This window comes from Paenibacillus glycanilyticus (genome assembly GCF_030161375.1).
Lineage (GTDB): Bacteria > Bacillota > Bacilli > Paenibacillales > Paenibacillaceae > Pristimantibacillus > Pristimantibacillus glycanilyticus_B.
The window spans coordinates 173,014-288,356 of record NZ_BSSQ01000016.1 but is presented as its reverse complement, the minus strand read 5'-3'; the positions used below and the strand labels follow the sequence as shown (position 1 = coordinate 288,356).

Annotated in this window: 107 protein-coding genes and 1 pseudogene (2 of these 108 only partly in view); 31 read left to right on the top strand and 77 right to left on the bottom strand. The window is 51.9% G+C overall.

What is annotated here, in order from left to right; genetic code table 11:
- The 6 genes from QQK89_RS21380 to QQK89_RS21355 all read right to left on the bottom strand — a co-directional run.
- A protein-coding gene (locus tag QQK89_RS21380) for a hypothetical protein (RefSeq protein ID WP_284240695.1) crosses the window boundary here: on the bottom strand, positions 1–53 show its 5' portion. Its footprint begins 1,003 nt before the window's first position; 53 of the gene's 1,056 nt are visible here — the first part of the coding sequence; the start codon lies at positions 51–53; the stop codon falls past the left edge of the window.
- Complete coding sequence (locus QQK89_RS21375) at positions 50–1,831, bottom strand: HSP90 family protein (protein ID WP_284240694.1); 1,782 nt, start codon at positions 1,829–1,831, stop codon at positions 50–52. Before QQK89_RS21375 ends, QQK89_RS21380 begins: the two co-directional genes overlap by 4 nt.
- Positions 1,832–2,038: 207 nt before the next feature.
- Positions 2,039–2,896 carry a M15 family metallopeptidase gene (locus QQK89_RS21370; RefSeq protein ID WP_284240693.1) on the bottom strand — a complete coding sequence of 286 codons (858 nt, stop codon included), beginning with the start codon at positions 2,894–2,896 and terminating at the stop codon, positions 2,039–2,041.
- A gap of 83 nt (positions 2,897–2,979) precedes the next feature.
- Positions 2,980–4,074 carry a sensor histidine kinase gene (locus tag QQK89_RS21365; RefSeq protein ID WP_284240692.1) on the bottom strand — a complete coding sequence of 365 codons (1,095 nt, stop codon included), beginning with the start codon at positions 4,072–4,074 and terminating at the stop codon, positions 2,980–2,982.
- The gene (locus tag QQK89_RS21360; protein WP_284240840.1) at positions 4,058–4,762 is read right to left on the bottom strand and encodes a response regulator transcription factor; all 705 of its coding nucleotides are present in this window, start codon (positions 4,760–4,762) and stop codon (positions 4,058–4,060) included. The genes QQK89_RS21365 and QQK89_RS21360 overlap by 17 nt, the downstream gene beginning before the upstream one ends.
- A gap of 114 nt (positions 4,763–4,876) precedes the next feature.
- Positions 4,877–6,052, bottom strand: coding sequence for a YhgE/Pip domain-containing protein (locus QQK89_RS21355; protein ID WP_284240691.1), 1,176 nt, complete (start codon positions 6,050–6,052; stop codon positions 4,877–4,879).
- 181 nt (positions 6,053–6,233) lie between these two features.
- Between QQK89_RS21355 and QQK89_RS21350 the strand changes: the two genes are divergently transcribed.
- Positions 6,234–6,851, top strand: coding sequence for a TetR/AcrR family transcriptional regulator (locus QQK89_RS21350; protein ID WP_284240690.1), 618 nt, complete (start codon positions 6,234–6,236; stop codon positions 6,849–6,851).
- 41 nt (positions 6,852–6,892) lie between these two features.
- Here the strand turns inward: QQK89_RS21350 and QQK89_RS21345 are convergent, their stop codons facing one another.
- Complete coding sequence (locus QQK89_RS21345) at positions 6,893–7,813, bottom strand: aminoglycoside phosphotransferase family protein (protein ID WP_284240689.1); 921 nt, start codon at positions 7,811–7,813, stop codon at positions 6,893–6,895.
- A 251-nt stretch (positions 7,814–8,064) separates the two neighbouring features.
- Here QQK89_RS21345 and QQK89_RS21340 point away from each other — a divergent pair, with 251 nt between their 5' ends.
- Complete coding sequence (locus QQK89_RS21340; RefSeq protein ID WP_284240688.1) at positions 8,065–9,132, top strand: LLM class flavin-dependent oxidoreductase; 1,068 nt, start codon at positions 8,065–8,067, stop codon at positions 9,130–9,132.
- 73 nt (positions 9,133–9,205) lie between these two features.
- On the opposite strand, the gene QQK89_RS21335 is transcribed toward QQK89_RS21340, so the two are convergent.
- The gene (locus QQK89_RS21335; RefSeq protein WP_284240687.1) at positions 9,206–9,997 is read right to left on the bottom strand and encodes a phosphotransferase family protein; all 792 of its coding nucleotides are present in this window, start codon (positions 9,995–9,997) and stop codon (positions 9,206–9,208) included.
- A gap of 16 nt (positions 9,998–10,013) precedes the next feature.
- Complete coding sequence (locus QQK89_RS21330; RefSeq protein ID WP_284240839.1) at positions 10,014–10,586, bottom strand: sterol desaturase family protein; 573 nt, start codon at positions 10,584–10,586, stop codon at positions 10,014–10,016.
- A gap of 207 nt (positions 10,587–10,793) precedes the next feature.
- Between QQK89_RS21330 and QQK89_RS21325 the strand changes: the two genes are divergently transcribed.
- Both QQK89_RS21325 and QQK89_RS21320 read left to right on the top strand, forming a co-directional pair.
- Positions 10,794–11,990 carry an MFS transporter gene (locus QQK89_RS21325; protein ID WP_284240686.1) on the top strand — a complete coding sequence of 399 codons (1,197 nt, stop codon included), beginning with the start codon at positions 10,794–10,796 and terminating at the stop codon, positions 11,988–11,990.
- Positions 11,991–12,080: 90 nt separating this feature from the next.
- A complete protein-coding gene (locus tag QQK89_RS21320; protein WP_284240685.1) occupies positions 12,081–12,446 on the top strand; it encodes a FlxA-like family protein in 366 nt (121 codons plus the stop codon).
- A gap of 63 nt (positions 12,447–12,509) precedes the next feature.
- Here the strand turns inward: QQK89_RS21320 and QQK89_RS21315 are convergent, their stop codons facing one another.
- From QQK89_RS21315 to QQK89_RS21300, 4 genes are all read right to left on the bottom strand, one after another.
- Positions 12,510–14,501 carry an ATP-binding protein gene (locus QQK89_RS21315; RefSeq protein ID WP_284240684.1) on the bottom strand — a complete coding sequence of 664 codons (1,992 nt, stop codon included), beginning with the start codon at positions 14,499–14,501 and terminating at the stop codon, positions 12,510–12,512.
- Positions 14,502–14,702: 201 nt separating this feature from the next.
- The gene (locus tag QQK89_RS21310; protein WP_284240683.1) at positions 14,703–16,295 is read right to left on the bottom strand and encodes a histidine kinase N-terminal 7TM domain-containing diguanylate cyclase; all 1,593 of its coding nucleotides are present in this window, start codon (positions 16,293–16,295) and stop codon (positions 14,703–14,705) included.
- Between the two features lie 64 nt (positions 16,296–16,359).
- On the bottom strand, positions 16,360–17,091 hold the full coding sequence (locus QQK89_RS21305; protein ID WP_284240682.1) for a class I SAM-dependent methyltransferase: 732 nt from the start codon (positions 17,089–17,091) through the stop codon (positions 16,360–16,362).
- 30 nt (positions 17,092–17,121) lie between these two features.
- The gene (locus QQK89_RS21300; protein ID WP_284240681.1) at positions 17,122–17,724 is read right to left on the bottom strand and encodes a TetR/AcrR family transcriptional regulator; all 603 of its coding nucleotides are present in this window, start codon (positions 17,722–17,724) and stop codon (positions 17,122–17,124) included.
- A gap of 226 nt (positions 17,725–17,950) precedes the next feature.
- Between QQK89_RS21300 and QQK89_RS21295 the strand changes: the two genes are divergently transcribed.
- On the top strand, positions 17,951–18,709 hold the full coding sequence (locus QQK89_RS21295; RefSeq protein ID WP_284240680.1) for an SDR family oxidoreductase: 759 nt from the start codon (positions 17,951–17,953) through the stop codon (positions 18,707–18,709).
- 52 nt (positions 18,710–18,761) lie between these two features.
- Here the strand turns inward: QQK89_RS21295 and QQK89_RS21290 are convergent, their stop codons facing one another.
- A complete protein-coding gene (locus tag QQK89_RS21290; protein WP_284240679.1) occupies positions 18,762–19,661 on the bottom strand; it encodes a LysR family transcriptional regulator in 900 nt (299 codons plus the stop codon).
- Between the two features lie 162 nt (positions 19,662–19,823).
- Between QQK89_RS21290 and QQK89_RS21285 the strand changes: the two genes are divergently transcribed.
- The 3 genes from QQK89_RS21285 to QQK89_RS21275 are packed head-to-tail and all read left to right on the top strand — an operon-like array spanning position 19,824 to position 22,932.
- A complete protein-coding gene (locus tag QQK89_RS21285; protein WP_284240678.1) occupies positions 19,824–21,224 on the top strand; it encodes an MDR family MFS transporter in 1,401 nt (466 codons plus the stop codon).
- 41 nt (positions 21,225–21,265) lie between these two features.
- Positions 21,266–21,937, top strand: a complete 672-nt coding sequence (locus QQK89_RS21280) for a response regulator transcription factor (RefSeq protein ID WP_284240677.1) — start codon at positions 21,266–21,268, stop codon at positions 21,935–21,937.
- A complete protein-coding gene (locus tag QQK89_RS21275) occupies positions 21,934–22,932 on the top strand; it encodes a sensor histidine kinase (protein WP_284240676.1) in 999 nt (332 codons plus the stop codon). The genes QQK89_RS21280 and QQK89_RS21275 overlap by 4 nt, the downstream gene beginning before the upstream one ends.
- A gap of 65 nt (positions 22,933–22,997) precedes the next feature.
- Here the strand turns inward: QQK89_RS21275 and QQK89_RS21270 are convergent, their stop codons facing one another.
- The 6 genes from QQK89_RS21270 to QQK89_RS21245 form a co-directional block, all read right to left on the bottom strand.
- Positions 22,998–24,962 carry an ABC transporter permease gene (locus QQK89_RS21270; RefSeq protein ID WP_284240675.1) on the bottom strand — a complete coding sequence of 655 codons (1,965 nt, stop codon included), beginning with the start codon at positions 24,960–24,962 and terminating at the stop codon, positions 22,998–23,000.
- On the bottom strand, positions 24,959–25,705 hold the full coding sequence (locus QQK89_RS21265; RefSeq protein WP_284240674.1) for an ABC transporter ATP-binding protein: 747 nt from the start codon (positions 25,703–25,705) through the stop codon (positions 24,959–24,961). The genes QQK89_RS21270 and QQK89_RS21265 overlap by 4 nt, the downstream gene beginning before the upstream one ends.
- A 235-nt stretch (positions 25,706–25,940) precedes the next feature.
- A complete protein-coding gene (locus QQK89_RS21260) occupies positions 25,941–26,669 on the bottom strand; it encodes a GDSL-type esterase/lipase family protein (RefSeq protein ID WP_284240673.1) in 729 nt (242 codons plus the stop codon).
- Between the two features lie 122 nt (positions 26,670–26,791).
- Positions 26,792–27,649, bottom strand: coding sequence for a class II fructose-bisphosphate aldolase (locus QQK89_RS21255; RefSeq protein ID WP_167281669.1), 858 nt, complete (start codon positions 27,647–27,649; stop codon positions 26,792–26,794).
- A gap of 164 nt (positions 27,650–27,813) precedes the next feature.
- Positions 27,814–28,110, bottom strand: coding sequence for a hypothetical protein (locus QQK89_RS21250; protein ID WP_284240672.1), 297 nt, complete (start codon positions 28,108–28,110; stop codon positions 27,814–27,816).
- Positions 28,111–28,403: 293 nt separating this feature from the next.
- Positions 28,404–30,377, bottom strand: a complete 1,974-nt coding sequence (locus QQK89_RS21245) for a YhgE/Pip domain-containing protein (protein WP_284240671.1) — start codon at positions 30,375–30,377, stop codon at positions 28,404–28,406.
- A 133-nt stretch (positions 30,378–30,510) separates the two neighbouring features.
- Between QQK89_RS21245 and QQK89_RS21240 the strand changes: the two genes are divergently transcribed.
- From QQK89_RS21240 to QQK89_RS21205, 8 genes are all read left to right on the top strand, one after another.
- A complete protein-coding gene (locus QQK89_RS21240; RefSeq protein WP_284240670.1) occupies positions 30,511–31,167 on the top strand; it encodes an S-layer homology domain-containing protein in 657 nt (218 codons plus the stop codon).
- Between the two features lie 70 nt (positions 31,168–31,237).
- Complete coding sequence (locus QQK89_RS21235) at positions 31,238–31,888, top strand: GntR family transcriptional regulator (protein ID WP_284240669.1); 651 nt, start codon at positions 31,238–31,240, stop codon at positions 31,886–31,888.
- Between the two features lie 137 nt (positions 31,889–32,025).
- Positions 32,026–33,000, top strand: coding sequence for a metallophosphoesterase family protein (locus tag QQK89_RS21230; RefSeq protein WP_284240668.1), 975 nt, complete (start codon positions 32,026–32,028; stop codon positions 32,998–33,000).
- A 92-nt stretch (positions 33,001–33,092) separates the two neighbouring features.
- Positions 33,093–33,914 (top strand): metallophosphoesterase family protein, encoded by an 822-nt coding sequence (locus QQK89_RS21225; RefSeq protein WP_284240667.1) that lies wholly within the window; start codon positions 33,093–33,095, stop codon positions 33,912–33,914.
- Between the two features lie 19 nt (positions 33,915–33,933).
- Positions 33,934–34,719: a tyrosine-protein phosphatase gene (locus QQK89_RS21220; RefSeq protein ID WP_284240666.1), complete on the top strand. Its 786-nt coding sequence runs from the start codon at positions 33,934–33,936 to the stop codon at positions 34,717–34,719.
- Positions 34,720–34,763: 44 nt separating this feature from the next.
- A complete protein-coding gene (locus tag QQK89_RS21215; RefSeq protein ID WP_284240665.1) occupies positions 34,764–36,131 on the top strand; it encodes an ABC transporter substrate-binding protein in 1,368 nt (455 codons plus the stop codon).
- A gap of 52 nt (positions 36,132–36,183) precedes the next feature.
- Positions 36,184–37,152, top strand: a complete 969-nt coding sequence (locus QQK89_RS21210; protein WP_284240664.1) for a carbohydrate ABC transporter permease — start codon at positions 36,184–36,186, stop codon at positions 37,150–37,152.
- A gap of 19 nt (positions 37,153–37,171) precedes the next feature.
- Positions 37,172–37,990, top strand: a complete 819-nt coding sequence (locus QQK89_RS21205; RefSeq protein WP_284240663.1) for a carbohydrate ABC transporter permease — start codon at positions 37,172–37,174, stop codon at positions 37,988–37,990.
- Positions 37,991–38,247: 257 nt separating this feature from the next.
- Here the strand turns inward: QQK89_RS21205 and QQK89_RS21200 are convergent, their stop codons facing one another.
- The 6 genes from QQK89_RS21200 to QQK89_RS21175 all read right to left on the bottom strand — a co-directional run bounded on the left by QQK89_RS21200 (position 38,248) and on the right by QQK89_RS21175 (position 43,810).
- Positions 38,248–39,045, bottom strand: a complete 798-nt coding sequence (locus tag QQK89_RS21200; RefSeq protein ID WP_284240662.1) for a DUF4358 domain-containing protein — start codon at positions 39,043–39,045, stop codon at positions 38,248–38,250.
- 30 nt (positions 39,046–39,075) lie between these two features.
- Positions 39,076–40,227: a DHHW family protein gene (locus QQK89_RS21195; protein ID WP_284240661.1), complete on the bottom strand. Its 1,152-nt coding sequence runs from the start codon at positions 40,225–40,227 to the stop codon at positions 39,076–39,078.
- 17 nt (positions 40,228–40,244) lie between these two features.
- Positions 40,245–41,666, bottom strand: coding sequence for an MBOAT family O-acyltransferase (locus tag QQK89_RS21190; RefSeq protein WP_284240660.1), 1,422 nt, complete (start codon positions 41,664–41,666; stop codon positions 40,245–40,247).
- A gap of 6 nt (positions 41,667–41,672) precedes the next feature.
- The gene (locus tag QQK89_RS21185) at positions 41,673–42,164 is read right to left on the bottom strand and encodes a DUF4358 domain-containing protein (RefSeq protein ID WP_284240659.1); all 492 of its coding nucleotides are present in this window, start codon (positions 42,162–42,164) and stop codon (positions 41,673–41,675) included.
- A gap of 141 nt (positions 42,165–42,305) precedes the next feature.
- Positions 42,306–42,848 (bottom strand): NADPH-dependent FMN reductase, encoded by a 543-nt coding sequence (locus QQK89_RS21180; protein ID WP_284240658.1) that lies wholly within the window; start codon positions 42,846–42,848, stop codon positions 42,306–42,308.
- 83 nt (positions 42,849–42,931) lie between these two features.
- On the bottom strand, positions 42,932–43,810 hold the full coding sequence (locus tag QQK89_RS21175) for a LysR family transcriptional regulator (protein WP_284240657.1): 879 nt from the start codon (positions 43,808–43,810) through the stop codon (positions 42,932–42,934).
- 126 nt (positions 43,811–43,936) lie between these two features.
- Between QQK89_RS21175 and QQK89_RS21170 the strand changes: the two genes are divergently transcribed.
- Positions 43,937–44,677 carry an SDR family NAD(P)-dependent oxidoreductase gene (locus tag QQK89_RS21170; RefSeq protein ID WP_284240656.1) on the top strand — a complete coding sequence of 247 codons (741 nt, stop codon included), beginning with the start codon at positions 43,937–43,939 and terminating at the stop codon, positions 44,675–44,677.
- A 2-nt stretch (positions 44,678–44,679) separates the two neighbouring features.
- On the opposite strand, the gene QQK89_RS21165 is transcribed toward QQK89_RS21170, so the two are convergent.
- From QQK89_RS21165 to QQK89_RS21150, 4 genes are all read right to left on the bottom strand, one after another.
- Positions 44,680–45,828: a Ger(x)C family spore germination protein gene (locus QQK89_RS21165; RefSeq protein WP_284240655.1), complete on the bottom strand. Its 1,149-nt coding sequence runs from the start codon at positions 45,826–45,828 to the stop codon at positions 44,680–44,682.
- A gap of 13 nt (positions 45,829–45,841) precedes the next feature.
- On the bottom strand, positions 45,842–47,302 hold the full coding sequence (locus QQK89_RS21160) for a spore germination protein (protein ID WP_284240654.1): 1,461 nt from the start codon (positions 47,300–47,302) through the stop codon (positions 45,842–45,844).
- Entirely contained in the window at positions 47,299–48,393 is a 1,095-nt protein-coding gene (locus QQK89_RS21155) for an endospore germination permease (RefSeq protein WP_284240653.1), read from the bottom strand. The genes QQK89_RS21160 and QQK89_RS21155 overlap by 4 nt, the downstream gene beginning before the upstream one ends.
- Before the next feature lie 136 nt (positions 48,394–48,529).
- Positions 48,530–49,825 (bottom strand): glycosyltransferase, encoded by a 1,296-nt coding sequence (locus QQK89_RS21150; RefSeq protein WP_284240652.1) that lies wholly within the window; start codon positions 49,823–49,825, stop codon positions 48,530–48,532.
- Positions 49,826–49,937: 112 nt separating this feature from the next.
- Between QQK89_RS21150 and QQK89_RS21145 the strand changes: the two genes are divergently transcribed.
- Both QQK89_RS21145 and QQK89_RS21140 read left to right on the top strand, forming a co-directional pair.
- Complete coding sequence (locus QQK89_RS21145) at positions 49,938–52,451, top strand: choice-of-anchor A family protein (protein ID WP_284240651.1); 2,514 nt, start codon at positions 49,938–49,940, stop codon at positions 52,449–52,451.
- Between the two features lie 244 nt (positions 52,452–52,695).
- Positions 52,696–54,195, top strand: coding sequence for a DHA2 family efflux MFS transporter permease subunit (locus QQK89_RS21140; RefSeq protein WP_284240650.1), 1,500 nt, complete (start codon positions 52,696–52,698; stop codon positions 54,193–54,195).
- A gap of 52 nt (positions 54,196–54,247) precedes the next feature.
- Here the strand turns inward: QQK89_RS21140 and QQK89_RS21135 are convergent, their stop codons facing one another.
- The 16 genes from QQK89_RS21135 to QQK89_RS21060 all read right to left on the bottom strand — a co-directional run bounded on the left by QQK89_RS21135 (position 54,248) and on the right by QQK89_RS21060 (position 68,995).
- A complete protein-coding gene (locus QQK89_RS21135) occupies positions 54,248–55,210 on the bottom strand; it encodes an iron-hydroxamate ABC transporter substrate-binding protein (RefSeq protein WP_284240649.1) in 963 nt (320 codons plus the stop codon).
- A 222-nt stretch (positions 55,211–55,432) separates the two neighbouring features.
- Positions 55,433–55,810, bottom strand: a complete 378-nt coding sequence (locus tag QQK89_RS21130; RefSeq protein WP_284240648.1) for an MmcQ/YjbR family DNA-binding protein — start codon at positions 55,808–55,810, stop codon at positions 55,433–55,435.
- Between the two features lie 59 nt (positions 55,811–55,869).
- Positions 55,870–56,340 carry an SRPBCC family protein gene (locus QQK89_RS21125; RefSeq protein WP_284240838.1) on the bottom strand — a complete coding sequence of 157 codons (471 nt, stop codon included), beginning with the start codon at positions 56,338–56,340 and terminating at the stop codon, positions 55,870–55,872.
- A 48-nt stretch (positions 56,341–56,388) separates the two neighbouring features.
- Entirely contained in the window at positions 56,389–56,964 is a 576-nt protein-coding gene (locus QQK89_RS21120; RefSeq protein WP_284240647.1) for a GNAT family N-acetyltransferase, read from the bottom strand.
- Positions 56,965–57,077: 113 nt separating this feature from the next.
- Positions 57,078–57,512 (bottom strand): SRPBCC family protein, encoded by a 435-nt coding sequence (locus QQK89_RS21115; RefSeq protein WP_284240646.1) that lies wholly within the window; start codon positions 57,510–57,512, stop codon positions 57,078–57,080.
- Positions 57,513–57,535: 23 nt separating this feature from the next.
- Positions 57,536–58,021, bottom strand: coding sequence for a MerR family transcriptional regulator (locus tag QQK89_RS21110; protein ID WP_284240645.1), 486 nt, complete (start codon positions 58,019–58,021; stop codon positions 57,536–57,538).
- A 38-nt stretch (positions 58,022–58,059) separates the two neighbouring features.
- Complete coding sequence (locus QQK89_RS21105) at positions 58,060–59,946, bottom strand: FtsX-like permease family protein (protein ID WP_284240644.1); 1,887 nt, start codon at positions 59,944–59,946, stop codon at positions 58,060–58,062.
- A 95-nt stretch (positions 59,947–60,041) separates the two neighbouring features.
- Positions 60,042–60,827 carry an AraC family transcriptional regulator gene (locus tag QQK89_RS21100; RefSeq protein ID WP_284240643.1) on the bottom strand — a complete coding sequence of 262 codons (786 nt, stop codon included), beginning with the start codon at positions 60,825–60,827 and terminating at the stop codon, positions 60,042–60,044.
- A 104-nt stretch (positions 60,828–60,931) separates the two neighbouring features.
- Positions 60,932–61,828, bottom strand: coding sequence for a 3-hydroxyacyl-CoA dehydrogenase (locus QQK89_RS21095; protein WP_284240642.1), 897 nt, complete (start codon positions 61,826–61,828; stop codon positions 60,932–60,934).
- A 61-nt stretch (positions 61,829–61,889) separates the two neighbouring features.
- A complete protein-coding gene (locus QQK89_RS21090) occupies positions 61,890–62,645 on the bottom strand; it encodes an SDR family NAD(P)-dependent oxidoreductase (RefSeq protein WP_284240641.1) in 756 nt (251 codons plus the stop codon).
- Positions 62,646–62,692: 47 nt separating this feature from the next.
- A complete protein-coding gene (locus tag QQK89_RS21085) occupies positions 62,693–63,481 on the bottom strand; it encodes an SDR family NAD(P)-dependent oxidoreductase (protein WP_284240640.1) in 789 nt (262 codons plus the stop codon).
- Positions 63,482–63,624: 143 nt separating this feature from the next.
- The gene (locus tag QQK89_RS21080; protein ID WP_284240639.1) at positions 63,625–64,269 is read right to left on the bottom strand and encodes a GntR family transcriptional regulator; all 645 of its coding nucleotides are present in this window, start codon (positions 64,267–64,269) and stop codon (positions 63,625–63,627) included.
- A gap of 64 nt (positions 64,270–64,333) precedes the next feature.
- Complete coding sequence (locus QQK89_RS21075) at positions 64,334–65,572, bottom strand: glycosyltransferase family 4 protein (protein WP_284240638.1); 1,239 nt, start codon at positions 65,570–65,572, stop codon at positions 64,334–64,336.
- A gap of 145 nt (positions 65,573–65,717) precedes the next feature.
- Positions 65,718–67,553: a carbohydrate-binding domain-containing protein gene (locus QQK89_RS21070; protein ID WP_284240637.1), complete on the bottom strand. Its 1,836-nt coding sequence runs from the start codon at positions 67,551–67,553 to the stop codon at positions 65,718–65,720.
- A gap of 24 nt (positions 67,554–67,577) precedes the next feature.
- A complete protein-coding gene (locus tag QQK89_RS21065; protein ID WP_284240636.1) occupies positions 67,578–68,258 on the bottom strand; it encodes a DUF4956 domain-containing protein in 681 nt (226 codons plus the stop codon).
- A complete protein-coding gene (locus QQK89_RS21060; protein ID WP_284240635.1) occupies positions 68,255–68,995 on the bottom strand; it encodes a polyphosphate polymerase domain-containing protein in 741 nt (246 codons plus the stop codon). The genes QQK89_RS21065 and QQK89_RS21060 overlap by 4 nt, the downstream gene beginning before the upstream one ends.
- Positions 68,996–69,172: 177 nt before the next feature.
- Between QQK89_RS21060 and QQK89_RS21055 the strand changes: the two genes are divergently transcribed.
- Both QQK89_RS21055 and QQK89_RS21050 read left to right on the top strand, forming a co-directional pair.
- Complete coding sequence (locus tag QQK89_RS21055; protein WP_284240634.1) at positions 69,173–69,850, top strand: response regulator transcription factor; 678 nt, start codon at positions 69,173–69,175, stop codon at positions 69,848–69,850.
- Positions 69,850–71,133, top strand: coding sequence for a sensor histidine kinase (locus QQK89_RS21050; RefSeq protein ID WP_284240633.1), 1,284 nt, complete (start codon positions 69,850–69,852; stop codon positions 71,131–71,133). Before QQK89_RS21055 ends, QQK89_RS21050 begins: the two co-directional genes overlap by 1 nt.
- A gap of 41 nt (positions 71,134–71,174) precedes the next feature.
- On the opposite strand, the gene QQK89_RS21045 is transcribed toward QQK89_RS21050, so the two are convergent.
- The 5 genes and pseudogenes from QQK89_RS21045 to QQK89_RS21025 form a co-directional block, all read right to left on the bottom strand.
- On the bottom strand, positions 71,175–73,448 hold the full coding sequence (locus QQK89_RS21045; RefSeq protein WP_284240632.1) for a glycoside hydrolase family 3 N-terminal domain-containing protein: 2,274 nt from the start codon (positions 73,446–73,448) through the stop codon (positions 71,175–71,177).
- Positions 73,449–73,637: 189 nt separating this feature from the next.
- Positions 73,638–74,096: a VOC family protein gene (locus tag QQK89_RS21040; protein WP_284240631.1), complete on the bottom strand. Its 459-nt coding sequence runs from the start codon at positions 74,094–74,096 to the stop codon at positions 73,638–73,640.
- A gap of 178 nt (positions 74,097–74,274) precedes the next feature.
- Entirely contained in the window at positions 74,275–75,504 is a 1,230-nt protein-coding gene (locus tag QQK89_RS21035; RefSeq protein ID WP_284240837.1) for a serine hydrolase domain-containing protein, read from the bottom strand.
- 69 nt (positions 75,505–75,573) lie between these two features.
- Positions 75,574–76,212, bottom strand: a pseudogene (locus tag QQK89_RS21030) (pentapeptide repeat-containing protein); the annotation flags it as partial.
- An 88-nt stretch (positions 76,213–76,300) separates the two neighbouring features.
- Positions 76,301–76,966 carry a TetR/AcrR family transcriptional regulator gene (locus tag QQK89_RS21025; RefSeq protein ID WP_284240630.1) on the bottom strand — a complete coding sequence of 222 codons (666 nt, stop codon included), beginning with the start codon at positions 76,964–76,966 and terminating at the stop codon, positions 76,301–76,303.
- 489 nt (positions 76,967–77,455) lie between these two features.
- Here QQK89_RS21025 and QQK89_RS21020 point away from each other — a divergent pair, with 489 nt between their 5' ends.
- Complete coding sequence (locus tag QQK89_RS21020) at positions 77,456–78,448, top strand: phosphodiester glycosidase family protein (RefSeq protein WP_284240629.1); 993 nt, start codon at positions 77,456–77,458, stop codon at positions 78,446–78,448.
- A gap of 17 nt (positions 78,449–78,465) precedes the next feature.
- On the top strand, positions 78,466–79,479 hold the full coding sequence (locus tag QQK89_RS21015; protein ID WP_284240628.1) for a bifunctional glycosyltransferase family 2/GtrA family protein: 1,014 nt from the start codon (positions 78,466–78,468) through the stop codon (positions 79,477–79,479).
- 79 nt (positions 79,480–79,558) lie between these two features.
- Here the strand turns inward: QQK89_RS21015 and QQK89_RS21010 are convergent, their stop codons facing one another.
- The 4 genes from QQK89_RS21010 to QQK89_RS20995 all read right to left on the bottom strand — a co-directional run bounded on the left by QQK89_RS21010 (position 79,559) and on the right by QQK89_RS20995 (position 83,416).
- Positions 79,559–80,140 carry a TIGR00730 family Rossman fold protein gene (locus QQK89_RS21010; RefSeq protein ID WP_284240627.1) on the bottom strand — a complete coding sequence of 194 codons (582 nt, stop codon included), beginning with the start codon at positions 80,138–80,140 and terminating at the stop codon, positions 79,559–79,561.
- On the bottom strand, positions 80,137–80,475 hold the full coding sequence (locus QQK89_RS21005; RefSeq protein WP_284240626.1) for a MazG-like family protein: 339 nt from the start codon (positions 80,473–80,475) through the stop codon (positions 80,137–80,139). Before QQK89_RS21005 ends, QQK89_RS21010 begins: the two co-directional genes overlap by 4 nt.
- A gap of 95 nt (positions 80,476–80,570) precedes the next feature.
- Entirely contained in the window at positions 80,571–82,076 is a 1,506-nt protein-coding gene (locus QQK89_RS21000) for a lytic polysaccharide monooxygenase (protein ID WP_284240625.1), read from the bottom strand.
- Positions 82,077–82,471: 395 nt separating this feature from the next.
- Entirely contained in the window at positions 82,472–83,416 is a 945-nt protein-coding gene (locus QQK89_RS20995; RefSeq protein ID WP_284240624.1) for a helix-turn-helix transcriptional regulator, read from the bottom strand.
- A gap of 98 nt (positions 83,417–83,514) precedes the next feature.
- On the opposite strand from QQK89_RS20995, the gene QQK89_RS20990 reads away from it, so the two are divergent.
- Positions 83,515–84,693, top strand: coding sequence for an MFS transporter (locus QQK89_RS20990; protein ID WP_284240623.1), 1,179 nt, complete (start codon positions 83,515–83,517; stop codon positions 84,691–84,693).
- Positions 84,694–84,696: 3 nt separating this feature from the next.
- Here QQK89_RS20990 and QQK89_RS20985 read toward each other — a convergent pair whose 3' ends face one another.
- Entirely contained in the window at positions 84,697–85,002 is a 306-nt protein-coding gene (locus QQK89_RS20985) for a hypothetical protein (RefSeq protein ID WP_284240622.1), read from the bottom strand.
- Between the two features lie 183 nt (positions 85,003–85,185).
- Here QQK89_RS20985 and QQK89_RS20980 point away from each other — a divergent pair, with 183 nt between their 5' ends.
- Complete coding sequence (locus QQK89_RS20980; RefSeq protein ID WP_284240621.1) at positions 85,186–86,046, top strand: hypothetical protein; 861 nt, start codon at positions 85,186–85,188, stop codon at positions 86,044–86,046.
- A 47-nt stretch (positions 86,047–86,093) separates the two neighbouring features.
- On the opposite strand, the gene QQK89_RS20975 is transcribed toward QQK89_RS20980, so the two are convergent.
- On the bottom strand, positions 86,094–87,044 hold the full coding sequence (locus QQK89_RS20975; protein ID WP_284240620.1) for an RNA polymerase sigma factor: 951 nt from the start codon (positions 87,042–87,044) through the stop codon (positions 86,094–86,096).
- A 151-nt stretch (positions 87,045–87,195) separates the two neighbouring features.
- Between QQK89_RS20975 and QQK89_RS20970 the strand changes: the two genes are divergently transcribed.
- Positions 87,196–87,834 carry a DUF2306 domain-containing protein gene (locus QQK89_RS20970; RefSeq protein WP_284240619.1) on the top strand — a complete coding sequence of 213 codons (639 nt, stop codon included), beginning with the start codon at positions 87,196–87,198 and terminating at the stop codon, positions 87,832–87,834.
- A gap of 71 nt (positions 87,835–87,905) precedes the next feature.
- Positions 87,906–88,895: a GNAT family N-acetyltransferase gene (locus QQK89_RS20965; protein ID WP_284240618.1), complete on the top strand. Its 990-nt coding sequence runs from the start codon at positions 87,906–87,908 to the stop codon at positions 88,893–88,895.
- A 74-nt stretch (positions 88,896–88,969) separates the two neighbouring features.
- On the opposite strand, the gene QQK89_RS20960 is transcribed toward QQK89_RS20965, so the two are convergent.
- On the bottom strand, positions 88,970–89,896 hold the full coding sequence (locus QQK89_RS20960) for a methyl-accepting chemotaxis protein (protein ID WP_284240617.1): 927 nt from the start codon (positions 89,894–89,896) through the stop codon (positions 88,970–88,972).
- Positions 89,897–90,051: 155 nt separating this feature from the next.
- Between QQK89_RS20960 and QQK89_RS20955 the strand changes: the two genes are divergently transcribed.
- Positions 90,052–90,948 (top strand): MerR family transcriptional regulator, encoded by an 897-nt coding sequence (locus tag QQK89_RS20955; protein WP_284240616.1) that lies wholly within the window; start codon positions 90,052–90,054, stop codon positions 90,946–90,948.
- A gap of 100 nt (positions 90,949–91,048) precedes the next feature.
- Here the strand turns inward: QQK89_RS20955 and QQK89_RS20950 are convergent, their stop codons facing one another.
- Positions 91,049–91,879, bottom strand: coding sequence for an SDR family oxidoreductase (locus QQK89_RS20950; RefSeq protein ID WP_284240615.1), 831 nt, complete (start codon positions 91,877–91,879; stop codon positions 91,049–91,051).
- Positions 91,880–91,981: 102 nt separating this feature from the next.
- On the opposite strand from QQK89_RS20950, the gene QQK89_RS20945 reads away from it, so the two are divergent.
- Positions 91,982–92,395, top strand: a complete 414-nt coding sequence (locus tag QQK89_RS20945; RefSeq protein ID WP_284240614.1) for a MerR family transcriptional regulator — start codon at positions 91,982–91,984, stop codon at positions 92,393–92,395.
- A gap of 34 nt (positions 92,396–92,429) precedes the next feature.
- Here the strand turns inward: QQK89_RS20945 and QQK89_RS20940 are convergent, their stop codons facing one another.
- The 12 genes from QQK89_RS20940 to QQK89_RS20885 all read right to left on the bottom strand — a co-directional run bounded on the left by QQK89_RS20940 (position 92,430) and on the right by QQK89_RS20885 (position 105,313).
- Positions 92,430–94,385, bottom strand: a complete 1,956-nt coding sequence (locus QQK89_RS20940; protein ID WP_284240836.1) for a TetM/TetW/TetO/TetS family tetracycline resistance ribosomal protection protein — start codon at positions 94,383–94,385, stop codon at positions 92,430–92,432.
- A gap of 44 nt (positions 94,386–94,429) precedes the next feature.
- Positions 94,430–95,725, bottom strand: coding sequence for an MFS transporter (locus tag QQK89_RS20935; RefSeq protein WP_284240613.1), 1,296 nt, complete (start codon positions 95,723–95,725; stop codon positions 94,430–94,432).
- A gap of 165 nt (positions 95,726–95,890) precedes the next feature.
- Positions 95,891–96,841, bottom strand: a complete 951-nt coding sequence (locus QQK89_RS20930; protein WP_434481739.1) for a hypothetical protein — start codon at positions 96,839–96,841, stop codon at positions 95,891–95,893.
- Positions 96,842–96,968: 127 nt separating this feature from the next.
- On the bottom strand, positions 96,969–98,255 hold the full coding sequence (locus tag QQK89_RS20925) for an amidohydrolase family protein (RefSeq protein ID WP_284240611.1): 1,287 nt from the start codon (positions 98,253–98,255) through the stop codon (positions 96,969–96,971).
- Between the two features lie 14 nt (positions 98,256–98,269).
- Positions 98,270–98,965: an NAD(P)H-dependent oxidoreductase gene (locus QQK89_RS20920; protein ID WP_284240610.1), complete on the bottom strand. Its 696-nt coding sequence runs from the start codon at positions 98,963–98,965 to the stop codon at positions 98,270–98,272.
- Between the two features lie 69 nt (positions 98,966–99,034).
- Positions 99,035–99,256, bottom strand: coding sequence for a hypothetical protein (locus QQK89_RS20915; protein ID WP_284240609.1), 222 nt, complete (start codon positions 99,254–99,256; stop codon positions 99,035–99,037).
- Positions 99,232–99,936, bottom strand: coding sequence for an ABC transporter substrate-binding protein (locus tag QQK89_RS20910; protein WP_434481738.1), 705 nt, complete (start codon positions 99,934–99,936; stop codon positions 99,232–99,234). Before QQK89_RS20910 ends, QQK89_RS20915 begins: the two co-directional genes overlap by 25 nt.
- A gap of 115 nt (positions 99,937–100,051) precedes the next feature.
- Positions 100,052–101,377: an amidohydrolase family protein gene (locus QQK89_RS20905; RefSeq protein WP_284240607.1), complete on the bottom strand. Its 1,326-nt coding sequence runs from the start codon at positions 101,375–101,377 to the stop codon at positions 100,052–100,054.
- Between the two features lie 100 nt (positions 101,378–101,477).
- On the bottom strand, positions 101,478–102,350 hold the full coding sequence (locus QQK89_RS20900; protein WP_284240606.1) for an ABC transporter permease: 873 nt from the start codon (positions 102,348–102,350) through the stop codon (positions 101,478–101,480).
- Between the two features lie 3 nt (positions 102,351–102,353).
- Positions 102,354–103,703 carry an FAD-binding oxidoreductase gene (locus tag QQK89_RS20895; protein ID WP_284240605.1) on the bottom strand — a complete coding sequence of 450 codons (1,350 nt, stop codon included), beginning with the start codon at positions 103,701–103,703 and terminating at the stop codon, positions 102,354–102,356.
- Positions 103,704–103,721: 18 nt separating this feature from the next.
- Positions 103,722–104,498, bottom strand: coding sequence for an ABC transporter ATP-binding protein (locus tag QQK89_RS20890; RefSeq protein ID WP_284240604.1), 777 nt, complete (start codon positions 104,496–104,498; stop codon positions 103,722–103,724).
- Positions 104,495–105,313, bottom strand: coding sequence for a creatininase family protein (locus QQK89_RS20885; protein ID WP_284240603.1), 819 nt, complete (start codon positions 105,311–105,313; stop codon positions 104,495–104,497). Before QQK89_RS20885 ends, QQK89_RS20890 begins: the two co-directional genes overlap by 4 nt.
- Positions 105,314–105,568: 255 nt before the next feature.
- On the opposite strand from QQK89_RS20885, the gene QQK89_RS20880 reads away from it, so the two are divergent.
- Entirely contained in the window at positions 105,569–106,351 is a 783-nt protein-coding gene (locus QQK89_RS20880; protein WP_284240602.1) for a DeoR/GlpR family DNA-binding transcription regulator, read from the top strand.
- Positions 106,352–106,414: 63 nt separating this feature from the next.
- Here the strand turns inward: QQK89_RS20880 and QQK89_RS20875 are convergent, their stop codons facing one another.
- The 3 genes from QQK89_RS20875 to QQK89_RS20870 all read right to left on the bottom strand — a co-directional run bounded on the left by QQK89_RS20875 (position 106,415) and on the right by QQK89_RS20870 (position 108,219).
- On the bottom strand, positions 106,415–106,864 hold the full coding sequence (locus QQK89_RS20875) for a helix-turn-helix domain-containing protein (protein ID WP_284240835.1): 450 nt from the start codon (positions 106,862–106,864) through the stop codon (positions 106,415–106,417).
- A gap of 171 nt (positions 106,865–107,035) precedes the next feature.
- Positions 107,036–107,236 (bottom strand): DUF4181 domain-containing protein, encoded by a 201-nt coding sequence (locus QQK89_RS29745; RefSeq protein ID WP_434481737.1) that lies wholly within the window; start codon positions 107,234–107,236, stop codon positions 107,036–107,038.
- A 179-nt stretch (positions 107,237–107,415) separates the two neighbouring features.
- Positions 107,416–108,219 carry an aminoglycoside N(3)-acetyltransferase gene (locus tag QQK89_RS20870; protein WP_284240601.1) on the bottom strand — a complete coding sequence of 268 codons (804 nt, stop codon included), beginning with the start codon at positions 108,217–108,219 and terminating at the stop codon, positions 107,416–107,418.
- A gap of 634 nt (positions 108,220–108,853) precedes the next feature.
- Between QQK89_RS20870 and serS the strand changes: the two genes are divergently transcribed.
- Positions 108,854–110,137 (top strand): serine--tRNA ligase, encoded by a 1,284-nt coding sequence (gene serS, locus QQK89_RS20865; protein ID WP_284240600.1) that lies wholly within the window; start codon positions 108,854–108,856, stop codon positions 110,135–110,137.
- 47 nt (positions 110,138–110,184) lie between these two features.
- On the opposite strand, the gene QQK89_RS20860 is transcribed toward serS, so the two are convergent.
- The 3 genes in view from QQK89_RS20860 to QQK89_RS20850 are tightly spaced (at most 7 nt apart) and all read right to left on the bottom strand, a layout consistent with a single transcriptional unit that may run on beyond the window.
- Positions 110,185–111,957 (bottom strand): response regulator, encoded by a 1,773-nt coding sequence (locus QQK89_RS20860; protein ID WP_284240599.1) that lies wholly within the window; start codon positions 111,955–111,957, stop codon positions 110,185–110,187.
- Positions 111,929–112,771, bottom strand: coding sequence for a CheR family methyltransferase (locus QQK89_RS20855; protein WP_284240834.1), 843 nt, complete (start codon positions 112,769–112,771; stop codon positions 111,929–111,931). The genes QQK89_RS20860 and QQK89_RS20855 overlap by 29 nt, the downstream gene beginning before the upstream one ends.
- A gap of 7 nt (positions 112,772–112,778) precedes the next feature.
- Positions 112,779–115,343: the 3' portion of an ATP-binding protein gene (locus tag QQK89_RS20850; protein ID WP_284240598.1), read on the bottom strand. 108 nt of this gene lie beyond the right edge of the window; 2,565 of the gene's 2,673 nt are visible here — the last part of the coding sequence; its start codon lies off the right edge, out of view — the gene reads right to left on this strand; it ends in the stop codon at positions 112,779–112,781.

Genomic DNA, 115,343 nt, shown 5'->3' with positions numbered 1-115,343 from the left:
CCATCCGGCATCGACCATGTTGACCGCCTCAGCTCTTGGAATCGGGTATTCATCGGCTAGCCTCGGCATTCCGGTCAAGGCCCATATTCATAAACTCCAGCAAGGAATCGTTCATTAGCCGCAGCTCGTGGCCGCTAAGCGGATGGTTCCCCATGAGGAGCGCTTGCGTATACAGCAGCTCGATGCAAGTACGCTGCAGCTTGGCATCCCCCGAAGCAATCGCTTTGCGGACAATCGGGTTGTTGTAATTGAAGCATAGCCGCGCATACGGCTTTTCGTACAATTCATCCTTAATGACGTGTACGACTTCCGCAAACAGCGGATTCGCTTCTTTTTCGCTTTCCTCCATCATCTTGAAGAAGTTCACTTCCTGATTGATGTTGAAGAGGACCGGAATGTCGGCGGGTTCAAACCATTTGATCAACGTTTGACATTGATAGTTCGCCAGCAGTTGGTCCGACAGCATCAGAAACGGCTGCACCTCGTCGCGCTCGCTTTGCTTAAGCGATTCGAAGCGGCTCGAGAAGCTGAGAATATCGAGCACGCTCACTTGAACGTTCTCGTCAACGGTTGGCAGCTTGCGGACCAGATCCAGATCATGCACGTAACCGCCGTTAATGACCATCATACCCTGGGCTTTGGCTACGCGGGCTACCTGCCGGAATTCGTCAAACGTGGACGTGACCATAATCGTCTTGTGCTCCCGCAATATATCGCCCATCTTCATATCGCCATAAGAAGTCTCAAAGCTCAAATGCCGGATAAACAGCTCGTATAGCTCTTCATCCTCGGCTGCCATCGTCTTGAGCGAGGCATAATGAATAATCACCATGCGATGGAACAAATCCGGATTGGCCGAAGCCAAATCCATCAGATATTGCTTAATGCAAGCGCCAAGCTCATCGCGCACCAGGTAGAACAAGTCATTCTCCTGGAAAGATTCGCGCGAGGCGGTTGGCCGCAGACTGTTTGTATTAATGATGCCGTTCACGAAAAAAGCCCAGGAAGGCAATATATTCGTCATTTTGTCCGAGAGCAGCACCCGCTTCAAATACACCTTATGACGCTTCTCTTCTTGCAAGCTCACGGCATAAGGCAAAATATAGGCTATCCCCTCTACTTCGCCAATAAGCGATTTGAGAGGGATAATATCCATCGGTTTGTCGTATTCGCTGTCCTCGATATAGGCAATCGCTTCCGGCTTATCCATGCGCCATGGAGGCGTAGAATCGTTAATCAGACGGCTATCCTTGTCTTCCGTCAATACGATCGGCGTCTCCAAATATTTGCCGTAGCGCTCCAGCAGCTCGTACATTTTGTACCATTCGGCGTATTCCTCGTATTCGGGCTTCATCTTCAGGAAGACGGTTGTCCCAATCGGAACGGTTCTCTGCAGCTTATTGATGACATAAGTACCGTCCGGCTTGCCCCGCCATTCGAGCGAATCGCCTTCCAGGGCGGAACGGGTGATCAGAACAATCTCGTCGCTCATCACAAAGCAGGAGAGCAAGCCCACTCCGAACTGGCCGATGAAATCATCCGCCGAATCCTGGTCGGCTTGCTTCGTCGTGCTGCCGATGCGCGCCAGAAATTGCTCGATCTCCGTTTGCGTGAGGCCGATGCCATTATCCATGAACGAGATCGTGTGCGAAGACGGGAACAGCTCCACCGATACCTTCCCTTCCGTTTGATGGCCCAGTCTTTTCCTTGCCGTGACGGCATCCACCCCGTTCTGAAGCAGCTCGCGGACGAACACGCCCGGATCGGAGTACAAATGATTGGACAACAGATCGATTATGCCTTGCAGATTCACTTGAAAATTCAAATTCATGTTATTCAAGCTCTCACCTCATACTTCAAATCTATATTTCTCTTATCCTATAATCTAACAGTACAGTAAGAATATCGTCCGGAACAAGGTTACTTATGAGTATGAAAAAAACTCTACCGAGGCCTCTCGAAGATGTGCGACCGCGATTAGCGTAGCTTTTTGGTAAAAAAAGAAGCGCGGCATATGCGCGCTTTACGAAAATTTTATTTAGACATAAGACGTGACGATAACTCCGTCGTAGTTGTTTCCGGAGATGTCGTATTGCTGGCCTTTTGGTACTTGGACGGTTGCGCTGCTTCCTACCATCGGATAATAGGCGACGGTATATTGTATGCCGCCGGTCTTGATCGACATCGCTTTTGCCATTTTCAGCTTGTCCAAATATTGCTCCAGCGTCAGGTCTTCATGATACATAATCGCGCTATGCGCCTTCCCGACGTAACGGAAATGCCAAGGCTCGTATTGAATGCCCGTAATCTCTTCTTTTCCTTTCGGATAACGAAGGATAAAGCCATATTCCCACGCGTGTTTCTTCAGCCATTTGCCTTCTTCGGCATCGTCCATCTTCGCTTCGGTCGAACCGATATCCAGCGATAACCCAAGATTATGCTCGCTATGGTAAGCAGGAAGCGCGTAGTCATGTCCCATGTCGCGGTACAACTGGTCTTGCTTAGCCGCGTCGCGGTAACCGCTATTGATAAGAAAATGCTCCACACCGTCTTGCTTCGCCCCCTTCACCATCTCGCCAAAATCCTTCGCTACCGATTCGGACAGCTGAATCGCAGGATCGAGCAGGCCAAAGCCTTGCACCAGATCCTGACGGTCGGATAAAGAGACAATATCGGAACGAATACCCTCCGGATGCAGAGCATGGTCGTTATTCACAAGGAGCAGGTCCCCCTGATGAACCTGCTCCTTGCCAACGGTGATCACCTGACTGTCTTCGGTCGGCAGCGACCCGTTTTCTATATTAACCTTGTCTTCCCCGGCGCTTTTCACATTAAGCTGCGAGATCCCGTAACTTAACAGGATAACAAGGATAAACGCAAAAACCCACTTCCTCATGGTCCAATCCCCTTTGCTTGTTCATGCAACTAAGGATACGGAACATTGTTTAAAAAGAAGTGGGGAAAAAGTTAAAGTTTTTCTTAAATCGGCAGTCTGACGGTAAATACGGTCCGAATCGTGCTGCTCTCGGCCGTAATCGTGCCTTGATGCTGCTCGACGATATTTTTGACGATAAATAGTCCCAGCCCCGTGCTTCCTTCCGGAGATCTCGCACGGTCGCCGGTGTAGAACATATCGAACAAATGCGGCAGATCCTCGGGCTTAATCGAATCGCCGTAGTTGATGACTTCCAGAACCGCTTCGCCGTTCTCCACCCGGCCTTTAATATCGACATACTCGCCATCCTGGCCGTAACGGGCGGCATTCGTAAGCAGATTCTCGAATACCCGCGCCAATAACTCGCCGTCCGCCTCCATCATGAGATGCGGAGGAAGGTCCATTCTTGCCGTTAGGCGGCTCTTCACAAACAGAGGGTACAGCTCTTCGCTCAGCTGCATAAGCAGCTCGGCCAAGTCGATCTGCTTCTTGTCCAGCGTCAGCATGCCGTAGTTCATCCGGGTCAATTCAAACAATTCGTCCACGAGCCGTTCGAGGCGCTGGGATTTGTTGAAAGCAATGGCGGCAAAATGCCGGGTCTGTTCAAGCGACAGCTGCTCGTCGCGCAAGATGAAGTCGAGATAACCAAGTATAGAAGTAAGCGGGGTACGCAGATCATGCGCCAGATTAAGAACCAGCTGATCTTTGCTGCTCTCGGCGAAATCTCCCCGCTCCACCGCCTTCTGAAGCATGTCGCCCGCCAGATTCAAGTCGCTTGCGATTACGCCAAACTCGTCATCCGAAGGAACCTGTACCCGGCCCGTGAAATCTCCCTTGGCAAGCCGATGGATCCCGATCGATATCTCCTTGAAATACGAGACATATGGCTTCGTGAACAAATAAAAGAAAACAAAGGATAACGGCAGGAAAAAAATCAGGAAGAAGTTCAAATCGCCAATGTCATTCAGCCAGCTCCGGGCTTGAACGATGGGATCATTCGCATAACGGATCTTTTGGTTATAGTACGACTGCAAGAGCCGGTAGAGCAGATAGGTAACGGCGCCGGAGATGAGCAGGCTCATGACGAACAGCTCGACCATCCGGGTACGAAAGCTTCGTATTTTACCCTTGAAAGGCATAACCGACCCCCCAGACGGTTTTGATCCACTGCTGATGCTGCTTGTCCTCGCCAAGCTTCTTGCGAAGCGTGCGGATATGAACCATCACCGTATTGCCGCCGCTCTCATAATAGGCCTCGCCCCACACCTGCTGAAAAATATGCTCCGCGCTAAATACCTTCTTCGGGTGGCTGGCGAGAAGATGGAGGATATCGAACTCTTTGGGCGTCAGCTCAATCCGCTCATCGTACAAGGTAACCGTGCGTTGTTCCTGGTCAATCGTTAATCCGCCCGAGACCACGGTTGTAAGAGGCGCGGCCGATACCGGCTGATTCAGCTGCTTGAAGCGGCGAAGCTGGGCATTGACTCTGGCAAGCAGCTCCATAGGGTTAAACGGTTTGGTCATATAATCGTCGGCACCCATGACGAGGCCTGTTATTTTATCGAAGTCGGACGTCTTGGCGCTTAAAAAAATAATCGGCATCCGGTGCTGCTGCTCCCGAATGATTCGAATCGCTTCATGACCGTCCATATGCGGCATCATAATGTCGAGAATAACCAGATCAACCGCATTCGCCTGCACAAGGCGGACTGCTTCTCTTCCGTCCGATGCCTTCAGCAGACGGTAGCCCTCCCTGCCCAGATGGAGCGCAATCAGCTCGGCAATATCCGGATCATCCTCCGCAATCAAGATTAACGCTTGCTGCATCGCCATTGCATTCACTCATTTCTTGTCCTTTTCTTGTTAATTCCAACTCTTATTGTAACCTCTGGAACGGTTGTTACACAAAAAAAGCCGTCCCCGCGGAGGGGACGACTCTATTTAAGCTACGGCCGCAGGTTGTGCCGCTGCCGCTTTTCCTTTTTTGACGCCTGCGCCAAGCAGCAGAACCAGGCAACCCCCGGCAATGCTCCACAATACGGTAGCGTTCGTGCTGACGGCGTCCATGCCGCCGAAGTACATAATCTCGCGAAGTCCGCCGGATACGAATCGGAGAGGCGTCCACGAATACAGCAGGTTATGCGTTGTATCCGACAGGAACTCTACCGGCATGTTCAGGATCGGCATCGAGAAGAACATGAGCAGAACCAGAATCGCCATCGCCGGGATGCCAATCCAGTTCAGGAGCATCGACTGCAGCAGGTAGAATACCGTGCCGCCAAGCCACAGGAAGAGCCAAGCATCCACCGCGTTCGCCAGTTCCATGCCGTACCAAGAGCTGGCCATCCAGATCAGGAAGCCGGATGCGGCGCCTACCAGAATAATGCCGATGACCGGCTGGAGCAGATGGGTCGCCCATTTGCGTCCGCCTGTTTTTTTGGCGTTGGTGCTCGCCAGGAACAAGATCATCGCGCTTACGAGGCTGCCCATCCACATAATTTGCGTTAACATGCCCGGCGCATTGCCGCTTGCGTTGTTCACGCCAACCGGATGAACGGTTTCCTCTTGTATTTGAATCGGAGACAACAACGCCGCAGCAGTTCCGACAGGGATTTGATCCGCGCGCTGGGACATCTGGTCAAGAGCCGATTTCGACAGTTCAAGCGATACCATCTTCATCACTTGGCCAAGCCCCTGCTTCACAACCGTTGCCGCTTGCGTGTTCATGCCTTCATTGTTAATAATTTGGACTGTCGCCGGTGTAGGATTAGGTCCGCTCAAGGACATAACACCCGCACTCAAATCTTTCGGCAGTACTAATACGCCGTAATAATCACGCGAATCGAGACCCTTGCGGGCTTCTTCTTCGGAGCTCACAATCGTCCAGCTGATTGGCAGCTGCGTATTCGAAGTAAGCTGCTGCTTGATCATTTCTCCAACAGCCAGCTTGTCGCCGGTCGGCAGATCTACCGGCTCGTCAAGCACAACCAGTGCCACCGGTACATGATTAGGTTTTGTCCCGAGGACGGAACCCATCATCGCAAGGCCAAACACGGCGAGTACTACAATAACGATGAGAATCCCAATCCATAATATTTTTTGTTTAAAAATAGCCATTTCTACTCCATCTCCTATCTCTATATATAAATGAACATCGTGTTGATTAACGACCACGCTGTTAATTATAATAAGAGACATAGATGCAATACAATAATCATTCCTCGCCGCATTGTTCATTACTCATCACATTAGCGATGTGGTGTTCATTAACATAGAAATTCGAAAAGGAGATTACGTTATGTCCGAAAAAATAGACCGGAGAAAAGCAAAAACGAAACAGCAGATTTATGAATCGCTTATGGTTCTTATTGCAGAAAAGGGCGTGGAGCATGTGAACGTAACCGACATTACGAATCATGCCAATCTGAACCGGGGGACGTTCTATCTGCATTACAAGGATGTCCCCGATATGCTGCAGCAATTGCAAGACCATGTATTCAACAGCATCGAGCAATATGTGAAGCAACTGGATTTCCGCAAGGCCATGGAATATGGGGATCGCCGGGAGCCTTATCCGCTAGGCGTTCAAATCTTCAAAGAGTTCGCCAAACACGCGGATTTCTTGAAAGTGATGTTTGGGCCCAAAGGAGACCTCGCCTACGCTCTGCAATTCCGCAAGCTGATGGCTCAGCATATTTACCAGAAGATTGACATGGCAAGAGCCGGCCATTTGAACATCCGCCAGGACTACGTTGTCGCGTATATGACCTCGGCGCATTTCGGCATGTTAATGCATTGGATTGAATGCGATCTGGATCAAACGCCAGAGCAGATGTCGATCATTATGCTAAATATCGTGAACTATGGACCGTTAGTTTCCTTTGGACTCAAAGAGATGCCGCCGATTAAGCAATAAACGTCAACAAAGAGCCTTCACTCCGCGTGAAGGCTCTTCTATTATCGCTCATATTCGGTGTACCACTTCGGCGCCAGACGATCGAAGCCGTCATGGTCATCCCATACTTTTTGAACCCTTCCAAGCATGCCCTCCAGCTCCTCCGGACGAACGCGAACGATCCAAACGATCGACGACAGAATCGTCATCGCAATGTACAGCGCATATAACGCCCAGAAAGAATCCTCGATCAAAGCGCCCTCGTAATAACCGTCAATCTGTCCAACCGCAAACGGAATGCTGGCCTCAACGCTGAAGAAACCCGCCTTCAGAAACTCATGCACGGGGTCTCCCCAGTCGAACCGGTTCACGTCAATGACGCCAGCAAGCCTGCCATTCTTCACAATCAAATTGCCGGTATGGAAATCATCATGCTGCAGCAGGTTCGGACGGCCTTTCAGAAGCCCCATGTTTCCTTCAATAAAAGAAAATAGCTTGTCCGCAAACGTTATCGCAATGCCGCTTTGCTCATAACCCGCTTGATACCGCCTGTATTTGGCGATAAGTCTGCTCTCCCAAGAATCGATCTCGGCCGGCGCTTTAATTCGATGTATTTTGCGTAACTCCGCTCCTGCTTGCCGCCCGATCTCGTATTGCACTTCCCGGCTTAAGCGGGGCAGCTCGTCTATCGCATCTACGCCGTCGATGTAAGATAACAACATATAGCCCCGTTCCAATTCCTCCAGCGTTCCCATCGCAATCGGCTTCGAACTGCATACATGCTGCTCTTGCAGCCACTCAAGCACCTGGAATTCCTCGTGTTTTCTCGCTTCCTCGTCCAGCGCATAGGTTCTAAGCAGATACAGAGGCTGCCCGCCTTGATCATACGCGATATACTTGCTGTCGCTGGAGTACCCTTTATGTATAAGCTCCAGCTTGCTTGCATCCTTCAGTTCAGGTATAGCCAAGAGCAAATCATCCATGATCTCTTCTCCTTCCGGCAAAAACGAAACGTATTCCTCCGCATGATCGCGGATAACAACAGATACGCGTTTGATTGGGAAATGTTGCTGTGCAATTCTCGGCAGCATTACGCCTTTGTAGTGACATGGAACCGCCGGGCTTGGCGAACAATAGTGGATATGGCTTTGTTTCGTGAAAGAAATTCGCTTACTATAATTGAGAAACTCATAAAAAATTAGTACACTAGAGAAAATGAAGGAGGCGGACTTATATGACCGAATCGGCATCACATTTTGAGCTTGGCATTAGCACTTTTCTTGAAGCAAAACCTTATCCGGGCATGGGCGGGGCATACAGCCACGCCGAGCGGATCCGCAACAGCGTAGAAGAAATGACGCTGGCCGATCAGGTCGGCCTTGACGTATACGGAATCGGAGAGCATCACCGGCAGGATTACGCGGCGAGCGCACCGCATGTGATTCTGGCGGCAGGCGCCGCAACGACCAAAAACATTCGCCTGACTAGCGCCGTTACCGTATTGTCCTCGGATGATCCGGTACGCGTCTACCAAGGGTTCTCCACCGTTGACGCGGTTTCGAATGGCCGTGCAGAAATCATGGCGGGCAGAGGTTCGTTTATCGAATCGTTCCCGCTGTTTGGCTACAGCTTGGAAGATTATGATGAACTATTCGACGAGAAGCTGGAGCTGCTGCTCCAAATTACGAAAGAAGAAAAAGTGACTTGGCAGGGCAATCACCGCGCGGCTATCGATAACCAAGCCATCTACCCGCGCGCCGTGCAGGACCCGCTCCCGGTCTGGATTGCGACAGGCGGCAACCCGCAATCGGCTATTCGCGCAGGCGTGCTTGGCCTTCCGGTCTGCTTTGCGATTATCGGTGGCATGCCTGAGCGGTTCGCGCCGCTTGTTGAGCTGTACAAGGAAGCTTACAACCGCGCCGGGCATGATCCGAAAAAAATGCAGATCGCGACGCATTCGCATGGATTCATCAGCGACACGGAAGTACGGGCAACCGAACTCTTCTATCCTGCCCAGCAGGCGATGATGAACGTCATCGGCCGTGAACGCGGCTGGCCGCCGTACACGTTTGAAGCGTTTGACGCGGCGCGCAGCATGCGCGGTGCGCTGTACGTCGGCGAAGCCGAATATGTAGCGGAGAAAATCATTCTTCTGCATAAAAACCTCGGCCTCACCCGCTTCTTCCTGCATGTCGATACAAGCGCGATTCCGCATAAGGATATGATGCGCGCCATCGAGCTGCTCGGCACCAAAGTAGCCCCAATCGTCCGCAAGGAAATCGCTGCTTCTACAGCTAAATAAAAATGTTTTGAATGTTAGTGCGGGCCATCCGGTGGTCCGCACTTCTTGGTATAGGAACAGCGTTAAGCCTCGCTCACAGACTCTCCAGCTGCCGGTCAATATAGGATAGCAGCCATTCCTGCTCGCCGGGTATTCTCTCGCGCAGCCTTGCCGCGGCAACCGGCAGCCGCCAGCGGTTGATGGCTTCCCTCTCCGCTCCCGTCAGTCTGCAATATTCCGCTAAGTACGTCTCGCTCAGTTGTTGGCCGATTTCGTGGCTGATCGATAATGGGGGCATGGAAATAAACGGCGACAGAAACATCATCGATGTTCTAGCCACGTCGCATAGCGGATCACCCGTATTGGCATCCATCCAATCAATGGCCGTCAGCCGTCCTTCCGACTGAAGCACATTATCCGGATGCAGGTCACCGTGACAGACGGATTCGCCTTCCGGCAGACGCCCAAGCTGCTCTAGAACCGGTTCCACCCGGTCGCCCAGAAACGGAGCGGACTGCCGAACAAACATCGCCATCCGGTCTTTCTGCTTCGGCAGCCCAGATGTCCTGCAGCGATGAATATCGGCATGCAGCCGCGCCAGCTGTACGAGCCATGTCTCAGCCTGATCCAAATCCTTCAGCATGGACGCAAGAAGCGAGCTGCCCGCTATTTCCTCATATATAAGCCCGCATCGGCCTTCAACCTCTACCTGCCCGAACACCTCCGGAGCAGGCACCCCGGCCTGATGCACGGCTCTGCCGATCTTCTCCTCGTAATAAACCCAATCCTTCGGAATGTGGCCATAATAAAGCTTTACGACCCGCCCCTCGTCCCATTCATAGACTTCAGCAGTCATCCCTTGTCCAATCCTGTTCCTAAGCGCCAATACGTCTCCCCCTTGCTTACATACTGTGGCCGCGCTTCTCCAAATGTTTGGCCGTGTTGCTCGTTGGCACGTCTTTCTCATCCTTCAACGTTCCGAAGAGGACATCCACTAACGGAGTCGAAACGCCGTACCAGTAATTCTCGTTCTTGAAATGATGGAGAAGATGCATGCGTTTATTCCATTTCCAGAACTTCGTCTTCGGCTGAATCGGCCGATGCGCCACATAATGCTTCCACTCATAGATGAGCAGCATTGCAACAAGGCCCGCCGCGAACGCAAACGTTGCGCCTAGCGACCCAACAAGCAAATAGAACAATATCGCGAAGAAACCAAGGTTCGGAAGGCTGTACCATACCGGCAGGAACAGCAGCTTCAAATCATGCGGGTCGGTATGGTGATCGTAATGGAGACGCCTGAGCAATTTGAGAAACAGCGGATTGGTAGGCGCCTTCAGATGGAAGAAGAACCGGTGAGTCAAATATTCGCTTAGCATAAATCCAACAAGACCGGCCATGAACAATATCAGGCTGAGCCAGGACATGGTTTCTGCAACAGCCCCAACCAATAGTCCGATCCATACGACCGTCATGATGAGAATATCCGCGTGTAAAAAGTAGTCGCGATAAAGCCCTTTTTTGGCCACTTGCAATCCCGTCCTCTTCGCTAAAAGTATGTAAGCCCTTACTTCTATCTTACCAGTAATTTTACAAAAAATGTTCTTGCTTATATGCCCGCGAAGCGAAATAATTAGGGATATTCAGCATGAAAGCATAGCAGAAAGGTTGGCTTTAAAGACATGGAAGTCTCGCAACAATTCAACAAGCAAGCTATGAAAGGGCAAGCCTCCAAAGAGCCCTTCCCGATCTCGGTCCTGTCCCTTACCGTCGGCGCCTTTGCAATCGGCATGACGGAATTCGTCATTATGGGCATTCTCCCGAATGTCGCCAGCGATTTGAACGTCAGCATCTCGGCAGCCGGTCAGTTGATTACGATGTATGCTCTCGGCGTAGCCATTGGCGCTCCGATTATGACCATACTAACGAGCCGCATCCCGCAGAAGAAGCTGCTCTGCATTCTAATGTTGCTCTTTATCCTCGGCAACGGGCTGTCGGTCGTAGCACCGAACTATTCCGTTCTGATGATCGCCCGGATCATTACGGCTTTGACTCACGGCACCTTCTTTGGCGTCGGCGCTGTCATAGCGTCCAAGCTCGTTAGAGCCGATAAGCAAGCCGGCGCAGTGTCGATTATGATGGCGGGTCTTACGATCGCCAATATAATCGGGGTGCCGATCGGCACGTATATCGGCCAGAATTGGGGCTGGCGCGCTTCCTTTGGCGCGATCGCAGTCATGGGCGTTCTTGCTCTGATCGGAATCCTTATCTTTATTCCTAAGCTTAAATTAAGCAAGCAAGTCAGCGTCATGACGCAATTATCCGCAATCATAAGACCAAAGCTGCTTGTCTATCTGCTTATCGCGGCGCTCGGCAACGCCGGTCTGTTCGCCGTATTCACCTACATTACGCCGCTCCTAACGGATATCACCGGCTTTGCGGAGCATAACGTCACTTGGATTCTGATTCTGTTTGGCATTGGCGTTACGATCGGCAATATTGTCGGCGGCAAGCTCGCCGACTGGAAGCTGATGCCTTCCATTCTAGGTCTCTATTTGACCATTGCGGTTGTTCTGACGATCTTCACGTTCACCGTTCATAACGAGATTGCAGCCGTCATTACGATCTTCCTGTGGGGAGCAGCCTCCTTCGCGGTATTCCCGGGACTGCAGGTGCGAATCATGAGCCTGGCGCAAGCAGCGCCCGCTCTCGCTTCAACGTCCAGCCATTCGGCCGGCAATCTGGGCAACGCCTCCGGCGCTTTCATCGGCGGCTGGGTCATCACTCACCTTTCGCTTGGCGCGTTGCCATGGGTTGGCGCCATTCTGGTCGGTCTGGCACTCCTGCTTGGCCTTCTCAGCTATCGCAGCGAATCATAAGGAATACGAAACGTTCAGCTAACGTTCAGGCTCTGTTCATCCTCCGTTCATGTTCGAAACCGATATCTTCCTTGAAGGGAGTGAACAAGGATGAACATTTCATCGGTATCGCAAACGCAAAGCGCATCGTACACTTCGCAGAGCAGCGCTTCGGACACGTCATCGCTCGAGAAACAGCTGGAGAACCTCGAGAAGCAACTGAAAGAAGTGACGCAAAGCAAAGACGACGCGAAGACTAAAGAGACAAAAACCCAGCAGCTGCAGCAGCAGATTCAGCAAATTCAGCTGCAAATTGCCCAGAAGAAATCGCAAACGGATAATCAGGCGTCCGGCCAGGGTCAGCCGCAACAACCACCGCCGCAACCGCAGCAGCTACAGCAGCTGGGCGTCAACGCAAGCCGTAACAACCCGGCTTTGAACGGTACAACCGGCAACAACATCGATATACGGATTTAGCGGCACGGTACAAAGAGTACAACAACACCCCCTTGACGGATACAGTCGAGGGGGTGTTGTTCATTAAGCCGGTAATCTAATCGTTGCCGTAGTCCCGACGTTTGGTTCGCTCGTAAAGATCAACGTCCCGCCATGGGACTGGATGATTTTGAAGCAGACGGTTAAGCCAAGTCCGGTGCCGGCATCTTTGGTCGTGTAGAAAGGTTCGCCCAGACGGTCAATGACATGCTGGGGAATACCGATGCCTTGATCGATAATATCAATGACCACGAAACCTTGGTGGTCTTTTTTCATATGCACATGAAGCTCGCCGCCATCCGGCATCGCCTCGATCGCATTTTTCATTAAGTTCACCAGTACTTGCTTAATCTGATTGGCGTCGCATAACACAATCGGCATATCGGGGCTTTTGTCCACCATAATAGCGATGTTCGTAATGATCGCTTGCGACTGCATAATCGGAATAATGTCATCCAGCAGTAATCCGATATCGCAGCGGTTCATCTGCTGCCACTGGTTGGGCTTCGAGAGGAGCATGAACTCGCCAACAATGTAGTTGATTCGTTCGAGCTCCGTCAGCATCATTTCGAAATATTGACGGTTCTGAACGTCCGTTCTCCGGTGCAGCAGCTGGGTGAAGCCCTTCAATGCCGTCAGCGGATTGCGGATCTCGTGGGCGACCCCCGCCGCCAGCTGCCCAATAACGGACAACTTCTCCGACCGGATCAAATGCTGCTCGGACAACTTGCTCTCCGTCACATCAAGCAACAGCCCCGAAATAGCGGGTTTTCCTTTGAAAAATGCCGGTGCCGCCTGCATCTCAAGGAACAGGTCGGTCTGGTTCCCCTTACGCGCGGCAATGGCAATACGGGAGGTCCTCTTGAAAAGGCAGACGGAACTGAGTTCTTGCTTTAACCGCTCGCCGTCATCTTCCAGCATAAAGCTCGCAAGCGGCTTTCCTAGCATTTGACCCGGCTGGCAGCCAAACATGGTCTCCCCGTACTCATTCATATATACCAGCTTGCCGTTCTGCTCGATAAACACGCCAAATAGCGAGCTCTCGACGAAATTATCGTAATTAACCCGGGACTGCATCAGAGCCGCGCCTGCCGTTTCCAACTCATAGATGCCGACGGACAATCTAATGCCGAGCAAAATGACGGTTACGATCGCGCCTATGCTAATAATCGAGAAATCGCCTAATCGGCAGATGGTTGCGATTAGCGCCGCGCACACAAATATAATAAGGGCGTACCGCCGCATAAACGTCTGCTTGGATTCATTCCCCGGCCGAAGAGCGGCCTCTTGGGGCTCCTTGTCCGGCAAAGCCGCAAACCCGATGAGCAGCAAGCCGAGAAACCAGCAGAAATCCGATATCCAAAACGAGCTCTCCCCCGTTACCATGCAGGACAGCAAATACACAAACGCCGTATTGCCGAGCAGCTTGAGGACAAAGCCGGATAACAGAAACAGATTGGCTTTGCCGGAAACCACCTTTTTGCCGTACCAGCTGAAGAACAACAGAAGGAAGACGATAACGGCGCTAAACGACGAGTTAAACATGTGATAGCCAACTACGTCCGGATTCACGCTATGCTGGGACAATATCGGCTTGATCTGAAAATTCCAATAGAGGGTCGAGGCCATCGTTCCGTACAATAAAATATCCAGGATAAATCGGAATGCAATACTGCTTCTTCGCTGCTGAAATTGCATATAGAGCGCAATCAAATAAAAAATATATTGAAATCTCCATAACAGCTCCGGTATGCCCAAATAATCCGGTTCACTGCCCTGCATAATCGTAACGATAGTCCAAATGAGCTGGGCTACGAAATAAACCGTCAGCCCGATTCCATAAAACAGCCAATATTTTGCCTCTTTGCTAGAGGCTCTAAGCAGGAGTACCGCTGCATAAAGAGAAGCCAAGGTTTGGAGGATGTTGCTGACGGCTACCCCGGCAAATGATTCTTTGCGCAGCAACGCAAGCCAGCAAGCGCAAACGAGCAATAATATCATGCCTACATGAAACGATAAGCTTCTGCCGCGAAACAATCCTGTCCCTCCCTTTACAATTTCCCAACAATTTCTAGTTAATCTTTAAATTATAATTCCAGCTTTACTTATAAAATCCTCCTAAAAGAATCGGCATGCGCACTTTTTCCTCCAAAACAGACACCATCCCTTTTTATTCGCTATCCTTCGAGCCTGGCGAATAACAAATAAGCACCTCCCCGTCCAGGAAGGTGCTTGCTCTTATAAATCTGCCAGACGGACCGTATTCCGCCCGTTGTGTTTTGCTTCGTACAAGGCGTCATCCGCTGCCTTCAGCAGCTGATTCAATCCTTTTCCGTCTTCCTTGCCGCCCGCTCCGGCAACCGCTAGCCCAAAGCTGGCGGTTACCGACAGCGATTGCTCCATTGCCGCCGCGACCATCGACTGCGATGCGATCTCGCTTCGAATCCGTTGCGCGCAGGCTTCCGCTTCTTGCTGCGACAAGCCCGGCATCGCCACAACAAACTCCTCGCCCCCGTAGCGGCCAAACACATCCTCCGGGCGAAGCAGCTGCCGGCAAATCTCCACGACATGAAGAAGAGCTTGGTCTCCAACATCATGTCCATAGTCGTCATTAATCCGCTTGAAATGGTCAATATCAAACAGCAGCAGCGCAAGCGGCTTGTCCTGATCCGACGATTGGTGAAGAAGCGCTTCGCTTAGATGAATGAAATGGCGCCGGTTAAATATACCGGTTAAGCCATCATGATACGCCAACACCCGAAGCTGCTCCTGGAGTCTAACCCGCTCGGTCACGTCAATCATGACGATCAGCTTGCTTGCCTCCCGCCCGCCTTTCTTCCGGATGACGGATGAACGGATCTGATAATAGTAGAGCTGTTCCCCAACGGTCCATTGGATCTCGTCATAAATACGGGGCAACGACTCGTCGGCAGCCGAGAAATCAAGATCAATCTTCGATAGCTCGGTGTGCCGCTCCATTAACGGGAGAACAGACTCTCCAAGCGCGGAAGACGTGAGCGCGGGAAGAACCGCGGCGGCAGCCGGATTATAGTCAACTAGCCGATTATTCCGGTCAAGCACCAGAACGCCATCGCTCATGCTCTCGAACAACGTGTCCCTGGCTACCGGCGCGACATTCAGCATGCCTTTGGATACTAGCCCCCACATATATAAGGCCGCCGTAATCGCCATAATGACCGGAATCGGGTCCATTCCACCCGGCGTCAGATTGCCGAAATAAAGAAAGTCTCCGATGATTGGCAGCAAGAGTCCTAATAGCATCACGATATGCTGGAGACGGTAGGAGGATCTCATCCGGTTCCAATAGAGAAGCAATAGAGCAATGCCGCCAATCATGCAGCCGAACGTATACCCGCCCTGGATAATGTACCAGGGACCTACGTTAAGATCGACATGATGGATGCCCGGGCCGGTATTTAGCTCAACCGAGCGGTAATAGAAGTGATGCAGGTCATTTGTGAGAACAAGCACCAGCGTAATAAGCGGCATCAAGTACATAAGGAACCGGATCCGTTTCTTCAGGAACCGTTCCATGCCAAGAAAATGCATAATGAGCATCAAGCTGACCGGCGGCAGAAAAGGCATTCCGAAATACTCCACCGCGATCCAGAACTTCACTTCTGCCAAAGTACCGGAAGACAACTCCAAGGCGGAGCCAAAAATATAAATGGCCGATAGAAAACACATCGCGATAAACGTCCGCGCCATCGCCTGCTTGGAGCGGTTCGATACCACATAGATTCCCATAATGATATTGATTACGCCGGCCGTTACCATCAAGGTTAGGATTGCTGAGTAAGGTGTTCCCATGCTAGTTACTCTCCGTTACGATAGATTAGCTTCCTTGATGGTATCACAAATAGTTCGAATGTCACTATTTTTGAACGGAAATTAATAGAAAAATTGGGCGGCGAGTCTCATCTTTCATATCCGGGTATTGTGCAAGTGCTTCCTCGGAAGGGCCCGGCTCCGCAACCCGCGTGATCCGGAAGCCGGCTTGAACCAGGCCATTTATTATCGATGCAACCGTGCGGTGGTATTTCACGACATCGGAATCGAGGAATCGGGCAACCCGCATCCCTTCGTCCTGATAACGGTCAACCGGCCAATGAAGCCGTTCCCCTGCCGGTCCGTAATGCCAATCCTGTGCGGCAACGGCCGTAAATACGGGATGCTCCATAGAAAGCACGAAGCTTCCCCCCGGCGTCAGGCTGTCATGGATTTTCCGGCATACCGCTTCGAAATCTTCCACGTAGTGAAGCGCAAGCGAGCTGATAACCACGTCAAACTGTCCCGGTTCAAAGACGACATCTTCAATCGCCGCCTGAATATAGGTCACCGCCGCATCTTCGTTAAATGATTTGGCGCGTTCGATCATTTTCTCCGAAATATCCATCCCAAGCACGGAACGCGCTCCCTGCTCCCTGGCATAACGGCAATGCCAGCCGTAACCGCAGCCGAGATCCAGCACACGTGTATCCTTCAAGCTCGGAAGCATGGGCCGCAAAGCATGCCACTCCCCTGCCGCATCCAGACCGCCAACCGAACGGGCCATCTGGCTGTATTTATCGAAAAAATCGGGATCATCGTATTTGTTCTGTTTCATAGGGGTTTGTCCTCCTTCTTATCGTATAGATCAGGTCGACTTCTTCCTTGTCTTGGCGACGGTGGGCCGCCATTGAATCAGCTTGACCAGCTGCTCCTGCATATAAGCCGGGGTGTAAGGCAACCCGTTTTCAATCCAATAAAAAATAAGCCCAAGCAGCGCGTGGTTCGAATAGACCGACAACAGCTCCGTGTTGATCCCTTCCAGCGTCGGATGCTCCAGCTCGTCCTTCGAAATCTGCCGAATGGCATCAAACATTTTCTCCCTCAAGTGCGAGTGGGCATTGCTCTTCATCAACAGCGTGTACAGCTCGGCGTGCTCATGAATATGCTCGAAAATTTTAACCGAATGGGCCGGCAGCTCATGAATGCTGAAATACTCCTCGTTCTCGTAAGGGGCACGGAAGGATTGCAGCAGCTCCTCAATGAGAGCGTAAATAATATCGTCCAGCAAAGCCTCTTTACTCTCGTAATGCGAATAAAAGGTGCCGCGATTATAGTTGGCAAGCTCGACGATTTCCGTAATGGATATCTCGTCAAAGTCCTTCTGCTTCATAAGCGCGAGCAGCGCTTGCTTCAGCGCTTCCCTGCTGCGAACAACCCGGCGGTCCATCGTTTTAGGCTGATCGGACATGACTCTCTTCCTTTTCCAAAAAGTTTTTTTGAACATAGGAATGCATTTTGTTCGTTAACGCACAATTCATGAAGTTTTACTGATTGAGGCTTGTCCTATGCCTTTATTATACTAAAAACAAACAGATGTACGAATAACCAACAACTGTTGAAAAAAAACTTTATTTTTCTAAACCTTCGCATGAAGGACAAGTATAGGAGCCACATTATACCGGGAGGAATAAACGATGAGACTAACAGGTAAAGTTGCAGTAGTGACAGGCGCCGCTTCGGGTATGGGCAAAGCAATTGCCGAGCTGTATGCCGCAGAAGGCGCGCAAGTGGTCGTATCCGACCTGCGCGTGGAAGCCGCGCAAGCCGTAGTGGAAGGCATTGAAGCAAAAGGCGGCGTTGCGCTTGCCGTTGCGGCCAATGTGGCCAAAGAAGAAGACGTACAGCAGTTGATTGACGCAGCCGTGGAGAAATACGGTACCGTCGATATTCTCGTGAACAACGCGGGGATCATGGATAACTTCGTTCCCGCCGCCGAATTGACGGACGATCTCTGGGAGCGGATTTTCGCGGTTAACACAACCGGCCCCATGCGCACGATCCGTAAAGTATTGCCTCTATTCCTTGAGAAAAAAGCAGGCGTTATCGTTAATATCGCTTCCGCCGGAGGTTTGTTTGGTTCCCGTGCCGGCGCAGCTTACACCGCGTCCAAACATGCCGTCGTTGGCCTTACCAAAAACGTTGGCTTCCAATACGCGACGCAAGGCATCCGTTGCAATGCGATTGCTCCTGGCGGCGTAAATACAAACATCGGCACTTCGATTAACGCGCCAAGCCCGTTTGGCATGGAACGCGCGATGGTTGGCATTCAAGTAAATCCGCGCGCAGGCGAGCCGGAAGAAATCGCCAAGGTTGCATTGTTCCTCGCATCGGATGACGCAAGCTTCGTGAACGGTACCGTCGTAACGGCCGATGCCGGCTGGACCGCTTACTAAGATCATAGATTGATTGTGCCAAGGACTATCCCATCATCGGGATAGTCCTTTTTTACACCTCGATATATTCCAGAAACTTACGGGCAAGCCGGTGCTGGCTGCTTTTCTTCGAATAAATCCCGCCAAACGTACCGCTAGCATCCATACGGTAGCCGGCTAGAGGGATCGAAACAATTCGTCCGCTCTCCACGTAAGGATCATCCCTTAACATCAGACTGGACATCAGGCTAATGCCTAGTCCCTCTGCTACGCTTCGTTTGATAACTTCGGGATTGGTCGTCGTGAAGATGACATTTACATCGCCGCAAGCCTGCCTAATGTCTTCCGTAACCCCATCCCAGAACCCGCTGGCTGACATAATGAATGCATTGTCGGCAAGATCCTTCAGCATAAGTTCCTTATGTAAAGCAAGTGCCGAATCGCGGGGAACAATGACTTGCAGTTCTCCTTTATATTGAAAAGAGTGGAAGGCGATCGATTCCAGCAATCCGTCATTCGTATAATGATTCAAGGCGACTAAGCCCAAATGCGCCTTGTCGTGGGCCACTTTGTCGATAACAATCCGGCTTTCCAGCTCGATAATCATCACTTTAATCTGGGGAAAATCCTTCTTGAACCTGGCCAGCGCTTTAGGCAGAAAAGTCATGCTGAGGCTCGGAATCGTTGCAATAACGAGTTCTCCCTTGTAGACCGAAGTGATCGACTGTACCTCGTCTTTAATCTCATCCACTTTTTTCAAAATTTCGAGCATCTTCCCGATCACGTTTTTCCCGTCTTCGGTCGGCACGGTTCCATGGCGCGAACGCTTGAAGAGAGGAATGCCGATTTCCTTCTCAAGCAGCGATATGGACTGGCTGATGGCCGATTGGGAGACATGGAGGTTTTGCGCGGCGAGCGACATGGAACTCGTCTCGACAACCTCCTTCACGTATTCCAACTGTTCAATATTCATGGATAACCACTGCCTTTATATTAGCGTTACTTATATAACCATCAGAAATGGATGGTATGCCATCTTAATTAATTATATTATAATCGTCCTCACGTAAAAATGTGGAGTGTGAGGTTATTTATGAATACAGAGCAAGACAGCAACAAGTTCTAGTTTGTCATATTGGCTATCTTTTTCGGGAACTTCTCTTCCATCTTGAATTCGGGAACGGTAACGGTCGCCCTTCCCTTTATGATGAAGGATCTTCATGCGGACCTGAATGATACGCAATGGGTCACGACCGGTTTTATGCTCGCCATGGGTTCGATTGCCCCGATTGTTGGTTATTTGGGCGATAAAATCAGCTATAAGCGGCTTTATATGTACGCTTTGGTCGGCTTTCTTATTTGCTCCGTCTTGTGCGGCTGCTCCTGGAACATTGGCTCGCTTATCTTCTTCCGGATTTTGCAGGGCTTGTTCTGCGGAGCCATTCTCCCTGCGACGCTTACGATCGTCTATCAAGCCGTTCCGGCGGAAAAACAAGCGCTTGGCATCAGCTTATGGAGCGTAGCCAGCATGTTTGCTCCTGCGATTGGCCCGACTTTGGGCGGTCTTCTGACGGAATATTACGGCTGGAAGGCGATTTTCTTCATGAATATCCCGCTTGCGATATTGGCCATCGTGCTGGCCTCCCGCTATCTGCCCATGCAGCAGGTTAAAAAAGGCGGAACCCTTGATTATGCCGGTCTGATTACGGTAGTGACGGGCAGCACGTCCCTCATGATGTATTTCACGCAAGGGAACAAAATCGGCTGGTTCTCCGGATGGGGATGGACGTGGATTTCACTTGGCGTAATCAGCATCGCCGTGTTCATTTGGCGGGAGCTGACGGCAACAACCCCGCTCCTTAACCTTCGGGTATTCCAGTACGCTACCTTCACTTGGGGCATTATCGTCAACTGCATCTTGACCATTGGCCTGTACGCGGGCGCCTTCCTGCTGCCGATCTATATGGAAAATGCCCTAGGCTCATCCTCCTTGACCGTAGGGCTTATGATGCTGCCGGGCGCATTGTTAATGATTGTCGCTTCATTGCTCTCGGGTCGTCTTCACGGAAAAATCCGTCCCGAATACCCCCTTCTTGGAGGGGCTTTTCTCCTGATTATTGCAACATGGGCGTTTAGCCGATTATCTCTAACAACTTCGTACGCCTTCATCATCGGCTGGATGATCTGCCGCTATGTCGGACTGGGCTTCTCCTCGCCGAATATTATGACGCTTTCGATGAGCGCCGTACCGAAGGAATCAACCGGGCATGCATCCGCCATCACGAACTGGCTTCGCCAGGTCATCGCGTCCTTCGCAATCGGCATATTCAGCTCCATCTATTCGGTTCGTACGCAGTCGCATCTGACGGAGCTAAGCGCGAAAGGAGAAGTGAAAACTTCGCTTAGGGAGACCGCTTCCGTCCTCGCCATGAACGATACGTTCATTGCGGCGTGTATCGTTACGGTTCTCGCGATTCCATTTATCGTAATCTTAAGCTCCCGCTCCCGAAGCAAGAAGGCAGCGAAAATGATATAATTTTCCTTATATCAGCCCGTTTGGAGCAGGAGGTAACACCGTTGTTTCGGATTATGATCATTGAGGACGACGAGAAAATTCGGCGGATTGTCGCCGATGCTTTGCGCAAATGGCAATATGAAGTAATCGAGTTGACCTCTTTCGAGAACGTGATAGATGCGTTTGAGGCAGAACAACCGCATCTGGTGCTGCTTGACGTAAACTTGCCGGTGTTCGACGGGTTTTATTGGTGCCAGCGGATCCGGTCGGTCTCCAAAGTCCCGATTATCTTCATCTCTTCCCGCGATCAGAACATGGATGTCATTATGGCCATTAACATGGGCGGGGACGATTACGTGCAGAAGCCGTTTGATCTTGGGGTACTCGTCGCAAAGGTAAGCGCGCTGCTCCGCCGCAATTATACGTATCAGGACGATAACTTGCAGCTGTCGCATCGGCAGCTTATTTTCCACTTGGCCAACTCCTCCGTGCAATACGAGGGCAAAGCGGCCGAGCTCTCTCGCAATGAATTTATTGTGTTGCAAACCATGATGCGCAACATCGGGAAGATCGTCTCCCGCGACGATCTGATGCAAGTGCTCTGGAATGATGAACAATTCATCGATGACAATACGTTAACCGTCAACGTCAACCGGCTGCGCCGCAAAATCGCGCTGCTTGGCTTGGAGGATTTCATTGCGACGCGCAAAGGAATGGGGTACATCATCGAATGAGCTTCTGGCGATTTCTGAAATATGAGCGGCCTTATCTCCTGTTATACGGCGTTGCTTTTTTGCTGACGGTTGCCGTATTCGCCACGGATTCTTTGTCGATTTGGCATTGGACGACCTTTTTCTACGCTTTGGTCCTTGTCGTTCTCTGGCTTGCCGCTTTCGCCGCTTACCGTTATACCCGCAATTTGCAGGCGATCCGCCGGATGAGCGGAGAAGATACGGAAGCTTTGTCGCTGGAAGCGGAGGCCTACCGCGAGACGCTGGAAGAGGCGGGCATCGCCCATATCCGTTCCTTGAACGAAGTACAAGCCCGCCAGAAGGAATATTATGATTTCATCATCTCTTGGTTTCACGAGATTAAGACGCCGATCTCCGTATTGCGCTTAATGCAGCAGACGGAAGTGGATCCGCAAAGCTTGAACGAAGAGTTGTCCCGCATTGAGCATTACGTGGATCAGGCTATGTACTACGCGAAGCTGGACAGCTTCAACCAGGATTACGAGATCGTGAACTGCGATCTGGAGCCAATTGTGAAGGAAGTAATCAAGTCCCATTCCAAGACGTTTATTTCGAAAAAAATTCGCGTCCAGCTTGAACTCCCTTCCACCGCTACGGTTGTCCAAAGCGATTCCAAATGGCTGCTGTTTATGATCAATCAGATTCTAACAAACAGTCTGCAATATACCGGGGAACAAGGAGAGATCAGCGTGTGGGCGGTCGCCACGCCCGAGGAGAAGCTGCTTGTCTTGCGCGATAACGGCATCGGCATCGATGCGAAGGATCTACCCCGCATCTTCAACCGCGGGTTTACCGGGATGAACGGACGCACGCATGCCAAGTCGACCGGAATGGGCCTTTATCTGGCCCAAGAGCTGTCGAAGAAGCTGGGGCATTACATAACTTGCGAGTCAGCTATTGGCAGCGGAACGGCGTTTACGATTCATTTTCCGAAGCATCATGATCCTTATTTGGACTTGCTGCAGCGGAAGGAATAGGATAGATAGTCGAGAAAAAGGCTGCCCCGTCGTCATCGCAAATGACCTGGGACAGCCTTCTTCGTTTAAGGGTTCTGATTAATAATTCGGTAGTACAGATTGACCGATGAGGCATAGAACAACAGGTAGATAAGGAAAAATACTCCGATAATGCTCCATACGATCCCCGGAAGCTCCGGGAAATCGCTCACCGAATCGAGAATATAAGACTTGATTATCGTCCAGCTGAACGCCATGCCAAGAACGATTGGCGGCAGGAAAACAAACAGCTGCTGCTTGCGGATGACGCTTCGGAACTGGCGGTTGTCTATCCCCATTTTGCGAAGGATCGCATATTGTTGCCTCTCTTCGGTTGCTTCGCGCAGCTGCTTGAAGTAAATAACGCTCGCGAGAGCAAAGGTCGCGATCAGCGCCAGGAAGCCGGCGGCAAACAGCATAAGCGACGAACTTTCGATCTGTTTGGAGTACACGTCCGCGAAGGAAGAATAATAGGCTCCTTTCGTCTGAGAGACGATGGCATGTACCTCTTTGGAGAGATCCTCGGCGTTTTTGGCGTCGCTCAGTCCGTAAATCTCGAAGCTCTTCTTCTCCGATAGACCGCTTAACTCCGCGTAAGCTTCATCCGAGATAACAAACACCGGCGGTTTCTTATCCATGGATAAGGCCGGATCGGTAGCCCAGCCGAGATAAGCATAATCCAGCTTGGCCGTCAGCTTGAACGTCTTGCCTTCACCCGCTTGAACGGTAAAGTCAGGCGACTCTCCGGCCTTGTAGTGCTTTGGAAAATCCGAGCCTTGGGAAAGGGCTACGGCCTCCATGCCTTGCAGTTCAACCTGCTCTTTGTCGCCGCGCTGCCCGATCAGCTCGTTGTAATCTTTTTGCGAGATCAGCCAAAGGCCCGGGATGTAATACTCGGGATTATCAAAAGCTACTCCTCGATCGGTTACCGCTTCCGTGACCAAAGCCTCGGATTTCAGATGATAGCGGATATTGTGATCGGAGCTCTCGATGAGCTGATCGATCTTCCCGTTGGCGGCCGGACCTTGCGATTCGAACGCTAGGTGATTCGGCACATTCCTCCCTACCGCTTCGAACTGTACCTTATAGTTAATCGTTACGAAACAAAGCAGCATCATAATAACCGCGCTAAACAAGGAAATAAAGGTTAAGTTCAGCGTGTTGCCCCGGATTTGAAAGCGGAGTGAAGACGTCCACAACACCGTATTACCCTCATGATACTTCCTCCCGCGGCTAATGAGCTGCAGCAGCCAGCCGGCAAACTGGCGGAAGAACAAATATGTTCCGAGGATCACCCCAACCGCCGTTGCGATCAGGCTAATTGTTCCGTAATCCTTCCAGACCGTCGAATTTACGCCGCTGCATATGAGGATGAACGCCATGCCTAGCAGAAGCAACGCCAGTATAGCCATTGAAGCGGACACGCGAACGGGCTTTTCGGCTTTTTGCTTCGCATGGAACAGCTCGGTCAGCTGCACCCGATTGACCAGAATATAGCTTTGTACGCTAACGATCAATGCGATCAGAAGGATCGCGCCAGTAACGGTAGCCATGGAACCAATCGGGAAAGATATCGAGATTGGCTGCTCGTATTGCATCAGATTCATCAGCAGCATGCCAAACAGCTTGGACAACAAACTGCCGAGCAGGATACCTACGACAAGCGAGATTGCTCCCATGACAAGCGTTTCGTAGAAAACCATCCGAACGATTTGTTTTTCGTTCAGGCCGTACAGGAGATACATGCCGAATTCCTTTTTCCGCTGCCTCATGAAGAACGAGTTCGCATATAAGATGAAGAAAATAATAAACAGAAAGATGACGACGGACGCGATGGCGATACCCGTCTGGAACAATTCGCGGTTCTGCAGCGCATCGATAATATCCCCGTTGTACATAAGCGAGGAGAACGTATATTGAATAATGACGCCGATAATCATGGACGTGAGGTAGATGGAATAAAGACGGAAATTGCGTTTTACATTCCTGATCGTAAGATCAAACAGGCTCATCGCAGCTTGCCCCCTATGAGGCTTTGCGTCTCCAGAATCCGCTCATAGAACACTTTCTGGCTCTGCTCGCCGGCGTATATTTCGCTTACGATGGCTCCGTCTCTCAGAAAAACGACCCGCTTGCAATAACTCGCCGCATAGCTGTCATGCGTAACCATGAGAATGGTGGTGTTAAAGGTCGTGTTCAGCGATACAAGCTGCTCCAGCAGCTGCGTCGCCGAGCGGGAATCCAGCGCTCCCGTTGGCTCGTCGGCGAATACGATGGCCGGATTCGTTATAATGGCGCGGGCTGAAGCAACGCGTTGTTTTTGCCCGCCCGAGATTTCGCTCGGGTATTTCTCCAGCAAGCCCTCAATGTGGAGAGCTTGAAGGATGGGCGCAAGCCGTGCCTCCATCTCTTCCGCCTTGAACTGGCGCAAAGAGAGCGGCAGCAAAATATTTTCCTTCACCGTGAGGGTGTCTAGCAAGTTATAATCTTGAAAAATAAATCCCATCCGCTCCTGCCGGAACTGCCGCAGCGACTTCTTCTTCATGTCGAGCAGCGATTTCCCCTCGATCCATACCTCGCCGCCGCTCAGCTGATCAATCGTCGAAAGGACGTTCATAAGCGTGGATTTCCCCGATCCCGATGGCCCCATAATCGCCGTTAGCTCGCCCGGCTGAACGGCAAGGTCAATATTTTTCAACACGGGCGTTGCCCCGTAGCTCTTGGATAAGTTTTTCGTCTGGATAACCGTCTCCATGGTCAAATCCCTCCTCTTTATATCCTTAATATAGACATTTCAAGGCCGGGCATCCATCGAAGTAAGACGCTCCAAAGTGACGTTTTTGTCACGCTGCCGAGGCGTTTGGGCGCTCGCAACCCTGTAACACGGTTTTCCCCTGCTATTTACTACTTTCGCGACTGTTCTTGGGTGCTCGCACCTCTGCTAAATTGCAGCACAAAAAAAGCCGTCCGAATGGACGGCATCCTATAAATTACTTAGCTGAAATAACTTCTCGAAGCGCATCCGCCCAGAGTTGATAGCCTTGCTCGGTCAGATGGCAGGTATCGAAAGCGATCTCCCGCGGCAGCGTTCCGTCTTCGGCTAGCATCAACTTACCAATATCGAGAAAAGTTAAGCCAAGTTCGGCAGCAAGCGCCGTATACAGCTCATTCATTCGTCCGATCAGCAACCGGCGAGGATCCGCCGGCGACTCTTCCCGAGGGAATACCGCCATCAGAATCACCTGCGCAGACGGAGCAGTCTTCCGGACGCGTTCCACAATTGCGCGCACGCCGCTTTGGACCTCTTCCGCCGTACTCGCACGCGCATTGTCCGTCCCGCTTGTATTGTTCGTGCCGATATTAATGACGACCCACTCCGGAGATAAGCCCTCCATCTGGCCGTTATCCAACCGCCATAATACATTTTGAGTGCGGTCCCAGCCAAAGCCGAGATTCAGCACGCGCCTTCCTTCAAACACGGAATCCCAAGCGGCGCCCGTACCATGCTGACTGTTTGGAGCAGGCAGGCCTCCCCAGAAATGCGTAATCGAATCGCCGACTAATACAATCTCCGGATTCATCTCATCCTTGATCTTCAGCACCTGCTCATGCCGTTCCCACCAGTCGTAGCTATCTTCCTCCAGCTTAGTAGCCGGAATAACCGCCGTATTGACCGTATCCGCTTTCATCAACTTATTGCCTTCAGCCGCCAAGTTCAACCTACGCATCCCCTGTCCCATCGTTTGAATCTATTATAGCGGAGAGCAGGCGGTTTTCCATACAAAAAAAAGACTGAGCCGCTGCGGAATGCAAGGGCTCAGTCTTTCTGTTTATCGCTATATTACGCTTTGTTCGAAGAACCGAACTCGCGGATTTTACCCATAACGGTTTGTTTGATCGCTTCACGGCCTGGAGCCAGGAATTTACGTGGATCATAAACTTCGGAATCCGCAGTCAGGATCTCGCGAGCAACTTTAGTGAACGCGATTTGGTTCTCAGTGTTCACGTTGATTTTTGCAGTACCCAGGGAAACCGCACGTTTGATGTGCTCAGTAGGGATACCAGTACCGCCATGCAATACAAGCGGAAGCTTGATTGTTTGGCAGATTTCTTCCATTTCTTTGAAGCCCAGTTTAGGCTCGCCTTTGTAAGGGCCATGAACGGAACCGAGGGCTGGAGCCAGGCAATCGATACCTGTACGTTGAACAAGCTCTTGGCACTCTTTAGGATCAGCGTAGATTACGCCTTCAGCGATAACGTCGTCTTCTTGGCCGCCAACTGTACCCAGTTCAGCCTCTACGGAAACGCCGCGCTCGTGAGCGTAAGCAACAACTTCGCTAGTGATGCGAACGTTGTCTTCGAACGGATCGTGGGAAGCGTCGATCATAACGGAAGTGAAGCCAGCGTCGATCGCTGCTTTACATTTGTCGAAGCTGGAGCCATGGTCCAGGTGGATTGCAACTGGAACCGTGATTTTCATTTCTTCGATCAAAGCGGATACGATGTTCGTAACAACTTTGAAGCCGCCCATATAACGAGCTGCGCCTTCAGATACGCCCAGGATTACTGGGGATTGCTCTGTTTGAGCAGCGTCAAGGATCGCTTGAGTCCATTCCAGGTTATTGATGTTGAATTGACCAACAGCGTAACCGCCTTGCAATGCTTTGTTAAGCATGTCCTTCATTGATTCCAATGCCATTGTTAAATCCTCCTCAGATAAATGACTAGACCTTTCAATCATACCCAATTCAACTGCTGTTATGCGGTTCCAACCGGCAGATCTACTGGCCCGAACGGAATGGGCGTATGTACTCGTTCACGTTCTCTTTAAGTCAATATGTTATCACAAAATTCGGCATAAGACTACCTATTGGAGGCGAGCCCCTTCCGGCGCAAGGCAAACCAAGACAATTTAAAAATTGTAAGCGCTGTAATGGATGCGGCGCAAACGAGCAGGATCCAGAACGCTGCCGCAAGCCATGGAGTCCCCTCAAAAGGACCGTTATAGACGACAAAAGTCGAGTCCTGATACCCGAAATCGTCAGGTTCATGTGCTATCCCGAGAAGCGAACGAACCAGATTCAAGTTCAACCCCGCTAGGATAAAGATAAGCACAAGACCTAGCAAAACGCCTTGCCATAAAATCGATTTAATCTTCAAAAAGAGAAACCTTCCTTTCAACTTTCGAGCCGTGTCTTCCACGTTGCACAGTATGCTGCATATAGACTCCTATTTACCCCGCAAACCCAAATACCCTGCACAGACTGCAGGATATTCCGCGCATGGAGGCCTTTTTGAGCCAAATGACTACAATATACTGCAAGTCGTGCAATATAATCTACCCTTCCGCGCCAAACGCCGGAATATCCTGCATTTTGTGCAAGGTTAGGCTTTAGTTAGAAGCAGTTTTAGTTAGAAGCAGCTTTAGTCGGAAGCGGACGTTAGACGTTGCCTCACATCTTCACCGGCATCAGCTGCTCGTCCCGTTGTTTTTTCTTCGTAAGCGCAAAGTACAGACCGGTCACCATGACGGACATAACAATGTAGTAGCTGAGCCGCCCGGCCTGAACCCACATATGGTCAAAATCGCCGCTGGATATAATATCCCTGTACCCGCGGATGCTGTACGTCATCGGCAGCCACGGATTCATCGTCTGCGCCCAGCCGGGCAGCAGCTCATAAGGGAACGTGCCGGCGCTCGACACAAGCTGGAAGATCATAAGCAGCAGCACCACGAACCTTCCGGGATTATCAAGCCAAGTGACAAATGCCTGAACGACAAACATAAACGTAAAGCCCGTCAACACGGTGTACAGATAAAATAACGGCACGCTCTGCACCTTTAATCCCAGCACATACAGAATAACCGTACTAAGAATAAGGGACTGTGCCAGACTCATGAGCCCAAAGGTGAACAGCTTGCTGAGGAACAACGGAAAGCCATCCGCCCCTTCCGCCGATGATTGTCTGGCCGAGAACATCGTCGTGAAGACGAGCGATCCGGCAAACAAGGCCATCGATAGAAAATACGGCGCAATTCCGTTCGCGTACAGCCGGACTTTCCGGTCGTCATTGGCCACAATCGTCACCGGCTCGGCAATCATCTGGATGGTATTCTCGTCCGCCTTGAGGCTAGCCGTTTGCTTGGCGGCATCGGCCAGCTTGTCCGCCAGCTGCTGAGAGCCGGACGCAAGATCGCCCGCCCCGCTGCTAAGCTTTCCGGCTCCGCTCGCCAATTGCGATGCTCCGCTTGCAAGGGATGCGCCGCCCGCCTCGAACTGCGAGATGCCGGTCTTCAACCGAGACGCGCCTTGCGCAAGCTGTTTGGCGCCTGCTCCAAGCTGCTTGCCGCCCGTTGCGATGGCGGGCAGCTTCGTTCCCAGCTGCGTGACGCCGTTGCGCAGCTGATTTTGCGCCGCCGCTAGCTGCGTAGCGCTTTGCAGCAGCTTGCTTTGGCCTTCGCTGAGCTGCTTGCTGCCGGCAAGCAGCTTCTGCATGGCAGGATCGGCAGCGAGCTCGGCATTGCTGTCTGCCAGCTGCTTAAGGCCGGCGTATAGCGCGTCCGCCCCTTCCTTGGCGGACTGAATGCCGCCCTTCAGCTGCCCGGATCCGGACGCGAGTTGATCCGCTCCCTGTTTCAGCTGCGTGGACGCTGCCCCCAGTTGCGTCGCGCCGTCCGCCAAAGTCTCCGCGCTGCCGCTCAGCGTGGTTAACCCCGTATTTAGCTCCGCCGCACCTGATTCCAGCTGACCAACGCTCGCATGCAGCTTAGCCGCACCGCTTGATAACTCGCCTAGCTTGCCGCGCAGCGTTCCCGCTCCATCCTTCAGCTGTAGAGCGCCTTTGTTCAGCTCAGCCGCCCCATCCGCCAGCTGGGATAATCCATCCGACAAGGCCGAGAACTGCGACAGCATGCTGCGCGAATACGCTTCGGTCAAATTTTGCGATAGGTTATTCCGAAGCTCTTTTGTCGCATTTTCGCTAATTTGCCCGGAGATAAAGTTATAAAAGCTATTCGATTCAAATATGATATCCGCTTTTTGCGGAGAATCGCTCGTCAAGGATGCGGCATTATGGGAGAAGTCCGTCGGAATGGTGATCGTGGCGTAATACTTGTTGCTTACCATCCCCTGCCGCGCAGCCTCTTCGCTAACAAACCGCCAGTCGAACGTCTCGTTATCCTTCAGTTCGTCAACGAATTCCTCGCCGACATTCATCGATTTCCCTTCGTATTCGGCGCCTTGATCGAGATTAACGACGGCGACTGGCAAATGCTGAAGCTGGCCGTACGGATCCCAATTCCCCTTGATCAGAAAGCCGCCATACAACATCGGGACGACCGCCACGCCAAGAAACGTTACGATCAGCATTTTGTTTTTCAGAAAGTAACCTACATCCTTCTTGAATACATGAAACAGATTAGCCACTAGTGATCCATCCTTTACCTGTCATTCATCGTCCACCTATTGTTTCCTTGCCCTTCCACTTCCATTCGACAGCTATTGCATTTGGAATCTCGTACACTTTGGTAGAGGATCCACATTTCGAAGGGATGTGCTGATGATGAATCGATGGAAAGCCGCATGGACGCTATTAATCGGTATCGGTTGTCTTCTTGCCTTTGCACTTACAGGTTATGCCGCCGCTCCCCAGTCAGCATACGACGAGGCGGAGCAGTCATGGGCCGCCCCGGCATTAAAGGAATGGCTCGACCTCGGATGGCTGCAGGGCTATCCTGACGGCACCCTTAAACCGGATTTGCCCGTGACGCGGGCAGAGATGGTATCCATGATTAACCGAGCATTCGCACTGACCGATACGGCTTCCTTCTCTTATCAGGACGTAAGGGTGTCCGATTGGTTTTATGCGGATTTCGCCAAAGCCGTAGGAGCAGGCTACATACCGGAAGGCGGGAATGGCTCCATCCGACCGCAGCAGATCATTACCCGCGAGGAAGCCGCCCTCATGCTTGCCACCTTTGTTCAGCTCGAGCTCCCTAGAGAGAAGCAAACCTCCTTCACCGACAACGATCAGATTAAAGAAGCGAACCAAGGTGCGGTTGCGAATCTGGCGGAAAAAGATATTGTGAGAGGTTATCCGGACGGCTCCTTTCATCCAACCGAACCGGTTACCCGCGCAAGCGCCGTCTCCATGATTGACCGGCTTCTGAAATCAGGCATCGGGCAGCAATCAGAAATGGACGATTCAATAAAATGACTTGCCTAGAGCCCTATTTTCTGTTTAATTGGTACTATTAGTTTAAAAAACAGATAAAGGAAAATACGCCATGTCTTCCACTTCGTTAGAATCGATTGCTTACCGCGAAATCCGGGAACGGATTATGCGGTCCGAATATATGCCGGGCTCCATGCTGTCGGAAAATGAACTTGCCGCCCAGCTTGGCATGAGCAGAACGCCGGTCCGCGCAGCCATTTCTTTGCTTGAGCGGGAAGGACTCGTTGGCTCCTTCCGCGGACGGGGAGTTATGGTCAAGGAAGTATCCTCCCATGATTTCAGCGAAATCTATGAAGTACTCGTCTCGATGCAGCTGTTCGTGCTTGATACGGCTGCCAAACGACAACAGCCCTTCGACCTGGTCACGATGGAACGAATACTCGATGAGCAGCAGCTGGCGCTAGAGCAGAAGGATTATTACGGCTACTACAGCAACTCGTTGCTGTTTACAGAAACAATCCTGCGAACGATTCACAACGAGAGCATGCTGCAAATTATGGAGCTTTACCGCGGCCGGTACGTGTTCAGTACCGTCTCCTACCGCATCAAATATCCGCAATACCAGCCAAGCCGCTCGGTTCAGACGAACCGCAATATTTTGGATGCTATCAAGAATGGCGACATCGCCGCAGCCAAAGCCGCTGTCGGTTCGCAATACGCCGATACGCATGAGCATTTAATCCTCCATGGATTGATGAAATAACCGCATAGACCAATCAAAGGAGCTGTCCCCCGGGCAGCTCCTTTTTATTTACAAATATTCAATCCCACGATTACACACAACTTACATACAACCTACATACTAAGCAAGAAGAAAGTAACAAGGAGGCAAACAAAAAGATGACAACCATTCAATTAGGCACAACTTCGGGGATCTGGTACGACGTAAAGAATTTCTCTACAGACAAACGCCCATGGTTTGGCGAGCTGCCGCAGCTGCCAGCCGGAGACTTCTCGTTCGCGGTTGTAGGCGACCGCTGCGGTCTTGCAACGCCGGGCGTGTTCGAAAAAGCATTGGACCTGCTGACTGACCTTAAGCCAAGCTTCATCCTCTCCGTTGGCGACTTGATCGAAGGCTACTGGCGCGATCCGGCGAACGTCCACGAAGAGTGGGACGAGATTGATGCGAAAATCGCGGCGACAGGCGTTCCGTTCTTCCAAGTCGTCGGCAACCATGATTACGGCAATCCGATGATGGCTGACGTATGGAGAGCACGCAAGGGCTTCGAATATTATGCCTTCCGCTTGAATGATGTCCTCTATTTGGTTGTAAATACCGAGAATCCTCCGCAAGAGTTCCCGGATGCTCTCATGGATACGATCAAACAAGCTACTGAACGGTTTAAGCAAAATCCTACTACTCCTATGGAGCAATTATTCAGCGGAATGGCAGCAATGTCGCCTGAAGAAGCCGCAGAGCTGAGCAAGCTTACGATCGGCATCGGCGAAGAGCAAATGGCCTTCTTCCAAGAAGTGCTGGAGAACAACCGCGACGCGAAGCACACGTTCGTTACGATGCATAAGCCGGGTTGGAAGTCGGACAATGCGGATTTCGCGGAGCTTGAGCGCATGCTGGAAGGCCGCTCCCATACGGTATTCGCCGGCCACTTCCATTCCCTTGAGTATACAAACCAGCCTGAAGCTTCTAAGCAATACATTCAGCTCGGACGTACCGGCGGCTTGACGCATGGCGGTAACCGCTCGGACGAGAACCTTATCCTCTGGGTGACGATGAGAAACGGCGTTCCATCCTACCGTGTCATCCATTTGGACGGCGTTGACGAAATCGAGAAATACGAGCCGCACGAGCACTAATTAACCATACATCATCTAAATTTCGGAGCAAGAATCATCACGAGCAGCGATCGGCTGCTTGGGTGACAATTCTTTTTAGGAGGGTTCACACGATGGAAAAGCTGAAATTCGTTCACCTGACAGACACGCACATGAATGCGCCCGGTGCAGACAATCCTTTTGCAAAACTTAATCTCGCAGACAAAGTGAAGCGCGTATTCGCCCATATTGAGGCTGCTTCCGTGAAACCGGCTTTTGTTGTCATCACTGGCGACTTGACGCATGAGGGCAATGTACAAGACTACGAATATATCCGCACGATTATTGACGAAGGCTCCTCCCTTCTTGGCGTACCTGTCCATGTAGTTCTTGGCAACCACGACCACCGCGCTCCGTTCCGCGAAGGCTTCCTGAAGGAAGAAGCTTCCGAGCAGCCGTATTACTACTCCCACACGATTCAAGGCGTTCGCCTGATCGGCCTGAACTCCCAAGTAAAAGGCCAACACCACGGCGAGATCGACGCCGAGCAGTTGGCATGGCTCGAGGATACGCTTAGCACGCCTGCCGAGAACGGTACGATCGTAGCGTTGCATCATCCTGTGCTGAGCATCAACGGCATGCCTGGCGACCACGTGCTCGCAAACCGCGAACAGCTAGGCAACGTGCTGGAAGGCACGGACGTAATTGGCGTCGTAGCCGGCCATGTGCATACGAACAACGTTGGTACTTACAAAGGCATTTGCCATGTAGCGGCAACAGGAACGGCCTTCGGCGGCGAAGCTGCTGAAGACAACCATTTCAAGATAGTCGATTTCTGCGGCTACAATGTGGTCTCCGTCTACGAAGAAGGCATTACGGTACAAACCGTTGTTATGCCGGGCCTGCAAGAGGAGTTCTTCCGCTTCCCTGTTGAAGCTTTGATGGCCCACAACTAAGAGAAAGAAGGTTCTCTCCATGACGAATCAAGTAATGCCGGCAGGTCTGCTCCCTCTGGAAGGCGTCTTCAACTTCCGCGACATGGGAGGTCATCGCACGGCCGACGGCCGTACGGTCAAGAAGGGCTTGCTCTTCCGCGCCGCGGAATTAACCGGGCTTACGCCGGAAGACCACCAGTTCCTTGAAACCTATAATTTGCGCCACGTGTTCGACTACCGCAATCGCGGCGAAGCCGAGCATAAGCCCGACCCGCAGATCGGACAAGCAGTCAATATTCGCATTCCCGCGAACGTTGCTGCGGAAGATGCGCCAAGCCTCGATCTCGAGAAGGTATTCGCAAGCGGGCTTCACAACCAATTCTCGGAGAGCATGCTGCATGATTTGTATGCCTCGCTTCCGATCCGGAATGAGTCCTACAAAAAGCTGATGGAGCTTCTGAAGCAGCCGGAAGCGAATCTGCCGCTTGTCCAGCATTGCGCCGGCGGCCGTGACCGCACTGGCGTCGGCAGCGCGCTGATTCTGTTGACGCTTGGCGTTCCTTACGAAACGGTGCTGGAGGATTATCTGCTGTCCAATGTGACGCTCGAGAAATTCCATCGGCAAATGTTCGACATGGCAGCCAAATATGTCAGCGCCGAAGAGCTGAAGAAGATCGAAGAAGCGATGCTTCTGCAAGAAGTGTATTTGAAAGCTACGCTAGGCAGCATTATCCGCGAGTATGAGACGTTTGACCGTTATTTGCTGGAAGAGTTCGGCATTGACGAGGCAGCGAAGCAGCGGATTCAAGATTATTGCTTGGAATAGAAATAGACCAAAAAAATAATTAATTGCGGAGGGAAATTTTAATTATGAAACGTCTGGCAAAAGGCGCTATCACGCTTATGACGGTAGGCTCGCTTCTCGTAGCAAGCGCATGCGGAGCAAACAGCTCATCGAACAGCACATCCGGCAACAACGCAAGCAACACAGCAGCAAACAACCAAGCAGCAAACCAAGTGGAGCTTGGTAAACTTGACCCGGCTAATCCAACAAAAGTGACGTTTTACTCCTACAGCTTGGCTTACCCAACGATGAAAGCCGGCATGGAGCAGCTGATCAAGGAGTTCAACGACACGGTTGGCAAGGAAAAAGGCGTCATTGTTGAAGGGGTGCCTGACGCGACTTTCCAACAATACAAAGCGGATATCTCGGCCGGCAAAGAAGTCGACGTTGTGCAACATACGTTCAACCTTCTTGACAGCTCCCGTCTTGGTCTTGGCTTCAAAGCTTACGAGGATGTATTCCCGAAGGCAGAGCTGGACGAGCATTTGAAGGACATCTCCCCGAACGCGCTTGAGCTTGGCAAGATCGACGGCAAGATGTACGGACTTGCCTTCACGTTCAGTACGCCGATCGTATTCATCAACGGCAAGCTGTTCGAAGAAGCTGGTCTTGATCCGGCTAACCCGCCAAAAACGTGGGACGACATTAAAAAAGCATCGCTCCAAATCAAAGAAAAAACCGGTAAAGACGGCTTTGGTCTCTCGCCTCAGAACGGTTGGGTAACGGAAGGCCTGATCCTCAGCAACGGCGGCCGCGTATTGTCCGAAGACCGCAAGCAAGCGGAATTCGCCAGCAAGGAAAGCGTAGACGCAATCTCCATGTGGAAAGACCTGTACATGAACGGCGCATCGGCTAAAGGTACGGACACGGAAGTTTCCGAGCAATTCATGGCCGGCAACCTTGGTATGTACGTATCCTCCACTTCCCTGTACAGCGGCATTAAGAAAGCTTCCGAAGCCGGCGGCTGGAAAGTATACGGCGGACCGCTTCCGCAATTCGGCGACAAGGAATCCATCCCTGTCAACTCCGGCTCCGTGCTTGCCGTTCGTCCGGATTCTCCGGAGAAAAACGCAGCGGTATGGGAATTCATCAAGTTCGTTACGGGCGACAGAGGTTATACGATCATTACGTCCCAAATCGGTTACCTGCCGCTTCGCACCAAACTTGCGGACGACCCGAACGGTCTGAAGGATTTCGTTGATCAAAATCCGCTCTACCGAATCAACCTGGAGCAGCTGTCCCGCATTCAGCCGGTTGCGATCTGGCCTGGCGATAGCGCAACGGAAATGGTAACAGCCTTCACCGATGCGATCGTCAAATCCGTTTCGACGGACGCTGACGTCGAGCAAACGCTGAAACAAGCACAAGATCAAATCAACAGCTTAATGCCTTAATAAACAGCCATAACACTGGGAGAGCGTACTCCTCCATAGGAAAGGAATCGTTATGAGCCAAACATTCGAAAACTCGTATGCCCCCCCTTTAAAGGGGAGTCCCGCAATTGCGCGCAAACGTCTGAATAAAGCCAAGCTATGGCGCAGAATCAAACCGTTCGTCTACTTGGCACCTGCCATTATCCTGTTGTCCGTCTGGATGTACAAACCGCTCATCACGACGTTCTATCTTGCTTTTCACAAGTGGAACATGGTGCCCGGGACGGAAAAGAAGTTTGTCGGCTTCGAAAACTTCGATAAGCTGTTTCACAACCCGGCCTTTATGGACTCTATCGGCAACACCGTTTTCTACACGGTTGGACTGCTTCCATTCTCCATTCTGATTCCGCTTGTCCTTGCCGTCGTCACCAACAATATGAACGGCAAGATGAAAAACTTTTACCGCGGCATCTTCTTTATTCCAATGATTCTGGCTCCCGTGTCCGTCAGCGCCATCTGGCGGTGGTTATTCCATCCGTCGAACGGCGTAGTCAACCACATCATGCTCAAGCTGAATTGGATTGATCAGCCTATCGCTTTTTTCTCCGACGCGAACTTCGCGAAGTGGATTATTCTGCTCATTACCGGCTGGAAAATGATTGGCTTCAGCGTCATTATGTTCTCGGCGGCTCTTACGAGCATTAGCCGCGAATATTACGAAGCGGCTGCCATTGACGGCGCTTCAAGCATGCGCCAATTCGTTAACGTAACCGTTCCACTCATGTCGCCAATGATTATGTTCATGCTGATGATGAGTATCCTGTTCTCCAGCCAATGGACATTTGCTTATATCGATATTCTAACAACGGGCGGTCCATACGGTACCTCAACAAACATCTACTATGAAATGTACCGCTATGCGTTCTCCAACTTGAATGCAGGCTTCAGCTCGGCAGCAGCCCTTGTCTTCTTCTTCCTATTTGGCGCAATCGCGCTGCTTATGAACGCGGCATCGCGCAAGCTATCATTCTACGACAATTAACGGTGAAGGAGAATGTTCGATGAACCAACGTTCCCCGGTACTTGCGTTCCTGCGGCATGGGGCGCTGGCACTGATGTGTATCATAGCCATTATTCCGCTGTATTGGATGGTCATCTCTTCGCTGAAGAACGACTCCGAGATTTTTACGGACAGCTTCTTCCCGAATGCGCCAACCTTCAGCAACTATACGTACGCTTTTTCGCAAATGCCGATCGTTCGGATGATCTTCAACTCGTTTGCCATCTCGATTATGATGACGTTTCTCCAGCTCGCAACCAGTCTGCTTGCCGCTTACGCGCTTGTGCGCTGGAGATTCCGCGGCAAAGGACTTATCTTCTCGGTGCTCAGCTTAACTTGGCTCATTCCGTTCCAAGCCATCATGATTCCGAACTATGTATTGGTTAATGATCTGGGACTCAATGACTCCATGCTTGGCATCGTGCTTCCGTTCTGCGTATCGACCTTTGCCATTCTGTCGCTGTATCAATCGTTTCAGGCTTTCCCAAGCGTACTGATCGAAGCGGCTTGCATCGACGGCATGAATGACTGGGACATCCTGATGCGGCTCATAATTCCTAACATCAAATCGGGCATCGCGTCGCTTGGCATCATCTCGTTCATTAATGCCTGGAATGAGTATTTGTGGCCAATGTTGATCACGAAAAAGATGGAGCATTCCCCGATTCAGATCGGTCTGAAGCTGTTCGTTAACTCCGATACGAATATGTGGGGCTCCCTCATGTCCGCGACCACCGTATCTTGCCTGCCGATCCTCCTTATTTATCTGCTTCTGCGCCGGCATATCGTGGATTCGTTTATCCGCTTCGGCATCAAGTAATTGCTTGAAAAAAAGCCATGAACTCCTTCATCGATTGAGGGAGCTTCATGGCTTTTTGTTTATCGAATTTTTCTTTTTCTCCGATGGTAGATCATCCATCCCATGGCAACGAGTCCTGCCGCCAGCAATATGCTGAACGCAACTATATATGACAGATGGAACATCGATTCATTCATTGGGCATCCTCCTTACGGCAACTCTTACCCAAATAGGATGAATCTAACGCGCCAAATTATACGGATGCCCCGCAACGGGAGTTATTTTTTCAGCGCGGCCTTGAACGCTTTCACCAGATCGTCGGCGCTTTCCGAGATCACGAATAGAACGTAATTGCCTTCCACGACAATTTTGTAGTTCTTGGCATTCTCATATTGGTCCTGCAAATATTGCTCGAATTGCTTCTGAACCGCTTCCGCGCGGCTGACCATTCCTTTCTTGACCGCATCGATGTCCTTCTCTTTCTTGACCTTAAACACGGCAATCTCGTTGGTCTTCACGTTCATAAGCGGCATCCGGCCCGAGAAGTCGGCAAGCGTCGAGGTATCGATGCCGTACATGTTCTTAATGTCATCGGCGCTCATAGCCATCAGGGATGGCTGTTCAACCGCCTTCAGCATCGCGTCGATCACGTCGCTAGTTGCGATACCCGCCGACGGACTTGGGCTTGGCTTGACCGTTGGTTTTGGCGTTGGTTTCGGTGTTGGCTTAGGCGTCGGCTTAGGCGTAGCCGATGGCTTCGCGCTTGGAGCCGGCGTCGCCGCGGGCTTCTTCGCAGGCTCGGACGGCTTCGCGCTTGGGGAAGGCTCCTTGGTTGGCGCCGGTGTCTGGCTTGGCTCCGGGGAAGCGCTCTGCTCTGGCGTTACCGACGGACTTTCCGCCGGCTGCTCCGAAGCTTCCTCGCTTGGCTCCGCATCGGGGCTAGCGGATGGACTTTCTTCCGCAGGTGCCGAAGCGGTAGGGCTTGGCGAATTGTTATCGTTATTGCTGCCGCAAGCGCTAAGCAGGCTTCCCATAATCATGGTGGACAAAAGAAGGATAATGGCGCGTTTTTTCATTTAAAAGAACTCTCCCTATCTGATGGATGTTTATTTGCCGAGCTTAAGGATCTCGTTATTCTCCGAGAAGGTTGCCGTGTTAAACAGCATCAGCGTGTGATGGATCCCGTTGGCCTTCCTATATTCGCTGATGCTTCCGTTGTAGTAACGCATGTCGATCACATGAATTTCTTTTACGTGCTGCGCCAAGAACGGCAAGATGTTATGCGCGTACGAATCTTTGATGACAAGCAGCTTGTCCAAATCTTCTTCGCCCGCCGGAATATCGCTTGTCAGCGTCATAAGCGCATGTACCCCGCCGAGGAAATACGAGTATTTGTCTTTCTTCGCCAGATAACTTTCATCGTACAAGCTGCTTGACGTCGTATCCGTATCCGCTACATATACCGACGTTGCCACAGGCTCTTTCGGCACGAATATTTGCATTCTATCGGGCTTCACCAAGCTGAATTGTCCGCGCGTATGGTAGCTGCCGAGGAACGAATCGCTGACGGTCTTCACGGCATAATCTTTCAAAGGATGCGGCGTCCATCCCATTTGCTTCGCATACGCCTCGTAGGCATAATAAGCGCCAAGCGTTGTCCAGTGATGGTCGGTACGGTAATAGATTGGCTCGGATCCATGCGGCGACAATATGCCGAACCCGTTCAAGTACGTCAAATTCGCCGTCCCCTGCAGCCTTTCGCCTACCTCTTCATTCACCTGGTCTTGCCGTTCAAACGGTGCCTTCCACGGAAGCTTGTCCGGGTACAGGCCAATAGAAGTCGGCGCAAGCAGGAACGTCAGCTTAGCGCCCGGATTAGCGGCCGCGTACTCTTTTATCGCATCCGTATATTTGCCTAATGTCTCGGAATCCGGCTTCGTAAATTTCTCGAACAGGTAACCGTCTTTCCCCTTGTAAATTCCATTGTTCTCCTGCTGCAACCGAAGCTGCTCCGCCGCCGACTTCACCCCGACCCAATTGCCGCGAAGCGGAAAATGATCGGTTACGTACGTTTCGGCTTCCTCCGCGAATTTCTTGGCGATCAGGTTATCCCAGGTCAGCTTGGGCGCCACCTGCAAATAACGGTTCTCAAGCTCCGAGAACTTCCTTGCCGGAGAGAGAAGGAAGAGAAGGGCCAGCACGGCGATCGTCAGGACGAACCAGATGACGAGCAGGCGGTCGGTATGTTTTTTCATCATGCTTGTCCTCCTTGCTGTCAAAAGCGGAAATACAGGAACGGATTAAACGTCGCATCAACGAGATAAGAGACCGAGAGGAGAAACAGAAGCATCAGCCAGACAGAACCCGCCAACAAGCGTAAACTGCCGGCAACGCTGCCTGTGTTTCCCGCCGCCGCTTCCTTAGCCGCCTTCCTTCCCCATGCCATTGAAGCCAGCACAAGAATAAGAAGCAGAATGGCGTTCGTATACGCGAAGTATACCGTCTCTTCGTTCCAGACCGCCTGTCCGTTTAAGCCAAACATCGCTTTCAGATAAGCACCGACCTTCGGCAGCTCGTCAAAGGCAAACAGCACCCAACCGAGCAGAATGAGCAAGCTGGCATAGAGATGCCGGATCCATCTGGGAGCCTCGGCGAGCAGGCGGAGACCAACCCACTTCTCGAACGCAAGAATAACGCCGAAATACAATCCCCACAGCATGAAGTTCCATGCCGCTCCGTGCCAGATGCCGGTCAACACCCAGACGATCAGGATGTTGCGAAGTTGTCTCGGCAACCCCTTCCGGTTGCCGCCAAGCGGAATATAGACGTAATCCCGGAACCAGTTGCCAAGCGAAATATGCCATCTGCGCCAGAAATCGGTGATGCTTTGCGCCGTATACGGCTTGTTGAAGTTCTCATTGAACCGGAAGCCAAACATGAGCCCAAGTCCAATCGCCATATCCGAATATCCGCTGAAATCGAAATAAATCTGGAACGCAAAAGCGATGATGCCCAGCCAAGCGGTCAACACCGGAAGCGTGCCGGCGTCCATATCCGCGATCGCATGCCAGAGCAAGCCGATGTTGTTGGCTAGCAGCACTTTTTTGGCGAGGCCGATAATAAACCGCTTTACGCCTTCCGCGAACAATTCGATCGTTACGCGCCGCTCTCTCAGCTGCTCGGCTATTGTGTTGTACTGGACGATTGGACCGGCCACAAGCTGCGGGAATAACGCGACAAACGTACCGAAGTCGATCCAATTGCGCTGCGCCTTGGCCGTTCCCCGGTACACGTCGATAATATAAGACATCGATTGGAACGTGTAGAACGAGATGCCAATCGGCAGCGCCAGCTCTGTCAGCGGTATGTCGGTTCCGATTAAAGCGTTAACATTCCGGATTGCGAAGTCGGCGTATTTGAAATACGACAGTAGCGCTAAGTTCACAATGACCGATGCCACAACGATGGCTTTGCGCCGCTTGGGCCCCCATTCCGGCTTGCTTAGCAAGAGCCCGAAGCTGTAATCGGTTACCGTTGAGATCAGCATAAGAATGATGTAGACCGGTTCGCCCCAGGCGTAGAATACGAGACTGGCCAAGAACAGAATGAGATTCTTTCCTCTGCGGGGCGACAGCCAGTAGAGCAGCCAAACCGCCGGCAGAAAAACAAACAGGAATAATAAGCTGCTGAATACCATAAGCCGTTATTTCGCTTCGAACAACCCGTTGAAGGCGTTCACCATTTCATCCGCTTGCTCCCCAATGGCAAAAAACACGTAATTTCCTTTTACGGATGTTTGATAGTTTTTGGCATTCTCGTATTGATCGGGCAGATAAGTTTCGAATTGCTTCTGAACGTCTGCCGCGCGTTGTTCTATCCCTTTCTTCACGACATCCGCATCTTTGGCATTCTTCATCTTCAGCACGGCTACTTCATTCGTTTTTACGTTCATTAGCGGGATTTTGATGGAATAAGCTTCAAGAAGCGACGGGTCGAGATGATACAGCTCTTCTACCCCGTTCTCCTCCAGATCCGTTTGCGGCGGTTGCTCGAATTGCTTCGTCAATTGTTCTACCATTTCTTGCGGGGACAACTTAGGGTCTGCGGCCTCGCTACTCTCTCCATTCTTCGAGCAGGCGCTCAGCAATAGGACAACGAGGACCGTCAATAGAAGAAGAAACGTCGGTTTTTTCACGTCTAGCACTCTCCTTGATGTAAGGTCGTGAATTCGCATTCACACAGTGCTACTGACGCTCGAAGGGACAAGAAGGTTACATATGGCGCAAAAAAAAGAGCACCCTCTTCAAGAAGAAGGTGCCCTTTCCAAGCCTAGAACCTATTGGCGAAGCGTCTTCAAAGCGCCGCTCCACGCAAGAACCTGATCCAGCATGCCGTTTACGTTCGTCAGATGAAGATCGGCCGGCTTGAATACCGAACCGTTCTCGAAGTCCGTGAACAACGATAGCGCCGGATGTACGCGAACGTCCGCTACGGACAGCTCGCCAAGGATGCCGCGAAGATGCTCCGCTGCGCGAGCGCCGCCCACCGAGCCGTAGCTAACGATGCCGGCAGCCTTGTTGTTCCAAGCTTCGCGCGCAAAGTCGAGCGCGTTCTTGAGCGCGGCCGTAATGCTATGGTTGTACTCCTGCACGATAAAGACGAAGCCGTCCAGCTGCGCCAGCTTGGCATTCCAAGCTGCTGCTTGCTCGCTAGCGTCTACTTCGCCAAACATCGGCAGCTTGTAATCCGCAATATCAACGATCTCATAGTTGGCATCGCCGCGTTTGTCGGCAACTCCTTTGACCCATTCGCCTACTTGAGGACTTACACGGCCTTGGCGCGTGCTGCCCAGAATAATACCGATATTCAAATTGGACATGATGTACCCACTTTCCCAGTGATTAGATAAACGATCGAACCAAACTCTATCGTTTCCATATCATTCCTTCTCTATACAAGGGTTCAAATCCTTTCCAGCGCCTGCCTTAAATTCTCGTAAAGTTTAGCTGCCGCCGGCGGCAGCGGCTGAGTACGGCTGAGCAGCCCCATCAGCATATCGATCGACGTGCCGACAATTTCCTTTGCAATCGTCCCGGGAGGCAGCGGTTCCAGGGTTGTAACCGGTACGAGAGCCATGCCAAAGCCGGCTGCCACATAATGCTTCAGCGCCGTCATGCTGCCGATTTCCATCGTCTCCATGGCAAGAGGGCCGTTATCCTGCAGGATCCTCTCCAGCTTCTTCCGATAGGGACAAGTTTCCGCCGTAATGAGCAGCCGGTGCCCTTCCAGATCGGTCAACCGAATAGCTTGAGCTTCCGCGAGCGGATGCTCTCCGGGCAGCAGCATGACAAACTTTTCTTTGAACAAGGGATGGAAATAAAGCTCTCCTCCGGCTTCCGGCGCGGAGCATAACGCAAAATCCAGCTCCCCTTGCCGTAAACCTTCGGCCAAAACCGTTGTGCTCGCTATCTCAAGAGATACTTCAACTTGTGCATGATCCTGCATAAAAGCCTTCAGCAACGGCGGCAGCCGGTAGCTGGCTAACGGTTCGGTTACGCCAACCCGGATCTTCCCGGCTTCTCCCGACTGCATCTCGAGCAAATTACGCTGCATCTGCTCCATCCGGTTTACGATATCCAGGCTTTGCGCATGGAACAGCCGTCCCGCTTCCGTCAGCTGCACTTTCTTCCCCCGCTCAAAAAGCGTGACGCCAAGATCGCCCTCCAGCCTCTGGATTTGCATCGTTACCGTCGACTGCGCATAGCTTAGCGCTTCCGCTGCTTGATGGAAGCTACCATGCCGCACGATAGCTTGGAACGTCTTTAAGGTTTTCAGGTCCATGCCGTCTCTCCCCTACCTTGAATAAAATTCAATTATATTGAACAAATAATTCATTTTATTCAATTATACAAATCGAAGAGCGACTTATACAATGAGATTAACAGAACAACAAAGGGAGGAAATAACATGGAGCTGAATCAAAAAATAGCCTTAGTGACAGGAGGCGGTACCGGAATCGGGAGGGCAACCTGTCTGGCGCTGACCCGCGAAGGAGCAGCCGTTGCCGTCAACTACTCCCGCTCCCGGAAGGAAGCCGAGGAGACCGTCCGGCTCATTCAAGAGTCAGGCGGCCAAGCCCTCGCCTTGCAAGCAGACGTTTCAAAGAATGACGAGGTCATTAATATGACCGAGCAGATTATCCGGCATTTTGGTTCCCTTGATCTGCTTGTGAACAATGCCGGCATCACCTGCCATATCCCATTCTCCGACCTCGACTCCGCTACCGAAGAAGTATGGGATGAGCTGTTTGCCGTTAACGTAAAAGGAATGTTTTATTGTGCCAGAGCAGCTGCTCCTTACATGAACAAGCAAGGACAAGGAGCGATCGTTAATCTCGGCAGTATTGCCGGTTCAACGGGCCTGGGCTCATCCTTGCCTTATGCGGTGTCCAAAGCGGCCGTCCATGGCCTCACCAAATCTCTCGCGCGTGCGCTGGCCCCTCAAATCAGAGTCAACTGCGTCGTTCCCGGAGCCGTCGCCACCAGATGGTGGGCCGGCCGGGAAGAGCAAATGAAGCAGCTCGCCCCTCATCTGCTTCTCCGGCAGCTATCTACGCCTGAAGATATTGCGCAACTCGTCTGTGCCGCGCTTAAGCAAGAAGCGATGACCGGACAAATCATAACCGTCGACAGCGGACAGACGTTGTGATCCTACTTCACGATCTCCTTGTATTTCCCCGTGCTAATGATTTTCACCTTAACCTGCACGCTTCCAAGGGACTGCTCCGTGAGAAAGAAGGAGCCCCCTTGGGTCAGCTTGTGGAACGCCGCCGGATTCCGCCGGTATAACGTCTCTTCCAGCTTGAAGGGATCGCAATGTTTGGCCAGTCCATTCCGGAACGTTTGTCTAATCTCCGCTTCTATGGCTTCCTGCGCTTTTTTCTCCAGCTCATGGATGGGCGTATTAAACGCTTCTCTGATCGTGCCTTTTGCCGTCACCTTGAGATCAAACTTCGCGTCTCCTCCGCTCGACAACTTCGGAGTAACCCGCATATGGGGATGCGCGAATTGAACGGCGCCTTTTTGGTCATCCTCCAACGGAATTTGCAACAAGGTCTTGTTAATATCTTTTGTCGCCCACCGCAAGCCTTTTAGCTCCTCTACCGAAAGCCAGTTCACCAGCTGCCCCTTGTCGAAGAAGAACGCCCCGTCCATCTCAAACATTCCCCTTGGGGACTTGTCCTCCAGCCATGTGTTCCGGTTAATCGAAATAGACGGCATATAAAAGGAATTGCCCGGCTCATTCATATTGGCGATTAACCTGTTGCCATATGAGGCGAGCACATAGGGGCTTTGACTGCGATTTTGCACGCTTGTGTAGATAATGCTATCCAGCGGGGACAGGTTAAAGATCGATTTCTGCGTCAAAATATCCTCGAGCTTGTCCTTGGTCCCGAATACAAGCACGTTATACCGTACTTCATAATGGCGGTTTAACGTCCCGTACGTTTCTTTCCCGCCCCGCTTCAGTACGTTCTCGCCCAATACGACAGTCTTCAAATGGCCCCAGAACAAAGGAAACTGGGAAGTTGCGTTCGTATCCGCAAGCGCCAGCGCCAACGTGTCGCCGCGCCCCATGCCGACCCAGACCGGCACTTTCTTGCCGAGCTGGGTACTCTCGGATCTTGCAATATTCGAGAAATTAAGCACCTGAACATACGTCCTGAATTCACCGTCTACATAATCGATGCCTAGCACCGTTACATAAGCCAGATTCTGAATGTCCCGCGAGTTTGCGCAGCTTGGCAGCAAGCTTGCCGCCAGCAGAAAGACTATTATTTTACCGATGAATATTCGCATGCCAACCCCTCCCTTACCGATCCTCGTCCTGCTCTTCCAGGCTGACCGGACGCCGTTTCATCAGGAACCAAGGAAGCCGGAGGAACGATGCGATCAGATCCCTAATCTTAAGCGGCGATAACGGAGCTAAGTAGCTCACTCCGAAGGATTGCTGTCTACCCATCAGCGCAATAAAGATGACGATCCCCAAAATAACCCCGTACATGCCAAGGAAAGAGGACAACAGGAAAAAGAACAGCCGGATGATGCTGACTACCGTGCTTAACGATTGATTGACCAGCGTAACGCCCGAGACGGCCGTAATGGCGCCAATAACAACGACGGAAGGCGACACCAGTCCCGCACGGATTGCCGCGTCGCCGATAATGAGACCTCCAATCGAGGTCAAGGTTTGTCCGATTGAAGTGGGCAGCCGGACGCCGGCTTCCCGGAAAATCTCCAGCAGCATAAGCAGGATAAACATCTCGATTTGAGCCGAGAACGGGAGGCCCAGCCGGGATACCGAGATTGTCGCCATAATCCGGAACGGAAGCTGATCTTGATGGAAAGCCATGAGGGCTACCCAAATTCCGGGCAGGAATACGGTAAGAAACAGACTAGATATTCGGATTAGCCGCGCAAAAGAGACATACGTGTAATTGAAATGGATATCCTCCGGCGATTTGAGCAGCAAAGTTAATCCGGCCGGACCAATAACGACAAGCGGATTGCCGTCGATTACGATAATAAATCTGCCCGAGAGCAAGGAATTTACGCAATAATCCGGTCTTCCCGTGTAATCAAGCAATGGGAGAAACTTATATTTGTTGCCGGTTAAGGCTTCTTCCAGCTGATTAATGCTGTAAATGCCGTCCGTATCGATCGAACTGATGCTTTTTCTGACTTCGCTTAATATTTTCGGATTGATAATATCCTCGAAATACATAAGCGACAGCTTTGTTTTCGTCCGCCTGCCAAGCTTAAACTCCTGAACATGCAGCGAGTGGCTGCGAAGCCGTTTGCGAATGAGCGCCACATTAACGGCCATATCCTCGACAAAGCCGTCCTTAGGCCCTTTAATGGATATTTCCGTGCTGGATTCCGACGGCATCCGCTGAGGCCTGTCGCTAATCCCCATCTGAAAGTAACGCTTCTCCTGAACGAAATAGAGGAACAGTCCGCCTTCAAACACAATTTCGTCAATGTCCTCCGCTGCAGGAGGTTCCCTGTAGCCAAACAAGGATAGCCGAGAAATAATCTGATGCATCTCCTCAGCCGATAACTTGCCCGTTCTTTCGTAATAGTCGGTAAGAACGGGGAGGACAAATTCATGGATTTGCCCCGTATCGCATAATCCGTTGGCATACACCATGACAACCGAAGCCTTGTCGCTTGCTCCAAACCGGCATGGCTTGACGAATACGTCCGCCGATCCCTTGTACAGCTGCCTCAACCGTTCTTCTGTCCAGGTTATTTTGTCAGCAGGGGCTGTCATTGAGACTCATCCTTCCGGTATGGTTTGGCAAACAAGGTAATGATCATCCAGATCAAGGTGATAACCAGCAGAATGACAAGCGAAGAAGGCAGGAATACCTTATACATCCACTGGTAATAGGAGTAATCGTTCGTGCGGATGATGCCAATAAAGATGTAGCTTATCATGATAGCCGCCGTTGCCCATTTGCGGACACGCCCGCTTAGCCTCAGAGCATCGGTCAGCAGATACACCGCAATGCAAATCCGCACGCAAGCGCCTGACATCCATTGAAAAATAGAGAAGAAATCGACATGTTCGATATATTCCCCGACTTTTACAAGACGCCATTGTTCGTAAGGGGATGTCATTTGATTAGCGGCTTCCTTAGGACCAAATTCCGTAATCGCGCCAATAATCGGCCCCAACATGATGCCAACAATAAACAGGCTGAAGCCAAATATGTGCCATACCTTAATTTTCTCGCTAAGCCTGTGCTGCAACAGAAGGAGAAAGACAATCTCAATAAAGCCCCCCGATGCGTATAACATCCCGTCAACGACGGGTGCCCACCCATGCTCGAGGACAGGAGTCAGCAGCTTGTAATCCTTCTCCGAATGGTTAAAGACGCTGACAAACACGCCAAGCACGCAAACGATCGGAAACAAGACGCCTGCCGTAATCGCAATGGAGCGCAAGCCCCAGATCGTTATAAAGAGGCAGATGATAACCAATGTAATGGACAGCTCCAATGCCGGGGTCGCCGGCAAATAGTTGGTTGTGTTCCACTTCACGGTATGAAGGACCGTTGTAGCCCCGATTACATATAAAATAACGCAGACCGGTGCGATCAGAATCCATGACACAACGGGATGCGTCTTGTCCGCGATCCACTTCTGCCACTTCTGCTGGCCGGACTTCTTCATCATCCAGACAAGCATCAGGCACCATACCACAAAAATCAGTCCCGTAACGATCACCGTAATCCAGGCGTCGCGTCCGGAAGCATCGAGCAGCATCGGATTAATGATGACATGGTCGATAAGTCCATTGGTTAACGCAAATATCATAAGCCATTGGATAATGCTGATTTTGCTTGCTTTTCCACTCATAAGCTGATCATTCCGTTCCTATAGATCCCTTATTCAGGGAAAAGATAGGTTATTCATTCCCTTCCGCCATGCCAAATTATTCATAGAAATAGACAAAAGCCCCTTTGGCGATGGGGCTTTTGTCTACTCCTTATAGCTAACGATTCGTAACTAACGGCATCAACCGGTTCTCCCAAATCCACTTCGGGTTATATTGCTGGCGGGTAATGGTTTTCGCTTGAATAACCGGATTGTCAGCCATCAGGCCGGTAATTCGCTCCGCGTGCTCCCGCAAATAAGCTTCCTCGGAAGGATGGTAGGTCTCCCTCGTGTCCACGCCAAATCCCCTTGCATGCCAGCGCATGAAATAAGCTTGCAGACGATTGCCGAGCTCCTCCAGCGCAGGCACCGCCTGGTTGAGTACCAGCATATTGCCGCGACTTGCCGCCTCCAGCACAATAAGCCCAAACGACTCGGAGTAGGAGGTGCAGACAAACAAATTGCTAAGCGTGAATAGGTCCATGACGCCACGGTGCGGAAAACCGTCCGGCCAGCCCAAGTCTGAGGTGAAGACAAGCTCCGCTTCCCCAAGTCCAAACCTTTCTCCTTCGCTTCTAATGATGCGCTTATAGACAGCCGGTTCAATATCCATGGATGGAAAATCGCAAAAAATCATTTTAACCCGTTTGCCGGACACCGATCCAATAGCCCCTAGAAGAGCGGCTGCTTTATTCAGCTGCTTGCCCGTCGTCAGCCGCCCGGGATACACCGCCAATAGATCCGGCGAGAACAGATCGGTCAGCTGACCAAGCTTTTGCACGTCTTCGCTCATCCCGCCTTGCAAGTTCAAGCTATTGGGAATCGCTTTGCACAACTCGAGCGGAACCTGATATTGCCCCGCCAGAGCCGGCAAACCCGATTCCGCCGGATACAGATACGTCGTGTTGGGCAGGGGCAGAAATCTGGCCGAGAGGGGCCAGTCCATCCGCCTCGGCCTGCTTGCCGGGGAAGAATGGGTCATGGCAAGAAATCGCAGACGTGGCAGTCGAACCTGCACCTGACGAACAGCCACATTATGTACAAGATGCCAGCCCTGATACAGAATATCGTGCAGAAACACGACTTCCACATCCCTAAACGCCTCATACAAACTAACGGATATGGCTTCAGCCTCCTGAAAAAAAGCAGGGTGCACGCTGCCTGTCGGCTGGGAATAATCCATCCAATGGATTTGTTTTCCCTCGAAACGGTTCGTAACCTTCACCCACTCAATCCGTTCATCGTTATATATGCCGTATCGCTCCGAATCGGGGCAATCCTCACTGACGAGGACTTTGACCGTCATCCCGCCGCCCAGCAGCATATGCAGATGCTCTTCCACAACGCTGACCAAAGAATAGGTTTTAGAGAGTCCGTTAAACATGGTTAAGATGGCGACCTTTATGGCTATCACCTCATTTTTTCTGCTGAAATACTCTCTTGTATGCCTGAATTACAGCGAATATGCATAGGATCAAAGTGTGTGCAAGTAGGGCTGAGTACATGACTAGGAGGGGATAACGCAAATGGCCTGTATTAATCTAGGGGTTGCCAATGATTTCAACCTATTTATATTCGGCGATCATACCCAGTCCAACGTGGACTCGGAGGGAAGGGTAGCGGTAGGGGGAAACGCGACTTATGATAACTACGGAGTAGGGAGTGCGCTCGCAGTCTCTACCACAAGACCCGACCTAATCATCCAAGGAAATGCAAATATTGGACAGGGAACAAACTTTGCGGGAAATACCATTGTCTATCCAAGCAGTACGATCATCCGATATTTGATGACCAACAATAACGGCGTTGCCGGCCAGCCCCTGGTAGGTACGCCTATTGACTTCGATCAGGCCGAGAGCGACCTGGCGGCGCAGTCACTTAATCTTGCTGCCCTTGCGCCTAACGGAACCGTAACGAACAACTTCGGACAAATTGTACTTACCGGAACGGACCCGCTCGTGAATATCTTCATGTTCAACGGCAATAACGTGGACGGAAACGGGCTTCGTCTGGATACGGCAAACGGAATCGACATTGTTGCCCCGGCAGGTTCAACGATCATCATTAATGTGGGCGACGATAATGTCGGGTTCGGAAGTTATCAAATCTTCCGCAACGGCGTTACGGCTACTCCCGAGGACGGAGAACTTATTCTCTGGAACTTCTACCAAGCCGTCACCGCCTTCAACCAGAACATATCCATAATCGGCTCGGTACTAGCTCCATATGCCAACTGGGAAGCGATTGGCTTCGGCAACATTAACGGAACGCTGGTCGCCCAGTCCCTTACGAATGTAGGCGGTACGCTAGAAGCCCATAATCATCCGTTTATGGGCTGCTTGCCAGGCATTGTCCTCCCTACTACTTCTACGACAACATCAACGACAACATCCACAACAACATCTACGACTTCCACCACGTCGACTACTAGTACAACTTCTACGTCAAGCACTACTTCTACATCAAGCACTTCAAGTACATCGTCCACTACAAGCACAACAACCGCTGTCCCTACCACAACAACGACAACAACGACAACAACGCCCGTTCCGACAACAACGACGACGTCTTCAACTTCGACGACCACTCCAGCCGTTATTACCGGCCCGAATATTACGGCAACCAAGACGCCAAGCGTGACAACCGCCAACATAGGAGATACGATTACTTATACGATTACGCTCACCAACATCGGGACCGCACCGGGAGAAGCAATATTAGCGGAGGTGCTGCCGCCAGGCATTCATTTCGTGCCATCCAGCTTATTTATTGACGGAGGGAGATTCAGCGGCGTAGACGTTACGGAGCAAGCGATTGTCGGCAGGATAAATGTGGGGCAAGTTGTAACCATTCAATTCGAAGTATTTGTTGCGAGCTATCCGCCTAACGGGCGGATCATTAATGCCGGCGTTGTTGTCTCCGTCCCTCCGGGCACGATTCCTTCCACTTGTACGGCCGGGGAAGCATCCATAACAAGCAGACCTGGCGTTCCTCCTATACCGGGTCAAAAGCTGCCGGTGCTGCCGATATTCAAACCCGGCGTTACACCTGCACCCGGTCAGGCTCAGAACCTTGGTCCCATTACAGGGCCAGCCGGCAATGTCCTGCTGAATCAGCCGGTAACCGTTCCAGGCGTAACGCTTACGCCTTTAATTGGTTTGACGGTCCCCGTCACGACGGGAACGGTACAACCGATTATCTCTACCAGCTTTGTAACGGTCCCTATGACGCCTGTGTTAAACACGCCTAACTTGGTTGTGTCTAAAGCTTTTCTTGATGTTTCTTTGTTCGTGGGTCAGCGAATTACCTATACCATCTTTGTTATTAATAACGGCAATGCCATTTCCGGCCGAACAACGCTTTTCGACGTCTTGCCGTCTAATGCCTTATTTATTCCGGGTACGGTCCGGGTCAACAACGTGCTCCGGCTGAGCGCGAATCCAAGCGCGGGAATCGCCCTTGGACCAATTGGTCCAAACCAAAGCGCCATTATCCGGTTTGACGTGCTCGTAAGAGGAAGCGGAACTTTAACGAACACGTGCAGAGTGAATGCCGACTTCCTGCTGCCGAATCAACAGATTGCGACGCAGTCCTTCCAATCCAATACGATATCGAATCCCGTTCTAGCGATCCGGGCGGCCGACTTCGCTTCGTTCCTCAAGACCGCGGATGCCCAAATCGTTAAGGTCGGAGACAACTACCATTACAATGTCTCGCTCACCAACTTGTCCTCGGATATTACGGCCGGCAACGTCATTTTCTATGACCCGTTAGGCAATCAGCTGCAATTCGTTTCCGGCAGTTTGACCGTCGACGGCATTCCTCAACTTGATCCGGAAGCCGGTATTTTTCTCGGCACCATTGGTCCTGGCATGACGAGAAGACTGACCTTCCAAGTTAACGTTCTGGCTGAACCCATGAACGGTTTTATTTCCAACACCGCTGCTGCGTTTTTTGAATTCCGGTTTGGCGCATCCTGTTTCCGCGCAGGTCTCTTGACCAATACGGTCAGGGTGATTGTTGAGGAAGAGGAAGAATAACGACTGAACAAATGACAAAGGGCACCCGCCTACGGTGCCCTTTAAATTTTATACACATTTAATCCCTTACACTGCTCTTTTCTCTGCCTAGCCCCCTGTGATAAAGTGGAAATATTGGGCTTAATACAAATCTGTGGAGGGGGAAAATAAGGACGATTTGCCTGCGCATACGGTCCACTAAGCCTAACCAAACTAACATACATACCTTTTCGTTACGGAAACGAAGAAAGGACGGCTATTATCCATGAATGCTTCTTCTGCTGGCGGATCCAGCACGGCCCCGGACTTGAGCAACATCAAGCGCGGCCCTATTATTGCTACCATCATTATTGGCGCTTTTATCGCGATTCTGAATGAAACCCTGCTGGGTAATGCTCTTCCCGAACTCATGAAAGCTTTCGAAGTTGGCCCTTCGACGATTCAATGGCTGACAACCGCATACATGCTTGTTGTTGGCGTACTCGTGCCGGTAACCGCATTGCTCCAGCAATGGTACACGACGAGGCAAATGTTTATCGGCGCCATGTCATTGTTTTTTGTCGGTACGGTTATCTCGGCCATAGCGCCTGAATTCGGCGTTCTGCTTGTCGGACGCATTATTCAAGCCATCGGTACCGGCCTGATGCTTCCCGTCTTAATGAACACGATTATGGCCATCTTCCCTCCGGAAAAACGCGGCGGCGCCATGGGTCTGATTGGTCTCGTTATTATGGCGGCTCCCGCCATCGGCCCAACGTTGTCCGGTGTTATTATGGACTCGCTGAACTGGCGCTGGCTCTTTATACTCGTTATTCCGCTGGCGGCTTTGTCGATTATTTTCTCCTTTATGTTCCTGAAGAATGTATCCGATATTACTAAACCTAAAGTAGATATCTTGTCCATTCTGCTCTCGACGATTGGTTTCGGCGGCGTCGTATACGGCTTCAGCTCCACCGGCGAAAAAGGCTGGTCCAATGAAGTTGTTATCACTTCGATCGCGATTGGCGCCGTGGCGCTTATCCTGTTTATCTGGCGCCAGCTAAGGCTGGAAGCTCCGATTCTGGACCTGCGGGCGTTCAAATTCCCGATGTTCACGATCGTAACGATCCTGCTGTTTGTCCTTATGATGACTTTGTTCTCGACGATGACTTTGCTGCCGATGTTCCTGCAAGGCGCACTCTTGATGACGGCATTCCGTTCCGGCCTTCTCATGTTGCCAGGCAGTATCGTTAACGGGATTATGGCCCCAATCTCCGGCCTGTTGTTCGATAAATTCGGGCCGCGCATTCTTGTAACGCCAGGCCTCGTTATCGTTGCGATCTCGCTGTGGATGTTCACGGGCATTGACGCGAGCGCAAGCAACGGCCATATTATCTTCATTCATATCCTGATGATGCTCGGCATTTCGCTTGTTATGATGCCGGCTCAAACTTCCGGTCTGAACCAATTGCCGCGCCATCTGTATCCGCATGGCACAGCCATTCTGAATACGCTGCAGCAAGTTTCCGGCGCGATCGGCACGGCGCTGTTTATCAGTATTATGACGAACGGTACGAAGGATTATTTGAAGACTTCTTCCGATCCTACGTCGCCAACCGAGCAAGCACACGGCATGGTTGCAGGCATTCACGATGCGTTCTGGATCGGTCTTATTGTCGCTATCGTTGCGATCATTATCGGCTTGTTCGTGAAACGCACCAAGCCGCCGGAAAGCGATCAGCCTGAAGGCGAGAAAGGCGAGAAACAAGTAAGCATGAGCCATTAACTAAGAAAGAGCCTTCCAGCATAGCTGGAAGGCTCTTGTTGTGTAGCGCCGGTTATTTAAGGAAGCCTTCTTTGAAGATGTTGAGCAGGCTTTCCAACGTTGTAGGGTCGCTGTATGTCGAAGCTTCCGTATCGATCTCGATCACGTGGCCATTCTTAACGGCCGGGATGTTCTTCCACGTGTCCGTGTTCATAAAGGCATTATCATTAGCCGTGCTTCTGCTCAGTACGATATAATCGCCCGAGTACTCGGGAAGAATTTCTTGCGACAGCGTATAGTAGCCAGGACCTTGAGCGTCCTTCGTTACTTTCTCCGGCATTTTCAGGCCCATGGCTTGGTACAATACTTCCGTACCGCGTGCCCAATGGTCTCCAAATACGTAGAAGCTTTTCGCGTCGGTCTCAATAACGGATACCGTTGCGTTCTCGCCGATCTTGGCTTTTACTTCGTCGCCAAGTGCGGCTGCGCGGGATTTGAAGTCGTCAACCCAAGCGGTTGCTTCTTGCTCTTTGCCAAGAATCTTGCCGATTTCAACTTGCTGGTTCAGGTAATCCAATTTGCCCCACGTGAAAGCAACGGTAGGAGCGATCTCGCTTAGTTTGGCAACGTTTTTGCTCTCTGTGCCTACAACGATCAGGTCCGGATCAAGCTCAATGATTTTCTCCAGATCTTCGTCGGATACAACCTCCACGCCTTTCAGCTTGTCGGTGAACAGCGGGCTCATATTCGTCCATTGGTCTACGCCAACAATGTTAGCGCCAAGGGAAATCATGTTTGGTGCGTAAGCCAGCGCTACAATGCGCTGCGGATTAGCCGGAATTTCAACCGGGCCGCTCTCGGATTGATAAGTAACCGTACCGGATGCCGGTTGCTCAGCAGCGGCCGATTCGGATGGCGCAGGCGTTGCCGTGGCTTCCGCAGCTCCGTTATTGGCGTTGTTCGCCGATTTGTTGCCGCAGGCACTCAGAACAACAACAAGCACAAGCAGCAGGATTGCAGGAATAAACTTTTTCATGGTCGAGCTCCCCTTTTATTTATGAATGGCATTAACTACGATAATGATTCTCAATATCACAGTAAATAACTATAAATGGTTATCCCAAGTCTGTCAACGAGTAGAGTGAGAAAAGTTTTCATTGCCAATAAGATAGCCATAAGCGGCAATCCAACGAGAAAATGCCCATAAAAAAACGCATGGGCTTGGCAGCCCATGCGTTTCAATTCGTCGACAGCTTATTTACTTAGCTACGCTCTCCAGCACCTGCTTCACCAGTCGTTTCGGAGCCGCCAGCAAATAAGCTTCCTGAATAATATCGGTCAGTTCATCCCAGTTCGGACCAACCGCCATATCAACCGAAACCCAGCCGTGATGGCCGATATACGGCGTCTTCACATAACCGCCTTGCTCAAGCAGCAGAAACTGCTGCTCCTTGGTAGCTTTGACCGACAAGCTTGGGTGTTCGCTGTTATGGCCCTCCCCCATCATAATAAACGTTTTGCCCCGCACCTTCATGACATCATGGCCAAAGCCGTCAACGATTTGATCCACTTCCGGAAGCTCCGAGCAGATGGTTTGTACCCGCTCCAGCATCGCTTGTCCCCGTTCCGTCTGCATGCTTTATCCCTCTCTTCTCCGATATAAATCCATGCTTTTATACCCTTCGCCTAGAATCACTATGTAAATTCAACTTCTCCACGATCGTCTTGCTCATCTCGAACTTCCGATACCTTTACATGAGCATAGGGCGCTTTGTCGTGGACGAGATTGAGCTGAATGCCATGTTCCAAATAAGCTTTTGCCCCGCACAATACGATCGTAAACCCTTCTGTCGAACCGATGGCTTGCTGCACGATCTCATCCGGTTCGCCTTGAAAGCCGTAATCCGTAACCGTCACATGCGTCTCCGAATCGGACAGCGCGGTAAACGTCCACTCTGCTCTTGTGCCCCAATCGATGAGAATCCGTTTGTTCTCCTCCAGCTCCAATACTTGAACAGGCGCTTTCGCCCCGTACATCTCCCAGACCCATTCCGCCTGTTTGCCCGCTTCCAGCCTTCCGCTCCCTTGCGTGAACCAGAACTTTGTCGTAATTGCCGGATCAATAAAGGCTTCGTACACTTCGCTGGCCGGTCTTCTAATCATCATTTCGGCTTTAGCTGCTACCGGGTTGTTCACGGAGACATCCCCCTCTTTTTATTTATCCCGCTTCTTATAAACCGCTTTGATAAACCCGCCAAATACTTCATGGCTATAGGTGAACCCCTGCTTCAAATAGAAATCAAGCGCGTCTTCGTTGCCGTTCGAGACATAGATAAAGAGCAGATCAACGTCATCAAAGCTTTCCAGCCACTCCATGGACATGGCGAACAGCTTTTTCCCGAGGCCCATGCTCCGGTACCCGTCACGCAAATACAAATTGCTGAGGAAACCGATCTTCTGCGGGAAACGAACCCACTCCGGGTAAAAGCCTTTGCTCACCGCAGGGTCTTGGTTCGGCGCCCATGCCGGCAGCTTATCATCGCCCTGCTCTACTTCTTCAATCGTCGAGAACGCGTAGCCGACCGGCACTCCCTCGTCTCTAACGATAACGACATGGGTGTGAAGCGCATGATCATAGCTTTTTCTCATCCGCGTATCGAAGTTCATCTTATCAAACACTTCAGGCGCCATAACGGCCCGCGACTGCTGGAAGGCCATTAGCTCGTTGCACAGCTCCCTGCACGGCTCGATGTTGCCGTCATTTACAACCTCAATCGTTATATTCCCCATGTCTGCCTCCTGCATGTCTTTCTCTTACAAACATACCTTGAACGGACGACCCGATGCAAACTAAGATTTTACAAAAAAAAGAGCCTCCGCTTAAGAGACTCCTTCGAACGCTTCTATTCAAACAGCTTGCCAAGCGCATCCAGCATTTCGCCCGTGCCATGCTCGCGGATTTCCGGCGTATCATGACCGTCTAGAAAAGCTCCCTGTTCGGTAAAGACGAGCTTCGTGCCGCCATCTACGGCGACCAATTCAATCGTTGTCATCGAGACGGACATCCGGGTATCGTTCATGTCCAAGGTGTAGGTGTACACGATGCGCTCAGCCGGTACGATCTCCTGATACACCGCGTCAAAGGTAAAGACCGGCCCTTCCGGCGGCCCGCCGCTGCTGTATTCGCGCCCGCCTACCCGGAATTCGAATTGATCGGGCTTCGAGAACCACTTGCCTTTTACTTCCGGATTGGACCATGCTTCAAATACCTTGTCCGCATCCGCTTTATAAGTACGTTCCACCACAAAAGTCGCATGTTTCACAAATCTTTCGCCCATTCCAATATTCCTCCCATCATGAATTACAACTCGTCTTTGCCTAGCTCCAGCATGTTGCCAAGCTTGTCCAAACGTTGCTCCCAGCTGATCCGCCGCTCCAGCACGGGCTTCTCAAATTCCATCTTCATCGCCTGCAGCAAGCTGGTAAAATCATCAACCGTCAACCCTCGCTTGCCAATCAGCAGCTTGGAGGCATGCTCCAGCTGTTCAAGCAGCTTTTGCTCCCTGGCGATCTGCTCCTTAATCCGCTCTTTCTGGAGCGTCACCATCTCCAGCGGACTGATCTGCTTGGCGGATAAAGTTTCCTTAATCTCCTCCAGCGATAAGCCCAGCTCCTTCAAGGTCAAGATCTGATGGAGACGGGACAGATCCGTCTCATCATACAGCCGGTGGCCCGAACCGGTCTGCCCGGAAGGCGAGAATAAGCCAATCTGATCGTAAAAACGCAAGGTTCTAACCGTCAATCCCGTCAGTCTCGCGAGGTCTCCGACCTTCCAAAGATTGTTCATGTGCTCACCTACTGACAACTTTATTGTAAAACATGACGTTACGTAAGGTGCAACCCCCATGCTGATTTTACATTAGAAATATATTTGGCGCGAATGAGAAGGAAATAGACAAGTTGAATCAAGAAGAATGCTCCAAGCACCGTCAGCGACGGCTTCATCAGGTTGTATTCGAACATGTTGTGCAGCGCGGTAAGGGCAACCGCCCCGTGAATGACCGCGACTAGAATAGGAGCAAAAAACAGAATAACCAGCTGCTTCGTGAGAACCGTGCCTAATTCGCGATCCGTAAGCCCGATCTTGTGAATGGCCCGGAACTTCCGCTGATCCTCGCCAAGATCGGTATAGAGGCGGAAATACAAGAAGCTGCCTGCCCCAACAAAAAACACAATGCCGATAAAAAAGCCCACAAAGAGGATAAGGCCAAAAAACTGGTCTTGTCTGTATAACTCGTAATCCACGCTCATAAACCAGTTGCCCGATTGGCCAAGCTTGTTTGCGATCTTTTCTCCAGCCGTCTTCAACTGCTCATGCGAACCGGTCACGTCAAATGCATACTGATAGATAACGCTATCCGCCTTCTTCAGTTGATTAAACCGCTCATCCGTCACCACGTAATAGTCTGGCCCCGCCTGAATCGCCGGCGTATCAATGGCCTGCACGGGCTTCAAAGTCAAACCCGTTTCCTTGATCGTAACCGGAGCAAGGCCCGGCTGCCGCGCTCCCATCATAGTACCGCTATAGTGAACGATAGCCGTCTCATCGCCTTGAAGATCGGCCTTCGTTCCTTGCGCTGCCGTGACGAGCTTATTATAAGCAGTCTGCGGAACAACGGAAATCCGCTTGCCGCCGGTCGTCTCCGCATTCTTAATGGTCAACTCGTAGACATGATAAGTGAGGCCCGCTTCATGCAAAGCTTCTTCAATCATTTGCGCATCCTGTTTCGCCGGCTCATCGTAAGAGGTGTATTTCATGGCAAACGGATTATCGCCTTTGATGACATCCGTGTACATGTATTTAAATCCGAACAACGCGCCAATCGCGGAGAAAGCAACCGTCGATAAGATGGCCACCATAAAGAAGGTCCTCGCATTGTCCTTCATCCTGTAAGCAAGGTCCGAGAAGAGGACAATATTCGTCTTCCGCCAGAAAACCGAACGGCTCTTACGCCCCTTATGAACGGCATAAACGCTCAGCTGCGTAAACAAGAAATACGTCCCGATGATCACGACTACCGTTACCGGCACCATCGCATAAAAGACGATCATGCCTTTGGCCAGCAAGGCTGCCGCGTAGCCGCCAACGATCAAGAGCAGCGCAAGCCACGACAGCAAAGCGGACGCTTTCGGCTCCGGCTTGGGTTTGTTGGACCCTTTCAGCAGATCAATAAGCGAGTTATTCCGCAGCACCGTAACCGTAAACAAAGAGATGAGCAGGAACAGCGCCATGAAGGCAGCGCCCGTCAATCCCATTGCTTTGGCCGGAAAATAAAGAGGCAGCGAATCGCCGAGACTAAGCAGCTTATGGGAGGACAAAAGAATAATCTCCCCGAAACCTATGCCGGCTGCGATCCCGGCTACCGTGGAACCAAATCCGATCACGATATTTTCCATAAAGACGAGGCGGCGCAGCTGCATGCCGGTCATCCCGTGCATAATGAGGATGCCGAACTCCTTCTTGCGCGTCTTCAGGAACGAACCCATCGAATAAAGCACAAAGAAAAACGAAAACACGTAAATAACGGACTCTGCAAAATACATCGCCGACATGACAGTGGCATGCATATAGCCATTTTTTAATCCAGGATGAAAAGCCAACATCGAATAAACGAAAAACACCATAACCGAGAACGTACTGCTAAGAAAATATCCCGCGTAAATCCTCCAGTTGCGGATTACGTTGTTAAAAGCAAACCGTCGCAAGCTCACAAGCTAGCCTCCCCGCTCATATTAACCCCATCGTATCAAAAGCGGGAAATAAACGGCTATCGATTAAGCTTACGTTTCCTTACATTATTGAAAGGTTATCGCTTCTTTCGGTAAGCGCCCGGCGACATGCCATACCGCTCCCGGAACAGCCGGTGAAAATAAGCATAGCTGCCAAGCCCGGTCTCTGCCGCAATCTGCTCAAGCGACAAGGCGCTATGGTTCAGCAGATTAATGGCTCGGCCGAGGCGCAGCTGCTGGGCGTAACCGATAATGGACACGCCAAAATGCGCCTTGAACAGATGCACCGCGCGCGAAACGCTAAGCCCCGTATGTTGAGCCACCTGCTGCAGCGTCAACGGCTCCGTCACATGTTCCTCGATATATGTCCTCATTAGCAAAGCATGATAAGCAAGCTGCGATTGATTCTCCGGCACTTCTTCGATTGCGCGGTCGATCAGCATAAGCAGCGACCAGACAAGCGAAGTGAGCAGAGCGGGATTGCCGCCGTCGAGCCTTCTTTTCTCGAGCACAATCTGATGCCAAATCTCCTTCAGTCTTTTGTCCGATGCGATTCTCGTCAGAGGCGGGCGTTTCTTCTCCTCCCACCACTCTTTCATGCCGGGACCGTCGCTAATGATGTAGTAATCAAGAGAGAGGTTTGGCTCTTCGCCAAATCCGATTCTCAAATCGTATTTATCGCCGGGCTGAAACAGGAGCAGATCGCCCGGACCGATGTCCCGCATGCTTCCATCCACAAACGCCAGACAGGTACCCTCCACCTGAAACCTGATAATATAGCTGTCTAATCCATTTCCGGAATGATGATGAAACGGAACGTCATGTTTGGAATAGTCACTCCAAAAAACCTCGATCGTCTTCATAACTGCCCCCTCTACCGCACTGTCTTCTATTGTAGCAGGATGGAATAAAAAAGGAGATGCCCCCATGTCTCCATGGTGCATCTCCTTCTCCGGACAATAGATTGTTAACTCTTGAAATCCGGCTTTAGAAAATTCGGATTAGGGTATTTGTAGAACCCTTCGCCGGTTGCCCGGCCAAGCTTCCCTTTATCGATATATTCGGATTTCAGCAGATCCGCGATGTTCTGGAATTCGGCATCTCCCGTTGCTTTCGCTTTAGCCAGTCCGATGTTGTACGCTGTATTGATGCCAACGACGTCAAGAATCGCAAATGGACCAAGCGGTGCTCCGGTTGCTACCATCCAGGTTTTATCGATCGTTTCCGCATCGGCAATCTCCCGCACGAGCAGTTGCTGCGCCGCTTCGAGCAGAGGAACTAGCAAAGAATTCAAAATATACCCCGGCTGCTCCTTCTGCAGCGGCAAGGCTACCATGCCAATCGCTTTGGCAAAAGCGACCACATCCTCGAACACCCCGTTATCCGTGCCCGGATGCTTCATAACTTCCGCGGTATTGTTCCTCCAGATTTCGTTGGCGAAATGCAGCGCAAGAAACTGGCCTGGGCGTCCCGTTGCTTCCGCGAACTGGCTTGGCAGCAATGTAGAGGAGTTTGTGGCGAAGATGGTGTTCTTAGGAGCAACCTCGCCCAGCTTTTTATAGAAGTCCGTCTTAATCTGAACCACTTCCGGAATCGCTTCGATGACAAGATCCGAGTTCGATACCGCGGCCGCAAGATCGCTATTGTAGGCAATTCGGCTATAAGCGGCGGCAAGCTGCTCCTCCGAGGCATTCAAATCCGCCACATAATGCGACTTCAGCTCGGCCATTCTCTCCTTCGCTTTCGCCAGCGCTTGATCATTAATATCGTAGACCGTCACATCAAATCCTTTGTACGCTGTCTGAAACGCAATCTGACTACCCAATACTCCGCTGCCCGCAACCGTAATATGTTTGTAGTTCATCTTGCACACTCCTTCGTATGAAATAGGCCGCTACCCTTGAAGAGCAGCGACCTTAAGAGCATTATTTCGTCTTGAAGCTAAGGAAGCCGTCATCCACCGGAATGGTTTGGCCGTTAATCGCGCTTGCGCCTTCCGTGAACAGGAACGTCACGACGCTAGCGACTTTCTCCGGTTGAATAAGCTGTCCGCGCATATGCAGAGAACCAAGCGCCGATTTCATGGCTTCGTCGTCGCCAAGAATTGGCGTGTTAATAAAACCAGGCGCAACGCCCACAACGCGGATGCCATATTCGGCGAGCTCGAGAGCGCCCGATTTGGACATCATGACAACGGCGGCTTTAGCCGCGTTATAGTTGAAGCTGCCAAGAGCGGCAGCCGTGCCGTAGATGGACGCGGTGTTGACAATGGTGCCTTGCGCGCCAAGCTCGACCATTTTTTTCGCGCCATAATACATGCCGTAGTAGACGCTGTGCTGGTCAACGTCGATGACGCGGTGGTACGATTCCGGATCCATCTCAAGGAACGGCTTCACGAGGCCAATCCCCGCATTGTTGAAAATGCCGTTCAGGGTGCCGAAGGTTTCGACCGCGAAATCAACTAGAGCTTTCACTTCGTCGCCTTTCGATACGTCAACTTTATAAGCCGCCGCCTTGCCGCCTGCTGCTTCGAGTTCCGATGCAACGGCTTGCGCGCCGTCCAGATTGTAGTCCGCAATAACAAGCGATGCGCCTTTGGCTGATAACTGCAGGGCGGTCTGCTTGCCGATTCCGCTTGCGCCGCCTGTAATAATAATGACTTTGCCTGTGAGTTCTGCCATGATTATGATCCCCTTTGTTGTGAAATGTATGTTCGAATAATCAGCGATTAGGTCAAAATCGATCCGCCGTCGATCACGAATTCTTGTCCAACGATATGCGTAGACAGGTCGGATACGAGATACATCATCAGGTTCGCGATTTCTTCCGCTTCGGCATAACGGCCATCCGGCGTTGTATTCGCCATTTGTTGTCTTGCCGCTTCCGCCGCCTCCTGATTGCCTTGGCCAAAGCCGCTTTCGATCGAGCGCATCATTTGCGTGTTCACCACGCCCGGGCATACCGCGTTAACGCGGACGCCATGCGGAGCCGCTTCAACGCCGGCGGTTTTGGTCATGCCAAGCACCGCGTGTTTGCTCGCGCCGTAAGCCACCATGTTCGGCGTGCCCAGAAGCCCTGCTCCGGATGCGGTATTGACGATCGCGCCGCTCTTGCGGGCCATCATGTGCGGAAGCACATGCTTCAGGCCTAGGAATACGCCGCGTACGTTAATCGCCATCAGGCGGTCAAATATGTCTGTCGGATAGTCGACGAGCGGAACGATTTTGCCTTCCCAACCTGCGTTGTTAAGGAAAATATCGATCTTCCCGAATGTCTCGACCGTTTGAGCGACATAACCTTGAATGTCTTCTTCCTTCGTTACGTCTGCTTTTATAAATACGGCTTCTCCGCCGCTGGCTTGAACTTGCTTAACCGTCTCGTTCCCTGCTTCTTCCGACAGGTCAACCACAACGACCTTTGCGCCGTTGCCGGCAAGAGCCAGCGATGCCGCGCGGCCAATTCCTCCGCCTGCACCCGTCACAATCGCCACTTTATCCGTGAAATCAAACTTTTGCATCAACAATCAGCTCCTATATGAAATGGTTTAATTAGTTCATGAGCGTAAGCGATCTGCTTACCTTTTTATATTAACAGATCACTTTGTCGATTGTCGACAATTTATCCTAAAAAGCTCTTCCATTAACTCCAATTCCCTTTTTTTTAGCGAATGCCTGCCGTCATGAACGCATAAATGGCCGATTGCGCTTGTTCGAATTCCCCAGCAAGAATAGCCGATACAAACTGCTTGAACGGCGGATGGAACTCCTTCATTTTCGCTTCGGTCCATCGTACTTCAACAAAGATGTTCAGAATTAGCGTAGCTTTCTCGTAAAATTTCGCAAGAGCCGCGTTGCTTGCCACCACTACAACATGCCGCAGGACGCGCTCCGCCTTCATCTCATATTCCCGCACGTTGCCTTGCTCGCAAGCGGCATCCGCATCCGCGGCATATTGCTTCAGCGATTGCATGTATTCCGGCGTCCATCGCTGCTGCCCGTACATCACGGCAACCCGAAGAAGCTCCGCCATCATGGAGTTGTAATCCTCAATCTCGGTTTGGGTAAAAGGCTTCACAATCGTTCCGCGTCTCGGAAGACGCTCTACGATGCCCTCCACCTGCAGCAAATATAAAGCTTCGCGAACGGGCGCCCGGCTTGTGTTCAATTCCTTGGCGATTTCCTCTTCGACGATTTTATCGCCCGCATTCAATTCTCTTGCAATGATTTTCTTCAGAATGTATCTATAAATTTGTTGTGGCAAAGACTCCCCAAACGGAGAGTCGGACGGTTCAAATGTATTAAACATTGGCTATGTCTCCCTGTCTCTGATCAAGCTCCTCTCCTAGTTATCCCAAATTAAGCGCGTAAAATCAATATGCCATCCGTTCTGTATAGCTATTATGCAGCAGCATATCCAGACGCTCGCATAACTTGATCCAGTCGAAATGCTCCGCGGCATCCCGTTGCGTGCTGACGCAAACCTCCTCGAGCCGGTCCTTCGCATGGCAAAGCTCCATCAGCCGTTGTGCCAGTTGGATGCTGTCGCCAACCGCATGCAAGGAGCCGTACGCCAAATGCTGATTGACCTGCTTATTGAAATCATCCAGCCGGTGCAGCCTGCTCTCCTGGATCGTGGCCGCGTCCCGGCAGCATTCAATGTCGGAGGCAATTAAATAACAGCCATGCACCTTCGCTTCCGCCAACACATGCGCGTAAGCCTCCACGTTTGACGGCAAGGCAAATATTTTCGATTTCCGGTACCAGTCGCTAAGCACGTCTTTATCCCGCACGAAACCCGGCATAATCATCCGCTCTGCAAGCCACGGATAAATAGCCATGTACTGATCCAAATACATTTGAAAGCTTTCGTCTACCTTGCCCACTAGGACAAGCTTCCAGCTTTGCGGGATATATGGCTCCGCGATTCGAAAAGCATCCAGCAGCACATGCGTATCTTTCTCGGGAATGCCTAGCCGGCCAACCGTCAGAATATAATCTTCCTTCTCCGCAAAGGCCACCGGCAGCTCCGGCGGAGCGCCAAAAAAATAATAACCGTTAGGGATATGGTGGACCGGGACAGCCCATTTGTCCGTTAGATGAGGCACCAGCGTCTCGCTTGTAATCACATCGCAGCTCTTTAAGAAAAGCCGGAACGCCTCGGTTAGCGGCTGTTTGTTCACCCAGACGATGTTGGCATCCAGCTTCAGATAGATTCTGCCTGCCGGATTAAGCTCTTTGTACCTCACGGCGGCATCGTAGTAAAACGCATAAAAACCAAACAGGTATAAAACGTCGATTTTTGTCGCATTTCCCTCTATATATCGCCTCACATCTTCCCGACAATCGTAGAAATTTGTCCCAAAAACCGTTTCTAGGGCACGGTCTGGATGATAGTCGAAGGAAGGCTCCATATATTCGATCTCTACATCTTCATCAAATGCGGCCATGGAAGGCCATAGAGCATCCTCGCGACTTGGCCGGTAGGTCACGTAAACCGCCTTGTACCCTCTATATTTCTGCATCAGATACGGAATCAGGCCCACGTCTTTCGTCAGCAGAGCATCCGTAAAGCAAGGAGCCAGCAAATAAAAGGTTTGTCTTTCTTGCATATTTACACCCCATCCGAACCGTCATACAATCGGTTAAATATATGCTGAAACGGCAAGCGCGATGAAGCCTCTTTCGCAAAATGGCAAAGGCTGCCCCATCGCCGTCCGTCATGCGGATGGCGTTATGGGACAGCCCTAATAATCGTTATTGCGTTGTTGTTGAATCGGCGGGAGCATCCGGCGGAGCAGCTCCGTCTGGAGGTTCGCCGTCAGGCGGCGCTGCCCCGTCGGGCATTTGTCCGTCGCCCATGCCTCGGCCGCCACCGCCGCCCATGCCGCCATGGCCTCCGCGACCGCCGCCCATACCGCCGCCAAATCCGCTTTGAGCCTCCGTAACCCCTGATTCATTCACCCAAGTAATGAGGGAGGAAGCGGTGAAGGAGACAACTTTGGTTCCGCCGCTGTAATCACCGTCTGCGTATAGACCATTAACCGCCATGCCTGTCGACTTGCCGCCAGAGTACAATGTGTACGAAGTATCCTTGGCCATCTCCGGCGTGCTGATGTAGACCGCCTGATAAGCTTTGGAAGGAGCGAATGTCGCTAACGTTTTGCCAGATTCATCTTCCAAGTGAACAAGCGTCCCTGCCTCCTGCGTTTGAGGGAACATCATCAGAACGCCCGCTTGCGTCGAGCTGTCCGATGCGGCCTGCACCATGCCGGAGCTGCCTGCGGCCACAAGCGTGCCGCCAGACATAGTAAAGGTACCGTCATAATCGAGCGCGCCGTTGTTGTTCTCGGTAGGACCGTCCACCATTACCGTACCGCCCGTCATAATGATGGAACCGTTCGCGTCAAGACCATCGCCCGTTGCGTTCACGTACAGGCTGCCGCCGCTGATGGTGAGCAAGCCTTCCGAAGCGCCGCTTGCCGATCCGCCACCGCCTCCGCCAGGGGCTGCTCCTTCTCCGCCGGAACTGTCCGCACCCGTTGCGGCATTAACCCCGTCATCGCTTGACGCAAGCTTAATATCACCGCCCGCTATGGTAATATCGCTTGCTTCGATGCCTTCATAGCTTTTCGCAATGTCGATCGTGCCGTCCGTGATTAAGAGGGCAGTCTCGGCATGAATGCCGTCATCCCCTGCGGAGATGTTGAAGTCGCCGCCCGAGATGGACAAGCCTCCCTTGCTGTGCAGCGCATCCTCGCCTGCCTCGATGTTGTAAGTGCCGCCTTGCAGCACGACCAGCCCTTCTTCGCCTTCCGTATCGTTTGTTGTTTTGATCCCGTGTCCGGCAGCGTTCAGCGTGAAGGAACCGTCCTTCACCGCAACCAGATCACGCCCCATTACGGCGTCGTCGGCTGCTTGAATGTCGAACGTACCGCCGGTAATCTTCAGTTTATCTTTGCTCGCAATCCCGTTGTTGTAATTAGCTTCTACAGTCAGCTTGCCCGTACCGTTAATCGTCATGTCGTCCTTGCTGAATATCGCCGCATTCGGCTCGTCAGTATCCGCATCCGGGAATTCATAATCGGTTCCGTCCGATACCACATTGCTGGTCCCTTCCGGCAAGGACAAGATCAACTTGCCCGCTTCTTCCACATAAATCGGCGAGCTTGTGCTGTAATGAAGCTCCGCTCCGTTCAGGACGAGGCGCACCACGCCTTTGTCCGCTACGTTAACGACAATTCGGCCTTCATTGAGCTTGCCGCTGGCTACATAAGTTCCGGCAGCCGTAATCGTAATGACGCCATCTTTCACTTCCGCCCCGGAGCCGTCAATCGTTGCGCCGGTACCGTTCAAGGCGATGTTCGTCACATCCGATGCGCTCCAGTCCGTATACGCATCATCTTCGTCGTACTTCACATCATCGTCCAATTCAAAGCTTGCCGTTTGAACGGCCGCCTGTCCGCTATTAGACGATTCCGCGCCATTGCTCGTTGCATTCGTATTCGTATTGTTATTGTTATTGCATGCCGTCAAGGCCGCCGCGCATAATAAAATAACGGCCAGCTTGCTTAATCTTTTTTTATGATTCAAGGTTCTCTTCCTCTCTTTATGGAATTAAGACTCTACAACGGTAGGGGTCATCGTTAACGAAATATCGAGATTGCCGTTCCGGCAGCGGATCGCGTCCAGCAATTCCTTCTGGTTGGTCGCAGGATCTAGCGTGACGGCATAGACCAGCTCGTACAAACTGCCGAGTTCGGTTGTTCTTACTTTTTTCAGTTCGTATTGCACGCCAAAGACATTGAAAACTTCGGAGAAAGCTTCTTCGTAGCTGAGGTTTTCCGGGATCGTTACTTTCAAAAGCTTCTGAGTGGATGTTCTCGAGCCGAACTTAACCGCTTTGAGCAGGAACATCAAGAGGCACAACACGACGGTGAACAATACCGCGTAACCGTAAGCTCCAACGCCGCAAGCGAGACCGGCAGCCATCGTAAACAGGACAAACGCGATATCCTTCGGATCGCCGGGCGCGCTCCGGAACCGGATAATCGAGAACGCTCCGGCCAAGCTGAACGCCCGTGCGATATTGCTGCCAATGAGCAAGATGATAATCGCCACGATCGTTGGCAGAACAATCATCGTGAGCGCAAAGTTCTGGGTGTAGACGGTTTGCGTTTTCATATACGTAAAGCTGATCATCGCACCTAGCGCAAATGACAACAGCAGCGTTAATATAGCCTGGCCAAACGTTAGCTCGGTCACCGAGGCCGTGGTGCTAAATAGAGAATCGATCATAATAAGAGGCGCTCCTTTACTCTTTCTTCTTGTCTGATATTCATGCGGTATTCATTGCCGTATTTCGAAAAGCCCGTCCGGAACATGCCAAGTTCGGACAGCAGCTGAGCGAGCCAGACCGGCACGGTCTTCTCCGCTTTTACCTCCATCAGCCATTGGCCTTTGGCCATGATCAGATCGCCATGGTCGCCGGCCTCAAGCCGCAGATCATGCCGTCTGGAGCGGATATTCGTATCGAATGTAATCCGCAAATCCCGGTTGTTTTTGCAAAACATCGCGATCCGGTCATAAGCCAGATACACCTTCGGCTGCAGCTCGTATCGTCCGAGGAAATATTTAATTTCCGATATCACCTGTTTGTTCATATAAGGCTGTAGCTCCGGCTCGACTCCCGTGCGGACAAATTCATACGCTTCATCCAGGGTTAATCCCGTTCTGCGTTTGTTCACGAGGCCAAACACTTTTTTCTTCAGTTCCAGATACACCTTCGCGCCTGGCCTCGGGACGCCGTAAGCCCGGAGTCTAAGCTTCTCCCGGTATTTCGGCTTCGCTAGACTGCCCCGGATGATGGAATGTTGTTCGGTATCGAAATAGAGATTGCTAATGGAGTAGAATTGATCGTTCTTGTTGTATTCGTCAAGCTCCATATAAGCAAGCAGCCGGTTATAAATCTCGCGAAACGACTGCTCATCCATCAAATATTTGCTTTCATATCGGTTGAACACTTCAATAGCCATATTCGTAAAGCCCCTTTCCGTTTGGCTTGCCGCCTGTTCATGACTGTATCTTAGATTCGCAACCTTTAATGAATCTTAAATGTTTGTAAAGCCGTTTCACCTTGGTTAAGCTTGATTAAAGGTTTCTTTCCTATAATAAATTTGCAAGAGTAGCAATAACGAAAAGAGGAATGCTTCATGCGGATACTTATAGTAGAAGACGAGGTTAATCTGGCCGATGCCTTATCTCAAATATTGAAAAAGAATAATTATTCCGTTGACGTCGTCCACGACGGTCAAGCCGGACTGGATAATGCTTTGTGCGGGATCTACGATCTGCTGCTGCTCGATATCATGCTTCCGGAGATGGATGGCATTACGGTGCTGAAGAAGCTCCGCGAGGAAGGCATGGCGACACCCGTCATCATGCTGACGGCTAAAGGCGAAGTGGACGATAAAATTACCGGTCTTGATTACGGCGCTGACGATTATGTCGCCAAGCCGTTCTCGACTGGCGAGCTGCTGGCCCGCATCCGGGCGGCTTTAAGAAGAAGAGGGGAAGTTGTGCCGGAGGATGGCCTGAAGTTCGGGGATGTGGAGCTGAACACGGCCAATCTGAAGCTGACCTGCAAAGGCAAAGAGCTGAAGCTTATTCTGAAGGAAAGCGAATTGATGGAGCTTCTGATTATTAGGAAAACGGCGGTGACCTCGAAGGAACAGATTATCGAGAAGTTATGGGGCTTTGATTCGGACGTGGAGCACAACAATGTCGAGGTATACATCTCGTTCCTGAGAAAAAAACTCGTGTTCCTGCAGTCCGCCGTGAAGATCAATACCATTCGTGGCGTTGGTTATGTGCTGGAGGCGACTGCCTGATGTTTAGTCGGCTTCGCAACCGGTTCCTGATCGTCAATATGGTGATCATTAGCTTTATTATGATTTTGGCCTTTTCCTCCATCTATACGATCACTTATCAGAACAACCGCAAGAACATAAGCGATGATCTGATGCAAGTATCGGAGTTTTACCGCAAGCAGCAAAGCGGTCCCGACGGAGGCAAATACGGCGGAGGAGGCCATGGCCGCGGCGATATGATGCCGGATGGCAAGATGAATGCCGGACCTCCGCCCGAGCGTTCGGTTTCTTTTGCGCTGGAGACGGATAACGACTGGACGATTACGAAGACGGATTCCCGCTTCGATATGGACAGCGATTTCTATGCGCAAGCAATCAAAGCGGCGTCCTCCGGCCATGCGGGCAAAGGCCAGTTTAATCTCGACGGCAACCGCTGGGCCTATGACGTGCAGCAAGTCATGAACGGTTATTCCGTCGTCTTTCTTGACGTAACGAACCAGCATCAATTCCTGATGACGCTGCTATACACTTTCCTCGCGGTAGGTTTCATTATGCTGATCGTCATCTATTTCACCAGCCGGTATTTTGCCAATCGTTCGATTGCTCCGGTCAAAGAAGCCTTCGATAAGCAAAAGCGGTTCATAGCGGACGCCTCCCATGAGCTGCGCACGCCGCTCGCCGTCATTAATACAAATGCCGACGTGCTGTTATCCAATAACGATGACTTAATCCGCAATCAGGAGAAATGGCTGCATCATATCAAGTCGGAGACCGAGCGGATGCGGACATTAACAAGCGATTTGTTGTACCTGACGCAGATGGATGATGCGCGGGACAATGTCATCTATGCTCCGCTAAACCTAAGCGAGGCGGTAGAGAGCGTGATTCTGACGCTTGAAGCGGTCATCTTCGAGAAGGACATTGCGCTCAGCTACGACATCTCGCCGGATTTGTCGGTGAGCGGCAACGTAGAGCAGATGAAGCAGGTAGCGCTGATCCTGCTGGATAACGCAATCAAGTACACAAACGCGACGGGCTCGATCAACTTGACGCTGAGAAAGCATGGCAGCGAAGTTGTGCTCGCCGTCACCAACTCCGGTGATGGCATCCCGCCCGAGCATATCGGCCGAATCTTTGACCGGTTCTACCGAGCCGATGCCTCCCGCTCCCGCAAACACGGCGGTTACGGCCTTGGCCTAGCGATTGCCAAAGCTATCGTCGAACAGCATAAAGGCAAAATCCACGTCAAAAGCGTACCCGGGGAAACAACCTCGTTCCTCGTTCAGCTTCCGGCTGAACGATAAGCAAAAAGGCCGCGCAGATCATCTGCACGGCCTTTTGCTATTTATGGAGTTGCTAACGCAGCCACGGGCAATACGCCTTGAGGCGCCAATTGCCCAACCAGCGCGCGTACGGCCGCAGCCGTATTGGGAAGTTCCTTTCCGTAGACGGCAATACTCGATTTCACGTTGTTCACGTACAGCATCTCGTACGGATTGCCAAGCGACAGTAGCACATAACGCTTATCCAGCTTGTTTAACCCCTCAACGAGCGCTTGGGTGTCCGACCAATTGAATTGGCTTGCCGTGTTGCGGAATTGATAAGACGTAGCGATAACGTAATCCGCTTCGTTAATCGCCGATATCGCCGCACTCGCCATGCCCGGCTTCAGCTCAATGACATTCGTCTTTAGCGCAAGCGAAGCGCCTGCCTGCTTCAGCTGGTTCTCCAGCTGCTTCGCTTGCTCTACGTCAGCCGACACAATAGCCACGCGGTCCCCTTGGCGAATCTGGTCCGGATGTTGTCCGTCCCGTCCAGCCAGCAGCGTCACCGCGCGCTCCGCGATTGTCTTCTCTACCTTGCGATGATCATCGGAGCCGATGATCTTGCTTAAGGACGCTAGTTTGGCAGACAAACTCTCGCCTTGTGAGAATAGTCCGTACTTATTCTTAAGTTCCAGAATCCGTTTCACGGATTCATGAATGTTATCCAACGGAACAGTGCCGTTCTGGACGGCTGTCACCAGCGCCCGCTGCGCGACTGCTGGCTCCTTCGGCATAAGTATGATTTCCACGCCAGCATTCACGGCGCGCACGACGGCCTGCTCCTCTCCGAAATGCTCCGCGATGCCTTTCATCGTAAAGGCATCAGAGATGATAACGCCTTTAAACCCAAGCTCCTCCCGCAGCAGACCCGTCAATACTTTGCGGGACATCGTCGCGGGAATCGGCACGCTGCTGCCATCCTTCAAGGAAGTGACATGCGTGTCGTCCACTGCGGGGAATGCGATATGCGCGGTCATGATCATGTCCACTCCGCTCGCAATGGCCGCTTTGAATGGTCGTAATTCCACGGCGTCCAGCCGTGCGCGGTCATGCATGAGTACCGGCAATCCCAAATGGGAGTCAACCGTCGTATCCCCGTGTCCCGGAAAATGCTTCACCGCCGCGATCACGCCCGATTCCTTCAGTCCCTTCATCGTCGCAACGCCAAGGCGGGAGACCAAATCCGAATCGGAGCCGAACGAACGCTTGCCGATAATCGGATTGTCGGGATTGCTGTTCACGTCCAGATCCGGCGCGAAATTCAGCTGCAACCCAAGCGCCTTCAACTCTTCGCCAGTCAGCTTCCCGGCTTGCTCGGCGAGCCCTTCGTCTCCCGTTGCGCCAAGCGCCATCTGGCCGGGTAAATTCGTGCCGCCCGGAATACGTTGGATAACGCCGCCCTCCTGATCGACGCCAAGAAAGAGAGGAATATCGCCCGCCTTCCTTTCTTCCTCCTGCAGCCCGTCGGTTAGCGTCGCAAGCTGCTTCGCGCTGACGATGTTCTTATCAAATACGATAAAGCCGCCCGGCGCTTGTTCATGGATAATCGCCTTCAGCCCGTCATGGACGGTAGTCGTTGGCTTTCCGTTCCACATGCGGATATCCGGCATCAGCATCTGCCCGACCTGCTCGTTCAAGGTCATGTACGACAGCAGCTTGTCCCAGTCCTTCGCCTCTATGGCCTCCTCCCGTTCGAAACGGATTACCCGCGTCAAAAAAACCGAGAATTCGGCCCGCGTCACCGTTCGATTCGGACGGTAGGTACCGTCGGAGTAACCGCCAATGAGACCATTCGAGCTCATCAAACGGATCGGATCAGCCGCCCATGAATTCGTTACATCAGAAAGCTGCTTATCCTGCTTACCGGCCTCAAGCGCATACGCTCGAGTGAGGAATGCCGCGGTCTCCGCGCGGGTTATCGGCGCGTCCGGGCGAAAGGAGCCGTCCGCATAGCCGCCGACCAATCCTTTGGCCGCCGCCGCGGCGATTTCCTTATAGAACGGATGCGACGGCGGAACATCCTTATAATGAACAGCGTCAGCGCCAGCTTCGGGAATCCCTAGCGGGTACTGCTCCCTCGCCATAAAAGCGACCGCCTGCGCGCGCGTAACCGCTCCATCCGGGTTAAATCGACCACCGCCGTAACCGGCAACCGTCCCCCGGTTTGATAAATATTCAATGCTGTCTTTTGCCCACAACGCGTGTTGCAGATCGGTAAACTTCTCTGCCGCTGCCGCATTGCCCCCAAACAGGCATAACGACCCCAATAGCCCGGCGGCTATCACGGCGGACATGATGTTGAATCTCATCTCTCTGCTTCACTTCCCCAATAGATTGTCGCTATTTATACGTCTAAAAGGGAGAATTGTTGCTCGCATACGAACCTTCAACCGCATGGGATGTTCTCCCAACGGAACATCCGCTGCAGTCATGCCAAAAAGCCGCAGCGGCGTTTCGCTGCGGCTTTTCCATTGAAGCTTCATTTAACCCTTATTGCCGAGTTCTTCCGCCAAACCGATTAGAATCCCTTCAACTCCGCGAATGTAGCAGAGTCGGTACGAATTCTTGTATTGAACGATTTCGCCTTCGAGCTGAGCTCCATGCTTGGCAACGAGTCTGGCTACCAGTTCGTCAATATCTTTAACGGCGAACATGACGCGCAAATAACCAAGTGCATTAACAGGAGCGGTTCGGTGATCGGAGATTGTTTCCGGGGTGATAAAGCGCGAAAGTTCAAGACGGCTATGCCCATCCGGGGTCACCATCATCGCAATTTCCACGTTTTGGTCACCAAGCCCGGTTACCCGGCCAGCCCATTCCCCTTCAACATTCGCCCGCCCTTCGAGTTTCAAGCCAATCTCCTCGAAGAAAGAGACGGCGTTATCAAGGGATTCCACAGCGATGCCCATGTTGTCCATTCTGAGCAAATTGTTTTCTGCCATCGTGTTCACTCCTTATATGTATAGATTTATAATCTGATCATCCGCTTATTTATTTTATCAACAATTACTAATTCATTCCAAGAGTTGAGTATGTCCTACACTCTGCTTCACAAGCAAATCATGCAACAAGACGGCAGTAGGTAACTGCCGTCTTGTTCCTTCACCTATGAAACTCGTGTTAATCTTCAATCGCCTGATAGACCATCGTCCAGAAGTCGTGGATCAGATTCGCGGGGGCCGGGGTCGACATTCCGATCTGGGTGAGCAGGACTCCGGTAAGCTGTTTGTCCGGGTCGGCATAGGCCGTGGTGCCGGTTCCGCCGTCCCAGCCGAACTGTCCAATGGACGCGTAGTCGCCTTGGTAGGTACGGACCGCCATCCCGATGCCCCAGCCGCCGTGCTGCCCTTGGCCAAACGATAAATGGACGTTGTTTTTGGCCAAGTCGTCCCGGAAAGCTTGTTGCTCCGGCGTTAGGCGGTTTGTGGTCATCAACTGGACAGCAGGCCGGGACAAAATCCGCTTCGTTCCGTGCATTCCTTGATTCAATAGCATTTGTAAAAAAGCGTTGTAGTCATCAACGGTTGAGAGCAGTCCGCCGCCTCCCGCTTGAAACACTGGAGGTTTGGTATAGCGTCCGCCTTCAGCCTCATCCCATGCCATAAAATCACCGGTCTTGGGATCGGGGATGTAGGCGGGAGGCAGGCGGTCCATCTTGCTCTCTGGCACGTAGAAGCATGTATCCTTCATCCCGAGGGGATCAAGAATTCGTTCGCGCAAGTACGTCTCGAAGGTTTGACCCGTGACCCTGGCAACGAGTACCCCAAGCACTTCGTTGCTGACATGGTATTGCCACCGCTCACCCGGCTGGTAGCTCAGCGGCAGCGTGCCTAAACGGCGCATCCACTCGTCCGGCGCGGGCAGTTCCTGCCCTGGCGTGTCGAACAAACCATTCTGGAAGATTGCATTCTGAATCGGAGAGCCCGCTAACGTGATATCCACTCCGAGCCCAAACGTAGAAGTCAGCAGATCCCGCACCGTGATCGGCCGCCGCGCGGGCACCGTGTCATCCAAAGGGCCATCCGGTCGTTTCAGTACCTGCCGGTTGGCGAGTTCGGGCAGCCATGGATCTACCGGATCATCCAAATGCAGCTTACATTCGTCGAGTAGAACCATTACCGCTGCGGCCCCAACCATCTTCGTCGTGGACGCCATCCGGAAGATCGTATCCCGTTGCATCGGCGAACCGCCATCATGGCGCATCGTGCCCATCGCTTCGACATGCGTCTCGCCATTCCGGCTGATCAAGGCGACAAGCCCGGGAATCTTGCCGGAATCGACATGCCGTAACAATACGTCGCGCATTCTCCGCAGCCCTGTTTCGGAAAAGCCACCACTTGTTTGCTCCATCATCTTATTCATCTCATTTCCCTCGCTTTACGGTTTTATTTGGTCCTATCTATTGGTTAATAAGCTCCTTTAAATGACAGTCACTTTTGACAAGTTAGCATCCATGCCTTTGAGCAGAGCAAAGGTCAGTTTATCCATCGTTGCGCCGTCAAAGCAGATCGTTTTGATCATGCGATAGTACTTTTTAGTCAACGTAAACCCTGGCTGGAAAGAAACATTTTTAAATACGGCGCCCTTGAACGAAACGTTGGTTAATGCCGCTTTCTCAAACTTGACGCCAATAAACGTCTGCCCGTCAAAACATTTTCCGCTCAAATCGGAATCCTTGAAATCAACCCCGTCGAATAAACAGTCTTCAAAAACGGTTTTTCTAAGATCGGTGGACTTTAACGTGACATCCGTCATTCTGACTCCCCGGAATTTAGCCCCTTCCAGCACTGAGCTGGTGAAATTGGTTCTTACAAGAATCGTCTTGTTGAAGCTGGCATTGGTCAGATCAAGCGCGGTGAGCCGGCAGTCCGTCAGATTAGCGCCGTCAAAATTCGCTTCGCGTACAGCGCTGTTCTTGAACGTGCTGCTGCTCAAATCCGCGCCCGAGAAATCGGAACCGGAGAGCGCGCTGCCCTTAAACTGTCCTCCATTGGCCGTAACACCCGCAAAGTCGCTTTTTACCAGGTTTCCTGCATTAAAGTTTGTCAGTGCGTTTTTCATATCAATCACTTCTCCTTATAATTGGTTTTTATCATACCGACCGACGGTATGTATTAGTTTAAAAAATAAGCTGCCTCTCGACAGTTTACTTTTCTACGCTGAATTCTCTAGCTGACATACGGAATAGTTCCTCGTATCGTTGAAACATTTGCTCATCGAACAGGTCAAGCCCCAAGCCTTTCAATATCGCATCAAAAACCTTTAACTTGCGCAACATCATCTCGGAGGAAGCCGGGATAACCGCGGGGTTCAGCCACAGATTGGTGAGAACGAGCAACACCTCGCTAAGTTCTCTAGGATAGTCGGTTTGGATCGAGCCGTCTCGCATACCTTGTTCGATGATGGGCTGGATATAGACGGGAATGGCTTTTTCAAGCATATGCTCGATCTGGGCTGCCAGCAGCTTCGGATTGAGCAAAAGGTTCGGCGCCACGGCTGCCATCTCGTCTTGCGCGGGATTGCCGAGCGAGACCTGGGAAATCTTGCGAAGCTTCTCCAGACCGTTTAGCTCCTTGTCGTCCCTAACGCCGGACAACATCTCGTCAACGTCTTTGAACAGATGAACGATTACGGCTTGCATGATCTCTTCCTTCGATTTGAAGTGGTGATAGATCGCTCCTTTCGTTAATCCGCCCAGCCCGTTAATGATGTCCTGAATGGAGGTCTGCTCGTATCCCTTCTCGATGAATAGATTAAGCGCCACATTTAGGATTTGGTTGGTCGTTTCTTCGGGGAATTTGTTTCTTGCCATTTGCTTTGCTCTCCCTTACATACATTCGGTTGGTATGTAAACAATATATTCCATCCTCCTGTAATTGTCAACACTATCCAAAACATTTTTTTACAGCTAATTTTGCAGTTGCTTTTTGGGGTGCTTTTTTGGTTTTGGGGTGCTTTTTTGGGGTGCTTTTTGGTTAGGCGCCCCAGGGTCCACTATGGACCCTGCAGCCCCGGCCCTCTCCCAGATATGCGGGAGGAGCTTTGGGAAGCAGGTGGGGTAATGGAGTTGGGGTGGCGCCTGAGGAGCGAAGCGTGCGCCTTTGTCGGCGGGAAATATCCGCTAAGCGGATTCCAACCGAAATTTCCTGCCGACAACAGCGCCCGAAGGCGATACCCCAGCTCCCTCCCACCAAATCTCCCTTCAGCAACCATCCCGCATATCCCCCCACCATTTAAGTTCCGCTAAAGGTTCCCGTTCTAAGATAACTCCATAACGTTCAGGCAGACGCCTAGTCAGGAGTTGATTTTTATTTTCCGCACGCGCAAAAAAACAAAAATTTTCACTATCATAGCAGTCATTCTGCTCATAATTGCAGCCATTCTGTACAAGCTGGCCGACCGGTATCTGATCGAGCATGTCGAGGTGAAGGTAACGTCGCCGCCGTCCATTACTCAAAGCTCCGGCTCTCCCGGCTCTTCCGATTCGAGCTCCGAATCAACTTCCGGCTCTAGCACACCGGCAGCTTCCAAGGATGCCGAATACGACGATTGGAACTACAAGGACGACAACGAGACGATCAGCATCAAGAAAGTGGAGACCGGTTCTGGCTCGGATCTGATTACCTACTACGTTGCAGACGTCACGTTTAACGGCGCCACAAACCTGCTTACCGCTTTCGCCAAAGATTCTTTCGGCACCAATATTATTCAGAACACGTCTACCATTGCTTCCGATCACCAAGCGGTCTTCGCCATTAACGGAGATTACTACGGCTTCCGCAGCGACGGTGTAGTCATCCGCAACGGCACCGTTTACCGGGACGAACCGGCAAGGACTGGTCTCGCCCTCTTTAATGACGGCACGATGAAGTCCTACGACGAGAAAAAAACATCAACGGATGACCTGCTCGCTCAAGGGGTCACCAATGCGTTCTCGTTTGGCCCGGCGCTAGTTACGGACGGCGAAATCGCCGGCGATTTCAGTCATGTAGAGATTGATAAGAACTTCGGCAACCGCTCGATTCAGGAATCGAACCCGCGCACAGGCATCGGCATGATCTCCGCAAACCATTACCTGTTCGTCATCGTTGACGGCAGAAGCAACGGCTACAGCCGCGGCATGACGCTGACGGAATTTGCGGATCTGTTCAAGGAACTTGGAGCTACCGAAGCTTATAACCTCGACGGCGGCGGCTCGTCCACGATGTATTTCATGGGACGCGTCGTTAATAATCCGCTTGGCAAAGGGAATGAACGTGGTGTCAGCGACATCATCTACATTCCAACGTCTTAGAAATGGAGGCCTTAACGATGACTATACTTATTCCATCCTACGAGCCGGACGAAAGGCTGCTTACGCTTATTCATAATCTGAAGGAGGAGGCCAAGGGCACCTCCATTCTGATCGTCGATGATGGCAGCGGCGAGCAATATAAGCCGATCTTTGATTCGGCGGCGGAAGCCGGCTGCACGGTGCTCCGCCATTCCGTCAACCAAGGCAAAGGCACCGCGCTGAAAACCGGCTTCAACTATGTCCGGCAGCATGGCAGCGCGGACGGCGTCATATGCGCCGATAGCGACGGCCAACATCTGCCGGAGGACATTCTCAAAATGACCGATGCGGTGCGGAACAATCGCAATCATATCGTACTCGGCAGCCGGCAATTTACCGGCAAAGTCCCACTCCGCAGCCGATTCGGCAATTCCGCAACCCGAATGGTCTACGCGCTAGCGACGGGCAAGCCGATTCAAGATACCCAGACCGGCCTGCGCGGTTATTCCGCCGACATGCTGGACTGGCTATGCAGGGTGCCGGGAGAGCGATTTGAATACGAAATGAACATGCTGCTGGAAGCACCAAAAGCCGGCTATGACTTCTATGAAGTACCGATCGAGACCGTGTATCTCGAGGACAACAAGTCTTCCCATTTCCGTCCGCTCGCGGACTCGGCCCGCATCTATTTCCCGTTCTTGAAGTTCGTCACCTCATCGGGTTTCTCGGCTGTTGTTGATTTCGTGCTGCTGTTCCTGCTGCAATGGCTGACATCGAACCTGCTTGTATCGGTGATCGGGGCAAGGGTGATCAGCTCCATCTTCAACTTTACGATGAACCGCCGCTATGTATTTAACGAAGGACAAGGGATGTCGTTCAAAAAATCGCTTCCCCGGTATTTCTCTCTAGTGGCCGTCATTCTAATAGCAAACTACGCGCTTTTGTATTTATTCCATGAGAGTATAGGCATTCCGCTATTTATAGCCAAGCTGGTGACGGAAGTTGTCTTGTTCGCTTTCAGCTACCTGGTGCAGCGGAGGTTCGTTTATTAAACTACTAAAATAAGGCTGTCCCAACGTCATCACAAATGTACGTTTGGGACAGCCTTGTTCTTCCTTGCTTCTCTTTGCGCTATTTCGGCAGCTCCGCCCACTTATTCGCCTGCTCCGGTGCCGTATAGGCAGCCATTTGATCCAGCAGGACAGCCGCATTTGCCTCAAACAACATCAGACCCAGATTCGTGTCCCGCATAAACCCCGCCGATACGGCATGATTCAGCATATCGGCAATCGGCTGATAGAAGCCTTTCACATTCAGAATGCCTACCGGCTTCTTATGAATGCCAAGTTGCGCCCAACTTGCCACCTCGAATAATTCCTCGAACGTCCCGAGGCCGCCCGGCAGAGCGATATAGCCGTCCGACAGCTCCGACATCAGCGCTTTCCGCTCATGCATATTTCCGACTTCGATGAACTCCGTCAGGCCTTTATGCGCCATCTCTCCGATGAACAAGCCGCGCGGCATTACGCCAGTAACCCGGCCGCCATTAGCCAGAACCGCATCGGCAACAAGCCCCATAAGCCCAATCCGCGAGCCGCCATAGACAAGTTCAATTCCTTTGGCCGCCATCAGTTGCCCAAGCTCGGTTGCCGCTTGTCCATATTCCGGACTAACCCCGGCGTTGGAACCGGCAAACACGCAAATTTTATTCATGATTGGCCTCCTGCTATTGATTCGTTATACCGCTTGCTCAGCTTATTTTTATGCGCCTCCAGAACTTCAGCGATGCTCACATCATACAGGCTTGCGAGGATAAACACGTTGCCCATAATATCGCCTAGTTCCTCGATGAAATCCTGCTTCAGCCCCTCGGCGGATTGCGGGTCCTCATCCGGACGGTCTCTTCCGATCTCCATAGCCCTTACAGCTCTTGCCGTCTCTCCAACCTCCTCGGTGAGAAAAGCAATCCGCTCAAATGGACCGTAGTCCGACCATCCGCGCTGCTTGTAGAAATCCTGAATCCATTGTTGAATTTCCGTTTCCTTCATGATGTCCCCCTGCTCTTAATGATCTCTTTATTATAAAGTTGTCTGCTGGACAGCTCAACAAAAAAGGACACCTTCAGGAAAGGTGCCCTTTTCGCTTAGGCAACCAAAACCCAAACGCCCGCTTTGCCCGGAGTTTCGCCTTTGGTCCACCACTTCGCCTTATACGTATGTCCTTCATAGGAGACTTGGTCGCCGCCATTGTAAGCTTTGGCGCCGCTCCAGGTTTGTACGGCGCTTGCCGATACCGGCTTCCAAACGTCGGAGTTGTCCGGCTTCTCGCCTTGTGTCCACCAGCCGGCTTTATATTCGATGCCGTTATAGGTCACCGTATCGCCAGCCAGATAGACCTTCGTGCTGTCCCAAGTGCCGGTAGCCGCCGGAGGCGTTACGACTGCCGCCTTTGTCGTAATCGTTAGTGGTGCGCTGGCCGTCGAGCGGTTGCCCGCTGCATCCAAGGCACTGACAGTGTACGAATAAGCAGTCGCTGCCTTCAGGCCGCTATCCGAGTAAGACGCTACCGCCGTCGTGCCCAGCAATTGTCCGTCACGGTATACTTCGTATTTCGCGACGCCGATATTGTCCGATGCCGCCGTCCAAGTAAAAGCAGCCGATGTTTCCGTTACATTGCCGGCCTTAAGACCAGAAGGTCTGGAAGGCGCCTGCGTATCCGGCGTTGGCGTTACGGCGGCAGGCAGCGTGCTTGCCGATACAGGCACGCTTGCAGCCGAGCGGTTGCCTTTATTGTCTACCGCAACGATGGTATAGGAATATGCCGTATTCGCCGGCAAACCGTCGTCCGTATAGGTTGTACCGGTTGATGTACCAACCACGTTGCCATCGCGGCTTACTTCATAGTTTTTAATGCCCGCCGATGCCGTCGAAGCCGACCAGGACATCGTAATGCTACTATCCGTATGACCGGAACACCATACGCTGTCCGGGAAGTTAGGCAGCACAACCGGCTCCGGCTCCGGCGTTGTTGTACCGCCGCCTTGCGTCAGGTTCACATCGATGGCCTGGTAGAAAGCATTAACCGTGTCCCCGATTTCCCACACGCCAAGAATAACGTAATAGCCAGCACGGTCGGTCGGCACGTTGCATGTATGCGTAACCGTCATCTCCGGCTTTTTCATTCCGCCGTCTACCGTGCAGAAAGGTTTGGATTCCAACTGGTCGCGCGTCAGCGGTTTATTCGGATCCCAGCCAATCTTCGTAATGTAATAGTCCCATTTCTCCGTCTGGTGATTAGCCGTTAACGTCCAAGTGAACGTATTGGTGCCGCCCTTCATGTCGACCTTCTTCCAACGGTCAGCTGTTTGCGCATCCAGCTCCGTATATTTCGCAGCTCCGGCAAGCTTGCCGTCCGCCGGTCCGGAAGCCGGGAAGCCTCCAAGGCCTTCCACGCTTTGCGGCTCATATTGAATGGCCCCGCAGTCCTTATTGGTTCCTTGGCTGCATAGCAGCGTCCGGCTTGCCGGCGATGAAACATAGCCGTGAGCGGAAGCTTTCTCCGCGCTGGCCAGCAAGCAGAGCAGTCCAAGCAATACAAAGCTGAACAGGACCGCAAGCTTGCTCCACGCCGATTGTCGCGTTATCGTCATGTTGATTCTCCTCGTTTTCTCGAAATTAGGCAGCCTCTCTCCGTCCATTTCATCATTCATCCAAATATGAAATGGACTCGTTTCCCATCATAAACAATGAGATTCGCGGCCAGCCAGATTCCAAAGACCCGGGAGAAAATTGTCTTCCCTTAAGCGGCACTCCTGACATCAAATCCTTCAAATTTGCGACAGGAGTCTTACGCATAGCATCCAATTCAATCAACAACCAACTAATTATGGAAATATATTCTAAATAAAATGCGGCTGCAAATTAGTGCTGCCACATCAGTTGAGCCGCTCGATATGCGCCAACAAGCTTATTTTAGGAATGAAATCCATTTCAGAGATTATGCCAAAACTCCCTCAAGGCACAATTGTATTCTTTCTATGAAGCCTCAGCAGTAACGTTCCAGCAGACCGGTTAGCCGGTCTTTAATCGCATCCCGCAATTCCTCCGGTCCCTCCAGAACGGCTTCGAACCCTAATCCAATGAGAAACTCGGTATAAAAGACCAAATCCCCTCTGGATACATCGGCGTCGATGCTTCCGCTTCCGTCCTCTCGGATCTTCATCATCGGAGCCAGCCACAGCTCCCCCTCGCAGCGCTGGACGCCTGCCCGGCTTAATTCAACCCGAAGACGAACGGGATCGTCCGGCATAATCGCTTCTTTGCGGCTTAAGCGGATGTCGCCAAGGTCTCGTTTCACCGTACCGGACGTATCCTCCGCGGCCGTACGGATTCGGTCGCAGCGAAAGACGCGGAAGCCATCGCGAAGGAAGCAATACGCCGTGCAATACCAAAGGCCGTTATGGGCATAGATGCATACCGGCTGAATTTTGCGGCAGCCCGCTTCGCTATCCTTTGTCTCGTATGCAATATCGAGTATTTTCTGATGAACGGCCGCATCCAGCAGCACGGATAAGCAAGGGGCATCTCCCCGTCTTGTTGGCGTGATGAAATCAACCCGGTTCTTCATGCTGTCGATCCGGTCCCGGACGTCGCCCGGCATATGGAGATAAAACTTGTTCAGCGCCGAGACGGACTCCGCCTCAAAAGGCAACGAAGAGTAATGGCGCAAAGCGTGCACGGCGAAAAACATCGCCACCGCTTCTTCTTCCGTAAAGGCAATGGGAGGCAATACCCGCTCCCTCAATACCTGATAACCGCCATGCGGACCAACTTCGGAGTACAAAGGTACGCCCAGCTCGCTGAGCTCCTGCAAATCTCTAAGAATCGTCCTCGTCGAGACGCCGAATTCATCCGCCAACTCCTGTACTTTGAACCGTCGCTTGCGGTTAACCGTCATCATTAGCTCCATGAGCCGTTTGGATTTGGGCATCGGTCTTCCCTCCTTCTTCTTAACCATGACAGAATGTGTCACTATTATCCGCTACGATAAGGGCAAGAAGCAATCCCAAACCAAAGGAGCGAAAAAAGATGCTTAAATACTCCATTCTGTTTTTCCTGATTATGTTCATGATTGGCACCGATACGTTTCTCGTTTCGCCGCTACTTCCTACGCTTCAAGCGGAATACGGCGTATCGACCGGCATCGCCGGCTGGATGATCGGCGCGTATACGCTTGGTTCCGCAATGTTTGCGTTAATCTCCGGCCCGCTGTCCGACGGATGGAACCGACGAACCGTCATGATCTGCGGGTTGACCGCCTTCTCGCTCTCAACCGCCTTATGCGGCTTCGCAGGCAGCTATTGGACGATGCTACTGTTCCGGTTCGTTGCCGGTGCCAGCGCCGCGTTTACCGCCCCGCAGGTATGGGCGTCCATTCCCGCCGTCATGCCTCCTCAGAGGATTGCGAAGACGATGGGCATCGCCTTTGGCGGGCTGGCCGCTGCCCAAGCGTTTGGCGTGCCGATCGGAAGCTGGCTTGCGGCTGCGGATTGGCCTGTCCCGTTCTGGTGCATCGGCGCGTTGTCGCTCTGTCTTGCCGCCGCTGCCTTCCTGATGCTCCCGGCCATGAAACCAAGCGGTCAAGCGCGCACTTCTATTCTTAGCCGCTATATCCCGCTTATCAAGAACGGAGTCGCAAGAGGCGGATTCCTCGCTTATTTGCTGCTCCATCTCGGCAGCGGTACGGCAATGGCTTTTATGGGCAAATGGATGGCTGATCATTTCGAGTTGTCCATAGGCTCGATCGGCAACTTCATGATGGGCCTTGGTTTTGGCACCTTGCTTGGCAGCATCATCAGCTCCGCGGTCATCCGCAGGCTCGGCAGCACATGGACGGTAACGGCAGGCATGCTCCTGCTCGCGGTACTCTATGTCTCTGGCCCGCATACCGGCCTGCATGCAGCCGCAGTCCTCTATTTCGTTGTATTTACCGTGCTTGGCGTAATCTTCCCGCTAGTGATGGGATTGCTTACCGGCCTGGACGCCTCCATTCGCGGAACGATCGCAAGCCTTGCGAACTCCACCATGAACGGCGCAAACACGCTTGGCGCTTGGCTTGCCGGACTATTGTATGTCCACTTCGCGGGTTACGCCTCCATCGGCATGTTCTCGGCAGCCTGCATCATTCTATCGCTTGCAGCCTTCCGGTTCGGCGGACTCCTCCCGGGGAAAAGCACCGCCGCCAAACGGCAGTCCAAGCCTGCGTAAGGCCTAATCCGTTATAGGAACAATGCTATATAAGCTATAAGTACCGTCTATTTCCTTGGCGTATCGCAAAGTATATTTATGGCCGACCTCGATTTGATTCCAAAGGTTTCGCCCGACATTGAATTGCAGAACGCTTTTTTGCTTTTCCTTGTCGGGATAGGCCGTCATCACCCAATACTGTCCGTCATCGGCTACGCCTTTATCCATGATTGTCATATTGGCGACCACAACACCATCGTTCGCGCCGTTACGCGAACATCCCCCAAGCAGCACGCTTATCACAAGAAGAATGAATATAGGCCGTTTCAATTCGTCACCTCTTCCGCGCAAAGCACTCTGTTATCCATTATACGAATCCGCTAATCCCCTAAGTCCTCCGCCGGAGAAAAGAACCTTCCCCAGACCATCCGAAGTCTGGACCGGGGACCATTAAGAATTACCACCGCCTTCCAGTAAATTAGAGGTATCACTTACCGGGAAGGAAGAGGTTTTATGCGAATGCCACGTTTGTTTGAGGGAGAGAAATGGCTTGTATTAACCGGCCTGCTTGGTTTTATGCTGGCGGCGGTATGCGGGGTATGGACGCTTGTGAACGGAGGAGAAGTAGCGCCGGGCGGCGATGTGTCGAAGGCCTTTTCCTTCGATGCGGCGCTTGGCATCTTCATCTTGTCGACAGCCGCAATTACGCCGTTGTCGGGGCTCGGCGCGCGCGGCCGGCTGGTGTTCCGAATCTCGTACATTGCCCTCGCCTTGTATTCTTATGGGATTGAGACGATTCAGAACTTCCGCGGCGTTAATCCCCGATTCGTGGATAGCGATTCGGTTCTTGATCAGACGGCAGGCAATATATTCACGTTTGTTGCCCTGTTTCTCGTGTTGTTTTATTTATACCTTGGCATTCAGTTCTTCCGCTCGAAAGCTTACAAACTCCGGCCCGAGATGGCGGTAGGCATACGTTATGCGATGATCGCCGTCATCATTTCTTTTGCAGCGGGAATCTGGATCTCCTCGAATGAGGGCAGGTTCACCGGGGATGGCGGCAACATCATCTGGCTGCACGGTCTTGGCTTCCATGCGCTTCAAGCCGTGCCGCTAGTCGCTTGGCTCGCAGAGCGAGCAACCGCCAAGTCATCAGAGCATCATCGTTACCTCATTCATCTGACCGGCGTCTCTTATCTGCTTGGCCTTATCGCCATCGGTTGGCAAACGTGGAACGGCCACGCGATTATGGAATGGTCGCTGCTTCCGGTCATCGCGGGAGTCTGTTTCTTCCTCTCGCTGTCAGCCGGCGCAGCCGCATTAAGCAAGGCGTTTGGCAGTAATACAAGCAAAAGCCAATCGTCCGGCCTATAAAAGGCGGAAAAAGGGGTTGCCCAGCCGGCTGGGCAACTCCTTTTTTTCTATCGCCAATCCATATGGGGATGCTTCTGCAAATGCAAGGGAATGCCCAACTCATCCGAAGCCGCCGACAGGAATTGTTTGCAGAAATAATAACCTCTATGATACACAATCTGACCCCGGTCGAACTCATACTCGTGGATATCATGCAGCGCAAGCCCTTCTGGCGTCTCCGCCAGGACGACAAATACCTGCCTGCCCCATAGCATTTCGAGCGAGACATGCAAAAGAGGACCTCTATGGCGAAGCGATCCTTCGAGCATCTCTTTCTTGGAGTATTCCTGGAAGCCGGGCTGCGCGTCATTATGGGTAGAATCGCTAAGCATGTGCAGCAGCGGAACGGCCTCCCCTTCCCGCAAAGCCTCAAGCAATTCCATCAGCAGGGGGTTAACCGTTTCTTCGTCTTTTTTCGCTGGCTTTGCCGGCTCCGACTCCCGGCCGCGCAGCTGACGGACCGATACCCTTGCGCGATGGAGTGCCGCATAGACAGAACCTTCCGTCATGCGTACCATGCCCGCCACCTCCGCCGCTTGGAAACCAAACGCTTCCATAAGCAGAAACACCGCAATTTGGCGCGGCGGCAGATGCTGGACCAGCACTTCAAGCGCTTCGATCGTCTCGAGCGGATCGGACGTTGTTACCGGGTCTGCCGGTATCGCATCAGGTTCCGCGTACGCATCCAGCTGCACCCGCTTTTTGCGAAGAAAATCAATTCGGGTATGCGTGGCAATCCGGAACAAATAAGACTGATAAGCGATTGGATGCCAGATCTGCGTCATCGTCGTGAATGCCTTCAGCATCGTCTCTTGAAACAGATCTTCCCCTTCCCAAGGCGAACCGGTCAAATACCGGCAATACCGCCACAAGGACTGCTTATGCGGCAGCACCAGCTCTTCAAACTTCTTGTGCGCGGCACGGGTCTCTTCCGCTAGATTGGTTACAACATCGGACATCGAATCTCCTCCTCCAATAGGACTGTCGATTAGTAAGACGTAAACGGAGCACGAAACCATACGGCCGTTTTATTGTTTTTTTAGAAAGTTTTTAGAGCTGCTAAACATCCGCCCGCTATACTGTAGACATCAATCTCTAAGGAGCGTTTCTATGAAAAAAAGCTGGTGGATTCTGCTGCTGCTCTCCATCGCCATTATGCTGCCGTTTGTTATCCCGTACCTGACTTTCAATCCGGCCGGCAGCCGAATTGAAATTTCCTCGCGAACGCTACAATATCCTGCTTTGGTTGGCCATATCTTGCTTGCCATGTTGGCCATGCTTGCCGGATTTCTGCAGTTTCACCGGGGCATTCGACAGAAGAACCCCGCCTTGCACGCCCGTCTCGGAAAAACATACGTATACGCCGTCTTCCTAAGCGGCGGACTTGCTCTAATCGTAGCCTCCTATGAACCCGACTTCGGGAGAACATTATCCTTTTTGTTTCTCGACGCGCTCTGGCTCATTACAACTGCGATGGGATTCCGTTCAGCGATGAAACGAGACTGGAAAGCGCACAAACAATGGATGATCCGAAGTTTCGCCATGACATTAACCGCAGTCAGCGCGAGAGCATTGGTTCCTTTCCTGTTTCTCTTGTACCTGCTGCTTCACCGGTTCGCTTTGCCGGAGGGCCGCATGGAGATGATCGAAGAGGTACTGAACAATAACATCTGGGCCGCTATCGTCGTTAACTTTATTCTTGTAGAGTGGTTTATTCTTAGGCCGCGGCGTGAGCAACCTTTGTTATAATTATTTATTTCCAACCACTGGAATAAAAGGTATGTCATACTAAGCTTATCTTAATAGCGGTGGTGGTCAATATGAAATTTATTATCCGCAAGCTGAAGCATCCCGAGGACTTTCAGGCGATAGCGCCTCTCCTCAATCTAGTATGGTCAGAACCTACTACGCCAGAGCGGCTGCAGGAAGACGAGGACAAAATCCCTCCCGGCGAGCTTCACTATAACGAAGACGGCGAGCTGATGGGCTGGGACCGCCCCAAATGGGTGGCTGAGGACGAGAACGGACACATTATCGCTTATGCGATCGCCTGGCGGGCGCCTTGGACCGAACCCGGCGCGCTTGTGTATACGTTAATCGTACATCCGGATTATCGGGGCAACGGCGTTGGTACCGCCCTTTATACGGAGCTTCATGCATGGGCGCAGGAAGTTAAGGCATCGCTTCTGATCAACTACAACATGAAGGAAACGGACGAGCGATCGCTTGCTTTTGCCAAGCGGCATGGCTATATCAGGGAAAGGCTGTCGTTCGAATCCGTGCTGGATTTACGCGATTACAACGTAGACGAGCAGCTCCTGGCGTCAATTGACGATGCGGAGCAGTCGGGCATTCGATTCGTTACGTTAGCGGAGGAACCAGGCGAGGAGAACGAACGCAAGCTGCATGAGCTGTATCAGGTGACCCATCTCGATATTCCAGGCTACTCCGGCGACTTTCCTTGGTTTGAGGAATGGAAAAAATGGACGCTTGGCCTCCCCGGCGTACGCCCGGAATGGATTCATGTCGCCAAAGACGGGGACCGTTACGTTGGCGTGGTTGCCTTGCAGCATAACGAGCAGACCGGGGCGATGTACCATGAATATACCGGCGTTCTGCCGGAATACCGCGGCCGCCGCCTTGCGCTTGCCCTGAAGCTGCTTGGCCTGCAATCCGCCAAGGCGGCCGGAGCCCCGTATCTCCGGACGCACAACGATTCGCAAAATATCCCTATGCTGCGCGTGAACCGCGATCTGATGGGTTTCCGGGCGGAGCCGGGCAGCTACAAGATCGTGTGCAAACTTTCGTGAAAATAAGTAACGGCTATCCCTTGGGATAGCCGTAATTTTGTGAATAGCCTATAAAATGTGTTGTCGCTTGCGCCCTACAATAACTTCTTGAAACCCTGCGCCTTCTCGTCCAGCAAATACGCGGATTCTCCAATTCTCGTAAACCCGTCAACCGTTTCCCTGGCGCGCTCCCGGCTTTCGGAGATCATGTGCTGCGACCGGCGCATCGCTCTGGCCATATTGCCCACTTCATCGACGATTCCGGCCAGATTCGTCTGGACGGCCTTTGCCGCTTCATCCGCCTGCTTGGCCAGCTTTCGGACTTCTGCCGCCACAACGCTGAATCCCCGGCCGTGTTCGCCCGCATGCGCCGCTTCTATGGCCGCATTCAAGGCAAGCAGATTCGTATGTTTAGCCACTTCACGTATACTGTGAACCGTGCTCCGGATCGATTCCGCCTCATGCTCAAGCGCATCAAGAACCTTCATATTCTCGCCTGCTTCGATAACTATGTCCTCTATAGTCCGCCCGATCAGCCTGCTTCCCGCAATTCCTTCACCCGTACGATCCAGCAAATCCTGCGCCATATGCTGCAGTTCATCCATAAGTCTTGCCGTGGCGTTCTCTCTTTCGGTAATATCCGTCGCAACCTTAAGAATGCCCTCTACATGGCCTTCCTTATGAAACACCGGCATATAAGTGGCTTCAAACCATAAGAGCCGGCCATCTTTGGATACGCGCGAAATCTTCTCCTGAAAAATCCTCCCGCTCCGAAGGTTGCTCCATAGCTCTAGATAACCGGGGCTGCTTGCAAATTCCGGCGTGCAAAACTGCCGATGCATAAGGCCGGGCATTTCGTCTGTCTCATATCCCATTGCGCGGGCAAAATTATCGTTCGCCCATAAAACCTTCCCGTCCGTACTTAATTCAATCATGGCAAGCGATTTCTCCATAGCCGCCAGCACGTAATAAACATCCAATACTTGTGATGTGAATTGCTGATCTTGGGATGCCTTAAGCATCGGATCACCTTCTACTCCCAATGTATAATTTATGTACAATAATTTCGTTAAAATTATACATAAATTATATTTCCATAGCAAGGAAGGAGAAGGACACACGGGTAACGCTATGATTTTTGTATAACTTATGTATAATAAACCTGAGGTGTAAGCGCATGTATAGTATTCGCAAAGTATCCCAATTGGTAGGGATTCCCGCAGTAACCATCCGGGCATGGGAGAACCGATATCAGCTTACCGAGCCTATTCGCAGCACAGGCGGTCACCGTCTGTACCGGGACGCGGACATCGATGCCTTGCGCTGGATTAAGCAACAGATGGACGGCCATCACTTAAAAATCAGCGAAGCCGTCACTTTATATCGCGACAAAATGGCCAACTCGGCTGTTGGGACGATAGAATGCCGCTTCGCCAGCTTGATCGATCGGCTGTACAGGGAACTTGCCGATTTAAATACCGTTCAGGCCAATGAAGTTATCGATTTATGCTTTTCTCTCTTTCACCATGAAGAGGTGTTCCACCATATTCTTACGCCTGTGATGAAGCAAATCGGCGCGGCGTGGGAACATGGTCTCCTTTCCGTTGCCCAAGAGCATTTCGCATCCCAAATCATCATCCAGAGATGCACCCAATTCATGCGCATTCTGCCGCTGAATCCGCAGCTTCCAAGAGCGGTCGCTTTATGTCCGCAAGGGGAGCATCATCAGATGGGACTTATGCTCTTTAGCCTGTTTCTGCGGAATAAAGGACATGATGTCATCTACCTTGGACCGGATACTCCTCTAGACGATATTACGGACTTGATCCGTGCCAAAAACATTGAAATCGCGGCCATCTCGGCCAATAACCCTAAGCTGGCAAACTCCGTCGAACAATGGATTGCCGAGAATCGGCAATCGTATCCGGAGTTAGCCATCATCATCGGCGGCGACGGATTCCGGAATTGCAGCCCCACCCTCGCCCCGCATGTATATCCTCCGGGTCCGTCGGAATGGGATAACTGGTACAGACTGCTTTTGCGCAAGTCCGGATCATCATACGTGCAGCCTTAGGATCTTCATCCCTAACGACAAAACAAAATAAGACCCTCGCGGGGTCTTATTTGTCTTTCTCTTGTTCCTACTCTATGCGATTAGCCCCTGTATCAGCCGATCAGGATTTGAAATAGTGTTCTTGCGCAAGATCCTCAAGCAGACCGGGCTGAACGGGCTTCCAGCCTAACAGCTCTTGCGTCGCAGCGCTTGACCTTGGAAAATCATGCGCCGCCAGCATGCCCAGAAAACCAAAATGGGCTTCCGCTTCCTCGCGGGGAATGCTAACGACCGGCACGTTCAATTGGCGGCCAATAACAGCAGCGATATCGCGGAACGGAATGCCCTCGTCATGAGTGCCGTCCAGCATCGAACCGGCAGGCGCCGCTTCAACCGCTAAGCGGAATAACGTTGCAGCATCCAAACGATGGATCGCCGGCCAGCGGTTCGACCCTTCGCCGATATAGGCGGAAACGCCCTTCGCCCGCGCAGTCTGAATCAGTAGCGGAACAAAACCTTTGTCTTGCGTGCCGTGAACGGAAGGGGCTAGCGACATGATCGCGGTCCGTACTCCGCGCTTGGCAAGCGCCAGCACCGCATTTTCCGACTCGACGCCATTTGCGTGAGCAGTGATGATGAATGGTTTGCCGGTGTCTACAAGCACTTCTCCCATCGCTTCAACGGCCCGAAGATCGGTAGTAAGCGAAGCGGCAAAGTTCGAGAAGTCATGGACAAACGCCAAATGGATCACGCCGTCCGCGCCAGCCGCGGCGCGCTTTAAGCCGTCCAGATCTTCCAACGTTCCGCGAAATGCCTCGGCTCCCGCCGCCTCCAATTGCTCGGCTCCTTGGTCAGAACGGGTCAGACCAACAACTTGATGTCCGGCGGCCAGCAGCTCGCGAACGACTTCCGTTCCAATATAGCCGGTTGCTCCGGTTACGAATATACGCATGGAATCACTCCTAAATAGAATGGTATGGTTGATAACTTGTACCCTTAGAGCATAAACTATAGAGTGAACTCTAAGGCAATACCTCTTAAGGAGAAGACGTATATGAAAATTCAAGAATTAGCGGAAAAGATGGGCATGTCCGTTCACGCCATCCGGTTCTACGAGAAGGAAGGCCTGCTCGACAGCCGCCATGTGCAACGGGAGAAGAACAACTACCGCAACTATACGGACGATGCGGCCCAGCGCCTGCGGATGATTCGGAAGTTCCAAGGATTAGGCTGTTCGCTGGCCGAATTGAAGGACGTCTTTCAGGATCAAGATACCAACACCAAAACAAACCAACAAATTATCGCATGGATGGAGCAAAAGAAAGAAGAGATCGAACATAAGAAAGCCGAATACGATCAAATTTCCAAAACGCTGGACTGGATGATTGAATACAGGAAGGCGTTAATCCACGATCCGGCAAAAGCCGAAGAGATGTACGAAATGATAAAGGCCGTTTACCCTCATTAACAAGGGAAACGGCCTTCTCCATACATAACAAACGTTACAGCAAATGCATCTTCGCTTCCGCCTCGTCCCAAGGCACCGCATAACCGGCCCCTTTCGCGCAAAAAATAGACGATGACGTATATAACGGGTCCGCATCCTTCCGGTATCCTTTGCGCTCGATCACTTCCGGCTCGTTATGACACCGGTCATAACCGGCAAGCACAAGCTGAATGCTGCCTCGGCCATGCGTATATGCAGCTAGCTCCGTGCTGTAATCCATAAACGTGGCAACCGGCACTCGGCCGGTAATGACGGCATGCGAAGCGTTTGTTTGCGGCGGGTCGAATTGCCCGGATGCGCGCTGCAAATCGGACAACACTTTGCCCAGATGATCGAGCTCAACCCTGATTTTATATTCGTAAAACGGTTCAAGCAGCATATTATCCGCCTTCTCAAGCCCCTGACGCAGCGCCCGGAACGTCGCCTCCCGGAAGTCGCCGCCATGCGTATGCTCGTTATGGCTAGCACCCGTAAGCAAGGTGACCCGCACGTCCGTCAGCGGGCTTCCGGTTAATAGTCCATGATGCTCGCGTTCGAACAGATGCGTCTCGATCAAATGCTGATTGCCGATGCTCAAGTCATGTATATGGGCCGCATTCCGGAACGTCATTCCGCTGCCCCGTTCCCCCGGCTCCAGCAGCAGATGCACCTCGGCATAATGCCTTAGCGGCTCGAAATGCCCATACCCTTTGACCGGACCCTCGATCGTCTCTTTGTACAAAATTTCAGGTTGGCCATAGGCCACCTCAAACGCGAACCGCTCCTTCACCAGCTGCTGCAGCACCTCAAGCTGGATAACGCCCATAACATGAATATGAATCTCCTGCAGGCTTTCCTCCCAGATTACTTGCAGAGACGGATCCTCCGCGTTCAGAACGCGGAATGCCTTGAGCACGTCTTTCACGGGCAACGATTCCGAGAACATCACTTTGGAAGTTAACGCCGGAACCAAATCATAAGACAGCTTGTCCAAGCAGCTGCCTACCCCTTGTCCCGCTTCGGCTTCCGACAGCCCGATCACGGCAAACAAATCGCCGGCCGACACCTGGTCGACCGCCTGCATTTTGCTGCCGTTTACGATGAGCAATCTTGTCGCCTTCTCGCTTAATTGCCCATCGTTAACGCCATAGCCGATCTCTTCCCGGACCTTAAGAATCCCGCTTAAAGCTTTAATATAGGTTAGCCGCGTGCCGCTCTTGTCATGCCGGATTTTGTACACGCGTCCTGCGAACGGCGCCTCAACGTCGTAGTCCACTTGGATAAGTAAATGCAACTGCTCGAGAAACTCCCGCACCCCTGTATCCTGCAGGGCTGATCCGCTCACGCAAGGATATAACCGGCAGCTCTTCACCATCTCCCGGAGCGCCTCCAGCCAATAAGCCTGATCTTCTTCGCCGGAGAGGAAGGCCTCCAGCATCTGCTCATCCCGCTCGGCCAAACTCTCCTTCAACGATTCTTCCACTATGCCGCCCGCAAAGCTCTCCTTCAGGTAGCAGGCTTCCGGCGTCAAATGCTGCCGAATCTCCTCCAGCACGCGGTTTACGTCCGCGCCGGTGCGATCGATTTTGTTAATAAAAAAGAACGTCGGAATGCGGTGCTTCCGCAGCAGCTGCCATACCGTCTCCGTATGTCCCTGAACGCCTTCTACCGCGCTCACTACCAACACGGCGTAATCCATCACCTGGATCGCCCGCTCCATTTCCGGCGAGAAATCGACGTGTCCCGGCGTATCGATTAAGTAATAAGTGGCGTCTTTGTAAGTCATTACCGCCTGATCCGCGAATACCGTTATGCCCCTTGCCCGCTCAATCTCATGGCTGTCGAGGTAAGCGTCCTTATGGTCGACGCGGCCCCGCTCCCGGATGCTGTTCGTGTGATACAGCAGTTGCTCCGCCAGCGTCGTTTTTCCCGCGTCCACATGCGCGAACATGCCAATCGTTACTTGCTTCATGCGATTCATGCGAATCCCCTTGGTTTGATTTTGCCATAATCATATCATACCTGCCGTTTCGATTGACCGGGCTCCTCTAAATTCTTCATGAACAAGGAGATGACAAAAGATAACGTCAGCAACAGAAGCGGAACAACGCAGATGAGCACGCGGAACACGGTCTCCGGATGCGGGCCCGGATCATCGCCGCTCTGATAGTCGTACATCAATCCAACGATCCAGAACGCCAACGCCGCAATCAGACCGCTAGACCTCGTAATAAATCCGGCTACCGCCGTATAGATGCCTTCTCTCCGTCTGCCGGTCCGCTCCGCGTCCAGATCTATAATCCGGCTACTTAACATCGCGGGTGTTACAAGAAACCCAGCCATACCGAAGCCGACCACAATCCCTGCCGCAATGCCGCTGCCGAGGCTGCCGGCGAACCATAGCGGAATGACCGACAACGCATAAACGGCGAGCGCAAGCCGCCAGCTGTAGAGGCCGCCAAGCTTGCGGGAGATCAGATACCAGATCGCTACGAGCGGAATGATCGAGACAAAGACGGCGCCCATCAGAATGGACACTTCTCCCTCGGAAATATTCAGATTGTATTTGGCGTAGAACGGAAGCAGCGCTGCCAGCAGGCCGTTTACCGTCTGAGCAAAGGAGCCCGATATATTAAACACCCAGAACGGCTTATTCGTCAGCGTTTCCCGAAAGGCCACAAGCAGCGGCAGCGGCGCTTCCTGGTGCGTGCTGTCTTTTTCCCGAACGGACATAGCAAACCAGATCATAAATACGCCAAATACGATCGAATACGTCACGGACATCCAGCCAAAGCCGATCCACCCGTAAAGGACGGGAGTGAGCGCCGTGCCAATGAGAATGGCCACAACCTGAAACCCTTGCTGCACGGCAGACGCCTTTGCCCGCAGCCGGTCTCCCGCGAACAATTCGGGGAACAAAGCGCCGTAATTCACCCACAGAATCGTTGCAATTCCTTCAAACAAAATAAGCGACGTAAGAAGCCAGATAAACAGCCCGGTATTGCCGAGTCCGCTAGGAACCGAGAACACCATAATAAAGACAAGCATAAACGCCGGCGTCGAGAAAAAAATCCACGGCCTTCGCCGGCCGTATTTCGTGCGGGTGCGGTCGGACAAATAACCGGCCATCGGATTGTTCACCGCGTCCCAGATCAGATAGATCGTACGCGCAATGGTCGCCAGACCAAGGCTGAGCCCCAGCTTCTCGACGTAATAATAATTGAAAAAGGAGGCAAACGCCTGGCTTGGCACCATCATGGCGAACATCCCCAACGCATAGGCCGTTGGCGAATTGAGAAATTTCCTGCTCATCGACTTCTTACACCCCCACAGCAAATCCGGCTCCACGGAAAACGAGACTAATTACGTCTTATGCGGCGTGTCCGGCATATATGCGGATGGCAATAAAGAAGTAAAACAAGGGCAACCCGCCGAAGCTGTTGCTTTCGGAGGCAGCCCTTGTTTCTTGTTTACGAATTAGAACAAACTGTCATGCACGTAATACACTTTTTGCGTGTCTTTTTTATTTTTCGGATCGGTAACGATCGTGAAGTACACATTGCCGTTTTTCGTCTGAACGCCTTCGATCTCATGGTTTCCTACGTTTGTAATGTTCACGAGCGTTTTGTACGCTCCCGTCTTAGACATCATGGCAATACGCGGCTTCTGGCCTTCCGCTCCGCCCGATGTATAGATCTCCGAACTTCCGAGCATGTCGAAGCCTTGGAAAGAGTTGTTTGGCCTAACGATCTTGCTGCCCGTTTGGGTAACGCTGGCTACGCATGCTTTTTTGGCTGCCGCGCTGTCCATCCGGACTTGTTCATTGCTGTCCAGCAGTTTGTTCAACGCAGCCGTGTTGTAGATCGACCATGTCACGCTGCCTTGGGAGGTCTGTACGCGAAAGATCGTATAAGCGCTGTTCCCGCCGCCATCTACGCGGTAAGTATCGCCTAATCTTTTGCCGGTTTTATTGGCATAGTTCATGTAGGTGAACCGGTGAAGATCGGTATAGTCGTATTTCTTGCCGGCCGCGTATTTCAGTCTCGCCACCTGAAGCGACCAGTCGTACGGGGTTGATCCGTCCGCTTTGGAGCTGAAATAAAAATAATCGATGTTTTTATACGTGTACATATCAAGCGTCTGCCCGTGACCCGAATTCGTAATGGTCATTTCGTCCACGTAGGTGGCCGTTTTCCCTTTCATGAGCAGTCTGGATAGATAGACAGTACCTCCGGTTCGCTGGGTGACATACAAATATTTGGACGCGATGTACGCCTTCTGGACAGCCAGATTGTGTCTCAGCCCTTTGAGACTATAAGCGAGAGTAGCGGAAGCGTTGACGGTTTTCCCCGGCGATGCCGCAAAGGCGGGCACTACCGATGTGCCGAATAGGAAGAGAGCAAGCATTGCGGGCAGAACCATTCTCATCGACCTGTTGATCAGGCCCACTCTGTGATGAATCCGAAGCATTGTAAATCCCTCCTTGATTGTAATCACACAAGATTATCAAGGAGATGGGAGTGGTTTTGAATAGTCGAGACGACCCAATATTTGGTTAAAAAATTATAATCTTTTCCGCCGGATGGACCCATTTTGTTACCGTAGGCATGGTTTCCGCAACCACTTGCCCCTTATGGATCACATAACGAGGGGCGTTTCTCGTACGGATGAGCTCGGCTGGATCAGCGGCATCAAACAGGAGGAATGAAGCCGGATTGCCAACCTTCGGTTTTCCTTGCTCGAAGCCGTAGCCGCTGAGCTGCAACGCTTTTGCCCCGCCAAACGTAGTCATGCCCCATATATCGTTCAGATCCTGACGGCCGCACATATGGGCGAGATGAGCAGCCATATGCGCCGCATCAAGCGGATTTCCCGTACCAAGCGGATAAAACGGCGTGAGAATATCGTCATGGGCCAAAGCGACGTTAATGCCGGCCCGGTGAAAATCCTGAATGCGAGTAATCCCTCGACCCTTCGGGTATGCATCATATCGTCCCTGCATGACGCTGTTAATCAGCGGGCAAGCCACGATCGACAGGCCGGATTGCTTTACCAGTCCAAGCAGCTTCTGAAAATACGGCTCATTATAATACGTAGCGGCATTGGCATGAGCGGCTGTGACCTTTGAGGTCAGGCCCGTCGCAAGGGCAAGCGAGGCGCATACCTCCAAGTAACGGGAATGCTCATCGTCCGTCTCATCGCAAAATACATGAACCAAAGCGCCAAACCGCGCCGCCAACGTAAAAGCTTTGTTTAGACTGAGCACGCCCTCCTCGCGGGTCCGTTCGAGATGGGGCACGGCCGATACGCCGTCGGCGCCAAGCCGAAGCGCTTCTTCCATTCTTGCTTCATTGTCCGGGCAGGCGATAAGGCCGTCTTGCGGAAACGCAATGATTTGCATATGAATCCGATCGCGGTAAGCTTCCTTCAGCTCAAGCACCGCTCTGAACGCGGTTAACTTAGGATCTCCGATATCCACCATGGCCCGCACGTATAACACGCCGTAACCAATAAGCAGCTTAAGCGTACGTTCCGCACGCTCCAGAACATCCTCCCGCGAGAGCTGTTTTTTGCGCGCTGACCAGATGGAGATGCCTTCCGCAAGCGTACCGCTTTCGTTCCATGCGGGTTCGCCTGCCGTTAGCGTCGTGTCCAGATGCACATGCGGTTCCACAAACGGAGGGAGCAGCAATCTCCCCTGCGCCTGCACGGTCGTCTTGGCGGCTGCCCCGGCCAAATTGCCGATGGCTGCAATAACGCCGCCTTTGATGCCAAGATCCGTTAAGCTGTTGCTGCCGGGCAGCTTGACCTGAGAAACTAGCAAATCAAATGGTATTGTCATCGTATCCCCGCCATTCATCGTATGCCTTTGGTTGCTGCGGCAAATCTGGCCACTCGGGCTCCAAGCCTTCCGGCCATCCGGAGCTCGCGTTCATCCGGCGTGCGAGAGCTGTCCGGACCGGCTAAGGTTGACGGCCCGTAAGGCGAGCCGCCGATAGCGTCTGCCGTCAAATATTCCGGATTTTGCGAATAAGGAAGCCCCACGTAGATCATTCCGAAATGCAATAGCGGGATGATGGACGTCAATAGGGTCGCTTCATGGCCGGTATGAATAGATCCCGCGCTTGTCATGACGCCGGTTGGCTTCCCCTCCAGCTCCCCGCTTGCGCATAAGCTGCCCGACAGATCAAGAAACGACTTCACCTGTGCGGGCATGGAGCCGTAATACGTTGGAAATCCCCACACAATGCCGTCCGCCCAGCGGAGGTCATCCGCGGTTGCTTCGGGAATATGCTGCTGCATCGTTTGCGAGGCTTCGTATTTCTCCCAGCGGGCTCCCACCCGGAACGTGCCGGAGATTCCGCTGTCTTCCGCGTTCCGCCTTCGGTCCGGATGATCCTGCAGCGCCGTAATGTTGCCCGGATGCAGAAATTCGGGAATACGGACTAACCTCGCGATATGTCCTTCTCCTTCTGCCCCTTGAGCGGCGGCTTCCGCCATCCGGTACATATGCCCGTAGCTGCTAAAGTAGATGATAAGCACATTGGCCATTCCGATCTCTCCCCGAGTGCAAGCCGGAGCCGCGCATGTGTGCCTGCTGCGGCTCCGCTAAGTACTTCTTTATTTGCCTGGCAAATACTCATTCGTAAATACGTTGTCAATCGGCTCGGCTTCCTTAAGCAGCCCCATCTCCACCAGCTGTGCCTGCAAGCCGGACCAGATATCCTTGCTCATATAACCAACGCCGTTTGTCTCCGCATCTCCGCCGTAGACAAGCGGCTCTTGCGCTTTGGCGCCATACGCCATCGCTTCAAGTTTCAGATCCGGATTTTTCTCCTGCATGACCTTGTTGATCTCANNACCGTATCCGGATGTTTCTTCAGGAAGTCTTCGGTCGTATAGAGAATATTGCCGTATTGCTTGTAGCCAAGATCATAGTTCAGGAAATAATCAACGTCGACCCCTTCCTGCTGCATGGAGAACGGCTCGGAGGTAATGTAGATTTGCGTAGCTGCCGACGGATCCGCTACGAAGTTGGCGAGGGAACCGGTATATTTCATCTCTGCCACGTTATCGAGCTTGTAGGCTTTTTTCAGATACTCCCAGAACACAACGCCGCTGCCGACGTAAATCTTGTTGCCGTTCAGCTCGGTAATGTCTTTGTATTCCCCTTTGTGGAACATGATCCCTTGCGGATTCTTCTGGAACGTTGCCGCAATGGCGACAAGCGGAATGCCGTTCTGGCGCGCCAGCAAAATCTCATCCGCCTGACCCATGCCAAACTCCGCTTTCCCGCCGGCTACAATCTGGGTGGAAGAGATGCCCGGACCGCCGGATTGAATCGTCATGTCGAGCCCCGCATCCTTGTAGAAACCTTTATCAAGCGCTGCGTATTGTCCGCCATGCTCCGGCTCGGCGAACCAGTTCGTCACTTGGGTCACCTTCGTCAGTTCCTTGCCGTCCCCTGAATTGCTATTACCGCAAGCCGCAAGACTGAAGCTAACGGCTAGGAGCGCCGCCATTCCACCTAATGTTCTCTTTGATTTTGTCAGCATATTTTCTCTCCCTCTCTTCTCCTCTATATGTGCATCCCTTTGTGAGCGGACAAACACCAATCTTAAGTAAACCTTGCTGCAGCTAAATCTGCGAGATGGTTTGGTCGGCTTCCACTCCGTATCTGTTCAGCAGAGAAGCAAACGTCCACTTGGACTTGTTGTACACCCATCGCGAGGATGGTAGCTCCTGGAACAACTCTTCCTCGGAAGCCGCATCGAGAACAACAAAGCTTGCCGGATTGCCTGGGGCGATGCCGTAACGCCGGACACCCGTCACGCTTGCGGGGTTTGTTGTCAGCATGCGCAGCACGGTAACCATGTCCTCTTCCTTCGCCAGATGGGCGGCATAAGCAGTCATTAGGCCAACCTGCAGCAAATCCCCTCGCCCAAACGGATGGAACGGATCCTGAATGTTATCCGAAGCCGCCGCAACGATTACGCCTGCTTCCGCCAGTTCTCTGACGCGGGTGACGCCCCGCCGAACGTTGCCCCGGTCGCCGCGTCCCTGCAAGTACAGATTGACGACCGGCAAGGTAACAGCCGCTACGCCGCTATCTGCCATTTTGCCGATCAGCCGCTCTGCTTCGCGATGCTCCATGGCCGACAAAGAACAGAGATGACCGGCTGTCGCCCGTCCGCCGTAACCGCCTGCCTGCACATAATCGCAATAAATATCGATCGTCTTGGCATCCGGGTTATCCGATTCGTCGGTGTGCAGATCAATCGGTTTATCAAATCTTTGCGCAAGCTTGAACGCCCACGCGATGTTTGTCTCCGGCTGCGGCGACAAATGAGGTGCGCCGCCTACCCCGTCTATTCCCATCTGAAGCGTCTCCGCCGCAAACTCCCCTAGTTCCCGTTCATAAGCGGGATCATAGAAATACATCGGGAAATATTGAATATCAACGATTCCGCTCACCATCTCCCGGGCCTCCAGCGCCGCCTCAATCGTCCGCATCGCCATGTCGCGGCCCATGTGAACCGGTACATCCAGATGGCTCCGAAGCACGGCCGAGCCAAATGAAGCCGAGTTGCGCGCCGCTTTTACAATCCGGTCGCGGATCATTTCCTTCGTGAACGCGGGAGAAGCCGCCCGGTAGTTCTCGATCGCTTCCAGTAGCGTTCCCGAACGGTTGCGCACCCAAGGAAGCGAGTAGGATTTGTCGAGATGCATATGGGCATCCACAAATCCCGGAAGCATCACTTTCCCTTCCAAATCGAGCAGCGGCGTCGCCTTTAGTTCGGCGAACGAAAGCTCGTGAATCGGAAGATGCTCGGAGGAGGCTATCATTCCTTCTTGGTGTTCGATCGCCGTCCAGCACCCTTCCCGCACCGTTACCGTGTAAAGCCCGCCGCTTTCTTCAAGCGGCAGCTTTACGTTAATGGCTTCCAGATGGTTTGGTTGCAAGATATCCCTCCTACAATGAATTGGCTTACTAGGTTGTTTATCAACCGTTTGTGGCGATTCATACTTCGAAAGCATTAGCTTTAAATGAATTGGCAAATCATTACCCTTCGGAAGATTTCATCTCCGATTCATGCCAGGAACTAAGCATCCACTTGGAGAAAGCGTTGACGAGCAGGAAAAAGGCGATGCCAAGCAAAGACGCCGATAATCCGCAGGCAAATAGATAAGCGGTCTGGAGACGGGAGGAGGCAACCGTAATGGCATATCCGAGCCCGCCGTTGCCGCCGCCAATCCCGGCGATGTATTCGCCAACAATCGCGCCAATGACGGCGAGCGTACATGAGATTTTGAGACCAGCTACAATGTAAGGCAATGCGGCTGGCAAACGAAGCCGGAACATGGTTTGCAGGGATGAGGCATTATAGAGATAAAAGAGGTTTTTCATGTTGTGGTCGGTGGAATTGAGGCCAATAAGCGTATTGGAGAGCATCGGGAAAAAGCCGATTAGAAACGCAATAATAATGATGGCGTTCATGCCCGCGCCAAACCAGATGACGATAATCGGGGCAATGGCGACAATCGGAATCGTCTGCATAATGATCGCGTAAGGATAAATGCTGCGCTCGATTAACTTGGAGCTGGCAAGCAGGATGGCAAAGCCTACTCCAAGCACGATGCTGAGCAGAAAGCCAAGCACGGCTTCCGTGATGGTGGTGTACACCGATACCCACAGATTCGAAGCATTCTCTAATGCGGCTTGAACAATATCCGAAGGCTTAGGCAGCAAATAAGGCTTGAGTCCGGAAAGCCGGCAGAACAGTTCCCATCCGCCAATAAATAGGATAAAAGCTACGCCCGGAGGACCCATGGTTTTCCATGCTTTCTTGAGTGACGAGTTGCGCAGCTTCGCCGAACCTGCTCCGGTCCCCGCACCAAATGATAATTCCGGGGTTGTCATTGTCTCCTCTCGCATCGCTTATCCCTCCTGATTCGAAATGGTATGGGCCGGCGTTTGCAGCTTGCCTGGGTTGAGCAGTCCGCGGGGGTCATTGGAGCGTTTCGCGCTGGCCATTGCCTCCCACTCTCCGCGTCCTCCCATCTCCAGAATCCAGGTGTGGGGATCGTTGATCCGTACACCAATAGACTTGAAGTAGGCAATAATCTCGTACAGCCGTTCATGCGTCGTATAACGGATAACCGGCAATGCCGCGGGAGCTACTACGCCTGCCGTACGAACAAATTCGAGATGCATCAACACTTCTTCGCCAAACTGTTCCTTAATAAGCGAGATCTGATCGAGGAACCGGTCTTTATCAAAGCCGGCCTGCAAATAAGTCATCGTCGGGTCGGTCTTAAGCGCCCAGAGCGTTGTATGGTTCCAGGTGAAATCCGACAGGCCGATTACCTTGCGATATTGCTCCGACGGGATCGTATAGCCGATGCGCCCGCCAAATGCCTCCGCATGTGCCGCGAGCAATGCTTCACTGCCCTGCTTCGTCTCTAGCAGACAAGCGCTGCAACCCGCTTCGAGCTTGGCGGCAATCGGCTTGAAGAAGGAAGGGATCGGCCATTCGACCGGCGCTACCAGCCGCTTGCGGATCGCATCATTAAGCGCAACCGCATGGGAGAACCGGGCAGCCGATTCGAAATCATCGAACTGGACGACCGTCTGCGTCCATTCCACTTTGGCCGATATCGGAATAACGAGTTCAACAACTACGCCCGTCGTTCCGTAGTTATGGATGTAGGCAAGCAGATCGTCTCCCTTAATGGTCAGCTGGCGCGGCGTTTCTTCTACGGTGAGAACAACTGCTTCAAGGACATTGCCATCCCACAAGTTGCCCCACGTAATGGAGCCGATACCGCCTGAACCGCCGCACACGAAGCCGCCTACCGTCGCTTTCATATAAGTGCTCGGATAGATGCGCAGCTCTTTGTCTTGGGCGCGGAGCAGCTTCTCCAAAGCGCCAAGCCTTACTCCCGCCTGAACGCGCGCATATTCATCCGTTACTTCAATAACTTTGTCGAGCTTGCTTAAGTCCAGCACAATGCCGCCTTCGAGCGGAATAGCCTGGCCATAGTTGCCGGTACCCGCACCGCGAGTTGTCACCGGAATCCGATGCTTCCATGCGTAAGCGAGTATTTGTGCCGTTTCCTCCACCGATTGCGGCACCGCGACGGCTTCTGCCCGCTTATCCTGAAGCAAAGGTACAAGAACCGGAGAGTACCAATAATAGTCCTTGGACAATTTATCCACCTGCGCGGGGTCCGACAGCAGCTTATCTTCTCCTAGTACCGCCTGCATCTGGGCTATCCATTCCTTCATCGTGTTTCCTCCTCTTCTCTAATGCTTAAGGGCTTGCGACACGGACCGGACGATTTGCCCGAATTCCGGTGTAGTACGAAATGACTCGTCACGCGGAAAAGGCACCGGCACGTCGATCAACTCTGCGACCTTGCCGGGACGAGGCGTCATAACGGCGATCCGGGTTGACAGAAAGACGGCCTCAAATACGTTATGGGTAACAAACAGCACGGTCATCTCCGGATCTTGCCGCCATAGTTCCAGCAACTCGATCTGCAAGGTCTGACGCGTAATTTCATCCAGCGCGCCAAACGGCTCATCCATCAATAGCAGCTTTGGTCTAGCAACAAGCGCGCGCGCTATGGAAGCCCGCATCTTCATCCCGCCGGACAACTCCCGGGGCATAGAGCGCATATAATCTTTCAGGCCAACCATCTCTAGCACGCGTTCCGCTTCTTGCTGGCGTTCCTTGCGCGATACGCCGCGAAGGGCAAGCGGCAGCGTCACATTATCGATCACCGAATTCCAGGGCAGCAGCGTATGGTCTTGGAACACAAAAGCCGTATCGGACTGCTTGCGGGCTTCGCTTGCCGCCTTGCCCATCACCTGCAGCGTGCCGCTGCTTGGATTCGACAGGCCCGTAATCATTTTGAAAATCGTTGATTTCCCGCAGCCCGATGGACCCACGAAACAAAGAAATTCGCCCTCGTGTATCGACAGATCAACTTCCTTGACCGCTACCGTTCCATTCGGGTACACCTTGGACAGCCGCTCCATCTTTACCCATTCCTTGGCTTGCGTCATCACGTTTGTCATGGTTGTGCATCTCCCATCTTTAGTGATTCCATATCAAACGCCGCAATGTGCGCGAGTGCTTCCGCCAGAAGCGGTCCCGCGATTTGGAGCATCGATTCCCCTCGTTCGGCCGACGCCTTTGTTGCGTCTCCCGCTACGCCGCTGCGGGATATATCGTTCATAACCCAAGCAAAGGACCGGGATCGGAAAGAGAAAAACCGCGAATCCGGGAACTTCGGCATCTCTCTTGGAGCCAGCTCCGCGTTAACCCATCCCGGACACATCGCCATAACAAGGGAGGTTTCCACATCGCCGGCATGAATGCCGCATGATTTCTCCGCTTCGTCCGTGAACGAATCGCTGTAGCCTACAGCTCCCGGATCAAGCCGGTACACTTCAAGCCCCGTCGCGATTCGGATCTCCCTCGCCATCATGCCAAGCAGATCGGCATTGCCGCCATGCGTATTAAAGAGCAGCAGCTTGCGGAATCCGCTCCGCGCCAGCGAAGCCGAAATATCCTCAAGTACGGCCATAAGCGTCTTGGCAGACAAGGTAATCGTGCCGGGATGTCCGGCATGCTCGGTGCTTTTCCCATAGCTCACGGACGGAAGCAGCCAGATCGGTGCATCCTCCGGCAAATGTTCAAAAGCTGCGGCCAGCATGGCTTCTCCAATAAGCGTATCCGTAAAGACCGGCATATGGGGTCCATGCTGTTCCACCGCGCCTACGGGAAGAACAAGCAGCACCTCGTCTTTGTTCATCGCCGCAATTTCCTCTGTTGTAAGCCGAGGCAGAAATCGGCGGTCATAAGCTTCCCCTTGATAACGAAAGAACATAAACGATCACCTCTTCGAACAGGATATTTGTCAACTTATATGACATAGCAACGAGCGGATATAAACATTTTTAGAGAGGTCTAGCAAATTTTCTGAATATTAAGTAAACTAAAATCACATCAATATCACACAAAAATATCTTCATACTCACCTTATATCACACAAACGAAAGTTTGTATACAGAATTTTCACACAATTGAACAAATAAGTAACATGAAATGTAACTCATAGGTGAGCTATATGGAGGAGAGATCAATGATGCTAATTGGAACACGCCGTCACGAAATTATGATGCTATTGGATTCAAAACCGCAGTTAACGATCCTCGAGCTTGCCGAACAGTTCAACGTCTCCAAGATGACGATCAGGCGCGATCTTGACCTGCTGCAATCGGAAGGTAAAATTCAACGGTTTCACGGCGGTGCCGTCAAGGTAAAACGGTTCATGGGGGCGAAATACGAAGAGCGGGCCAATGAGCATAAAGCGGAAAAACTGGCCATTGCCAGGGCAGCCGCCCAGCATATTCAGGACGGCATGAGCATTATTTTGGATGCGGGCACGACGGTTGCTTCCATGGTGGATGAACTGGAACGGTTCAAGGATCTTAAGATTATTACCCGCGACTTGCACACGGCCTTGATGTTGTCTAACGAGGAGAGATTCGGAAGTTTTGACGTGTATTGTACGGGTGGGAGGTTAAGCAAGTGGGCATACAGCTTGGACGGCATCTATGGGGAAAAAATGCTCAAGTCCATGACCGTCGATGCCGCGTTTCTCACTTGCGAGGCGGTTTCTTTGACCAAAGGCGCGATGGCTTGGTCCCCCAACCTTGTAGGGGTTCGGCAAACGACCATGGAAGCAGCGGGGAAAACGATTCTACTCGCGGATTCCACCAAGTTCAGCTATAACTCGCTGGCTGTTTTTGCCGGAATTGACGAGTTTGACGAGATCATTACGGACAGCCGGCTTGATGACTATGAAGCACTCTCCTACCGCAAGGCGGGCATCCCGTTAACGATGGTGACAGCAGCGGAATAACAATAAAGAGCCTCCGCAGACGGGATCTGCGCGAGGCCCTTTATCCAAGCTTATGCTTGACGGTTAATCCGTTTTGTATTTTTCCTTTACGGTCCCGGAGCCAATTCCCGCTCCTACCATCAATACAAGGGGACCAAAATTCCAGAGCCACGAGTTGCCAAGGGCAAGCTCCCATCCCGCTAATTTGTTCAGAGCCAATACGGCAAGCTTGATAATAAGCAGAGCAACTCCTAGCAGAAATAGCAGGTCGAATGCGACCTTAAGTCTCGGATATTTCAGCTGCTTGCTGTCGTCAATCACCTTTCTCGTCAATTCCGCATCGCTCCTCAACAACTCGTCAATGGTCACGCCAAAGAGATCGCTTATTTTGATAATAATCTCGATACTCGGATAGTTCTGATTGTTCTCCCACTTCGACACGGACTGCCGGCTTACAAACAACTTCTCCGCCAGCTCGTCTTGCGACCATCCGCTCGCCTGTCGCATCGCCTTTAACTTCTCTCCAAACACCATCTCCGCCAACCCCTTTCCACTTGCGATCTGCTACCCTCATCCTGCTGAATTTCTTGTACGAAGTAAAGCGAGCTTTCGTTGCGAAGCCCCGCAACCGCAGGTTGCATAAGGGTTTGAGCTGCTATTGCCACAAGAAAAGGCCGTCCGGCATCCGCCGTTCGACCTCCCGACCTACCATATAACAAGATAAAAATAAACGATGCCAACCGCTAATAAAATGAGCGAAATCAAATATTGCCTTGATCCTTTTAGATACTTCCACTCCAGTATCGCGTGAAACCCTTTTGCTGCCACAAAAAAACTTAGCCAAAACCACTTCATGTAATCATTTGTTATATCCAATACAAAGATGCACAAGGCTATCGCAAACACGCCAATTGTTCCGCTTCCCCACCAATAGAGAGTTCTGCCTTTACTATCCGTAATTTTCTCTTCATCTTCTTCTTCGAGTAAATACCGTTTAAGAGGAATTTGAATGAGGACTAACAGAATAATGAGCAAGGATAGCAATTGATAAAAATTTAGGCTCGCGTTAATCTCCTATCCGCCTCCTACCCTTGCCGATGCTCGGGCAGCCACGTCACCGCAAAATCAACTGCCGCTCTCATATCCAGCAAAGCGCATTCCGCTTGGCCTACCGTACCGCGTCGAACGCGATTCTCAAGTTGAACGCCAAGCTCGGCAAAATCACCGGAATCATACTCGTAGTCGGTGAACCACTGCCAGGAACGCTCTCCGTCCACCAGCATGGCAGTCCCCATCCTCTTCGTTGGCATACGGTCAAACCTCGTTTCGGCAAGATGCAGGCTGGTGCAGGAGTCAAACCCTACGCCAAGCAGCAGCACCTTTGCGCCTGCCGCATACAGCTTGCCGAGCGGAGAGGCTTCCCCAAACTGCGGCGTTAGCGGGTGACCGGCTACGATATACTCCGCGTATTTACCGTTCGCGCAAAATGACACCTGCGGATGATTGGATCTTACCGTACCCGGATAAGTCCGGAACAGCTCCGCAATCCGCCCCATCCCCCTTGTTGGGGTCACCGCCGGATCAAAGGCCGGCATTTCTTTGTATATCAATTCAATCCATTCCTGCGGCACTGGCGGATGAGCCCACTCGGCCGGGTCGCTCCAATCCCCGCTTTGCGCCGGCATGATCAGCGTTCCTTCCGCTCCAACTGCTTGCAGCAGCGACTGCACTACCGCCTGCGGTCCGCCGCACACCCATCCAAGACTGGAGAGCGAGGAGTGAACGATAAGATGATCCCCCTCCCGGATGCCGAGCTGGCGCAGGTCATGCAACATGCCGCTTACCGTTACGGGCAGCCTGGATTGCTGTATAATGTCATGTTCGCTCATAGGATCATACCTCCTAAAATAAATGATCAGCTCAATGCACCGCTGTCGCAAAGCTATTGTGTTGATTCATGCTCCGAAAGCGTAAATTTACAATGTTTTCTTAAGTTCGGAAATTCATTTCCTTAAAGAGACGCGATTTGAGCCGCCGTCTCATTCTTATTTACTCTTTGCATGAAGAGCGGAAATAGATTTCCGTATTAGGAGACAAAATTCCCAATCCTTCATTTGAGGCCTGAAATAATGCACTCTCCGCCAATCGAAGGAAAAAAGTGCAGGATATAAGGAAATTTTAACACAATACGCGAAAGCGAGACTGAGCGAGTACAAGTAAATTTATATATTCTTCTTGCATAAGCACTTGAATAAATCCATTCCCATAAGCTATACTAGTAAAAATTCAAACGTCATTATGCCGATGAAGAGAATCCAACTCGGAGGCGTTCTCGTCAAGGGGAACCTAATCAGATCCCCCTAAGTTAACCGGACCCGCCCGTTACCGCGGAACTAAGTGGATTGGACAGTGGTTAAACGGTCTAATCAATTTGGGTGGCACCGCGAGAATACAAGCGCTCTTCGTCCCAATCGGACGATTAGAGCGCTTTTTTTGTATTCTATAATAGAGGAGCGAGTTGCCATGTTAGACATCAAATGGATCAGAAACAACCAGGAACGCATTCAAACGGTCGCAGACCAGAAGAGAATTAAGATCTCTGTTTCGGAACTGATGGAGGCGGATGACCGGAGACGGGCTCTCATGCAGCAGATCGAAGAGCTTCGGCAGGAGCGCAATCAGACCATTCAGCAGATTAATACGACCATCTACAACAACAACAAGGACACGGACGATCTGGAGAACAAGAAACTTCGCATGAGAGAGCTTAATAACCGTCTTGCCGACCTGGAGAAGGAACACACAGCGGTTAACGGCCGCTATTCGAATCTTATGTTACTTGTGCCGAATATCGTGTCGCCGGAGACGCCAATTGGCCAGTCGGATCAAGATAACGCAGAAATCAAAAGAGTCGGCGAACCAACAAGCTTCACCTTTAAAATTAAAGACCATGTCCAACTTGGCGGGATCCACCGGATGATTGATATCCCTCGCGGCGTTAAGACGGCAGGCAGCCGCAACTATTATTTGACCGGAGCAGGTGCCGCCCTCCATCGCGCCGTGCAGCAGCTTGCGCTGGATCTGCTGACGGGGAAAGGATACACCCAGCTCGAGGTACCGCTTATGGTGCGGAAAGAAGCCTTGTACAACACGGGCTTTTTCCCGCTTGGCGAAGATCAAACCTACCGTATAGAAGGCGAGAACAAGTATCTGGTTGGCACCTCGGAAGTTCCGCTTGTCTCGTATTATGACAATGAAATCGTTGATGTTAGCGAGCCGATCCGATTAGCGGCCGTCTCGACCTGCTTCCGGAACGAAGTGGGTTCGGCCGGCAAAGACGTACACGGCTTGTACAGAGTCCATCAATTCTCGAAGGTGGAGCAGGTCATTATTTGCGAAGACAGCCTAGAGGCATCGGAGCTCCTATTTCAGGAAATTACTCGTAATGCGGAGGAGCTTCTGCAGCTGCTCGAGCTTCCTTATCGCGTTATGGCCGTATGTACCGGAGATATGTCGCAAAAAACGTACAAACAGCTCGACATCGAAACGTGGATGCCAAGCCGCGAGGCTTACGGCGAGACCCATTCGTCGTCGAATCTTCTCGACTTCCAGGCCCGCCGCTCGAACATCAGATACCGCGATGCCGAGGGCAAAACGAGGTTCTGCTACACCCTCAACAATACGGCCGTTGCTTCGCCGCGAATCCTGATCCCTCTGCTCGAGAATCACCAGGAGGAAGACGGTTCGATCCGCATCCCGCAAGCCCTGCGCAAATATATGAACGGATTGGAACGGCTTCGGCTGTAAAACAAGAGTCCCGTACTTCGCAATAGCGAAGCACGGGACTTCTTCTCTTACAATTGAAATTGGACAAAAAACGAAGTGCCCCTCTCGCTGGTCTGCACCTTAATCACTGCGTCATGCCTTGCGGCAATGCCGTAGCAGACCGATAAGCCAAGCCCCGTTCCGTTGGCCTTCGTACTGAAGAACGGCGTTCCCAGCTTCTCGAGAAACTCCTCCCTAATTCCGCAACCGTGATCTTGAACCTCCATAACTACCTGCTTGCTATCGGAATACGTCCTGATCTTGAGATGGCCGCCGGAAGGCATCGCATCCAGCCCATTCAGCACGAGATTCAGCACCAGTTGGCGGAGTTCCTTCTCATCGAGCTGGATCGGCGGGCATTCGCCCAGATCGAGACCAATATCATGATTGCCGGTTAACGCTTTCGACTGAATGAGCGGGAATAACGTCTCAATAACGGTATTGATCTGTTTAAGTTTGCGGCTTGTTGGCGCCTGGGCTCCCACGGACAGGAATTCGGTCACGATATTATGCACCCGGTCCAGCTCTTCGATCATGATATCGGTATATTCCTTCGTCGGATTGCTCTTGGACAATTGCAGAAACCCGCGTACGGTGGTCATCGGATTGCGGATTTCATGCACAATGCCCGCTGCCATCTCCCCCGTAATATTAAGGCGGTCGAGCCGGGTTATTTCTTTCTCAAGAAACACTCGCTCGGATATATCCGTCACAACGCTCAGCAGACAGTCTTCTCCATGCACCTGCATGACTTCGTTAGAGAGAAGTCCGTCCCTCAGATCTCCCGACTTCGTCATATAGCGGATCCGAATGTTGCGCACCGGCCGCCACGGATCATGATGCTCAGCCCCTTTATCATCCGTATCTACGATATATTGAAGCAAATCGGCCGTTTGGTTCATTCCCTCCTGTCTCTCATGACCCATGGCTTGCAGCAGGCTTTCGTTCACGTTAATGTAGCGCTTATCCTTCAAGGATCTTAAGGCGATCAAGCATGGCGTCGCATCAAAAATTTTGCGGAAACGTTCCTCTTCCATCATCTTGCGGTCGGTCACATCGCGAATCGAGCAGACAAACAGCGGCTGCCCCGCAAGACTAGCTCTCCCGATTTGAATATCTACGGGGAACGTCGACGAATCTTTGCGCAGCGCCATCGTCTCGATAAGATTTGTCCTCTCTTTTCCTTCCGCATCTAAGCTAATAGAGATGCCCGGCACAATGTCATCGATAGAACGGCCAGTCAGCCAATCCGGCGAATAACCAAACATCTTGGCCGCCGCAGGATTAAGAGTCTGCATAATTCCCGTCTCGTCAACGGTCACAATCGTATCGCTCGACGTCTCGCCAATGACCTTCAGCAATTCGTTCTGATGTTTGATCTGCTCCTGATACTGATACAGCTGGACGAAAGCTTCAATCTTCATCTTTAACGTCTCGGCATGAAACGGCTTGAACAGATAGTCGATCGCGCCTACCGAGTAGCCATGTTTCACATGCTCGGAAGCTTGGCTGATGGCGGTAACGAAAATAATCGGGACGTGCTTCGATCGTTCCCTCATCTTGATCAGGCTAGCCGTCTCAAACCCGTTCATCCCCGGCATTTGGACATCCAGCAAAATGACGGCAAAGTCCGTCGTCAGCACATGACGCAGCGCTTCTTCGCCGGAATGCGCCGAATACAGCCGGTAATTTGGTGAAGCCAATATCGCTTCAAGCGCAATCAGGTTTTCGGGCCGGTCGTCCACCATTAGAATATTGACTGGCGACACGGCACTATTTAACTTTGCGGTAAAGCTTCTCATTTGGCTCCATCTCCTTGTAACAGTCTGTAAAGCTGGTAAAGGTCATGCTCTCCTTGTGCCCGAGACCCAAGAAACCGGAAGGAGACAAGCTCTGATAGAACAATTCATGAACGCGGTTCTGCAAGTAAGAATTGAAATAAATCATGACGTTGCGGCAGATGATGACGTGAAACTCGTTGAAGGACTCGTCTACCGCCAGATTATGCTGGGCAAACGTAATTTTTTCGCCTAGGAACGCCTTAAATTCCGCACGCGCATTCGTTACCGACACATAGTCCTTCATCGAATTCTTTCCCCCGGCCTGCACATAATTGTGGGCATAAGCGGCCATTCGGTCGAGAGGGAACGACTCCAGCTTTGCTTCTTCGATAACCGCTTCGTTCATATCGGTTGCATAAATTCTTGTCTTCTCAAGCAGTCCTTCCTCATGCAGGAGAATAGCCATGGAGTAAGCTTCCTCGCCCGTGGAACAACCGGCATGCCAAATCCGGATGCGGGGATAATCTTTGAGCTGCGGAACAACCTGTTCCCTGAAAGCCTTGAAGAAGCTGGGATCGCGGAACAACTCGGTCACATTGATGGAGAAATCGTTTGCCAGCCGTTTGAAAGCCAGCCGGTCATGCAGCACCTTCTCCTGCAAACCGGAAATCGTCTTCAGCCGTTCGGCCTGGATCCGGTTCCAGACTCTGCGCCGGATCGTTGGCATGACGTAATTGCGAAAGTCTACGCCGTAATAACGGTATAACGCCTCAAGCAGCAGCTCGATTTCGAGCAACTCCCGTTCGTTCATCGGTTCTTTTTCAATCGCAATCATGTTCATGTCAGTCCACCTGCCTGCTCAGCCAGGAATGGATGCGGGCAAACAGCTGCTCCAATTTGACAGGCTTGCTCATATAATCGGATGCCCCCGCTTCCAGGCATTTGTCTTTATCGTCCTTCATCGCTTTGGCCGTCAGGGCAATAATCGGCAAGGAGCCAAACCCCGGCATTTGCCGAATGGTTCGCATCGTTTCGTAACCGTCCATTTCCGGCAGCATAATGTCCATGAGTACCAGATCTACATCCGGATGTTCCTTCACTACTTTTAAGCATTGAAGTCCGTTTTCGGCAAAAAGCACTTCGACCTGTTTGCTCTCCAGGGCAATGGTCGTCGCGTAAATGTTCCTCATATCATCGTCGACGATTAATATTTTTTTGCCGATCCATACCGCATCCTCCAGCTCATCAGCGGATTGCGGCATCTCGACTGTAAGTTCAGGCTCCGCGATTGCCGCTGCCGATTCTTGGTGCAAAGCGGATGGGCTGCCATTCTCGCCCGCTTCGTCACTTGGAAGGACAAGGGTAAACACGCTTCCTTTGCCCGTAACGCTGGATACATGGATCGAACCGCCCAGAAGATTGGCCATGTTGCTGCTGATCGATAACCCTAACCCCGTTCCGCCATACTTTCGGTTTGTTGTACCGTCCGCCTGCTGAAAAGCCTGGAAGATCATCTCCCGCTTCTCCCCCGGGATCCCGATGCCGGTATCGATAATCGAAAATGCGATTCCGTTCCTTATCTTTGCATCTTTCCGCGCACGGTGAATATGAAGCTTCACCTCGCCGCGTTCCGTAAATTTGAAGGCGTTCGAGAGCAAATTCTTAATAATTTGGAGCAGCCGCTGCTCGTCCGTGATGAGCGCCTCCGGCAGATCCGCATCCAGAACGGTCGAGAATTTAAGGCCTTTCTGACGGGCGACGGGAAAGAACTGCTGCTCGGAGTAATCGCTAATATCGTGCAAACATACTTTGCCGTGCACAAGATCGATTTTGCCCGCTTCGACTTTGGCCAAATCGAGAATATCGTTAATGAGCTGCAACAGGTCGTTGCCCGACTGGTGAATCGTGTGCGCGTATTTCACTTGATGATCGTTCAGATTGCCTTCTGTATTCGTAGCCAGTATGTTCGACAAGATGAGCAAGCTGTTCAGAGGCGTTCGAAGTTCATGCGACATGTTGGCCAGAAACTCAGACTTGTACTGCGAGCTTAACGACAGCTGGCTTGCCTTCTCCTCGAGCTGCGTTTGCGTCTTCTCCAGCTCTTTCGTCTTTTGCTCGGAGTTTTTGTATTGCTCCTCCAACTTCTCGTTAATGCCTCTTAATTCTTCGGATTGCGTCTGCAGCTCTTCGGTCAGCACCTGCGACTCCGCCAGTAGCTGCTCTACCTGCATGCGACCGGCAATACTGCTCAGCACGCTACCGAGATGGGTGGAGGTTTGCTGCAGCAGCGATTGCTGAATCCCGGTAAAAGAGCCAAACGAAGCTAGTTCGATTACCGCAACTACTTGTTCTTCGAAGTGGATCGGCATAATGAGCAGGCTAGCGGGCGAAGCCTTCCCGAGTCCCGATGCGATATGAATATAGTCGGGAGGCACGTTGGTTAACAGGATGGTGCGGCCTTCTATTGCCGCTTGTCCGACGAGACCCTCCCCGTTCTTGAACGAATCCGCCCCAATCGCCGATTGCTGATAGGCATAGGATGCCAGCTTGTTCAGCTGATGGCGGCGTCCCGTCCCGTCTTTCAAATAAAAGACGCCATAGCTCGCTTCCACGAGCGGAGTGATGGACGTAATAAACAGCTGCGCTAAACTCTCCAGATTATTGACGCCCTGTAGCTTGGTCGCCATATCCGCGACGTTAGTCTCCAGCCAGCGCTGCTCTTGCTCGAGAATGGAATATTTATTGAGCGTAATGGCCATTTGGTTGAAGGATCTGGCGATATCCCCAATCTCGTCTTGGGAACGAACATCGATATGCGGAATCGTTGAGGCCGCTTTGGAATCATTGGTGAAGCCGGTAATGACGCTTGTTATTTTGAAGAGATTGCTCGTGATGCGGTGTGATAACAGGAGTCCGATAAGAAGGGTTAGTAGAAAGGTAATGATGGTCAGCATAGAGGTCAGAGTGTTTACGAAGTTAACCATGGAAGCATTGTCTGCCCGATCCTCTTCCAGCAGCTGCTGCTGATGTTTAACAAACTGTTGGGAGAGCGGTCCCAGCTTCTCGCCTAGCGGGAGGACCGTTGTTTTGAAATACGCTAACGCTGATGCCTGATCGTGATCCCTCTCCAGATTAACGAGCAATTGCTCGGAGCTTCTGACAAAAGAGGCATCGGTATTGGCCAGCTCCTGGAACGATTCCTTGACTTCCGGACGGACGATCAAGTCTTCCACTTCGGAGGTAAATCCGGTCATTGCAGCATTCGAAGACCTTAGTTCATCAAGAAACTCAGGATCCTGCGTCAATAAATAACCTCGCAAGCTATTCGTCTGCTGGACGGCCAAATATTGAATTTCCGTTGACTTATTAAGTACGGCTACCCGCTGATCAAGCAGCTTATCGAATGA

What these genes read in the sequence shown, in the direction of transcription:
- QQK89_RS21085 (WP_284240640.1), bottom strand. Translation starts at nt 63,481, where the DNA reads ATGCAAAAGTTTGATTTCACGGATAAAGTGGCGATTGTGACGGGTGCA.
- QQK89_RS21010 (WP_284240627.1), bottom strand. Translation starts at nt 80,140, where the DNA reads ATGAATAAAATTTGCGTGTTTGCCGGTTCCAACGCCGGGGTTAGTCCG.
- QQK89_RS21155 (WP_284240653.1), bottom strand. Translation starts at nt 48,393, where the DNA reads ATGAGTGGAAAAGCAAGCAAAATCAGCATTATCCAATGGCTTATGATA.
- QQK89_RS21140 (WP_284240650.1), top strand. Translation starts at nt 52,696, where the DNA reads ATGAATGCTTCTTCTGCTGGCGGATCCAGCACGGCCCCGGACTTGAGC.
- QQK89_RS21300 (WP_284240681.1), bottom strand. Translation starts at nt 17,724, where the DNA reads ATGTCCGATCAGCCTAAAACGATGGACCGCCGGGTTGTTCGCAGCAGG.
- QQK89_RS21295 (WP_284240680.1), top strand. Translation starts at nt 17,951, where the DNA reads ATGAGACTAACAGGTAAAGTTGCAGTAGTGACAGGCGCCGCTTCGGGT.
- QQK89_RS21355 (WP_284240691.1), bottom strand. Translation starts at nt 6,052, where the DNA reads ATGGCTATTTTTAAACAAAAAATATTATGGATTGGGATTCTCATCGTT.
- QQK89_RS21365 (WP_284240692.1), bottom strand. Translation starts at nt 4,074, where the DNA reads ATGCCTTTCAAGGGTAAAATACGAAGCTTTCGTACCCGGATGGTCGAG.
- QQK89_RS21205 (WP_284240663.1), top strand. Translation starts at nt 37,172, where the DNA reads ATGAACCAACGTTCCCCGGTACTTGCGTTCCTGCGGCATGGGGCGCTG.
- QQK89_RS20890 (WP_284240604.1), bottom strand. Translation starts at nt 104,498, where the DNA reads ATGACAAACGTGATGACGCAAGCCAAGGAATGGGTAAAGATGGAGCGG.
- QQK89_RS21180 (WP_284240658.1), bottom strand. Translation starts at nt 42,848, where the DNA reads ATGTCCAATTTGAATATCGGTATTATTCTGGGCAGCACGCGCCAAGGC.
- QQK89_RS21240 (WP_284240670.1), top strand. Translation starts at nt 30,511, where the DNA reads ATGATGAATCGATGGAAAGCCGCATGGACGCTATTAATCGGTATCGGT.
- QQK89_RS21100 (WP_284240643.1), bottom strand. Translation starts at nt 60,827, where the DNA reads ATGAAGACGATCGAGGTTTTTTGGAGTGACTATTCCAAACATGACGTT.
- QQK89_RS21000 (WP_284240625.1), bottom strand. Translation starts at nt 82,076, where the DNA reads ATGACGATAACGCGACAATCGGCGTGGAGCAAGCTTGCGGTCCTGTTC.
- QQK89_RS21370 (WP_284240693.1), bottom strand. Translation starts at nt 2,896, where the DNA reads ATGAGGAAGTGGGTTTTTGCGTTTATCCTTGTTATCCTGTTAAGTTAC.
- QQK89_RS21080 (WP_284240639.1), bottom strand. Translation starts at nt 64,269, where the DNA reads ATGTTTAATACATTTGAACCGTCCGACTCTCCGTTTGGGGAGTCTTTG.
- QQK89_RS21090 (WP_284240641.1), bottom strand. Translation starts at nt 62,645, where the DNA reads ATGGCAGAACTCACAGGCAAAGTCATTATTATTACAGGCGGCGCAAGC.
- QQK89_RS21275 (WP_284240676.1), top strand. Translation starts at nt 21,934, where the DNA reads ATGAGCTTCTGGCGATTTCTGAAATATGAGCGGCCTTATCTCCTGTTA.
- QQK89_RS21255 (WP_167281669.1), bottom strand. Translation starts at nt 27,649, where the DNA reads ATGGCATTGGAATCAATGAAGGACATGCTTAACAAAGCATTGCAAGGC.
- QQK89_RS20940 (WP_284240836.1), bottom strand. Translation starts at nt 94,385, where the DNA reads ATGAAGCAAGTAACGATTGGCATGTTCGCGCATGTGGACGCGGGAAAA.
- QQK89_RS21235 (WP_284240669.1), top strand. Translation starts at nt 31,238, where the DNA reads ATGTCTTCCACTTCGTTAGAATCGATTGCTTACCGCGAAATCCGGGAA.
- QQK89_RS20955 (WP_284240616.1), top strand. Translation starts at nt 90,052, where the DNA reads ATGTATAGTATTCGCAAAGTATCCCAATTGGTAGGGATTCCCGCAGTA.
- QQK89_RS20855 (WP_284240834.1), bottom strand. Translation starts at nt 112,771, where the DNA reads ATGATTGCGATTGAAAAAGAACCGATGAACGAACGGGAGTTGCTCGAA.
- QQK89_RS21055 (WP_284240634.1), top strand. Translation starts at nt 69,173, where the DNA reads ATGCGGATACTTATAGTAGAAGACGAGGTTAATCTGGCCGATGCCTTA.
- QQK89_RS21220 (WP_284240666.1), top strand. Translation starts at nt 33,934, where the DNA reads ATGACGAATCAAGTAATGCCGGCAGGTCTGCTCCCTCTGGAAGGCGTC.
- QQK89_RS21230 (WP_284240668.1), top strand. Translation starts at nt 32,026, where the DNA reads ATGACAACCATTCAATTAGGCACAACTTCGGGGATCTGGTACGACGTA.
- QQK89_RS20885 (WP_284240603.1), bottom strand. Translation starts at nt 105,313, where the DNA reads ATGTTCTTTCGTTATCAAGGGGAAGCTTATGACCGCCGATTTCTGCCT.
- QQK89_RS20925 (WP_284240611.1), bottom strand. Translation starts at nt 98,255, where the DNA reads ATGACAATACCATTTGATTTGCTAGTTTCTCAGGTCAAGCTGCCCGGC.
- QQK89_RS20980 (WP_284240621.1), top strand. Translation starts at nt 85,186, where the DNA reads ATGCGAATGCCACGTTTGTTTGAGGGAGAGAAATGGCTTGTATTAACC.
- QQK89_RS20860 (WP_284240599.1), bottom strand. Translation starts at nt 111,957, where the DNA reads ATGAGAAGCTTTACCGCAAAGTTAAATAGTGCCGTGTCGCCAGTCAAT.
- QQK89_RS20900 (WP_284240606.1), bottom strand. Translation starts at nt 102,350, where the DNA reads ATGCGAGAGGAGACAATGACAACCCCGGAATTATCATTTGGTGCGGGG.
- QQK89_RS21190 (WP_284240660.1), bottom strand. Translation starts at nt 41,666, where the DNA reads ATGGTATTCAGCAGCTTATTATTCCTGTTTGTTTTTCTGCCGGCGGTT.
- QQK89_RS20935 (WP_284240613.1), bottom strand. Translation starts at nt 95,725, where the DNA reads ATGAGCAGGAAATTTCTCAATTCGCCAACGGCCTATGCGTTGGGGATG.
- QQK89_RS21200 (WP_284240662.1), bottom strand. Translation starts at nt 39,045, where the DNA reads ATGAAAAAACGCGCCATTATCCTTCTTTTGTCCACCATGATTATGGGA.
- QQK89_RS21040 (WP_284240631.1), bottom strand. Translation starts at nt 74,096, where the DNA reads ATGGCAGAAAACAATTTGCTCAGAATGGACAACATGGGCATCGCTGTG.
- QQK89_RS20875 (WP_284240835.1), bottom strand. Translation starts at nt 106,864, where the DNA reads ATGGTGTTTGGAGAGAAGTTAAAGGCGATGCGACAGGCGAGCGGATGG.
- QQK89_RS20945 (WP_284240614.1), top strand. Translation starts at nt 91,982, where the DNA reads ATGAAAATTCAAGAATTAGCGGAAAAGATGGGCATGTCCGTTCACGCC.
- QQK89_RS21310 (WP_284240683.1), bottom strand. Translation starts at nt 16,295, where the DNA reads ATGGGAACACCTTACTCAGCAATCCTAACCTTGATGGTAACGGCCGGC.
- QQK89_RS20880 (WP_284240602.1), top strand. Translation starts at nt 105,569, where the DNA reads ATGATGCTAATTGGAACACGCCGTCACGAAATTATGATGCTATTGGAT.
- QQK89_RS20930 (WP_434481739.1), bottom strand. Translation starts at nt 96,841, where the DNA reads ATGAGAATGGTTCTGCCCGCAATGCTTGCTCTCTTCCTATTCGGCACA.
- QQK89_RS20975 (WP_284240620.1), bottom strand. Translation starts at nt 87,044, where the DNA reads ATGTCCGATGTTGTAACCAATCTAGCGGAAGAGACCCGTGCCGCGCAC.
- QQK89_RS20995 (WP_284240624.1), bottom strand. Translation starts at nt 83,416, where the DNA reads ATGCCCAAATCCAAACGGCTCATGGAGCTAATGATGACGGTTAACCGC.
- QQK89_RS21215 (WP_284240665.1), top strand. Translation starts at nt 34,764, where the DNA reads ATGAAACGTCTGGCAAAAGGCGCTATCACGCTTATGACGGTAGGCTCG.
- serS (WP_284240600.1), top strand. Translation starts at nt 108,854, where the DNA reads ATGTTAGACATCAAATGGATCAGAAACAACCAGGAACGCATTCAAACG.
- QQK89_RS20965 (WP_284240618.1), top strand. Translation starts at nt 87,906, where the DNA reads ATGAAATTTATTATCCGCAAGCTGAAGCATCCCGAGGACTTTCAGGCG.
- QQK89_RS20960 (WP_284240617.1), bottom strand. Translation starts at nt 89,896, where the DNA reads ATGCTTAAGGCATCCCAAGATCAGCAATTCACATCACAAGTATTGGAT.
- QQK89_RS21210 (WP_284240664.1), top strand. Translation starts at nt 36,184, where the DNA reads ATGAGCCAAACATTCGAAAACTCGTATGCCCCCCCTTTAAAGGGGAGT.
- QQK89_RS20920 (WP_284240610.1), bottom strand. Translation starts at nt 98,965, where the DNA reads ATGGCCAATGTGCTTATCATCTACTTTAGCAGCTACGGGCATATGTAC.
- QQK89_RS21015 (WP_284240628.1), top strand. Translation starts at nt 78,466, where the DNA reads ATGACTATACTTATTCCATCCTACGAGCCGGACGAAAGGCTGCTTACG.
- QQK89_RS20870 (WP_284240601.1), bottom strand. Translation starts at nt 108,219, where the DNA reads ATGAGCGAACATGACATTATACAGCAATCCAGGCTGCCCGTAACGGTA.
- QQK89_RS21350 (WP_284240690.1), top strand. Translation starts at nt 6,234, where the DNA reads ATGTCCGAAAAAATAGACCGGAGAAAAGCAAAAACGAAACAGCAGATT.
- QQK89_RS21290 (WP_284240679.1), bottom strand. Translation starts at nt 19,661, where the DNA reads ATGAATATTGAACAGTTGGAATACGTGAAGGAGGTTGTCGAGACGAGT.
- QQK89_RS21005 (WP_284240626.1), bottom strand. Translation starts at nt 80,475, where the DNA reads ATGAAGGAAACGGAAATTCAACAATGGATTCAGGATTTCTACAAGCAG.
- QQK89_RS21115 (WP_284240646.1), bottom strand. Translation starts at nt 57,512, where the DNA reads ATGGGCGAAAGATTTGTGAAACATGCGACTTTTGTGGTGGAACGTACT.
- QQK89_RS21195 (WP_284240661.1), bottom strand. Translation starts at nt 40,227, where the DNA reads ATGATGAAAAAACATACCGACCGCCTGCTCGTCATCTGGTTCGTCCTG.
- QQK89_RS21110 (WP_284240645.1), bottom strand. Translation starts at nt 58,021, where the DNA reads ATGAACAATCTTTGGAAGGTCGGAGACCTCGCGAGACTGACGGGATTG.
- QQK89_RS21145 (WP_284240651.1), top strand. Translation starts at nt 49,938, where the DNA reads ATGGCCTGTATTAATCTAGGGGTTGCCAATGATTTCAACCTATTTATA.
- QQK89_RS20970 (WP_284240619.1), top strand. Translation starts at nt 87,196, where the DNA reads ATGAAAAAAAGCTGGTGGATTCTGCTGCTGCTCTCCATCGCCATTATG.
- QQK89_RS21035 (WP_284240837.1), bottom strand. Translation starts at nt 75,504, where the DNA reads ATGGAGCAAACAAGTGGTGGCTTTTCCGAAACAGGGCTGCGGAGAATG.
- QQK89_RS21165 (WP_284240655.1), bottom strand. Translation starts at nt 45,828, where the DNA reads ATGCGAATATTCATCGGTAAAATAATAGTCTTTCTGCTGGCGGCAAGC.
- QQK89_RS21170 (WP_284240656.1), top strand. Translation starts at nt 43,937, where the DNA reads ATGGAGCTGAATCAAAAAATAGCCTTAGTGACAGGAGGCGGTACCGGA.
- QQK89_RS21225 (WP_284240667.1), top strand. Translation starts at nt 33,093, where the DNA reads ATGGAAAAGCTGAAATTCGTTCACCTGACAGACACGCACATGAATGCG.
- QQK89_RS21130 (WP_284240648.1), bottom strand. Translation starts at nt 55,810, where the DNA reads ATGCAGACGGAACGGGGACAAGCGATGCTGGAGCGGGTACAAACCATC.
- QQK89_RS21160 (WP_284240654.1), bottom strand. Translation starts at nt 47,302, where the DNA reads ATGACAGCCCCTGCTGACAAAATAACCTGGACAGAAGAACGGTTGAGG.
- QQK89_RS20990 (WP_284240623.1), top strand. Translation starts at nt 83,515, where the DNA reads ATGCTTAAATACTCCATTCTGTTTTTCCTGATTATGTTCATGATTGGC.
- QQK89_RS21095 (WP_284240642.1), bottom strand. Translation starts at nt 61,828, where the DNA reads ATGAACTACAAACATATTACGGTTGCGGGCAGCGGAGTATTGGGTAGT.
- QQK89_RS20950 (WP_284240615.1), bottom strand. Translation starts at nt 91,879, where the DNA reads ATGCGTATATTCGTAACCGGAGCAACCGGCTATATTGGAACGGAAGTC.
- QQK89_RS21270 (WP_284240675.1), bottom strand. Translation starts at nt 24,962, where the DNA reads ATGAGCCTGTTTGATCTTACGATCAGGAATGTAAAACGCAATTTCCGT.
- QQK89_RS21330 (WP_284240839.1), bottom strand. Translation starts at nt 10,586, where the DNA reads ATGACGGTCGTATGGATCGGACTATTGGTTGGGGCTGTTGCAGAAACC.
- QQK89_RS21135 (WP_284240649.1), bottom strand. Translation starts at nt 55,210, where the DNA reads ATGAAAAAGTTTATTCCTGCAATCCTGCTGCTTGTGCTTGTTGTTGTT.
- QQK89_RS21375 (WP_284240694.1), bottom strand. Translation starts at nt 1,831, where the DNA reads ATGAATTTGAATTTTCAAGTGAATCTGCAAGGCATAATCGATCTGTTG.
- QQK89_RS21175 (WP_284240657.1), bottom strand. Translation starts at nt 43,810, where the DNA reads ATGGACCTGAAAACCTTAAAGACGTTCCAAGCTATCGTGCGGCATGGT.
- QQK89_RS21050 (WP_284240633.1), top strand. Translation starts at nt 69,850, where the DNA reads ATGTTTAGTCGGCTTCGCAACCGGTTCCTGATCGTCAATATGGTGATC.
- QQK89_RS21325 (WP_284240686.1), top strand. Translation starts at nt 10,794, where the DNA reads ATGGAAGTCTCGCAACAATTCAACAAGCAAGCTATGAAAGGGCAAGCC.
- QQK89_RS21345 (WP_284240689.1), bottom strand. Translation starts at nt 7,813, where the DNA reads ATGGATGATTTGCTCTTGGCTATACCTGAACTGAAGGATGCAAGCAAG.
- QQK89_RS21025 (WP_284240630.1), bottom strand. Translation starts at nt 76,966, where the DNA reads ATGGCAAGAAACAAATTCCCCGAAGAAACGACCAACCAAATCCTAAAT.
- QQK89_RS20895 (WP_284240605.1), bottom strand. Translation starts at nt 103,703, where the DNA reads ATGAAGGAATGGATAGCCCAGATGCAGGCGGTACTAGGAGAAGATAAG.
- QQK89_RS20915 (WP_284240609.1), bottom strand. Translation starts at nt 99,256, where the DNA reads ATGCAGGAGAAAAATCCGGATCTGAAACTTGAAGCGATGGCGTATGGC.
- QQK89_RS21060 (WP_284240635.1), bottom strand. Translation starts at nt 68,995, where the DNA reads ATGGCTATTGAAGTGTTCAACCGATATGAAAGCAAATATTTGATGGAT.
- QQK89_RS21320 (WP_284240685.1), top strand. Translation starts at nt 12,081, where the DNA reads ATGAACATTTCATCGGTATCGCAAACGCAAAGCGCATCGTACACTTCG.
- QQK89_RS21075 (WP_284240638.1), bottom strand. Translation starts at nt 65,572, where the DNA reads ATGCAAGAAAGACAAACCTTTTATTTGCTGGCTCCTTGCTTTACGGAT.
- QQK89_RS21045 (WP_284240632.1), bottom strand. Translation starts at nt 73,448, where the DNA reads ATGTCCGCCGTGATAGCCGCCGGGCTATTGGGGTCGTTATGCCTGTTT.
- QQK89_RS21120 (WP_284240647.1), bottom strand. Translation starts at nt 56,964, where the DNA reads ATGGGGAATATAACGATTGAGGTTGTAAATGACGGCAACATCGAGCCG.
- QQK89_RS21265 (WP_284240674.1), bottom strand. Translation starts at nt 25,705, where the DNA reads ATGGAGACGGTTATCCAGACGAAAAACTTATCCAAGAGCTACGGGGCA.
- QQK89_RS21125 (WP_284240838.1), bottom strand. Translation starts at nt 56,340, where the DNA reads ATGATGATTAGAAGACCGGCCAGCGAAGTGTACGAAGCCTTTATTGAT.
- QQK89_RS21305 (WP_284240682.1), bottom strand. Translation starts at nt 17,091, where the DNA reads ATGAAACAGAACAAATACGATGATCCCGATTTTTTCGATAAATACAGC.
- QQK89_RS21065 (WP_284240636.1), bottom strand. Translation starts at nt 68,258, where the DNA reads ATGATCGATTCTCTATTTAGCACCACGGCCTCGGTGACCGAGCTAACG.
- QQK89_RS21360 (WP_284240840.1), bottom strand. Translation starts at nt 4,762, where the DNA reads ATGCAGCAAGCGTTAATCTTGATTGCGGAGGATGATCCGGATATTGCC.
- QQK89_RS21340 (WP_284240688.1), top strand. Translation starts at nt 8,065, where the DNA reads ATGACCGAATCGGCATCACATTTTGAGCTTGGCATTAGCACTTTTCTT.